The 114,015-nt window shown below is 72.7% G+C and carries 99 protein-coding genes, 2 pseudogenes and 2 riboswitches (1 of these 103 only partly in view); of the genes and pseudogenes, 41 read left to right on the top strand and 60 right to left on the bottom strand.

Features of this window, described 5'->3' with window-relative positions; all coding sequences use genetic code 11:
- The 5 genes in view from CLV56_RS11485 to CLV56_RS11465 are tightly spaced (at most 19 nt apart) and all read left to right on the top strand, a layout consistent with a single transcriptional unit that may run on beyond the window.
- Positions 1-1,064: the 3' portion of a glutamine synthetase family protein gene (locus CLV56_RS11485; protein WP_281254221.1), read on the top strand. 295 nt of this gene lie to the left of the window's left edge; the window shows 1,064 of its 1,359 coding nt (coding positions 296-1,359); its start codon lies beyond the left edge, outside the window; the stop codon is at positions 1,062-1,064.
- Complete coding sequence (locus tag CLV56_RS11480) at positions 1,051-1,791, top strand: gamma-glutamyl-gamma-aminobutyrate hydrolase family protein (RefSeq protein ID WP_039339958.1); 741 nt, start codon at positions 1,051-1,053, stop codon at positions 1,789-1,791. Before CLV56_RS11485 ends, CLV56_RS11480 begins: the two co-directional genes overlap by 14 nt.
- Positions 1,788-3,158 carry an aldehyde dehydrogenase family protein gene (locus CLV56_RS11475; RefSeq protein WP_039339959.1) on the top strand — a complete coding sequence of 457 codons (1,371 nt, stop codon included), beginning with the start codon at positions 1,788-1,790 and terminating at the stop codon, positions 3,156-3,158. The genes CLV56_RS11480 and CLV56_RS11475 overlap by 4 nt, the downstream gene beginning before the upstream one ends.
- Positions 3,155-3,937 carry a 3-oxoacyl-ACP reductase gene (locus tag CLV56_RS11470; RefSeq protein ID WP_100414851.1) on the top strand — a complete coding sequence of 261 codons (783 nt, stop codon included), beginning with the start codon at positions 3,155-3,157 and terminating at the stop codon, positions 3,935-3,937. The genes CLV56_RS11475 and CLV56_RS11470 overlap by 4 nt, the downstream gene beginning before the upstream one ends.
- A 19-nt stretch (positions 3,938-3,956) precedes the next feature.
- Positions 3,957-4,697 carry a FadR/GntR family transcriptional regulator gene (locus tag CLV56_RS11465; protein WP_039340115.1) on the top strand — a complete coding sequence of 247 codons (741 nt, stop codon included), beginning with the start codon at positions 3,957-3,959 and terminating at the stop codon, positions 4,695-4,697.
- Here the strand turns inward: CLV56_RS11465 and CLV56_RS11460 are convergent.
- On the bottom strand, positions 4,677-5,288 hold the full coding sequence (locus CLV56_RS11460; protein WP_245857777.1) for an antibiotic biosynthesis monooxygenase: 612 nt from the start codon (positions 5,286-5,288) through the stop codon (positions 4,677-4,679). The two genes, CLV56_RS11465 and CLV56_RS11460, sit on opposite strands and share 21 nt — an antisense overlap.
- Positions 5,289-5,472: 184 nt before the next feature.
- Between CLV56_RS11460 and CLV56_RS20610 the strand changes: the two genes are divergently transcribed.
- Together CLV56_RS20610 and CLV56_RS11450 are read left to right on the top strand one after the other, a co-directional pair.
- Positions 5,473-6,261, top strand: coding sequence for a HipA family kinase (locus CLV56_RS20610; RefSeq protein WP_157805143.1), 789 nt, complete (start codon positions 5,473-5,475; stop codon positions 6,259-6,261).
- On the top strand, positions 6,255-7,139 hold the full coding sequence (locus CLV56_RS11450) for a DUF3037 domain-containing protein (RefSeq protein ID WP_100414849.1): 885 nt from the start codon (positions 6,255-6,257) through the stop codon (positions 7,137-7,139). The genes CLV56_RS20610 and CLV56_RS11450 overlap by 7 nt, the downstream gene beginning before the upstream one ends.
- A 71-nt stretch (positions 7,140-7,210) precedes the next feature.
- On the opposite strand, the gene CLV56_RS11445 is transcribed toward CLV56_RS11450, so the two are convergent.
- The 9 genes from CLV56_RS11445 to cbiE (CLV56_RS11405) all read right to left on the bottom strand — a co-directional run bounded on the left by CLV56_RS11445 (position 7,211) and on the right by cbiE (CLV56_RS11405) (position 16,274).
- Positions 7,211-8,059: an ECF transporter S component gene (locus tag CLV56_RS11445; protein ID WP_039339963.1), complete on the bottom strand. Its 849-nt coding sequence runs from the start codon at positions 8,057-8,059 to the stop codon at positions 7,211-7,213.
- Entirely contained in the window at positions 8,056-9,774 is a 1,719-nt protein-coding gene (locus CLV56_RS11440; RefSeq protein ID WP_039339964.1) for an ABC transporter ATP-binding protein, read from the bottom strand. Before CLV56_RS11440 ends, CLV56_RS11445 begins: the two co-directional genes overlap by 4 nt.
- Positions 9,771-10,847 (bottom strand): CbiQ family ECF transporter T component, encoded by a 1,077-nt coding sequence (locus CLV56_RS11435; RefSeq protein ID WP_039339966.1) that lies wholly within the window; start codon positions 10,845-10,847, stop codon positions 9,771-9,773. Before CLV56_RS11435 ends, CLV56_RS11440 begins: the two co-directional genes overlap by 4 nt.
- Positions 10,848-10,850: 3 nt before the next feature.
- The gene (locus CLV56_RS11430) at positions 10,851-11,585 is read right to left on the bottom strand and encodes a hypothetical protein (RefSeq protein ID WP_100414848.1); all 735 of its coding nucleotides are present in this window, start codon (positions 11,583-11,585) and stop codon (positions 10,851-10,853) included.
- A 237-nt stretch (positions 11,586-11,822) separates the two neighbouring features.
- Positions 11,823-13,085, bottom strand: coding sequence for a Dyp-type peroxidase (locus CLV56_RS11425; protein ID WP_100414847.1), 1,263 nt, complete (start codon positions 13,083-13,085; stop codon positions 11,823-11,825).
- Entirely contained in the window at positions 13,078-13,662 is a 585-nt protein-coding gene (locus tag CLV56_RS11420; protein WP_100414846.1) for a copper chaperone PCu(A)C, read from the bottom strand. The genes CLV56_RS11425 and CLV56_RS11420 overlap by 8 nt, the downstream gene beginning before the upstream one ends.
- Entirely contained in the window at positions 13,659-14,318 is a 660-nt protein-coding gene (locus CLV56_RS11415) for a copper resistance CopC family protein (RefSeq protein WP_100414845.1), read from the bottom strand. Before CLV56_RS11415 ends, CLV56_RS11420 begins: the two co-directional genes overlap by 4 nt.
- A 108-nt stretch (positions 14,319-14,426) precedes the next feature.
- Positions 14,427-15,023, bottom strand: coding sequence for a hypothetical protein (locus tag CLV56_RS11410; protein ID WP_039339968.1), 597 nt, complete (start codon positions 15,021-15,023; stop codon positions 14,427-14,429).
- 48 nt (positions 15,024-15,071) lie between these two features.
- Positions 15,072-16,274 (bottom strand): precorrin-6y C5,15-methyltransferase (decarboxylating) subunit CbiE, encoded by a 1,203-nt coding sequence (cbiE, locus tag CLV56_RS11405; RefSeq protein WP_039339972.1) that lies wholly within the window; start codon positions 16,272-16,274, stop codon positions 15,072-15,074.
- Here cbiE (CLV56_RS11405) and CLV56_RS21405 point away from each other — a divergent pair.
- The 5 genes and pseudogenes from CLV56_RS21405 to CLV56_RS11385 all read left to right on the top strand — a co-directional run.
- Positions 16,269-16,748: pseudogene (locus CLV56_RS21405) on the top strand (precorrin-2 dehydrogenase/sirohydrochlorin ferrochelatase family protein); the annotation flags it as partial. The gene cbiE (CLV56_RS11405) and the pseudogene CLV56_RS21405 overlap by 6 nt on opposite strands.
- Positions 16,749-16,751: 3 nt before the next feature.
- The gene (gene cobA, locus CLV56_RS11400; RefSeq protein ID WP_245857894.1) at positions 16,752-17,540 is read left to right on the top strand and encodes a uroporphyrinogen-III C-methyltransferase; all 789 of its coding nucleotides are present in this window, start codon (positions 16,752-16,754) and stop codon (positions 17,538-17,540) included.
- A 52-nt stretch (positions 17,541-17,592) separates the two neighbouring features.
- A complete protein-coding gene (cobT, locus tag CLV56_RS11395; protein ID WP_245857773.1) occupies positions 17,593-18,669 on the top strand; it encodes a nicotinate-nucleotide--dimethylbenzimidazole phosphoribosyltransferase in 1,077 nt (358 codons plus the stop codon).
- Positions 18,662-19,456: an adenosylcobinamide-GDP ribazoletransferase gene (locus CLV56_RS11390; protein ID WP_100414843.1), complete on the top strand. Its 795-nt coding sequence runs from the start codon at positions 18,662-18,664 to the stop codon at positions 19,454-19,456. The genes cobT and CLV56_RS11390 overlap by 8 nt, the downstream gene beginning before the upstream one ends.
- Positions 19,457-19,518: 62 nt before the next feature.
- Positions 19,519-19,881, top strand: coding sequence for a cupin domain-containing protein (locus tag CLV56_RS11385; protein ID WP_100414842.1), 363 nt, complete (start codon positions 19,519-19,521; stop codon positions 19,879-19,881).
- A gap of 59 nt (positions 19,882-19,940) precedes the next feature.
- Here CLV56_RS11385 and CLV56_RS11380 read toward each other — a convergent pair whose 3' ends face one another.
- From CLV56_RS11380 to CLV56_RS11365, 4 genes are all read right to left on the bottom strand, one after another.
- Positions 19,941-20,474 carry a bifunctional adenosylcobinamide kinase/adenosylcobinamide-phosphate guanylyltransferase gene (locus CLV56_RS11380; RefSeq protein WP_039339976.1) on the bottom strand — a complete coding sequence of 178 codons (534 nt, stop codon included), beginning with the start codon at positions 20,472-20,474 and terminating at the stop codon, positions 19,941-19,943.
- Positions 20,475-20,607: 133 nt separating this feature from the next.
- A complete protein-coding gene (gene cobF, locus CLV56_RS11375; RefSeq protein WP_039339978.1) occupies positions 20,608-21,405 on the bottom strand; it encodes a precorrin-6A synthase (deacetylating) in 798 nt (265 codons plus the stop codon).
- A complete protein-coding gene (gene cobN / locus CLV56_RS11370; protein ID WP_039339980.1) occupies positions 21,402-25,214 on the bottom strand; it encodes a cobaltochelatase subunit CobN in 3,813 nt (1,270 codons plus the stop codon). Before cobN ends, cobF begins: the two co-directional genes overlap by 4 nt.
- Positions 25,215-25,465: 251 nt before the next feature.
- The gene (locus CLV56_RS11365) at positions 25,466-26,074 is read right to left on the bottom strand and encodes a class I SAM-dependent methyltransferase (protein WP_039339982.1); all 609 of its coding nucleotides are present in this window, start codon (positions 26,072-26,074) and stop codon (positions 25,466-25,468) included.
- Positions 26,075-26,083: 9 nt separating this feature from the next.
- Between CLV56_RS11365 and CLV56_RS21475 the strand changes: the two genes are divergently transcribed.
- The 5 genes from CLV56_RS21475 to CLV56_RS11345 all read left to right on the top strand — a co-directional run bounded on the left by CLV56_RS21475 (position 26,084) and on the right by CLV56_RS11345 (position 31,574).
- Positions 26,084-26,194, top strand: a complete 111-nt coding sequence (locus CLV56_RS21475; protein ID WP_483869445.1) for an AbrB/MazE/SpoVT family DNA-binding domain-containing protein — start codon at positions 26,084-26,086, stop codon at positions 26,192-26,194.
- Between the two features lie 234 nt (positions 26,195-26,428).
- Positions 26,429-28,309: an endonuclease/exonuclease/phosphatase family protein gene (locus tag CLV56_RS11360; protein WP_039339984.1), complete on the top strand. Its 1,881-nt coding sequence runs from the start codon at positions 26,429-26,431 to the stop codon at positions 28,307-28,309.
- Positions 28,310-28,369: 60 nt separating this feature from the next.
- Positions 28,370-29,299, top strand: a complete 930-nt coding sequence (locus tag CLV56_RS11355) for a hypothetical protein (RefSeq protein ID WP_039339985.1) — start codon at positions 28,370-28,372, stop codon at positions 29,297-29,299.
- Positions 29,296-29,985 (top strand): precorrin-8X methylmutase, encoded by a 690-nt coding sequence (locus CLV56_RS11350; protein ID WP_039339987.1) that lies wholly within the window; start codon positions 29,296-29,298, stop codon positions 29,983-29,985. The genes CLV56_RS11355 and CLV56_RS11350 overlap by 4 nt, the downstream gene beginning before the upstream one ends.
- Positions 29,982-31,574 carry a precorrin-2 C(20)-methyltransferase gene (locus tag CLV56_RS11345; RefSeq protein WP_039339988.1) on the top strand — a complete coding sequence of 531 codons (1,593 nt, stop codon included), beginning with the start codon at positions 29,982-29,984 and terminating at the stop codon, positions 31,572-31,574. Before CLV56_RS11350 ends, CLV56_RS11345 begins: the two co-directional genes overlap by 4 nt.
- 38 nt (positions 31,575-31,612) lie before the next feature.
- Here the strand turns inward: CLV56_RS11345 and CLV56_RS11340 are convergent, their stop codons facing one another.
- Positions 31,613-32,269: a TetR/AcrR family transcriptional regulator gene (locus CLV56_RS11340; RefSeq protein WP_039339990.1), complete on the bottom strand. Its 657-nt coding sequence runs from the start codon at positions 32,267-32,269 to the stop codon at positions 31,613-31,615.
- An 85-nt stretch (positions 32,270-32,354) separates the two neighbouring features.
- Between CLV56_RS11340 and CLV56_RS11335 the strand changes: the two genes are divergently transcribed.
- Together CLV56_RS11335 and CLV56_RS11330 are read left to right on the top strand one after the other, a co-directional pair.
- Positions 32,355-34,157 (top strand): bifunctional sugar phosphate isomerase/epimerase/4-hydroxyphenylpyruvate dioxygenase family protein, encoded by a 1,803-nt coding sequence (locus CLV56_RS11335; RefSeq protein WP_039339992.1) that lies wholly within the window; start codon positions 32,355-32,357, stop codon positions 34,155-34,157.
- A complete protein-coding gene (locus CLV56_RS11330; protein ID WP_211288047.1) occupies positions 34,154-35,050 on the top strand; it encodes a shikimate dehydrogenase in 897 nt (298 codons plus the stop codon). Before CLV56_RS11335 ends, CLV56_RS11330 begins: the two co-directional genes overlap by 4 nt.
- Before the next feature lie 49 nt (positions 35,051-35,099).
- On the opposite strand, the gene CLV56_RS11325 is transcribed toward CLV56_RS11330, so the two are convergent.
- The 9 genes from CLV56_RS11325 to CLV56_RS11285 form a co-directional block, all read right to left on the bottom strand.
- The gene (locus CLV56_RS11325) at positions 35,100-36,062 is read right to left on the bottom strand and encodes a DMT family transporter (protein ID WP_039339994.1); all 963 of its coding nucleotides are present in this window, start codon (positions 36,060-36,062) and stop codon (positions 35,100-35,102) included.
- A complete protein-coding gene (locus CLV56_RS11320) occupies positions 36,059-36,883 on the bottom strand; it encodes a sugar phosphate isomerase/epimerase family protein (RefSeq protein WP_039339996.1) in 825 nt (274 codons plus the stop codon). Before CLV56_RS11320 ends, CLV56_RS11325 begins: the two co-directional genes overlap by 4 nt.
- Positions 36,883-38,832 carry an oxidoreductase gene (locus CLV56_RS11315; protein ID WP_170224785.1) on the bottom strand — a complete coding sequence of 650 codons (1,950 nt, stop codon included), beginning with the start codon at positions 38,830-38,832 and terminating at the stop codon, positions 36,883-36,885. Before CLV56_RS11315 ends, CLV56_RS11320 begins: the two co-directional genes overlap by 1 nt.
- A complete protein-coding gene (locus tag CLV56_RS11310; RefSeq protein WP_039339997.1) occupies positions 38,829-40,103 on the bottom strand; it encodes a TRAP transporter large permease in 1,275 nt (424 codons plus the stop codon). The genes CLV56_RS11315 and CLV56_RS11310 overlap by 4 nt, the downstream gene beginning before the upstream one ends.
- Complete coding sequence (locus CLV56_RS11305) at positions 40,100-40,684, bottom strand: TRAP transporter small permease (RefSeq protein ID WP_100414839.1); 585 nt, start codon at positions 40,682-40,684, stop codon at positions 40,100-40,102. The genes CLV56_RS11310 and CLV56_RS11305 overlap by 4 nt, the downstream gene beginning before the upstream one ends.
- 41 nt (positions 40,685-40,725) lie before the next feature.
- Positions 40,726-41,478, bottom strand: a complete 753-nt coding sequence (locus CLV56_RS11300; protein WP_100414838.1) for an SDR family NAD(P)-dependent oxidoreductase — start codon at positions 41,476-41,478, stop codon at positions 40,726-40,728.
- Positions 41,478-42,509 (bottom strand): DctP family TRAP transporter solute-binding subunit, encoded by a 1,032-nt coding sequence (locus CLV56_RS11295; RefSeq protein WP_039339999.1) that lies wholly within the window; start codon positions 42,507-42,509, stop codon positions 41,478-41,480. Before CLV56_RS11295 ends, CLV56_RS11300 begins: the two co-directional genes overlap by 1 nt.
- 110 nt (positions 42,510-42,619) lie before the next feature.
- The gene (locus CLV56_RS11290; protein ID WP_100415133.1) at positions 42,620-44,383 is read right to left on the bottom strand and encodes a thiamine pyrophosphate-binding protein; all 1,764 of its coding nucleotides are present in this window, start codon (positions 44,381-44,383) and stop codon (positions 42,620-42,622) included.
- Positions 44,384-44,439: 56 nt separating this feature from the next.
- On the bottom strand, positions 44,440-45,903 hold the full coding sequence (locus CLV56_RS11285; protein ID WP_039340001.1) for an aldehyde dehydrogenase family protein: 1,464 nt from the start codon (positions 45,901-45,903) through the stop codon (positions 44,440-44,442).
- 154 nt (positions 45,904-46,057) lie between these two features.
- On the opposite strand from CLV56_RS11285, the gene CLV56_RS11280 reads away from it, so the two are divergent.
- From CLV56_RS11280 to CLV56_RS11270, 3 genes are read left to right on the top strand one after another with little or no spacing between them, the layout of a single operon-like run.
- Complete coding sequence (locus CLV56_RS11280) at positions 46,058-46,867, top strand: IclR family transcriptional regulator (RefSeq protein WP_100414836.1); 810 nt, start codon at positions 46,058-46,060, stop codon at positions 46,865-46,867.
- Positions 46,864-48,078, top strand: coding sequence for a CaiB/BaiF CoA transferase family protein (locus CLV56_RS11275; protein ID WP_100414835.1), 1,215 nt, complete (start codon positions 46,864-46,866; stop codon positions 48,076-48,078). The genes CLV56_RS11280 and CLV56_RS11275 overlap by 4 nt, the downstream gene beginning before the upstream one ends.
- A complete protein-coding gene (locus CLV56_RS11270; RefSeq protein ID WP_039340003.1) occupies positions 48,075-48,887 on the top strand; it encodes a citryl-CoA lyase in 813 nt (270 codons plus the stop codon). The genes CLV56_RS11275 and CLV56_RS11270 overlap by 4 nt, the downstream gene beginning before the upstream one ends.
- Before the next feature lie 228 nt (positions 48,888-49,115).
- Here CLV56_RS11270 and CLV56_RS11265 read toward each other — a convergent pair whose 3' ends face one another.
- Complete coding sequence (locus tag CLV56_RS11265) at positions 49,116-51,869, bottom strand: outer membrane protein assembly factor BamB family protein (RefSeq protein ID WP_100414834.1); 2,754 nt, start codon at positions 51,867-51,869, stop codon at positions 49,116-49,118.
- 299 nt (positions 51,870-52,168) lie between these two features.
- On the opposite strand from CLV56_RS11265, the gene CLV56_RS11260 reads away from it, so the two are divergent.
- The 3 genes and pseudogenes from CLV56_RS11260 (at position 52,169) to CLV56_RS21240 (ending at position 53,753) form a co-directional block, all read left to right on the top strand.
- Positions 52,169-53,134, top strand: a complete 966-nt coding sequence (locus tag CLV56_RS11260) for a ThuA domain-containing protein (protein WP_157805141.1) — start codon at positions 52,169-52,171, stop codon at positions 53,132-53,134.
- Positions 53,135-53,275: 141 nt separating this feature from the next.
- Entirely contained in the window at positions 53,276-53,431 is a 156-nt protein-coding gene (locus CLV56_RS11255; RefSeq protein WP_245857769.1) for an antitoxin MazE-like protein, read from the top strand.
- Positions 53,428-53,753: pseudogene (locus tag CLV56_RS21240) on the top strand (type II toxin-antitoxin system PemK/MazF family toxin). The gene CLV56_RS11255 and the pseudogene CLV56_RS21240 overlap by 4 nt, the downstream one beginning before the upstream one ends.
- A gap of 3 nt (positions 53,754-53,756) precedes the next feature.
- Here CLV56_RS21240 and CLV56_RS11245 read toward each other — a convergent pair.
- The 5 genes from CLV56_RS11245 to cbiE (CLV56_RS11225) all read right to left on the bottom strand — a co-directional run bounded on the left by CLV56_RS11245 (position 53,757) and on the right by cbiE (CLV56_RS11225) (position 58,940).
- Positions 53,757-55,649, bottom strand: a complete 1,893-nt coding sequence (locus CLV56_RS11245) for an ABC transporter permease family protein (protein WP_157805140.1) — start codon at positions 55,647-55,649, stop codon at positions 53,757-53,759.
- Between the two features lie 113 nt (positions 55,650-55,762).
- On the bottom strand, positions 55,763-56,413 hold the full coding sequence (locus CLV56_RS11240; protein WP_039340008.1) for an ABC transporter ATP-binding protein: 651 nt from the start codon (positions 56,411-56,413) through the stop codon (positions 55,763-55,765).
- A 50-nt stretch (positions 56,414-56,463) separates the two neighbouring features.
- A complete protein-coding gene (locus CLV56_RS11235; RefSeq protein WP_039340009.1) occupies positions 56,464-56,847 on the bottom strand; it encodes a hypothetical protein in 384 nt (127 codons plus the stop codon).
- Positions 56,848-56,958: 111 nt separating this feature from the next.
- Positions 56,959-57,735: a precorrin-4 C(11)-methyltransferase gene (gene cobM, locus CLV56_RS11230; RefSeq protein ID WP_039340147.1), complete on the bottom strand. Its 777-nt coding sequence runs from the start codon at positions 57,733-57,735 to the stop codon at positions 56,959-56,961.
- On the bottom strand, positions 57,732-58,940 hold the full coding sequence (gene cbiE, locus CLV56_RS11225) for a precorrin-6y C5,15-methyltransferase (decarboxylating) subunit CbiE (RefSeq protein ID WP_039340010.1): 1,209 nt from the start codon (positions 58,938-58,940) through the stop codon (positions 57,732-57,734). Before cbiE (CLV56_RS11225) ends, cobM begins: the two co-directional genes overlap by 4 nt.
- 63 nt (positions 58,941-59,003) lie before the next feature.
- Positions 59,004-59,200, top strand: a riboswitch (cobalamin riboswitch).
- A gap of 42 nt (positions 59,201-59,242) precedes the next feature.
- Here cbiE (CLV56_RS11225) and CLV56_RS11220 point away from each other — a divergent pair.
- Genes CLV56_RS11220 through cobBC form a run of 3 tightly spaced genes read left to right on the top strand, consistent with a single transcriptional unit; the run spans position 59,243 to position 64,628 of the window.
- Complete coding sequence (locus CLV56_RS11220) at positions 59,243-61,432, top strand: VWA domain-containing protein (RefSeq protein WP_039340011.1); 2,190 nt, start codon at positions 59,243-59,245, stop codon at positions 61,430-61,432.
- Positions 61,432-62,046 carry a cob(I)yrinic acid a,c-diamide adenosyltransferase gene (gene cobO / locus CLV56_RS11215; protein WP_039340012.1) on the top strand — a complete coding sequence of 205 codons (615 nt, stop codon included), beginning with the start codon at positions 61,432-61,434 and terminating at the stop codon, positions 62,044-62,046. The genes CLV56_RS11220 and cobO overlap by 1 nt, the downstream gene beginning before the upstream one ends.
- On the top strand, positions 62,043-64,628 hold the full coding sequence (gene cobBC, locus CLV56_RS11210) for a bifunctional hydrogenobyrinic acid a,c-diamide synthase/histidinol phosphate aminotransferase CobBC (protein WP_039340148.1): 2,586 nt from the start codon (positions 62,043-62,045) through the stop codon (positions 64,626-64,628). The genes cobO and cobBC overlap by 4 nt, the downstream gene beginning before the upstream one ends.
- A gap of 204 nt (positions 64,629-64,832) precedes the next feature.
- On the opposite strand, the gene CLV56_RS11205 is transcribed toward cobBC, so the two are convergent.
- Positions 64,833-65,393, bottom strand: a complete 561-nt coding sequence (locus CLV56_RS11205) for a hypothetical protein (RefSeq protein WP_039340014.1) — start codon at positions 65,391-65,393, stop codon at positions 64,833-64,835.
- 506 nt (positions 65,394-65,899) lie between these two features.
- On the opposite strand from CLV56_RS11205, the gene CLV56_RS11200 reads away from it, so the two are divergent.
- The 3 genes from CLV56_RS11200 (at position 65,900) to CLV56_RS11190 (ending at position 68,027) form a co-directional block, all read left to right on the top strand.
- A complete protein-coding gene (locus CLV56_RS11200) occupies positions 65,900-66,121 on the top strand; it encodes a CbtB domain-containing protein (RefSeq protein WP_039340016.1) in 222 nt (73 codons plus the stop codon).
- Positions 66,122-66,238: 117 nt separating this feature from the next.
- Positions 66,239-67,075 carry a CbtA family protein gene (locus CLV56_RS11195; protein ID WP_100414830.1) on the top strand — a complete coding sequence of 279 codons (837 nt, stop codon included), beginning with the start codon at positions 66,239-66,241 and terminating at the stop codon, positions 67,073-67,075.
- 1 nt (position 67,076) lies between these two features.
- The gene (locus CLV56_RS11190; RefSeq protein WP_039340017.1) at positions 67,077-68,027 is read left to right on the top strand and encodes a cobalamin biosynthesis protein; all 951 of its coding nucleotides are present in this window, start codon (positions 67,077-67,079) and stop codon (positions 68,025-68,027) included.
- Positions 68,028-68,048: 21 nt separating this feature from the next.
- Here CLV56_RS11190 and CLV56_RS11185 read toward each other — a convergent pair whose 3' ends face one another.
- From CLV56_RS11185 to CLV56_RS11170, 4 genes are read right to left on the bottom strand one after another with little or no spacing between them, the layout of a single operon-like run.
- Positions 68,049-68,795: a cobalt-precorrin-6A reductase gene (locus tag CLV56_RS11185; RefSeq protein ID WP_039340019.1), complete on the bottom strand. Its 747-nt coding sequence runs from the start codon at positions 68,793-68,795 to the stop codon at positions 68,049-68,051.
- Positions 68,792-70,372, bottom strand: a complete 1,581-nt coding sequence (locus CLV56_RS11180; RefSeq protein WP_100414829.1) for a cobyric acid synthase — start codon at positions 70,370-70,372, stop codon at positions 68,792-68,794. Before CLV56_RS11180 ends, CLV56_RS11185 begins: the two co-directional genes overlap by 4 nt.
- 43 nt (positions 70,373-70,415) lie before the next feature.
- Entirely contained in the window at positions 70,416-71,243 is an 828-nt protein-coding gene (locus tag CLV56_RS11175) for an NAD-dependent protein deacetylase (protein ID WP_039340021.1), read from the bottom strand.
- A gap of 46 nt (positions 71,244-71,289) precedes the next feature.
- Complete coding sequence (locus CLV56_RS11170; RefSeq protein WP_039340023.1) at positions 71,290-71,871, bottom strand: helix-turn-helix domain-containing protein; 582 nt, start codon at positions 71,869-71,871, stop codon at positions 71,290-71,292.
- Positions 71,872-71,936: 65 nt separating this feature from the next.
- On the opposite strand from CLV56_RS11170, the gene CLV56_RS11165 reads away from it, so the two are divergent.
- Complete coding sequence (locus CLV56_RS11165; RefSeq protein WP_039340025.1) at positions 71,937-72,929, top strand: NAD(P)/FAD-dependent oxidoreductase; 993 nt, start codon at positions 71,937-71,939, stop codon at positions 72,927-72,929.
- A gap of 11 nt (positions 72,930-72,940) precedes the next feature.
- Entirely contained in the window at positions 72,941-73,609 is a 669-nt protein-coding gene (locus CLV56_RS11160; RefSeq protein ID WP_100414828.1) for a hypothetical protein, read from the top strand.
- Between the two features lie 100 nt (positions 73,610-73,709).
- Here the strand turns inward: CLV56_RS11160 and CLV56_RS11155 are convergent, their stop codons facing one another.
- The gene (locus CLV56_RS11155) at positions 73,710-75,926 is read right to left on the bottom strand and encodes an MMPL family transporter (RefSeq protein WP_039340026.1); all 2,217 of its coding nucleotides are present in this window, start codon (positions 75,924-75,926) and stop codon (positions 73,710-73,712) included.
- A gap of 41 nt (positions 75,927-75,967) precedes the next feature.
- Positions 75,968-76,549 carry a TetR/AcrR family transcriptional regulator gene (locus tag CLV56_RS11150; protein WP_039340028.1) on the bottom strand — a complete coding sequence of 194 codons (582 nt, stop codon included), beginning with the start codon at positions 76,547-76,549 and terminating at the stop codon, positions 75,968-75,970.
- Positions 76,550-76,719: 170 nt separating this feature from the next.
- Here CLV56_RS11150 and CLV56_RS11145 point away from each other — a divergent pair, with 170 nt between their 5' ends.
- Complete coding sequence (locus tag CLV56_RS11145) at positions 76,720-78,645, top strand: acyl-CoA dehydrogenase family protein (protein WP_039340030.1); 1,926 nt, start codon at positions 76,720-76,722, stop codon at positions 78,643-78,645.
- 15 nt (positions 78,646-78,660) lie between these two features.
- Here the strand turns inward: CLV56_RS11145 and CLV56_RS11140 are convergent, their stop codons facing one another.
- Together CLV56_RS11140 and CLV56_RS11135 are read right to left on the bottom strand one after the other, a co-directional pair.
- A complete protein-coding gene (locus tag CLV56_RS11140; RefSeq protein WP_039340032.1) occupies positions 78,661-79,209 on the bottom strand; it encodes a GNAT family N-acetyltransferase in 549 nt (182 codons plus the stop codon).
- The gene (locus CLV56_RS11135) at positions 79,206-80,723 is read right to left on the bottom strand and encodes an NAD(P)/FAD-dependent oxidoreductase (protein WP_211288044.1); all 1,518 of its coding nucleotides are present in this window, start codon (positions 80,721-80,723) and stop codon (positions 79,206-79,208) included. The genes CLV56_RS11140 and CLV56_RS11135 overlap by 4 nt, the downstream gene beginning before the upstream one ends.
- Positions 80,724-80,887: 164 nt before the next feature.
- On the opposite strand from CLV56_RS11135, the gene lpdA reads away from it, so the two are divergent.
- Positions 80,888-82,300 (top strand): dihydrolipoyl dehydrogenase, encoded by a 1,413-nt coding sequence (gene lpdA, locus CLV56_RS11130; protein ID WP_039340034.1) that lies wholly within the window; start codon positions 80,888-80,890, stop codon positions 82,298-82,300.
- A gap of 89 nt (positions 82,301-82,389) precedes the next feature.
- Here the strand turns inward: lpdA and CLV56_RS11125 are convergent, their stop codons facing one another.
- From CLV56_RS11125 to CLV56_RS11105, 5 genes are all read right to left on the bottom strand, one after another.
- Positions 82,390-83,643: a hypothetical protein gene (locus tag CLV56_RS11125; RefSeq protein WP_100414826.1), complete on the bottom strand. Its 1,254-nt coding sequence runs from the start codon at positions 83,641-83,643 to the stop codon at positions 82,390-82,392.
- Positions 83,644-83,726: 83 nt separating this feature from the next.
- Positions 83,727-86,339: an ATP-dependent chaperone ClpB gene (clpB, locus tag CLV56_RS11120; RefSeq protein ID WP_039341127.1), complete on the bottom strand. Its 2,613-nt coding sequence runs from the start codon at positions 86,337-86,339 to the stop codon at positions 83,727-83,729.
- Positions 86,340-86,435: 96 nt separating this feature from the next.
- Complete coding sequence (locus tag CLV56_RS11115; RefSeq protein WP_100414825.1) at positions 86,436-88,259, bottom strand: acyltransferase family protein; 1,824 nt, start codon at positions 88,257-88,259, stop codon at positions 86,436-86,438.
- 112 nt (positions 88,260-88,371) lie between these two features.
- Positions 88,372-88,803: a hypothetical protein gene (locus tag CLV56_RS11110; RefSeq protein WP_039341130.1), complete on the bottom strand. Its 432-nt coding sequence runs from the start codon at positions 88,801-88,803 to the stop codon at positions 88,372-88,374.
- Positions 88,804-88,871: 68 nt separating this feature from the next.
- Positions 88,872-89,579 (bottom strand): gamma-glutamylcyclotransferase family protein, encoded by a 708-nt coding sequence (locus tag CLV56_RS11105; RefSeq protein ID WP_100414824.1) that lies wholly within the window; start codon positions 89,577-89,579, stop codon positions 88,872-88,874.
- Between the two features lie 129 nt (positions 89,580-89,708).
- Between CLV56_RS11105 and CLV56_RS11100 the strand changes: the two genes are divergently transcribed.
- Positions 89,709-90,293: a redoxin domain-containing protein gene (locus CLV56_RS11100; protein ID WP_100414823.1), complete on the top strand. Its 585-nt coding sequence runs from the start codon at positions 89,709-89,711 to the stop codon at positions 90,291-90,293.
- Between the two features lie 3 nt (positions 90,294-90,296).
- Entirely contained in the window at positions 90,297-91,115 is an 819-nt protein-coding gene (locus tag CLV56_RS11095) for a cytochrome c biogenesis CcdA family protein (RefSeq protein WP_039341132.1), read from the top strand.
- 208 nt (positions 91,116-91,323) lie between these two features.
- On the opposite strand, the gene CLV56_RS11090 is transcribed toward CLV56_RS11095, so the two are convergent.
- The 4 genes from CLV56_RS11090 to dnaK are packed head-to-tail and all read right to left on the bottom strand — an operon-like array spanning position 91,324 to position 95,399.
- Complete coding sequence (locus CLV56_RS11090; RefSeq protein WP_100414822.1) at positions 91,324-91,731, bottom strand: heat shock protein transcriptional repressor HspR; 408 nt, start codon at positions 91,729-91,731, stop codon at positions 91,324-91,326.
- The gene (gene dnaJ / locus CLV56_RS11085; protein WP_039341136.1) at positions 91,731-92,873 is read right to left on the bottom strand and encodes a molecular chaperone DnaJ; all 1,143 of its coding nucleotides are present in this window, start codon (positions 92,871-92,873) and stop codon (positions 91,731-91,733) included. The genes CLV56_RS11090 and dnaJ overlap by 1 nt, the downstream gene beginning before the upstream one ends.
- Positions 92,874-92,904: 31 nt before the next feature.
- Complete coding sequence (gene grpE / locus CLV56_RS11080; protein WP_100414821.1) at positions 92,905-93,549, bottom strand: nucleotide exchange factor GrpE; 645 nt, start codon at positions 93,547-93,549, stop codon at positions 92,905-92,907.
- Positions 93,546-95,399 carry a molecular chaperone DnaK gene (dnaK, locus tag CLV56_RS11075; RefSeq protein ID WP_039341139.1) on the bottom strand — a complete coding sequence of 618 codons (1,854 nt, stop codon included), beginning with the start codon at positions 95,397-95,399 and terminating at the stop codon, positions 93,546-93,548. Before dnaK ends, grpE begins: the two co-directional genes overlap by 4 nt.
- Positions 95,400-95,687: 288 nt before the next feature.
- On the opposite strand from dnaK, the gene CLV56_RS11070 reads away from it, so the two are divergent.
- A complete protein-coding gene (locus CLV56_RS11070) occupies positions 95,688-97,727 on the top strand; it encodes an MDR family MFS transporter (RefSeq protein ID WP_100414820.1) in 2,040 nt (679 codons plus the stop codon).
- Between the two features lie 553 nt (positions 97,728-98,280).
- Here the strand turns inward: CLV56_RS11070 and CLV56_RS11065 are convergent.
- The 6 genes from CLV56_RS11065 to CLV56_RS11040 all read right to left on the bottom strand — a co-directional run bounded on the left by CLV56_RS11065 (position 98,281) and on the right by CLV56_RS11040 (position 106,280).
- On the bottom strand, positions 98,281-99,669 hold the full coding sequence (locus tag CLV56_RS11065; protein ID WP_039341142.1) for an adenylate/guanylate cyclase domain-containing protein: 1,389 nt from the start codon (positions 99,667-99,669) through the stop codon (positions 98,281-98,283).
- Positions 99,666-101,384 (bottom strand): NAD(P)/FAD-dependent oxidoreductase, encoded by a 1,719-nt coding sequence (locus CLV56_RS11060; RefSeq protein WP_100414819.1) that lies wholly within the window; start codon positions 101,382-101,384, stop codon positions 99,666-99,668. The genes CLV56_RS11065 and CLV56_RS11060 overlap by 4 nt, the downstream gene beginning before the upstream one ends.
- Positions 101,385-101,426: 42 nt before the next feature.
- Complete coding sequence (solA, locus tag CLV56_RS11055) at positions 101,427-102,614, bottom strand: N-methyl-L-tryptophan oxidase (protein ID WP_100414818.1); 1,188 nt, start codon at positions 102,612-102,614, stop codon at positions 101,427-101,429.
- Positions 102,614-102,910 (bottom strand): hypothetical protein, encoded by a 297-nt coding sequence (locus tag CLV56_RS11050; RefSeq protein ID WP_039341145.1) that lies wholly within the window; start codon positions 102,908-102,910, stop codon positions 102,614-102,616. Before CLV56_RS11050 ends, solA begins: the two co-directional genes overlap by 1 nt.
- On the bottom strand, positions 102,907-105,408 hold the full coding sequence (locus CLV56_RS11045; protein ID WP_170224784.1) for a GcvT family protein: 2,502 nt from the start codon (positions 105,406-105,408) through the stop codon (positions 102,907-102,909). The genes CLV56_RS11050 and CLV56_RS11045 overlap by 4 nt, the downstream gene beginning before the upstream one ends.
- A gap of 92 nt (positions 105,409-105,500) precedes the next feature.
- Positions 105,501-106,280 (bottom strand): IclR family transcriptional regulator, encoded by a 780-nt coding sequence (locus CLV56_RS11040; protein ID WP_039341147.1) that lies wholly within the window; start codon positions 106,278-106,280, stop codon positions 105,501-105,503.
- An 83-nt stretch (positions 106,281-106,363) separates the two neighbouring features.
- Here CLV56_RS11040 and CLV56_RS11035 point away from each other — a divergent pair, with 83 nt between their 5' ends.
- Genes CLV56_RS11035 through CLV56_RS11025 form a run of 3 tightly spaced genes read left to right on the top strand, consistent with a single transcriptional unit; the run spans position 106,364 to position 109,104 of the window.
- Positions 106,364-106,762, top strand: coding sequence for a bifunctional 3-phenylpropionate/cinnamic acid dioxygenase ferredoxin subunit (locus CLV56_RS11035; RefSeq protein ID WP_342745012.1), 399 nt, complete (start codon positions 106,364-106,366; stop codon positions 106,760-106,762).
- Positions 106,759-107,964 (top strand): NAD(P)/FAD-dependent oxidoreductase, encoded by a 1,206-nt coding sequence (locus CLV56_RS11030; RefSeq protein WP_100414817.1) that lies wholly within the window; start codon positions 106,759-106,761, stop codon positions 107,962-107,964. The genes CLV56_RS11035 and CLV56_RS11030 overlap by 4 nt, the downstream gene beginning before the upstream one ends.
- Before the next feature lie 9 nt (positions 107,965-107,973).
- A complete protein-coding gene (locus tag CLV56_RS11025; protein WP_039341154.1) occupies positions 107,974-109,104 on the top strand; it encodes an aromatic ring-hydroxylating oxygenase subunit alpha in 1,131 nt (376 codons plus the stop codon).
- Between the two features lie 86 nt (positions 109,105-109,190).
- Here CLV56_RS11025 and CLV56_RS11020 read toward each other — a convergent pair whose 3' ends face one another.
- The 6 genes from CLV56_RS11020 to CLV56_RS10995 all read right to left on the bottom strand — a co-directional run bounded on the left by CLV56_RS11020 (position 109,191) and on the right by CLV56_RS10995 (position 113,891).
- Positions 109,191-109,643 carry a MaoC family dehydratase gene (locus tag CLV56_RS11020; RefSeq protein WP_039341157.1) on the bottom strand — a complete coding sequence of 151 codons (453 nt, stop codon included), beginning with the start codon at positions 109,641-109,643 and terminating at the stop codon, positions 109,191-109,193.
- Positions 109,644-109,684: 41 nt separating this feature from the next.
- The gene (locus CLV56_RS11015) at positions 109,685-110,386 is read right to left on the bottom strand and encodes an energy-coupling factor transporter transmembrane component T family protein (RefSeq protein ID WP_039341159.1); all 702 of its coding nucleotides are present in this window, start codon (positions 110,384-110,386) and stop codon (positions 109,685-109,687) included.
- Positions 110,383-111,897 (bottom strand): ABC transporter ATP-binding protein, encoded by a 1,515-nt coding sequence (locus CLV56_RS11010; RefSeq protein WP_100414815.1) that lies wholly within the window; start codon positions 111,895-111,897, stop codon positions 110,383-110,385. Before CLV56_RS11010 ends, CLV56_RS11015 begins: the two co-directional genes overlap by 4 nt.
- Entirely contained in the window at positions 111,894-112,511 is a 618-nt protein-coding gene (locus CLV56_RS11005; RefSeq protein WP_245857765.1) for an ECF transporter S component, read from the bottom strand. Before CLV56_RS11005 ends, CLV56_RS11010 begins: the two co-directional genes overlap by 4 nt.
- A gap of 13 nt (positions 112,512-112,524) precedes the next feature.
- A riboswitch (TPP riboswitch) is annotated at positions 112,525-112,642 on the bottom strand.
- Between the two features lie 160 nt (positions 112,643-112,802).
- Positions 112,803-113,183 carry an ankyrin repeat domain-containing protein gene (locus CLV56_RS11000; RefSeq protein ID WP_039341163.1) on the bottom strand — a complete coding sequence of 127 codons (381 nt, stop codon included), beginning with the start codon at positions 113,181-113,183 and terminating at the stop codon, positions 112,803-112,805.
- Between the two features lie 9 nt (positions 113,184-113,192).
- Positions 113,193-113,891, bottom strand: a complete 699-nt coding sequence (locus tag CLV56_RS10995; protein ID WP_039341166.1) for an SGNH/GDSL hydrolase family protein — start codon at positions 113,889-113,891, stop codon at positions 113,193-113,195.
- Positions 113,892-114,015 lie beyond the last annotated feature (124 nt).

Raw genomic sequence — 114,015 nt, 5'->3', positions numbered from 1 at the left:
CCGCGACGGCGCTCGTGATGGCCGACCTGCTCGCCCACGACGGCAGCCCCGTCGCTGCGGCACCGCGCGCCGTCCTGCGTCGTCAGCTCGACCGGCTCGCCGAGCGCGGCCTGGTGCCGTACGCCGGGACGGAGCTCGAGTTCATGGTCTTCGACGACGGCTACCGCGACGCGTGGGCGAAGGGGTACCGCGACCTGACCCCCGCCACCGACTACAACGTCGACTACGCGATGCTCGCGTCGACGCGGATGGAGCCGCTGCTGCACGACATCCGGCGCGGGATGGACGGCGCCGGGATGTACTGCGAGGGCGTCAAGGGCGAGTGCAACCTCGGGCAGCAGGAGATCGCGTTCCGCTACGCCCACGCGCTCGCCACCTGCGACAACCACACGATCTACAAGAACGGCGCGAAGGAGATCGCCGACCAGCACGGCAAGAGCCTGACGTTCATGGCGAAGTTCGACGAGCGCGAGGGCAACTCGTGCCACGTGCACCTCTCGCTGCGCAGCGAGGACGGCGACGCGGTGTTCGCCGCCGACGACGGACCGCACGGCATGGCCCCGATGTTCCGGCACTTCGTCGCGGGCCAGCTGGCCACGCTGCGCGAGCTCACCCTGTTCCACGCCCCCAACATCAACTCCTACAAGCGGTACGCGGTGGGCAGCTTCGCCCCGACCGCGATCGCGTGGGGCCTCGACAACCGCACCTGCGCGATGCGGGTCGTCGGCCACGGGCACGGGATGCGGGTCGAGTGCCGCGCACCGGGCGGCGACGTGAACCCGTACCTCAGCCTCGCGGCGCTGATCGCCGGCGGCCTGCACGGGATCGACGAGGAGCTGGAGCTGTCCGCTCCGCTCGAGGGCAACGCGTACGAGGTCAAGGGCGACCACCTCCCGACGACGCTGCGCGACGCCGCCGACCTCTTCGCCACGTCGACCGTCGCCCGGCAGGCGTTCGGCGACGACGTCGTCGCGCACTACCTCAACAACGCCGCCGTCGAGACCCGGGCCTACGACGCGGCGGTGACGGACTGGGAGCGGGTGCGCGGCTTTGAGCGGCTCTGAGCAGGCGCCCGTCGTCGGCGTGTCCACCTACCGGCAGCGCGCGGTGACCGGGGTGTGGGACGTCGAGGCGTGCCTGACCCCCGCCCCGTACGTCGAAGGCGTCACCCGAGCGGGCGGGATCGCCGTCCTGCTCCCTCCCCAGCCCGCGGACGCCGCGGTCGCCGCGGCCGTGCTCGACCGGCTCGACGGACTGGTGCTGGTCGGCGGCAGCGACGTCGACCCCGCGCTGTACGGAGCGGGGCCGCACGACGCGACCGATCCGCCGCAGCGTCAGCGCGACACGTGGGAGGCGCTGCTCGTGCACGAGGCGATCGCGCGAGGAGTCCCCTTCCTCGGCATCTGCCGCGGCGCGCAGGTGCTCGGCGTCGCGCTCGGCGGGACACTCCACCAGCACGTCCCCGAGGTCATCGGGCACCACGGGCACCGGGCCGGCAACGCGGTCTTCACCCCGACGGTGGTGACGACCGTGCCCGGCACGCGGGTCGCGGACATCCTCGGCGACGGGGTCACCGCACCCTGCTACCACCACCAGGCGATCGACCGGGTCGCGGACGGTCTCGTCGTCGGCGCGCGCGACGACGACGGGCTGGTCGAGGCCGTGGAGCTGCCCGACCACCCGTTCGGCGTCGCCGTGCAGTGGCACCCGGAGGAGGACCTCGACGACCTGCGGCTGTTCGCCGCGCTGGTGGACGCGTCGGCACGACGCAGGACGGGGGCGTACGCATGAGCACGATCGAGCTGGTCAACCCGGCGGACGAGAAGCCGCTCGGCCCGGTCCCGCTGGCCGACGCCGACGCCGTCGACGAGGCGGTCGTACGAGCGCGCGCCGCGCAGCGCACCTGGGCCCGGCTGGCGCCGGCCGACCGTGCCCGTGCGCTGCGCGCCTTCGCGGGGACGGTCGCGAGCCACGCCGAGGAGCTGGCCGCGCTGGAGGTCGCGAACAGCGGCCACCCGATCGGCCAGGCCCGCTGGGAGGCGGGCCACGTCGCGGACGTGCTCACGTACTACGCGGCGGCGCCCGAGCGGCTCGGCGGGCGGCAGATCCCGGTCGCCGGCGGCCTCGACATCACGTTCGCGGAGCCGATCGGGGTCGTCGGGATCATCACGCCCTGGAACTTCCCGATGACGATCGCGGCCTGGGGGTTCGCGCCCGCCCTGGCGGCCGGCAACGCGGTCGTCGTGAAGCCCGCGGAGTGGACTCCGCTGACGACGATCCGGCTCGGCGAGCTCGCGCTCGAGGCGGGGCTTCCCGAGCACCTCCTCCAGGTGGTGCCGGGACGCGGGGACGTCGTCGGTGACAGGCTGGTCACCCATCCCGGAGTCGGCAAGGTGGTCTTCACCGGGTCGACGACGACCGGCGCGAAGGTGATGGCGGCCGCGGCGCCGACGGTCACGAACGTGACCCTGGAGCTCGGCGGCAAGAGCGCGAACATCGTCTTCGCCGACTCCGATCTCGAGCGCGCCGCCTCGACCGCGCCGTACGGCGTGTTCGACAACGCGGGGCAGGACTGCTGCGCCCGCAGCCGGATCCTCGTGCAGGCCGACGTCTACGAGCGGTTCATGGAGCTGCTCGAGCCGGCCGTACGGGCCGTCGCGGTCGGCGACCCGACCGACCCCGCGACCGAGATGGGACCGCTGGTCTCGCGCACGCACTGGGAGAAGGTCGCCTCCTACGTCGACGACGACGCGCCGGTCGCGTTCCGCGGCAGCGCACCCGACGGTGCCGGGTTCTGGTTCCCGCCGACCGTGCTCACCCCTGAGCGCGACGACCGCAGCGTCCGCGAGGAGATCTTCGGTCCGGTGGTGACGGTCCTGCCGTTCACCGACGAGGCCGACGCGATCGGGCTCGCCAACGACACCGCGTACGGGCTGTCGGGCTCGATCTGGACGCGCGACCTGTCCCGTGCGGTCCGGGTCTCGCGTGCGGTGGAGGCGGGCAACCTGTCGGTGAACTCGCACGCGTCGGTGCGCTACGCGACGCCGTTCGGCGGGTTCAAGCAGTCCGGGATCGGGCGCGAGCTGGGCCCCGACGCACCCGACGCGTTCACCGAGACCAAGAACGTCTACTTCGCCATCGAGGAGGAGCCAGCATGACCACCATCGACCTCACCCAGAGGCTCGCGGGCAAGGTCGCCGTCGTGACCGGCGGCGCGGGCGGGATCGGGCTGGCGGCGGCGCAGCGGATGGCGGCCGAGGGGGCGCGGATCGTGATCGGGGACCTCGACCCCGCCGCGGGGAAGGAGGCCGCGGACGACCTGGCCGGCCTGTTCGTCCCGACCGACGTCGCGGTCGAGGAGCAGGTCGACACGCTCTTCGACGCGGCGGCCGACGCGTACGGCAGGGTCGACATCGCGTTCAACAACGCCGGGATCTCGCCACCGGAGGACGACCTGATCGAGGCCACCGGGCTCGACGCGTGGCAGCGCGTGCAGGACGTGAACCTCACCTCGGTGTACTTCTCCTGCCGAGCCGCGCTCCGGCACATGGTGCCCGCGCAGCGCGGCTCGATCATCAACACCGCCTCGTTCGTCGCCGTGATGGGGTCCGCCACCTCCCAGATCTCCTACACGGCGTCCAAGGGCGGCGTGCTCGCGATGTCACGCGAGCTCGGGGTGCAGTACGCCCGGCAGGGCATCCGGGTGAACGCCCTGTGCCCGGGCCCGGTGAACACACCACTGCTGACCGAGCTGTTCGCGAAGGACCCCGAGCGCGCCGCGCGCCGGCTCGTGCACGTGCCCGTCGGGCGGTTCGCGGAGCCCGAGGAGATCGCCTCGACCGTCGCATTCCTGGCCAGCGACGACGCCTCGTTCGTCACCGCGTCGACGTTCATGGTCGACGGCGGCATCAGCTCCGCGTACGTGACTCCGCTCTAGACCCGCCATGCTGGACGTGATGAGCGAGCCGAGCCCACAGCCTGCTGACGCCGCCGACGGCGTCGGGGATGCGCTGCTGCGTCCGGTCCGGCCGGGCAACGCGTTCGAGGACACCGTCCAGCGGCTGCTCCAGACCGTCCGCCTCGGCGTGGTCGGACCGGGCGAGAAGCTGCCGCCCGAGCGCGACCTCGCGGCCCGGCTGGGCGTCAGTCGTGACACCGTGCGCGACGCGATCAAGTCGCTGGCCGACGCGGGCTACCTGGCGTCGCGACGGGGGCGCTACGGCGGCACGTTCGTCGTCGACGACCCGCCGGCTCCGGGCCGTACCGGCGGACCCGAGCATGCGGAGGCGCACCTCGACGACGTCCTGCGGCTGCGCGAGATCCTGGAGACCGGCGCCGTACGGCAGGCCGCGCGGCGCACCCTGACCGCCGCCGAGCGCGAGACGCTGTGGGCGCGCCTGAAGGAGACCCGCGGCGCGGGGCCCGGCGACTACCGGCGGCTCGACTCGCGCCTCCACCTCACCTTCGCCGAGCTCGCCGGGTCGCCGTCGCTGCTGCCGCTCGTGGCCGACAACCGGATGCACGTGAACGCGTTCCTCGACGGGATCCCGCTGCTCGAGCGCAACATCCGGCACTCCGACGACCAGCACGAGACGATCGTCATCGCCGTGCTCGCCGGCGACGCCGACGGCGCAGCCGCGGCGATGGAGGAGCACCTCGCCGGGTCGGCCGCGCTGCTACGCGGCTTCCTGGCCTGAGCGCCGCCACGGCGCGGGCTCGCCGCGCAGCCACCACTCGAACGTCGACGTGATCCACGGCAGCAGCCCGTACACCATGATCGGCGTCGCGATCAGCGTGGTGATCATGGTGCGCAGCACGAGGTTCGCGTCCGGCCAGACCGCGTGGAGCAGCGTGCCGAGCACGAGGCTCAGCGGGAAGAACGCGCTCCAGATCAGCGCCCCCTGCTTCCACCGCGGCGGCGCCGGCGGGAGCGGACGCAGGTCCTCGACGTCGTACTCCTGCGGCGGGTCGAACCAGCCTTCGATCCCGGTCCGCCGCTCGGCGCGCTGGTCCTCGACGATGTCCTCGCCGGCCTCCAGCCACCAGCGCCGCTGCGACGACGCCTCCCAGGTCGCGAGGCTCTCGGCGTCGGCGAACCGGTAGAGCATGTGCCACTCCTCCGAGTCCGCACCCGGCCGGACCCAGCCGGTGCCGAGGAAGCCCTCGAACCGCTCCGCCAGCGAGGAGCCGGCCCGGACCCAGGCGATCATCTGGTCGGCGTTCGCAGGATCGGTGCGCCGGGTGATCGCGACGGTCACGGGCATGCGTACGGAATCGGTGGAACTCACCCGATCGAGCGTACGGGTGGGCCGAAGGTCGGGGTGGCGTCGAACGACGCCCGCCGCGCCGCCCGGCGCAGGATCGCCAGCACCGCCGGGCCGAGCAGCACGATGCAGACGGCGTCGGCGACGAGGTCGATGGAAAGTTTCGAAGGTCATGCCGCCGTGCGATCGACTCTGGGATAGTCATGCCATGCGGGAAAGGGGCGACTGGGATGGGCTGCTCGCGAATCGAGATCGCGCCGAGCCGAGCACGACGATCGTCGCACCCATCCGGGCTAGTTCCTCCGGCTCCAGCGCCTTCCTCGCTCTGGCCGACGACGACTGCTCATATTGGGTCAAGGTTCCTGGGAATCCGCAGGGCGACTCAATTCTGAGCGCAGAGCAGATTGTCGCAGGTGCAGCAGAGTTGATCGGAGCTCCGACTGCGACGACGAAGTTGGTTACAATTCCTTCAGCACTAACGGGATGGGAGTATGGCCAGTTTTACTACCTGTCACCCGGAGTTGCACATGCTTCCGAACTGCTCGACAACGTCGAAGAAAGTGACGAAGCGCTCTATCTGGATCGCGACGACAACGAGAATCGGTTCCCACTCCTGTTTGCTCTTTGGGACTGGTGCCTCGGCGAAGACCCGCAATGGCTGTACGACCAGAAGAACGACATGTCGGTATGGTCATTTGATCACGGATGGTGGCTGGGAGGCGGACCCGCTTGGGACGCAGAATCACTTGTGCGACTTGTAGACCGCGATTGGGAATGGCCACCTCTCGCGGAGATTTGGAGATCCTCGGATGAGGGTTGGAGCCAGGCTTCAGAGAAGCTTGAGAACATTCAGCCCGACGACGTCCTGGACGCGGTAGCCCGGGTACCGACCACCTGGGGTGTAAGTAACTCCGACCTGGAGACGGTAGCCTGGATGCTCTACCGGCGAGCGCCCGCAGTGGCTGAGCGGTTGCAGAGGCGATCGGGGAGATGCTGATCCAGACAGCGGAGGTGACTATGTCGTATCGCTACTGGCTCCTCCGGTACGTACCAGATCCAGTCCGCGGCGAGTTCGTCAACCTAGGTGTCATCGTCGGTGACGGTGAATGCGACTGGGCAATCCGCCGCGTCCACAACTTCAAGCGCGCGAGTCGACTTGGTGGTGATGCTTCGCTCGCAGCAGACTGGCTCGAGCGCCTTGAGCGCCGTTTTCCACAACTCCCTGATGAGCAGCCGCTAGGCACAGAAGCCTTGCTCTCATATGGATGGCTTGAACACACGCGCGCTCGGCTGAATAATAGCATTCAGGTTTCGCAGTCTGCACCCGTGAGCGCGCGGAGCGCGAAAGAGGCAGCTGAAAGATTGTACGGTTTTCTAGTAAAGGAGGACCAGAACGTTTCGCGTTCCGGTTGGAGGGCGACGACAACACGCGAACTCCGGCGGCAATATGAGATGCGAATGGGATCCAAATCGCGATCATTGCAGTCGAATGTCTATCTGCAGGCTCGGGCGCAACGTACCCGTTTCGAGTTTGCTTTGGGAGACGATCTCGTTGTCCACCTTACCCGTGTATGGGCGTTCGACGTTGCATCGACGGAAAACCTTAGGCAGCAGATCCAGGCGTGGAGCTACGCGGTGAAAGTCTTCCGTGAGCGCGGGGGCGATGTCAGGAACCGCGCCCACAAGGTTCCCTCGCATCCAGTGCAGAGAGACGTGCCGATTTCGATCCTCTACCAGAACCCGCGTACAGACCAACAGCAGGAGGTCTTCCAGATCGCGGCGGACGCGTGGAAGGATCTCGAGGTGAACGCTTTTGCACAGGGGAACGAATTCAAGTTGGTCGATCGGGCCCTCACAACTTCGATGGAGCCCTGAAAATGGGACGGCGCTCCGGTAACACGTGGTCCGACGCGATCGTCACCTAAGACTAAGGAAGGACATGTTCGTCATGCCGCCCGTACGGGTGCCTCGAAGCTCGGGGTGGCGTCGAACGACGCCCGCCGCGCCGCCCGGCGCAGGATCGCCAGCACCGCCGGGCCGAGCAGCACGATGCAGACGGCGTTCGTGATCGCGCGGCCGGTGTCCCACGACGCGGTCGAGGTGATCATCGTGAACCAGAAGAATCGCGACAGGTTCTCCGCCAGCGACGCCCCGGGCACGAACGCGATCCCCTGCTCGCCGCTCGGGTCGATCCCCGCCAGGAACGGCCAGAACCACAGGTTGAGCAGCGCCCCGTACAGGTAGGCCGAGACCACCCCGTACACCGCGAGCATCGCGATCTCGGCACGGCCGGTGATGCGCCGCGGGAGCAGGCCCGCGCCCATCCCGATCCACGCCGCGCACATCATCTGGAACGGCAGCCACGGCCCCACGCCGGCGGTCAGCAGCGCCGAGGCGAACATCGACGTGCACCCCAGCACGAACCCGAACCCGGCGCCGAAGACCCGACCGCCGAGCACCAGGAGGAAGAACACCAGGTCCAGCCCCGCGGTCCCGGCGCTCAGCGCCCGCAGGCCGCACTGGATCGCCGACAGCACGCCGAGCATCGCCAGCGCCTTCGCGTCCATCCCGCCCTCGGACAGCTCCGCGACCACGACGAGGAGGAGGACGGGCAGGAGCAGCACGAAGTAGAGCGGCGCCTGCGCGTCCTGCTGGCCGGGGGCGGGGGTGAACAGCAGCGGCCAGGCGAACATCATCAGCCCGGCGACGGTCGCGAGCACGAGCACGGTGACCGAGCGCGGCCCGACCGGGACGGCACCGAACCGCGTGGAGTCCGGCCGTACGGAGGTGGTCATGGCGCGCGCCCCTCGAGCGCGGCGCGGACGTCGTCGACGGTCAGCCAGCGGTCGCCGAGCACCTTCGCGACCTGCGGGGCGAACGCCGGCGACCCGGCCAGCACGTCACGGACCTCCCCGTCGGCGATCACCTCGCCGTCGGCCATCACCACCGCGCGATCGGCCACCTCGGCGACGAACTCCACGTCGTGGGTCGCGACGGCGACCGTGTGCCCGTCGGCCGCCAGCCCGCGCAGCGTCGCGGCGAGCGCGTCCTTCGCGGCGTAGTCGAGCCCGCGGGTCGGCTCGTCGAGCAGCACCACCCGCGGAGCCGCCGTCAGCTGCACCGCGAGGACGAGCGCGAGCTTCTGCCCCTCGGACAGGTCGCGCGGGTTGGCGTCGGTCGGGATCGCACCGGCGAAGCGCTCGAGCAGCGCCGCGCACGTCCCCGGCGACGCGTCGGCCTCGGCATCGGCCGCGGCGCACTCGCGCTCGACGGTCTCGAGGTAGAGCAGGTCGCTCGCGGTCTGCGGGACGAGACCGACCCGGCGGCGCGCAGCCCGTCGCGACAGCGCAGCCGGGTCCTCCCCGGCGACCTCGACGCTGCCCTGCTGACGCGGCCCGGCACCCTGCACGGCCCACAGCAGGCTCGACTTGCCGGAGCCGTTGCGGCCCATCAGTGCCGTCACCACACCGGCGTCCAGCCGCAGGTCCACGTCCCGTACGGCGGCCAGCGGCCCGTACCGCACGCCGATCCCGCGCGCGGTCAGGAGGGGTTCTCGATCGTCGCTGCGCTCCGCCTCGAACACCGACCTGGCCTCGCTGCGCTCACTCCCCCGTCGGTCGAGGCGCGAGCGGAGCGAGTGATCGAGACCCGGTTCTCGATCGTCGCTGCGCTCCGCCTCGAACACCGGGGCCGGCAGGTCGGCGAGCTCCTTGCGCAGCGTACGTCCGGCGCGACGGGCCTCGCGCACGGTCAGGGGAAGCGGGTCCCATCCCGCCAGACGGCCGAGCCCCACGATCGGCGGCGCGGTGGGCGAGTCCGCCAGCAGAGCCGCGGGCTCTCCCGCCACCACCGAGCCGTCCCTCTCGACCCGGACGACGACGTCTGCGAACGGCACCACCCGCTCCAGCCGGTGCTCCGCCACCACCACGGTCGCCCCGAGGTCGTGCACGAGCCGTGTCAGCGTCGCGAGCACATCCTCGGCTGCGGTCGGGTCGAGGGCGGAGGTCGGTTCGTCGAGCACGAGCACCGGCGGGTGCATCGTCAGGACCGACCCGATCGCGACGCGCTGCTGCTGTCCCCCGGACAGCGAGCGCAGCGAGCGGCGGCGCAGATCGGCGATGCCGAGCAGGTCCAGCGTCTCCTCCACCCGCCGACGCATCGTCTGCGGATCGACGCCGAGCTGCTCCATCCCGTACGCCAGCTCCTCCTCGACCGTGTCCGTCACGAACCCGGCGAGCGGATCCTGCCCGACCCAGCCGACGACCGACGCGAGGTCACGCGGGCGGGCCCGGTCCGTACGGACGCCGTCGACCGTGACCGTGCCGCGCAGGTGGCCGCCGCTGAAGTGCGGGACCAGCCCGTCGAGCAGACCGAGCAGGGTCGACTTGCCGGATCCGGTCGGGCCCGTCACCACGACCAGCTCCCCCTCTTCGACGTGCAGGTCGACGCCGAGGAGCACCGGGGCGTCGGCACCGTCGTAGGTGAACGTCACGCCGTCCAGATCGATCATGCCGCTGCCCCCTCGGCGACCGCGGCGCGCTCGCGCAGAGCCGCGTACGGGGAGAGCGGCTCGGGCGTGGCGATCCCGGGCAGCGCGGCGACCGCCAGCCCCACGAGGGCCACGGCTCCGAGACCGCCCGCGCCGCCGAGCACGACTCCCGTCACGGCACCGCAGCCGGCCGTGAACCACTCGGCCGCCAGCCACGGGTCGGGGCGGTACCGGGTGTGCGCGACCGTACGGCCCGACCACCAGAACCCGAACCCGGCGAGCGCCACCCCGATCGCCAGCATCGGCACCGCCAGCACCCGCGGCGCGGTGAGGTCGGCGGTGGCGTAGACGCCGATGCACAGCCCGAGCAGGCCGAGCAGCAGCGCAGCCCCCGTCACACTCCGACTGCGCCGGGACGCGACCGCCGCCCGGCCGTACCCGCGCGCGTCCATCGACGCGGCGAGGCGGATGGACCGGTCCAGCGCGTCCTCGAGGACCGGCACCACGACCGACCGCAGTGCCCGGACACCGCGGCTCTGCTCACCGCGCAGCCGCCGAGCGCGCCGCACCCGGCCGATCGACTCGGCGAGCTGCGGGAACAGCGTCATCGCCACCACCACGGCTGCCCCGACCTCGTAGAGCGCGCCCGGCATCGACCTGAGCAGGCGGCGCGGGTTCGCGAGCGAGTTCGCGGCGCCGACGCAGATGATCAGCGCGGCCAGCTGGAGGCCGGAGGCGAACGAGCGCTGCAACGACTCCAGCGTCACCGGGCCGAGCAGCCGGATCCCCTCGACCCAGGACGGCAGCGGGATCTCGGGCAGGTCGATCAGCACGGTGCCGGTCGAGGAGCCGCCGAGGAAAACGCCGAAGAACACCCGGGTCACGATCACCAGCGCGCCGAGCGCGAGGTAGAGCCGGAACGACATCGCCCACGGGGCGACCGGCCGGCGTGCGACCACGACGAACGAGGCCACTCCGACGATCAGGAGCAGGATCGCGACGTCGAGCGTCCGGCTCGCCGCGACGGCGAGACCCAGCGCCCACACCCACCAGGCCCCCGGGTGCAGGTCCCGCCGCTCTCGAGGGCGGGACACGACTCAGCCGTCCTCGGAGCTCCGCCGGCGCGACGCGGCGACGCCGAGGCCGATCACGACCACGACACCGGCGCCGACGACGACCCAGACCACGGGGGACACCCCGTCGTCGCCGCTGTCGCCCGACGCCTCCGCGTCCTCGTCGGACTCCGGCGCCGTCGGCGTCGGCGGGTTCGCGGGGTCGAACGCAGGGTTGGGAGCAGACTCCAGCGACTGGTTCAGCTGGAAGCGCCAGCCCTCGTACCCGCCGGGCACGACCTCGCTGGCGTCGGCGCCGGTCTGCGCGTACTCCCAGGCGCCGCCGTCCTCGGCCACGTAGTACGACCAGTACGCGCCGGCGGGGGGAAACTCCTCGCACGCCTCGGTGTAGTCCTGCCCCTCGACGGTCAGAGCCTCCGACCCGCTGGGCTGGTCGTCGATCCGGCAGATCGCGGTCAGCCCGCCGGTCTCGACCGGGGTCACCTCGAAGCCCGCCGCGTCGAGCGCCTGCAGCCCGGTCATCCCGACGGAGTCAGCGGCGCACCCGGCCTCGACGTCGCCGCCGAGGTCGGTGAAGTCGACCACCACGGTGGTGCCGGTGGCGTCCTCGCACACCTCACCGGTGACGGGGGCCACGTCGGCCTTGGCCGCCAGAGGGACCGAGGCGGAGGCCGCCAGAGGGACCGAGGCGTGGGCCGCCAGGGGGAACGAGAGAGCGGCGCCGACCAGGGTGGCGGCGGCGAGGGCGTAGAGACGCACGATCGTTCGATCCTTCCCGCTGCGGCGGACTCGCCCGCGTACCTCGGCAGCGTCGTGGAGGTGGTCAGGACCCCGCGGAGCGGGGCTGACGGCAGGTGCTCCGGCTCGTCCCGGGGACCGGGACCTACGGTTGCGGGTCAGCGCCGGACTTCGACCGGCTTCCCCTGACGTCCGCCTCAGGGTATCCCAGCCCGGCCGGCGCCCCGGAACGAGCGCCGGCCGGGCGGTGGGAACGGCTCACCCGAGCAGCGGCTCGCCGAGCCACCCACCCTGCTCGAACCCCGGCGGTACGGCGAAGACCGCCGACCCGACCGGGGTCGTCCACTGGTTCAGCAGGTCGAGCTCGTCGAGCCGCTGCTGGATCGGCGTGAACTGCCGGGTCACGTCGGCCTGGTAGGTCGCGAAGATCAGCCCCGAGTCGCTGAGGGCGCCCCCGGTCGGCGCCGCGTCGTAGCTGTAGGGCCGCCGGAGGAAGCGCTGGTGCGGGTCGTCGCTGCGGGCCCGGCGCACGTGCGCGTACGCCCCGATCACGGGCAGCCCGTTGTCTCCGACCGCGTCCAGGTCGACGTCGTCGTGCTCGGCGCCTCCCGTGAGCGGGGCACCGTCGGCCAGCCTGCGCCCGATCACGTCCTCGCGCGCCGGGGCGTCGAGCTCGTCCCAGGTGTCGAGGTTCATCGCGATCCGCCGGACCACCAACGACGTGCCGCCCTCGAGCCACGCCGGCTGGGCTCCGAACCACTCCGCGGAGCGGTCCCCCACCCACACCAGCCCGTCCATCTCGTCGTCGGCGATGGTGTGGGTGCCGTCGACCTGGCCCATCAGGTTGCGCATCGAGGTGCCGGGCGGCGTGGACCCCGGGGCCCGGCGGAACCCGTGCTGGACCCAGCGGACGGTCGTGAACGTCCGCGCCTCCTTCGTCAGGAGCCGGACCGCGTGCGCGACGGTCGTCGGGTCGTCCGCGCACACCTGGAGCAGCACGTCACCACCGTTCCAGCGGTCCTCCAGCCGGTCGACTCCGAACGGCGGCAGCGGCGCGAGCCAGCTCGGCCGCTCGGACTCCAGACGCGCCGCCGTGAACAGTCCCGGGCCGTACCCGAGGGTGATCGTGAGCGCGGCCGGGACCTGGGCGAGCTCCGGCTCGGTGTCGGACAGCCCCGCCCTCCCGGCGCACAGACGACCGATGTCGTCGCTCCAGATCCGCATCAGACGGACCAGCGCGTCCCGGTCCGTCCGGGCGACGAGGTCGAACGCCACGAGCGTCGCGAACCCCTGCGCCGGCGTCGCGATCCCCGCCTGGTGCGCACCGTACGGCGAGACGACCCGCTGTCCCGCTGCGTCTGCGGCGGGAACGTCCGCCGCCGACGCGCGGGCCAGGCCGGCGCCGGCGACCCCGCCGACACCGGCCCCGCCGAGCGCCGCAGCGCCGACCAGCAGCCCGCGGCGGCTGACGCCGCTTCGCCCGGCCCGCCGGTCCGTCTGCTCGGGGTCGCGCTCACTCATGCTCGTGGTCGTGCCCGTCGTCGCCGTGGTCGTGCTCGTACTCCTCCTGGGCGCCGGTGTACGAGCGGACCGGCGCGGTGAAGGTCGTCTGCGAGTCGTCGGCGAACGTCAAGGTCACCTCGACCTCGGCACCCGGCTCGAGCGGCTCGGTCAGCTCCATCAGCATCACGTGGTCGCCGCCCGGCTCGAGCGCGTGGTCCTCCCCCGCCCCGACCGTGAGGCCGCCCTCCATCTCCTGCATCGACATGCCGCCGTCGTCGCTCATCGTGGTCTCGTGCAGCTGGGTCGTGCCGGCGACCTCGGAGTCGGCTCCGGTGATCGTGACGTCGGCGTCGCCGTCGTTCGTCACGATGCCGAAGGCGGCGGTCGCGCCGGAGTCGACGGCCTTCACCCACGGATCCTGGATGCTGACGCTCGAGGCCTGGTCGCCGGCATCAGCAGCCGACGAGTCGTCGCCGCACGCGGCGAGCGCCGTGACGGCGAGCGCGGCGCCGGCCAGGGCCGCGGCGCCACGGCGCAGGCGGACGTGTCCGCGCGTACGGACGGGGGCGGGGGTACCGGGCAGGGTGCGGTTCATGCGGAATCTCCTGAGGAGGGGTATGTGGGAGGGGTGGTGTCGCGACGACGGCGCCTCGTGAGCCAGATCGCGGCGGCGGCCAGAACCGCCACCGTGGCGGCGACGGCGGCCCCGAACGCCCACGGCCCGACGCTGCTGTCGTCGGACGTGCCGTCGATCGCGTCGCCGTCGGCTTCGTCGCCACCGACGTCGGCGCCGGTGGCGGCATCGGGTGACGCGCCCGCGGTGGCGTCCGACGACGGCGTCGCGGACTCCGGCGCCGTCGTCGCGGCCGCCGGTTCGCCCTCGATGGTGAAATCGATCTCGCCGTCGACCGGGTGGCCGTCGGCCGAGACCACGCGATAGCCGATGGTGTAGTCGCCCGGGAGCAGGTCGGACGGACCGGCAGCGAGCAGGGTGTCGCCCTCGACCGTGGGCTCGGGCTTCGCGACGACCGACCCCTCGCCGTCGAGCAGAACCAGCGCCGGGGCGGTATCCATCAGGTCATCGGTGAAGGTCAGGCTGAGGGATCGAGGCGGCTCATCGAGCACCTCGCCGTCGGACGGGGACGAGCTCACCAGGGACGCGTGCGCCGAGGCGCTCGGCAGCGCGATGCTGCTCGAGGCCACGACCAGGACGCTCACCAGGATCGCCCGTCCCGTGCGGGACAGACTCATGTCGGGTGTTCTCCTCGTGGTGCCGCACCCACGTGGGCGCGGCGAACACCCCGCCGAGGGGCGGGGCCGTGCGGACAGGGACGCGCGACGCACGACGCGTCGCCGACGTCACCGCGGCGGAGAACGCCCTCGGCAGACCCGGCGCTCCGGTCCGGGCACCACCTCGGCGGTGCGCGCCAGGACCGGGACGGACCGGCAGGTCCCGGTCGCGCTCGGCGCGTCCAGCAGTCCGGCCGCGCGCAGCCCCAGGTGCTGGGTCAGCGTCCACAGGACCCCCTCGCCGTGCTGGACCAGCACGACCAGGACGAGCGCACCGAGGACGTGCGAGATCGCCATCGGCGCGGCGCGTGTCTGGTCGACCGCACCCGCCGCCGGAGCGAGCATCGCGAGGACGTGCACCGCAGCCTGCGCAACCAGGAAGAGGCCGAGCAGGTCGCGCACCGACCAGCGCCGAGCGCTCAGCCGCCAGCACGCGCCGACCGCGATCGGGCCGGCGGCGAGGAGCGCGAGGTCGGCGGGGGCGGCCCCGCCGGCGGCCAGGTGCGCGCTCAGGGCGGTGGCCCCGATCAGACCAGCGACTGCCACCGAACGGACCGCGCGGACCGGGCCGGCGGTCAGTGCCGCCGGGGTCAGCAGGGCCGCGGTCGGCGGTCCGGAGGCGTCGTCGGGCACCCGCTCACGATAGCCCGCGCCGGTGGTGCGCAAGCGACCCGCCTACGGGAGTCCGGACCGTTGGTGGGGCGGGCCCGGGCCTCAGAGCAGCAGGCTCCACTGCACGGTCGGCTCGGCCACCTGCCACGCCGCCTCCTGGGCCACGTCGGCCTGGAGCCGCACGAGCTCGCCGCCGAGCTCGAGGAACTGGCCGGTCAGCATCGCCTGGTCCGCGGGCGTGACCGCCTGTGCGACGAGCCGGGACCCGGGCTTCAGCGAACCCCGCGCTGCGTCGAGCACGGCCGCGCTCAGGTATCGCGGTCCGACGAAGACGGCGTCCGGCGCATCCAGGGCGACGAGGGCCGCGATCACCGCGTCCTCGTCCGTGGCCTCCTGGAGCTCCAGTGCCGGCACGCCCAGCTCGGTGCCGACGGCGCGGGCCTCGCGCACCTCACCGGCACCGCGCACGAGCGTCACGGCGCGGGCCAGCGGCTCGGCCCGGACCCACTCGACCGCCACGCACCCGGCGCCGGAGCCGACGTCGACCAGCAGGTCGCCCGCGGCCGGTCCCAGGCGGGCGAGAGCCGCCGTACGGAGGTCGCGGGCGAGCGCTCCCGTCGCGTGGGCGTCGTCGGGCAGCCCGGGGACCCGCGACGTGGCCGAGCGCCGGTCGGGATCGGCGACGCACTCGAGGCAGATCACGTTCAGCTCCGGCGAGACGCGGTCCGCCCACGCGTCCGCACGGGCCTCGGTGCGCGACTCGGTGATCGCCCCGAGGTCGCCGAGGACCGTCATCGTGCTGCCGCCGTACCCCCGCTCGCGCAGGAGCGAGGCCACCGACGACGGCGTGCCTCCGTCGCCGGACAGGACGATCAACCGGCGGCCCGGAGCCAGGTGCTGGACCAGGCGCCGGACCTCGTGGTCCTCGAGGGAGACCAGCGAGGTCTGCTCGTACGACCAGCGCATCCGGGCACGCGCCAGCGTCTCCGACGACAGCCCGGGCAGGATCTCGACCGACTCGGCGCCGACCGCGTCGACCAGCAGGCCGCCGATCCCGGCGACCAGCGGGTCGCCGGAGGCCATCACGGCGACCTTCTTGTCCTCGTGCTCGGCGAGGAGCGTGGCGAGCGCGTCCTCCAGCGAGGCGGGCCACTCCACACGCTCCTGCCACCACGCCCAGGGCAGGGTGTCGAGCAGCCGCTTGCCGCCCATCACCACCTCGGCCTCGCGGACGATCTTGCGCGACGACATCGCGAGTCCGTCCCAACCGTCCGCACCGATTCCGACCACCGTGATCCGATGCATGCGCAGACGCTATCGGCTGCGGGGCCCACCGGGAACCCGCACCCGGCCCCAGTCCCGGACGCCGTCCCGCGATCCGGCCACCGGGCGCCGGGGTCGCCCGGTCTGACTACCATCGAAGACCCCGGTACGACGGCGTTCTCGGGCAGACGCACCGAGGAAGGGACACCCATGGCAGGCAGCGCAGGATTCCGGGCGCAGCTCGATGTCGCCGACCGTCGGGTCCTCGTCGTCGGAGCGGGAGCGACCGCGCTGGCCCAGGTCACCGCCCTGCGCGACGCCGACGCGGCCGTCACCGTCGTCGCACCGGACGCCGTCCAGTCCGTCGAGGATCTCGCGCAGCGCGGCGTCGTCACCTGGCACCGCCGCCCGTTCGACGTCACCGACCTCGAGGAGGCCGAGCTGGTCGTTGCCGCGACCGGGCGGACCCAGGTCGACCAGCACGTCGCCGCCGAGGCCCGCAAGCGCGACCGATGGTGCATCACCGCGCGCCGCAGGACCGACCGCGGCGGACGCGACGGTGCCGACGAGCGGGCGTCGCTCGAGCCGGGCTCGGTCACCCTCGTCGGCGGAGGGCCGGGGGACCCCGGCCTGCTCACGGTCTCCGGGCTCGAGGCCCTGCGCTCGGCCGACGTGGTGGTCGTCGACCGGCTCGCGCCGCTCGGCGCTCTCGCGGAGCTCGACGTCGACGTGATCGACGTCGGCAAGATCCCGCGCGGCCGGTTCACCGCGCAGGAGGAGATCAACCGGATCCTCGTGGAGCAGGCGAGGGCCGGACGCCGGGTGGTCCGCCTGAAGGGCGGCGACAACTTCGTCTTCGGACGGGGCGGCGAGGAGGTCGCGGCCTGCGCGGGTGCCGGCATCCCGGTCCGCGTCGTCCCCGGGGTCAGCTCCGCCCTCGCCGGTCCCGCGCTCGCCGGCGTCCCCGTGACGCACCGCGGCCTCAACCAGGGCTTCACGGTGATCTCCGGGCACGTCGCTCCCGGCGACCCTCGCTCGACGATCGACTACGGCGCCCTCGCGCGCTCCGGCACCGACCTCGTGCTGCTGATGGCGGTGGCGAGCCTGCCGGCGATCACCTCCACGCTGGTCGCCGAGGGGCTCGACCCGGCGACTCCCGCCGCGACGATCGCCGACGCGGCTCTGCCGACCCAGCGCGTGGTGCGCGCGGACGTGGCGACGATCGCCGCGCGGATGGCCGAGGAAGGCATCGGCGCTCCCGCGATCACGGTGATCGGCGCCGTCGCGGGGTTCGACCCCGAGGCGTGAGACGCGCCGCGGCCTAGTCTGGAGCGGCACCCGACCCCGACCAGGAGGACCTGTGAGCACCGTGCGCGTGACCCCGCCCGACGACGACGTCCGTACGGAGGCCGCCGCCCGGCTCGCCGGGCTGGCCACCCCCGTGGGGGCGCTGGGGCGGCTCGGCGAGGCGGCGGTCTGGTGGTCGGCCGTCAGCGGGACCTGCCCGGCACCGGCGCCGAGCCGCGTCCGCGCGGTCGTGTTCGCTGGCGACCACGGTGTCGCCTCGTACGGCGTCTCCGCGTACCCGAAGGAGATCACCGCCCTGATGGTGCGGCAGTTCCTCGGAGGCGGGGCCGGGGTCGCGGTGCTCGCGCGTCAGCACGACGTCGCGCTGAAGGTCGTGGACCTCGGCGTCGACGACGACCTCGACGGCGTCCCCGGGGACGTGACCGCGCACAAGGTCCGCCGCGGTTCCGAGCCCCTCCACCTGCGCGACGCGATCACCGCCGACGAGGCCGTACGCGCGCTCGCGGCCGGCCGTACGATCGCCGACGCGGAGATCGCTGCGGGTGCCGACCTCCTGATCGCCGGCGACATGGGGATCGGCAACACCACGCCGAGCGCCGCGCTGATCGCCGCGAGCCTCGGGCTGCCGGCGCGGGACGTCGTCGGCCGGGGATCGGGCGTCGGCGACACCGCTCTGGCGGCGAAGGAGGCGCTGGTCGACGAGGCGCTGGCACGGGTCGGGTCGCGGGTGGAGGACCCGACCCAGCGGCTGGCCGCCCTCGGTTCGGCCGATCTCGCGGCCCAGGTCGGCTTCCTGGTCCGTGCGGCCGAGCGCGGTGTCCCGGTGCTGCTGGACGGGGTGATCTCGGTAGCCTGCGCGCTCGTCGCCGACGACCTGGCGCCCGGTGCTGCCGCGTGGTTCGCGGGCGGCCACCGCTCGACCGAGCCGGCCCAGGCGCTCGCGCTGTCGAAGCTCGGGATCGAGCCCTTGCTCGACCTCGGGATGCGGCTCGGCGAGGGATCCGGCGCGGTCGCCGCCGTACCGGTGCTGCGCGCCGCAGCGGCGCTGCTGGGCGAAGTGTCGCTGCTGGAGGACGTGCTGGCGGCCGGGTCCGACGGTTCGGCGGCAGCACCCGACCACGATGGCTGAGTCCCCCTCGGCGGGCTCCCGCTCGCCGCTGGTCGACGGGTTGCTGCTCGCCGCCGGGACGCTGTCGGTGTTCCGGGTCCCCGCCCCGAGCCGCGTGGACCGGCGCCGTGCAGGGATCGCGATGGCGGTGACCCCGGTCGCCGCGCTCCCCCTCGCGGTCGTCGTGGGCGGGGTGCTGCTGCTGGCGCACGCGCTCGACGTGCCGCGTCTGCTCTCGGGCGCGATCGCCGTCGGCGCGCTCGCGCTCGCGACCCGCGCGATCCACCTCGACGGTCTCGCGGACACCGCCGACGGTCTGACGGCACCGTACGAGCCCGCCCGGCGGATCGAGATCATGCGGGCCGGTGATCTGGGTCCCGCGGGGGCGGCGACGCTCTTCCTCGTGCTGCTGCTCCAGGCGGGCGCGCTCGACGTGCTGGCGGGGGTCGAGCTCGGCTGGCTCGCGGCCGGCGTCGCGGTCTGCGTCTCGCGCGCAGCGACCGTGCTGGTCTGCATGCGGCCGGTGCCTGCGGCGACTCCGACCGGGCTCGGCGCGAGCGTCGCCGGGACCGTCCCCGTCGGGACTGCCGTGAGCGTGCTGATGCTGATGACCGCCGCCCTGTGCGGTGCGCTGCTGCTGACTCCGATCGACTGGTGGCGGGGCCTGCTCGCCGTGGCGATCATGATCGTTGCCGTCGGGCTGCTCGTCCGGCGGTGCGTCACGGTGCTCGGCGGGATCACCGGCGACGTGATCGGCGCCTCGATCGAGGTCGCGACGGTCGCGGTGCTGTTCACGATCACGGCGTGACGCGAGCGATCCGCGGCCGTGCGGCCCGGGCGCCTCACCCGCGGCGGTGCGATCCTGGACGCATGTCGGAGCAGCCCCGCAACATCGGCGAGGCGCTGGAGTCCGTCGAGGGCTTCTGGCAGCCGCACCGCCTGGTCAGCATCAACGACTACGACGTCAAGGTCGTGAGGATCCACGGTGAGTTCGTCTGGCACACCCACCCGGACACCGACGAGCTCTTCCTCGTCCGGTCGGGTTGCCTGACGATCCAGCTGCGCGACCACGACGTCGAGCTGGGCCCCGAGGACGTCTACGTCGTCCCCGCCGGGGTGGAGCACTGCCCGAAGGCCGAGGGCGAGGTCGAGGCGCTGCTGTTCGAGCCGAAGGGGACGGTCAACACCGGCGACGCCGGAGGCGCGATGACGTCCCCGCTCCGCGAGCTCTGAGGCCTCCCTCGCGAGTCACCCGCGGCGCGGTCGCGAGTCACCCGCGGCGCGGTCGCCGGTCAGAGGTAGAGGACGCGACCCGCAACGACGAGCGCGACCTCGTCGGAGACCTCCGCGAACCGCTGGTTGAGCAGACCGAGGACGTCGCGGAACACCCGACCCGACCGGTGGTCGGGCACGACTCCGAACCCGACCTCGTTCGTCACCGCCACGCTCAGGTGGGTCCGCGAGGCCCAGGCCTCGGTCAGGGTGTCGATCCGCTTGCCGAGCTCCGGTCGCCACTGCGCGTCGGGCTCGTCCCACGCCTCCAGCTCGTCCAGCGTCGCCGTCACCCAGGTGCCGAGACAGTCGACGATCACCGGCGTCTCCACGCCGCGCAGCGCCCCGGCGACGTCGGCGGTCTCGACCGTCTGCCAGGTCGCGGGCCGTCGTGCCTGGTGCTCGCGGACCCGCGCCAGCCACTCGGGGTCGGACTCGTCCGGCATCGGGCCCGGCGCCACGTACGCCACGTCCGGCTCGTCGGCGAAGACCGACTCCGCGTACCTCGACTTGCCCGACCGCACCCCGCCGGTCACCAGCACCTTGCGCCCCATGTCGTGCCCCTCTCGCCCCTGGAGGAATCCGATGCGGGCAGCGTCGCACGCCACCGCCCCGTTCGCACCCCCCGGCGTCCACCATGCGGTCACCTCGCGGTCACCCGGTGGTCACGTCGCGGTCGTCCACCGGTCATCCGTGGCGACGCAGCAGGGACGTGTCCATCACCCAGCCGTGCTCGGTCCGCAGCGCCTGGCGGGCGTCCGCGATCCGCGGGGCGACGTCCCTCAAGGGCCCGGCGAGGAGCAGCTCACCGTCGGTCCCGAGGTTGCCGCCCCACCACACGTCCCACTCCCCCGGCAGGTCCACGGGCGGCGCGTCGGCGGCCAGGACGACGACGAGGTTGTCGTGCCCGGCGTCGGCGTGATCGCGCAGCCGCCGCATCGTCGTGATCGTGAGCGCTGAGCCGACCTGGTTCAGGACCAGCCCGTGCCGGGCCGCGAGGAGGGAGACCGCGCTCACCCCCGGGACCACCCCGACGACCGGCGCGACCAGGCCCCGCGCCGCGATCCGGTCGAGGATCCGCAGCGTCGAGTCGTACAGCGCGGGGTCGCCCCATACGAGGAACCCGGCGACGGTTCCCTCCGGGAGACCGGCCAGCACCTCCTCGTACGCCTCGGCGCGGGCGTCGTGCCAGTCGGTCACCGCCCGGTCGTAGGCCGCGGCGTCGGCCGCGACCGCGCGACCGCGGTCGCGCTCGGGGTCCGCGACGTCGACCACCTCGTACGGACCGGTCCGGTGGTGGACCAGGATCGCCTCGCGCAGACGCCGAAGGTCCGCCGACGCCGCGCCCTTGTCCGCGACCACGAAGACGTCGACCGCGTTCAACGCCGCGACCGCCTCGACGGTGAGCTGGTCCACGCCGCCAGGGCCGATCCCGACCACGCGGACGTCGACCCGCCGCCGCGCAGCGCCGGCCCCCGCACTCACCCCCGGTCCTCCAGGTCGCCCTCGACGTCGAGGTAGACCTGCTGCATCTGCGCGACCACGTCGGGGTCGGGCTCCGCCCACAGCCCACGGTCGGCGGCCTCGGACAGCCGCTCCACGATCCCGCGCAGCGCCCAGGGGTTCGCGCGGCGCATGAACTCCTGGTTCGCCTTGTCCAGCACGTACTCGCGCGCCAGCGCCTCGTACTGCCAGTCCGCCACGACCCCGGTCGTCGCGTCGTACCCGAACAGGTAGTCCACCGTCGCCGCCAGCTCGAACGCGCCCTTGTAGCCGTGCCGCTGCATCGCGGCGATCCAGCGGGGGTTCACCACCCGGGAGCGGAACACGCGGTTCGTCTCCTGCTCCAGCGTCCGGGTACGGACCGCGTCCGGCGTGGTCGAGTCCCCGACGTACGCCTCGGGCGCGGCGCCGGTCAGCGCGCGGACCGTGGCGACCATCCCGCCGTGGTACTGGAAGTAGTCGTCGGAGTCGGCGATGTCGTGCTCGCGGGTGTCGGTGTTCTTCGCCGCCACGGCGATCCGGCGGTACGCGGTGCGCATGTCGTCGTTCGCCGCACGCCCCTCCAGCCCGCGGCCGTACGCGTACCCGCCCCACGTCGTGTAGACCTCGGCGAGATCGGCGTCGTCGCGCCATGTCCCGGACTCGATCAGCGGCAGGATCCCCGCGCCGTACGCGCCGGGGGCGGAGCCGAAGATCCGCGTCGTCGCGCGCCTCTCGTCACCGTGCTCGGCGAGGTCGGCACGGGCGTGGGCGCGGACGAAGTTCTGGTCGTCCGGCTCGTCCAGCTCCGCGACGAGGCGTACGGCGTCGTCCAGCATCGCGACCACGTGCGGGAACGCGTCGCGGAAGAAGCCGGAGATCCGCACCGTCACGTCGATCCGCGGCCGTCCGAGCTCGGCGAGGTCGACCGGCTCCAGCGCGGTGACGCGTCGCGAGGCCTCGTCCCAGGTGGGGCGGACCCCGAGCAGCGCCAGCACCTCGCCGACGTCGTCGCCGGACGTGCGCATCGCCGACGTGCCCCACACCGACAGCCCGACGGACCGCGGGTGCTCGCCGTGGTCGGCGACGTACGTCGAGATCAGCGAGTCGGCCATCCGCACGCCCGTCTCGTACGCGAGGCGGCTCGGCACGGCCTTCGGGTCCACGGTGTAGAAGTTGCGCCCGGTCGGGAGCACGTTGACGAGGCCGCGCAGGGGAGAGCCGGACGGACCCGCGGGGACGTACCCGCCGTCGAGCGCGTGCAGGACAGCCCCGATCTCGTCGGTGGTGCGAGCCAGGCGGGGGACGACCTCGGTGGCGGCGAAGGTCAGGACCTCGGCGACGGCGTCTCGATCCTCGCTCCGCTCGGCCTCGACGACCGGGAGGGAGCCGCTCCGCTCGGCCTCGACGACCGGGAGGGAGGCGTCGTTCCGCTGGTCGAGGCGCGAGCGGAGCGAGTGATCGAGACCCTCGAGCACCGCCGGCACCGCCGTCGGGTCCCAGCCCGCGTCCTCCATCGCCTCGACCAGCGCCCGCGCCCGGGCCTCGATCGCGTCGGTCGTCCGCGCGTCGGCGTCCTCGGTCAGCCCGAGCGCGCTGCGAAGCCCGGGTACGGCGTGGCTCCGCCCGCTCCACACCTGCGCCGCCCGCAGGATCGACAGCACCAGATCCACCCGTACTGCTCCCGTCGGCGCCGCGCCGAGGACGTGCAGGCCGTCGCGGATCTGGGCGTCCTTCACCTCGCAGAGCCACCCGTCGACGTGGAGCAGGAAGTCGTCGAACTCCTCGTCGCCCGGCCGCTCCTCGAGCCCGAGGTCACGGTGCATCTGCGCCGCGGTCATCAGGGTCCAGATCTCCGCACGGAGGGCGGGGACCTTCGCAGGATCCATCGCGGCGACGTTCGCGTACTCGTCGAGCAGCTGCTCGAGCTTCGCGATGTCACCGTACGACTCGGCGCGCGCCATCGGCGGGATCAGGTGATCGACGATCGTCGCGTGCGCGCGGCGCTTCGCCTGCGCTCCCTCCCCGGGGTCGTTGACCAGGAACGGGTAGACCAGCGGCATCGATCCGATCGCGGCGTCGGTCGCACAGGCCGCCGACAGCGCCGCGTTCTTGCCGGGCAGCCACTCCATCGAGCCGTGCTTGCCGAGGTGCACGACCGCGTGCGCGCCGAACCCACCGACGTCCGGGCCGTTCTCCAGCCAGCGGTACGCCGCCAGGTAGTGGTGGCTCGGCGGCATGTCCGGGTCGTGGTAGATCGCGACCGGGTTCTCTCCGAACCCACGGGGCGGCTGGATCAGCAGCACGAGGTTCCCGGCGCGCAGCGTCGCGAGCACGATCTCGTCGTCCTGGTTGACGAACAGCCGGCCCGGCGGCGGTCCCCAGGTCCGCTCGACGTCCTCGCGCAGTGCGGGGTCGAGCGTCGCGAACCACGCGGCGTACCGCGCCGCCGGGATCCTGACGTGGCTCGCCGTGAGGTGCGCGTCGGTCAGCCACTCCTCGTCCTGACCGCCGGCGTCGATCAGGGCGTGGATCAGCGCGTTGCCGGCCGTAGTGTCCGGGTCCTCGCCGTCGACGCGATCGACCGCGTCGAGGCCCGGGATCACACCCGTCGGGCCCAGGTCGTACCCGGCCTCGCGCATCGCGCGCAGCAGGCGGACGGCGCTGACCGGGGTGTCCAGACCGACGGCGTTCCCGATCCGCGCGTGCTTCGTGGGGTACGCCGAGAGCACCATCGCGATCCGCCGGTCGGCCGGGGCGGTGTGGCGGAGCCGGGCGTGCGCGACGGCCGTGCGGGCGAGGCGGTCGCACCGCTCGGGGTCCGTGACGTAGCGCGGGAGCCCAGTCGGGTCGTCCGGGTCGACCTCCTTGAACGAGAACGGGACCGTGATGATCCGGCCGTCGAACTCGGGGATCGCGATCTGGTTCGCCGAGTCGAGCGGTGAGACGCCGTCGTCGGACCCAGCCCACTCCTCGCGCGACCACGTCAGGCACAGCCCCTGCAGGATCGGGATGTCGAGACCGGCGAGAGCGGCGACGTCCCACGCCTCGTCGTCACCGCCGGCGCTCGCGTTCGCGGGGCGCGTCCCGCCCGCGGCGAGGACGGTCACGACCAGCGCGTCGAGGGTGCCGAGCGCCGCGATCAGGTCCTGCGGCGGGTTGCGCAACGACGACGTGTGGAGCGGGAGACCGACGGCGTCGCCGGTCGCGTCGATCGCGTCGGCGAGGTCGTGGGCGAAGCGGTCGTTGCCCGCGTGCGCGTGGGCGCGGTAGACGAGGATGCCGACGCGGTAGGGCTCTCGGTCGCTCGCATCGAGACCGCTGGTGGAGGCCGAGGTCTCGACAGGCTCGACCGACGGGTCGCGCTCGGCCGACCCGTCCCGCTCCAGCCAGCCCCAGGTCGGCAGCGCCTCCGGGGGCTCGAACCCGACCCCGGTCAGCAGAACCGTGTCGGACAGGAATCCGTGCAGCTGCGCGAGATTCGCCGGGCCGCCGTGCGCCAGGTACGCGTGTGCCTGCGCCGCCACACCGACGGGGACCGTCGACAGCTCCATCAGCGCCGCATCCGGACTCTGCTCACCGCCCAGCACGACGACAGGCCGCCCCGTCGCCCGCAGCAGCGCGAGCCCGTCGGCCCACGTCCGCGACGTCCCGAGGATCCGGACGATCACGAGATCCGCATCGGCGACCAGCGGCTCCACCTCGGTCGCGACGTCCAGCCGCGACGGGTTCGCCAGCACGTACGGGGCGTCGCTCGCGCGAGCCGCGAGCAGGTCGGTGTCGGAGGTGGACAGCAGCGCGATCCGCGTCATCGATGCTCCTTCGCAGGGTTCTCGCCCTGTCTCGATCGGATCCACCGCGATCAGTGTCTGGCTGCCGGCCGTACGGCCGGGTCACAGTGGCGGAACCGCCCCGGAGTTGCGCCGGGTTCCTGGGTCCGCGGTGGGAGGTGCGCGCTCAGACTACGGGACGGCACGACCGTCCGGACGTACGACTCGGTCCGGCCCGGCCCGGCGCGCAGCTCATCGGCGCGGAATCGTACGTCCGCGCGGTCGTCCGGCCGTCAATGCCCGGGCACACGCAGCACCGTGACCGCGAAGTCGGCGGCCGGGTCGTACGGCACCAGGTCCCACGTCGCGAACCGCTGCTCGAGCGCGAGTCCGACACCTTCCGCATCGGCCGCGAGCTGAGCCGGACCGTACGGCCGGTCGGTGCGGAAGCCGAGCACGATCCGTCCACCCGGTCGGACGTGGGCTGCGAGGCGCTCGAGGACGGCCCGCTCGGAGTTCGGCGCGACGAACACCATCACGTTGCCGGCGACGACCGCGAGGTCGAACGGCTCGGCGTCACCGAGGTCGAGCGTCGCGAGATCACCGACCACCCAGTCCGGGCCGGGGTGGTCCTCGCGCGCCGCCGCGATCAGCTCGGGGTCGACGTCGACGCCGACGACGTCGTGCCCGCGCTCGTGCAGCGCACCGCCGACGCGTCCCGGCCCGCACCCGGCGTCGAGGATGCGCGACTGCGGCGGCACGAGCGCATCGACCAGCCGCGCCTCGCCCTCGAGGTCGGCGCCGTCGCGCGCCATCGCCCGGAACCGCTCGATGTACCACTGCGCGTGGCCGTCGCCGGTATCGGTGAACCAGCGGGGAGTGCCCGGCGAAGTGCTCGTCATGTCTCCATCGTGCCTGGTGAGCGTCGCGGGTGGGACTTCTGGTTCGAGCACGGTCCCGAGGTCTCGGCGGACTTCCTGGCCGACCGCGAGCAGCCCGAGCCGCAGGAGCACGGCTGGTGATCACGCACCTGCTCGACACCGACGAAGTGATCGAGGCGCGGCGCTGACGAGCCGAGGCACGCAGATCGGTGCGTACGGCGTCCTGGTCGCGGGCCACGCGCGCAGCCTCTCCCTGGTCGTGGTCACCGGCAACACCCGCGAGTTCCGGCGCGTCCCGGGTGTGCGGACCGAGTGCTGGCGCCGGTGACGGCCAGCCCCCTGGCGCTGCGAGGCCCAGGCGGGTAGAACTCGTTCATGGCGTCCCCCCGGTCCCGCAGCGCCGCGATGCTCGCGGTGGGGGCCGGGGTGTGGATGCTGATCGACGTCGTTCGGGTCTGGACCCCGTCGTTGATCACGATCTTCGGCCAGGCCGCCGAGACCCCTCCCGAGCTGATGGGAGCGTACGCGCTGGGCTGCGCGGTGGTCGCCGTGCTCCTCGCCTCCATCACCCGCAGCCGTCCGCCGGTGTGGGCCCTCGCCCTCGCCCTGCTCGGGCTCTGCCGGATCGGGCTGCAGGCCACCGACGGCGGTCGCCCCCAGCTGCTCGTCGCCTCGCTCGGCGTCGCGTTCGGTCTGTGGTGGTTGGGCACGGTGGCGGTGCGTCACGGCGACGTCCTGGTGGCCGGTGTGACCGCCGGGATCGCGCTGTCGGTCGTGACGCACGCCGGGCTCGGGACCTGGGGTGCGGTCTGGCGGGGTGACCCGTGGGGGTGGCTCCTGCTCGGAGTCCAGGTCGGGCTCGCGGCAGGCTGCGCACAGGCCGCACGCGGCGGCCCCGCCGTACGGGCGAGCGCGCGGGTGGCCTGCCTGCTGATGCCGGGGCTGTTCCTGGCCGGGATCGTGCTCGCGGACGCCGCCCGCGCATCCGTGGCCGCGGACTGGGTCGGCCTGGCCACGGTGGCGCTGAGCTCGGTCGTCGCCGTCGGCGTCAGCACCGTAGCGGCCTCGCGGACGTCCGCGTGGATCGCAGCGGCCGTCCTCGTGGGGTCGGTCGCTCTCGGGATGCTCGCGACCGCCGAGGTCGACGCGATCAGCGGGTCGCTCCCGCCGTGGAGCCTGCCCGCGTACCTGCTCGGGATGCCGGCCCTGGCGCACCTGTGGGTCGCGGCCTCCGGAGGTGCGCGCGCCACGGCGACCACCGCGACGTACGGCGGGCTGATCTGGGTCGCGCTGATCTTCGGCTACTACGCCGGCTACGACCTCGGGTACACCGCCCCCTGGCTGGTGGTCCTGGCCGCCCTCGTGCTCGGGATCGTCGCTGCCACCGGACCCGACGCCGACGGCTCGACGCCTGTGACCGCGGCGGGCTCGCTCGTCGTGCTCGCCTCCGCAGCCGCGATCGCGGTCATCGTCGCGCTGGCCGGGCCGGCCGCGACCGTACGCCCGCTCGACGGCGTCGACGCTCGCGCCGACGCGAAGTCCGCAGGCGACGTCCTGCCGGGAGACGTGCGCGTGGCGGCGTACAACGTCCGGATGGGGTACGGCATGGACGGGACGTTCCGCCCGGACCTGGTCGCCGCCGACCTCGCCGACACCGACGTCGCGCTGCTGAGCGAGGTCGACCGGGCGTGGCTGCTGAACGGCGGCCAGGACCAGCTCGCGATCCTCGCACGGCTGCTCGACCGCGACGCCGTGTTCTCGCCGGCCGCAGACCCGGTCTGGGGTGATGCGGTGATCACGACCCTGCCCGTCGCTGCGGTCGAGCGGACGCCGCTCCCGTCGTACGGCGCGGTGACCGGAGCGCAGGCCCTGTCCGTGCGGGTGCGCGGCACCGACACCGACCTCTGGATGATCTCGACCCACCTCCAGCCGAACGACGACGGCGTCGACGAGCAGGCCGGCGACCTCGCGACACTCGCTCAGGAGCGGATCGCCGACGGCATCCCCGTCGTGCTCGGCGGGGACCTCAACACCGAGCCGGACTCCGCGGCGTTCGCGGAGCTGACCGACGGCCCGCTGCGCGACGCGCTCCGCCGGTCCGACCCGCCGACCTCACCGGCCGACGATCCACAGCGCCGGATCGACCACCTGCTCGCGACCCGCAGCCTGAAGGTCCGTGACCCGCAGGCCGGGACGTCGCAAGCCTCGGACCATCTGCCGGTCTACGTCCGGGTCCAGCTGCGCAACGCGGGCTGAGACGGTCTTGCGCAGGGAGCGGTGATCGGCGCTCCGAGCGGGCCGTGCCACGATGCCGCCATGGACCGGACCCGCGTCGACCGCTGCCCGGGGGTGCTGCGTCCGTGGCCGGCCGACGACGGTGCTCTCGTCCGGCTGCGACTCCCCGGCGGACGGATCACGCCGGACCAGCTGCGGCTCGTCGCCGACCTCGCCGATGCGTACGGCGTCGGCCGTCTGTCGCTGACGTCGCGCGCGAACCTCCAGCTCCGCAGCGTCGCCGTCGGCCCGGACGGCCGACCGGTGGAGGCCTTCACCGCCGCGCTCGAGCGGGCGCACCTGCTGCCCTCGCGCGCCCACGACCTCGTCCGCAACCTGGCCTGCTCGCCGCTGACCGGCCGGGTCGGCGGCGCGGTCGACCTGCGCCCCGTCCTCGCCGCTCTCGACGCGGCGCTGCTCGCCGACGAGCGGCTGGCCGGGCTGCCCGGGAAGTTCCTGCTCGCGCTCGACGACGGCTCGTACGACGTGGCGGGCGACGGCGTCGACCTGGCGGCGATCGCGACGGGCGGCTCGGGCGGAGGTGCGCGGCTCGTGGCCGGCGAGCACGACACCGGCGTCGTGGCGTGGCCCGACGCCGTCCCGGCCCTCATCGACCTCGCCCATGCGTTCCTCGACGCGGCCGGCACCGGCCCGTCCGCCCCCTGGCACGTGCGCGAGCTCCCCCACCCCCTCCGACCCCGACCGCGATTCGTCGAGTCGGGGCCGGATTCACCCGGCGGATTCGCGCCGCAACTCGACACGTCGGGGACGGGGCAGGTGTGGGCGAGGGCGGGGGTGCTGGCGCAGCGGGACGGGCGGTACGCGCACGTGATCAAGGCGCCGGAGGGCGTGGTGACGGCGGACGCGGCTCGTACGATCGCCGCGAGCGCGGTGGCCGAGGTGATCGTCACGCCGGCCCGCACCGTCGTCCTGCCCGACCTGCCGACCGAACGACCGGAGATCCGCCTGTGAGCACGACCCCAGTCCCGGACCGTCCGACCCGCCGGTACGGCTACGTCGGCGGCGGCGACGACATCTACCGCGCGTCGTTCGCGACGATCCGCGACGAGGCCGACCTGTCCGCGATCCCGGCCGACGCGGAGAAGGTCGCCGTCCGGATGATCCACGCCTGCGGCCAGACCGATCTCGCACGCGACCTCGCGATCCACCCGGACCTGGTCGGCGCCGCCCGTACGGCCCTGGCCGCCGGTGCACCGATCCTCACCGACGCGCACATGGTCGCGAGCGGCGTCACCCGGGCCCGGCTGCCCCGCGACAACGAGGTCGTCTGCACCCTGAAGGACGCGCGGGTGCCTGACCTCGCCCGCGCCTGGGGTACGACACGGTCCGCGGCCGCGGTCTCGCTCTGGGCTGACCGGCTCGAGGAGGCGGTGGTCGCGATCGGCAACGCGCCGACGGCACTGTTCCACCTGCTCGAGCTGCTCGCCGACGGCGCACCTCGGCCGGCCGCGATCGTCGGCGTCCCGGTCGGGTTCGTGGGTGCGGCCGAGTCGAAGGAGGCGCTCGTGGCGTACGCACCGACGGTCCCGTACCTCGTGGTGCACGGGCGCCGGGGCGGATCCGCGATGGCGTCGGCGGCGCTCAACGCGCTGGCCGCCGAGCGCGAGCTCACCGTGGTCCGCGAGGGCGACGCGTGACCGGCCGGCTGTACGGCGTCGGACTCGGCCCGGGCGACCCCGAGCTCGTCACGCTCAAGGCGGCCCGGCTGATCGCCGCCGCGGACGTGATCGCGTACCACCAGGGTCGCGGCAAGCGCTCGAACGCCCGCCGGATCGCCGACGATCTGATCCCACCGGATGCCCACGAAGAGGTGCTCGAGTACCCGGTCACGACCGGGACCACCGACCACCCGGGCGGGTACGCGGGGGCGATGACGGACTTCTACGCCGACTGCGAGGCTCGCGTGGCCGCGCACCTCGACGCGGGTCGCGACGTGGTCGTGCTCGCGGAGGGCGACCCCCTGTTCTACGGGTCGTTCATGTACCTGCACGACCGGCTGTCCGGACGGTACGAGAGCCAGATCGTGCCCGGCGTCCCGGCGTTCGCGGCGGCGAGCGCCACCGCGGCGGCCCCGCTCGTGCGCCAGACCGACGTGCTCACCGTGCTCCCGGGCACCCTCGACGAGGCCGAGCTCGCCCGCCGGCTCGCCGACACCGACGGAGCCATCATCATGAAGCTCGGGCGCCGGTTCCCTGCCGTGCGGTCCGCGCTCGCGCAGGCCGGGAGGCTCGACGACGCCGTGTACGTCGAGCGCGCATCGATGGACTCCCAGCGCCTGCTCCCGGTCGCCGAGGTCGATCCGGACTCAGTCCCGTACTTCTCGATCGTCCTGGTGCCCGGCGACAGCTCGCCGTCGCGGCGACGCTACGAGGAGGGCGGGGTCTCGATCGCCGGCTCGTCCCTCGCCGACGCCTCGACCAGCGATGGGAACCCGTCGGCCGAGGCCGAGCGCAGCGAGGATCGAGACCCCGTACCGACCCTCCACGTCGTCGGGCTCGGACCGGGACCGGACGCGTGGCTGACCCCCGAGGCCTCCGAGGTCCTCGCTGCGGTCGACCACGTCGTGGGCTACGGCCCGTACGTCAGCCGGGTCCCGCAGCGCGCCGGACTGCAGCGGCACGCGTCCGGGAACACCGTCGAGATCGACCGGGCCCGGTTCGCGCTCGATCTCGCGCTCGAGGGAGAGCGGGTCGCGGTCGTCTCGGGCGGCGACGCGGGAGTCTTCGGGATGGCGTCGGCGGTGTTCGAGGCGCTCGACGTGGCCGTGGCGGGCGACCCTGCGTACGCCCGCCTCGATGTGCGGGTGGTCCCCGGCATGACGGCCGTGCAGGCGGTCGCCGCCCGCGCGGGCGCGCCCCTCGGGGCGGACTTCGCCGTCCTCAGCCTGTCGGACCGGCTCAAGCCGTGGACGGTGATCGAGGACCGGCTGCGCGCGATCGCGCGCGCCGACCTCGTCCTCGGGATCTACAACCCGCGGTCGCGCTCGCGCACGACGCAGGTCGCTGACGCCAAGCGGGTGCTGCTGTCCGAGCGGGATCCGGCCACCGTCGTGGTCGTCGGGCGCGACGTCGGCCGCGCGGAGGAGTCGCTGACCGTCACCACGCTCGGCGGGCTCGACCCCGAGTCGATCGACATGAAGTGCCTGATCCTCGTCGGTGCCTCGTCGACGCGGATCGGCGCCGGCGGGGCGGCGTGGACCCCGCGGTTCGTCCCGGAGCGGGACTGACGTCCGTCAGGTGCGCGCGCCGTCGGCGAGCACGCCGTTCAGCGTGACTCCGACCCCGGCTCGGTCAGCCACGCCACGACCACGTCGCCGATCATCGCGCGGTTGCGTGCCGACACCTCCGGGGCCGACATGTCGTAGTCGAAGAGGTAGCCGAAGGTGTGGTTGTTCGCGACCTGGAAGACGCAGAAGGCGCTGATCACCATGTGCACGTCGATCGCGGTGACGTCTCCGCGGAACTCCCCCGCGGCCTTCCCTCGCGCGAGCAGGTCCTCCAGCACGGTGACGGCCGGGGTCCCGAGCTCGTTCAGGCTCTCGATCTTGCGCAGGAACCGGCCGTGGTGGATGTTCTCGATCGCGACGAGACGGATGAAGTCCGGGTGCTGCAGGTGGTGGTCGAAGGTGAGCTCGGCGAGCCGACGGACGGCTTCGTGGGGGCTCATCGTCTCGAGGTCGAGGGTGGTCTCGACCTGCCGGATCCCGAGGTAGGCACGCTCGAGGACGGCGAGGTACAGCCCTTCCTTGCTGCCGAAGTAGTAGTAGAGCATCCGCTTCGTCGTGGAGGTGCGCGCCGCGATCTCGTCGACCCGCGCTCCGGCCAGCCCTGCCTCGGCGAACACCTCGCCGGCCACGTCCAGGACCTCCGCGCGCGTCCGCTCGGCATCGCGCGTGCGCGCCACAGGAGTCTGCTCCGCCATGACCGAACCCTATCGGGACGGGCAGCGGGGGCTGACACCGGTAACGTACGTACCGTATAGTTACTTAACCGACGAGAGGGAGTCCATGCGAACATCGATCGCGACCGTGTGCCTGAGCGGCGCGCTCGACCGCAAGCTCCATGCTGCTGCGGATGCCGGGTTCGACGGCGTCGAGATCTTCGAGCCGGACCTCGTGGTCTCCCAGCACAGCCCCGAGGAGATCGCGGCCCTCGCCGACCGCCTCGGGCTCGCGCTCGACCTCTACCAGCCGTTCCGGGACGCCGAAGGCGTCGACGACGCCTCCTTCGGTGACGTCGTGCGGCGAGCGCGCGCGAAGTTCGCCCTGATGAACCGCATGGGCATCGACACGATGCTCGTCTGCAGCAACGTCGCCACAGCGACCCGCGACAGCGACGACGTCTCGGCTCGCCAGCTCGCCGCCCTCGGCGACGTCGCCGGCGAGCACGGGATCCGGCTCGCGTACGAGGCGCTCGCCTGGGGCCGGTTCGTCGACGACTACCGTCACGCGTGGCGGATCGTGGAGCGGGCCGACCACCCGCAGGTGGGCGTGTGCCTCGACAGCTTCCACATCCTGTCCCGCGGCCACGACCCCGCCGGGATCGAGCAGATCCCCGGCGACAAGATCTTCTTCCTCCAGCTCGCCGACGCCCCCGTGCTGACGATGGACGTGCTGTCGTGGAGCCGCCACCACCGATTGTTCCCGGGCGAGGGCGGCTTCGACCTCCCGGCGTTCCTCGGGCACGTCCTCCGCGCGGGGTACGAGGGCCCGATCTCGCTGGAGGTCTTCAACGACACCTTCCGCCAGACCGATCCCGAACGCACCGCACTCCAGGCCCGTCGCTCCCTGCGCTGGCTCGAGGACCACGCGGCCGCCGCCGGCGTCGGCGCGGGGATGGAGCCGTTGCCCGACGTCCAGCATCCGACCGCGTTCGGGTTCGTCGAGGTCAAGGGAGAGGACACCTCACCGGTCGAGGCGCTGCTCGGCCAGCTGGGCTTCACGTTCCGCGGTCGGCACCGCACCAAGCCGGTGCGCCTCTGGAGCGCCGGCGACGCGTACGTCGTGTGCAACGAGCAGCACGCCCGCGACTCGGCTCCGTCCCTGGCAGCACTCGGGTTCGACGTCACCGACCCGCGCGCCGGGGAGCGCCGCGCCGAGGCCCTGGCCGCCCCGACGCGATTCCGCCAGGCGTACGCGGGCGAGCAGGAGCTGCCCACCTTCGCTGCTCCCGACGGGACCGAGATCATGCTGTCCGCGGCGACCGGATCCGGCCGGGAGCCGGGGTGGGTCGACGAGTTCGAGGGCGGATCCCCACCCCCGGGGTCGACGATCCTCGGTGTGGACCACGTGAACCTGGTCCAGCCCTGGCAGCACTACGACGAGGCGGCCTTGTTCTACGAGAGCGTGCTCGCGCTGCACGCTCAGCCCGCCCAGGAGGTGGCGGGGCCGGCCGGTCTCGTGCTCAGCCGGGTGATGCGGACGGCCGACGGTGCGGTCCGGCTCGCGCTCAACCTGCTCCCCGCAGGGCTGGCCGCCGGCGCCGGGCTCCCCCAGCACGTCGCGTTCGCGACCAGCGACGTCCGGGCCGCCGTCGAGCACGGGCGGCGTCACGGGCTACGGGTGCTCGACGTCCCCGACAACTACTACGAGGACCTCACCGCCCGCTTCGACCTCGACCCCGACTTCGTCACGTCGCTGCGCTCGCTGGACCTGCTCTACGACCGTGATGCCGACGGCGAGTTCCTGCACTGCTACACGCGCACCATCGGGGACGTGTTCTTCGAGCTGGTCGAGCGTCGCCAGGCCTACGACGGCTTCGGCGCGCCGAACGCACCGGTGCGGCTCGCGGCACAGACGGTGGTCGCGTGACGGGCGCGGTCCAGGCGACGGAGCGCGGCGCGGAGGGCTACCTGATGGGGCTCCTCGGGCACGGCGTCACGGCCTCCCTCACCCCGGCCCTGCACCGCCTCGAGGCCGACCGGCAAGGTCTGCGCTACGTGTACCGGCCGGTGGAGATGCCGGCACAGGCACCGACGGGTGACGCGTTGAAGGGCCTGCTCGACTCCGCGCGCGTGCTCGGGTTCGACGCGCTGAACGTGACCCACCCCCTGAAGCGGGCTGTCGTCGCCCACCTCGACGAGCTCGAGCCGGCGACGCGGCGGCTGAACGCCGTGAACACCGTCCTGATCCAAGACGGCCGGCTGGTCGGCCACAACACCGACCTGACCGGTTTCACCACCGCCGTACGCGAGCACCTGACCGCCGACCCCCTCGGCCACGTGCTCGTCGTCGGCGCGGGTGGCGCGGGCTCGGCCGTCGCGGAGGCGGCGGCCGGGCTCGGCGCAAGCCCGCTCGTCGTGGTGGACGCCGAGGACCGACGCGCACAGGACCTCGCTGCGGACCTGTCCGCGCGACACCCCGGCGTGGACGTCCGCCCAGCCTCGTACGCCGACCTCCCGGACGCGCTCCGCGACGCCGACGGGATCGTGCACTGCACCCCGACCGGGATGGCACACCACCCGGGTGTCCCGTTCGACGTGGATCTCCTCGAGCCGTCGCAGTGGGTCGCCGACATCGTCTACCGTCCGCTCGAGACCGAGCTGCTCGTGCGTGCCCGCGAACGCGGGTGCCAGGTGCTGCACGGCGGCTACATGGCGGTCTACCAGGCCAGCCACACGTTCACGCTCGTGACCGGCCGGGTGCCGGACCACAGGCTCATGCTGGGCGACCTGGACGAGCTCGTCGCCCGCTCAGCCCCCTGAGCGTCCCGTACGGCATCGCCCCGCCGCTGCTCGACGCCCCGGCCGCGCGTCAGGACTCGTCCGCCACCAGCCGCACGGCACGGCGCCGGTGCGACGTGACGACCAGGCCGATCCCGACCACCATCAGGCCGATGGCCGGGAGCAACGCCGGCGGTGGCGTCTGGTCCAGCGCCACGGCGGCGATGACGGACGCGATCGGCACCGTCATCAGCTGGCTCAGCGACACCAGGCTCGGGCTCACCGACCGCATCACGAAGTTGAAGAGCGAGTGCCCGAGGAGCTGAGCGAGCAGGGTGAGGGCCGCCAGCCCGATCCAGGTCGCCGGCCCGAAGCCGGTCAGCGCCGTTCCCGTCAGAACGGCTGCGCCCAGGAGGACCGCCGCGCAGGCGGAGTAGCACAGCGCGGTGTACAGCGACGCGCTCACGTGCTGACGCGCGACCCCGCCGGAGACCATGTACGCGCCGCCGGCGACGCCGGACAGCAGCGCGAGCAGGTTGCCGGTGAGCGTTCCCTCGGAGACGACCGCGTCGACCCCCGTCACCGCCACGACGCCGGCGAGCGCCAGGGCGGTCCCCACCCAGCCCAGCGGGGACAGCCTCTCCCCCAGCGCCCCGGCGAACAGCGCGGCCCAGACACTCTGGCCGCACACCAGGGTCGCCGCCGATGCGACCGACGTACGGTCCAGCGCGGCCGCCAGGGAGGCGAAGTGGAGGGCGAGCATGACGGCGGCGAACCCGACCAGCAGGGCCACGCGCGGGCTGAGCCCGCGCAGGCCGCCGCGCTCGTACCACCACGCCATGGGGATCGAGACCGGCAGCGCCATCGCGTTGCGCCAGAACGCGATCGCCAGTGCGGGGGCCGCGATCGCCGCGGTCAGCGGCGGCGCCGTCGACGCGCACAGGACCGCGCCCGCGAGGATCGTCAGGTCCACCCGTGCGGGACCGCCCTGCGCGAGCCGACCCCCACCCGGAGTCGACCCGGAGGAGGCCGTCCCGCCCTCCGCCGCGCTCATCGAGAGCGACCCCACCCGAGGGCGGCGAGGGCGTCGCGGTCGGCGGCGAACCCTGCTGCTGCCTCGCCGTCGTGCAGCGTCTCCAGCACGACGGGACCGTCGTATCCGATCGCGCCCAGCGCCGCGCCGACCGCGACCCAGTCCACCTCGCCGCTGCCGATCGGGTCGTGCAGCCAGCGGGCGCGGGTGGTGTCGGAGAGGTGCACGAGGTCGGGAGGCGCGGCGCGCCCGTCACGCACGGCCGCGACGACGTCCTCGACCATGAATGCGTTCGCGACATCGAGGCACGTCCCGAGGCGGCCGTCGAACGACGCGGCGAGCTCACGGCACTCGCCCACCGTGTCGAACAGCCCGGTCGGGACGTTCTCCAGCGCGATCCGGACACCGTGGCGGTCACCGAGAGCGAGGACCTGCTCCAGCCCGTCGACGACCCAGCCTGCGAGCTGCGCTGCCGGCGCCGGCCGGAGCGGGTGGCGGCGCCCCGGGTGGACGACCGCGACGTCGGCGTCGCACGCAGCGGCGATCGCGACCACCGCGCCGAACTGGGCGACGCTCCATGCACGCATGCCCGCGTGCGGGCTGGCCAGGTTCACGTCGACTCCGCTGGGCACGACACTGCGTACGCGGACTCCGGCCCGTCGGGTGGCCGACCGGAGGCGCGCCGGGGCGTCGCCGTGCTCGAGATCGAGGTGGGGCGGGGCGGCGAGCACCTCGACGTCGGGGCACCCGGCCTCCGCCAGATCGCCGAGCAGGTCACCGAGCTCGCGGCGGCCCAGGCCGGTGTAGGTGCTGACCCAGGCGCGCCGTGGGTCCGGCACCATCACGTGCGCGCTCTCGCACGCGGACGCGGCGCCAGCAACCGGGCCAGCGTCCGCAGCGCCGCATCGTGCCCGGACGCGACGGACGCGTCGAGCGACCGGCTGCCGCCGGCCTCCCCCGCGGTCTCGACGACCAGGTCCGGATCCACGTCGGTGAGCCCGAGCGGGAGCGACCCCTGCGACACCAGGATCGGCCCGCGCGACTCCACGGACCGACGCCGGCCCACGGGGTCGGCCACGACGAGTGCCTCGGGGCCGACCTGCTCGAGCGTGTGCCCAAGGACGAGCTCGACCCCGTCGTCGCCCGTCAGCCGCTCGACCGCGTGCAGCCGCTCCCGCGCGCCGGCCTCGGCCGCCAGACTCTGCTCGGTCGAGACCAGAACGACCCGCCGTCGCTGGGAACGCAGGAGATCCGCCGTGTACGTGGCGGCGCGGTCCGCGCCCCACACCGCCACCTCGGCGTCGTCGGTCGGGTCGGCGAGCCATGCCCGGATCCCCACGAGCCGGTCGTGGTCGCCCACGACGGAGGGAACGTTGTCGACACCGCCCGTGGCGTCGACGACGGCGTCGACCTCGAACCGCTCCGCGACCTCGCTCCCGACCAGGGGCGTGTCGAGCAGGACCGTGACACCGAGGCTCTCGAGCCGTCGTGTCCACCAGACCAGGATGCGTCCCAGCTGTGGCCGCGACGGCATCGCCGCGGTCGGCACGACCTGACCGCCGAGACGGGACGTGGCCTCCGCCAGGATCACGGAGGCGCCGCGCTCGGCGAGCGTCGCGGCGGCCTCGAGACCGGCAGGGCCACCGCCGACCACGAGCACCCGCGCGCCGTCGACCGAGCCTGCCCCGTCCGACTCGGCCTCGTGCCCCGTCCGCGGGTTGACGGTGCACCACAGCGGGTTGCCGGCGAAGACGACGTCGGCACATCCTTGGTTGCAGGCGATGCACGGCCGCGGCTGCGTGCCGGCGACAGCGTGCCGGGCCCACGTCGGGTCGGCGTGCAGGGCACGAGCGACCGCCACCAGGTCGGCGGCGCGCTCGGCGACCAGCCGCTGCGCTGTCTCGGGCCGGGTGATCCGCCCCGCGAGCCCCACCAGCAGCCCGGTCTCCTCGCGGTAGCGACGCGCGGTCTCGGCGAGGTACGCCTCCTCGACCTCACCGCTCGGCGTGATCCACTGTCCCGCGCCGTAGGTCCCCGCCGACAGGTCCACGACGTCGACCAGGTCGAGCCGGGTCCGCGTGATCGTCGCCAGCGCGTCGTCGCGGTCCCGGCCACCCGGGAGGCCCTCGAAGGCCGACCAGCGCAGGAACAGCGGGACCCGCGGGCCGATCCGGTCACGCACCGCGACGAGGACGTCGTCCAGGAACGCGGTCGGAGAGCAGTACCGGTCGTCGCGGTGGTTCGACCGCGGCGAGAGGAACTGCCCGATCAGGTAGCCGTGCGCCGCGTGCACGGAGAGAACGTCGGCTCCGCCGTCCAGAGCTCGCTGGGCCGCGTCCGCGAACGCCTCGACCAGCTCGTCGATCTCACCGAGCCCGAGCTCACGCGGCAGGTCGCCTCCGATCTCGACGCACGGCACGGGAGACGGCCCGACGGGCTGTCGCTGCGAGACCGCGCGCGGCACCACCCGGCCGGCGTGGTTGAGCTCCACGCCGAGCAGAGACCCGTGCCGGTGGACCGCGTCGGCGAGCATCCGGACGCCCGGGACGACCCCGTCGTCACTCATCGCCATCTGCCGAAGCCGCGCCCGCGAGTCCGCCCGCACGTAGCTGGACTCCGTGAAGACCAGCGCCGTCCCGCCCGCCGCACGTGCCTCGAGATAGGCAGCGTACGCGGGAGTGACGCGTCCGGCGAGGTCGCACAGGTTGCGCTCCATCGGGGCGCCCACCACGCGGTTGCGCAGGGTGAGGTCCCGGACGGTCAGCGGAGTGCCGACGTCGGGTCCGGTCACAGGCCGAGCAGCGTGGGCAACCACAACGACAGGGCCGGGACGAAGGTGACGATCAGGAGCACGGCGAGCAGCGGGACGAGGAACGGCGCCACACCGCTGAACACGGTGGACACCGGGGTCTTCGTGACCGAGCTGAGCACGAAGAGCACCCCGCCGATCGGAGGTGTCATCAGTCCGATCATCAGGTTCAGCACGACGATGACCCCGAAGTGCACCGGGTCGACCCCGAGCTGCGTCGCCACCGGGAGCAGCACCGGGACGCTGATCACGAGGGCCGAGGTCGGCTCGATCACCGCACCGAGGACCAGAAGCAGGAGGTTGACGATGATGAGGAAGACGAACGTGCTGTCGGTCAGCTCGAGGAAGGCGCTCGCGACGTTCTGCGGGACCTGCTCGCGGGCGAGGATCCAGCCCAGCAGGCTCGAAGCACCCAGGATCACCATGATCGCCGCCGTCGTCGCCGCGGTGTCCGCGAAGACCTTCGGCAGATCGCGCAGCTTGAGGGAGCGGTAGAGGAAGCCGAGCAGCAGCATGTAGACCGCACCGACGGCCGCGGCCTCGGTCGGGGTGAAGTAGCCGCCGAGGATGCCGCCGAGGATGATGACCGGCGCGAACAGCGCGCCGAGGCCCCCGACCAGGGTCGAGCGGACCTCGCGCCAGGAGAACTCCTCGCTGCGCAGCTCCTCGTGCCCGCGGGCCCAGAAGAAGACGTAGACCGCGAGCGCGACGCAGATCAGCAGGGCGGGGACGATCGCCGCCGCGAACAGCGCGCTGGTCGACACGATCGCGACCGAGGCGAAGACCACCGCCGGGATGCTCGGCGGCATGATCGGACCGACCACCGACGACGCGGCGGTCAGGCCGACCGCGAACTTCGTCGGGTACCCCTTCTTCTGCATGTGGGGGATCTCGATCGAGCCGACACCTGCAGCGTCCGCCAGGGCCGAGCCGTTCATCCAGGAGAAGCCGAGGCTGACCCCGATGTTGACGTAGCCGAGCGCCCCGCGGACCCGACCCACGAGGGAGAGGATGAGCGCGAAGACACGTTCGGCGATGCCGGCTCGGGTGGCGAGGAACCCGACCAGGATGAAGAGCGGCACCGCGAGCAGCGGCCAGCTGTTCACGCCGTTGGTCGCGGTCCGCATCGCGAAGCCGACGGACTGGTCGTGGGACCACATGTAGAGGAGGCAGGGCCCGAGGATCGCGAACGCGATCGGGACCCGCAGGGCGATGAGCACCGCGATCGCGATGCCGAGGACTGCGACGCTCACACCGCGCTCCTGTCGTCGGGCTGGTGGACGGACTCGTCGGCGATCGCCTCGCCGGCGACGTGGACCACGCCTTCATGGGACGTCGGGAAGACGACCTCCAGGACGGCGCGCACCGCGGTCAGGGCGATCCCGATGGTGGGGATGACGTAGATCCACGGCAGCGGGATGCCCGCGGCCGGCGACTTGATCGGCGACCCCGAGGAGACGAGGTCCCATCCCTCGTACGCGAACAGGCCGCACGTCGCCGCCACGACCAGCATCGCGAAGGCCTGCACCAGCCGACGTCCGAGCGGTGGCAGCACCTTGTCGATCACGTCGAGGGTGATGTGCTCGTCGCGCCCGAGCAGGTAGCCGGACATCCCGAACGCCAGCCAGACCAGTGCGTACTTCGCGATCTCGCCGTTCCAGACGTTGCTGTCCAACGGCGTGATCCGCGTGACGACCTGGAGCACCACGAGGACGAGGATGGTCGCGAGCAGCACGGCTCCGAGCGTGAGCTCGGCCAGCTCGACGCCGCGGAGCACGCGAACGAGCCACCGGGGTCGCTGGAGGGCGACCCGTGGTCGCGTCGTCTCGGGCATGGGTTCTCCTGATCGCTGGTGGGGAGGGACAGGTCAGGGCGTCAGTCGGGGTTCCACCCGCCGTCGACGTCGATGATCTCGCCGGTGAGGTACGCAGCCTCGGGCGACACGAGGAAGTCGATCACGGCGGCGACCTCGTCGCTGGTGCCGGGCCGGCCGAGCGGGAGCTGCCGCACGATCGCCTGCTCGACCTCGGGGTCGGTGGCGTTGCGCATGCCCGAGTTGATGTAGCCGGGTGCGACTCCGTTGCAGCGGACGCCACGGGGGCCCAGCGCGCGGGCCGCCGACCACGTGAGGTTCGCGAGCGCCGCCTTGGACGCGGTGTAGTGCGCGCCGGCGGGGTGGACGAGGCCGAACTGCGTGCCGGGCGGGCCCGCCGCGGCGAGCCGAGCGACCGCGGAGACCACGTTCACCACGCTCGCACCGTCGTGCTCGACCAGGAGCGGCCAGGACTCGCGCAGCGTGAGGAAGCACGCGCGCACGTTGACGGCGAAGACGCGATCCCACTCGTCGGTGTCGATCTCGGGGATCTGCGGCGCCGCGCCGTTGCGCTTCGGGGAGATGCCGGCGCAGTTGACCAGGCAGTGCAGGCCCTCGTCACCGGCGGCCGTGACGACCGCGTCCCGGACCTCGTCGGCCTCGGTCAGATCCACCTGGAGGTGGCTCGTGGAAGGGTCGGCGCTGGTGGGGAGGGCCGCGGCGTCCGCGACCACGACGTGGTAGCCGCGGCCGGACAGCCGCTCCACCACGGCGCGGCCGATGCCGCCGCGCCCTCCCGTCACCAGCGCTCGCATCAGGATCCGACCGACTCGCGGATCGCCTGGTAGAGCTCCAGCTGAGCGCCCTCGTAGTTCTCGTTGAAGAACGTCTCGGCCTGCTCCGAGAAGGTGTCCAGGTCGACGTCGTCCACGACGGTCATCGTGCCGCTCTCCTCCCACTCGGCGAGGATGTCGTTCTCCGCCTCCTCGACGCACTGGCGATCGCCCTCGCGCGCGTCGCTGATCGCGGCCTGGACGGCTTCCTGCTGGTCGGACGAGAGGCTCTGCCAGCTCTCCTCGGAGATGATGGCCATCACCGAGCCGACCTGGTGCCCGGTCAGGCTGACGTGCGACTGCACCTCGGTGAAGTTCATGTCCTGGATCGTCGGCACCGGGTTCTCCTGGCCGTCGATCGTGCCCTGCTGGAGCGCGAGGAAGACCTCCTCGAACGCCACCGGGGTGGCCTCGGCACCGAGCGCCTCGGCGTTCATCAGGTACTGCGGGCTGTCGGGGAAGCGCATCCGCAGGCCGTCGAAGTCGTCGGGGGTGCGGATCGGCTGGTTCGCGGTGAACTGCCGCATGCCGAAGTACCAGACGTCGAGGACGCGCACGCCGGTCTCCTCGAGCAGACGCTCCGCCATCGCGTCGAACTCGTCGGTGTCGACGAAGGTGAACAGCTCGTCCGCGTCCGCGAACGCGTAGGCGGCGTCCATCGCCCCGATCTCCTCGAAGGAGGCCGAGATCGCGGAGCTGCCCTGGATGTCGATGTCGATGTCGCCGGAGGCGACGGAGGTGAAGCGCTCCGCGTCCGGACCGAGCTGGCTGTTGGAGAAGACCTCGATCTCGACGCCGCTGTCGCCGTCGGCGAGCGTCTCCTGGACGACCATCGCGCCGCACTGGTTGTGGGGGTGCTCGTCGGGGTAGCTGTTGGCGAAGGAGAGGGTGACCGACTCGTCGCCGCCGCTCCCGCCCGAGTCGTCGTCCCCGCCGCAGGCGGTGATCAGCAGCGCGCCGCTCATGGCGGCCGCCGCCAGGCCGAGGCCCTTCCTCTTCCTGATGACTGACATGGATTCCTCCCTTGTCCGCTCCGGCGGAGCGAGTTACCTAACTAGTACGTTACTTGTGAACCGTGTGACGCGGAACACCTGGGACGCGATCCCCAGGTCACAGATCGGTCTCAGTCGAATCGGCCCCGGTAGATGTCGTTGATGTTCCAGTGGCCGGGGGTCGGGACGGGGTCGTTGACCATCGGCACGTCGATCACGGCCGGCCGGCGGGCGGCGAGGGCGGCCTTGAGCGCGCTCGCGAGCTCACCGACCTCGCCGATCTGGTAGCCGTCCAGGCCGCAGGCACGCCCGAGCGCGGCGAAGTCAGGCGTGGCCGGCCGTCCGTCGGCGTCGACGAACTCGCAGCCGTAGCTCGCGCCGTAGCTCGACGCCTGCAGGTCCGCGATCGTCCCGTGGGCCGCGTTGTTCATCACGACGAAGATCACCGGCAGGTCCCGCTCCGCTGCCGTCGGCAGCGCCGCGAGCTGCGCGCTCATGCCGCCGTCGCCGACCAGCGCCACCACCGGCCGGTCGGGCCAGGCCAGCTGGACACCGAGCGCAGCCGCAGGTCCGAATCCCATCGTCGACGCACCGCCGGGCGTGATGAACCGGCCGACGTCCCGCATCGGATACCGCTGGGCGACCCCGTTCTTGTTCCACCCCACGTCCGTGACCAGCACCGTGTCGGCCGGCATCGCCTCCCGCAGGTCGCGCAGGATCCGCTCCGGCTTGAGCGGGAAGTCCTCAGCAGCACCACGATCAGCGGTCTCCGCCCAGAGCGCGGACCGGGTCCGATCGATCTGGTCGCGCAGCTCCGGGCGGTCCACCGGCGCGACGTCGCGCTCGCGCAGCCGGCGCTCGATCGCGGACAGCGTCTGCCCGACGTCGGCGACCACGCCGACCTCGACCGGGTAGTTCCGCCCGATCTCCGCGGGGTCGAGGTCGACCTGGACCAGCTTCGTGGGCGGGAACTGCCAGGTGTACGCCGGGTCCCACGAGCTCGCATCGGTCTCGGCGAAGCGCGTCGCGAGCGCCAGCACGACGTCGGCGTTGCGCGCGTACGTGTTGGTGAACTCCAGCCCCCAGAACCCGGGCATCCCGAGCAGGAGCGGATGGTCGTCCGAGATCAGCCCCTTCGCCATCAGGGAGTGCACGATCGGCAGGTCGAGGTGCTCGGCGATCCGCAGCAGCGCGTCGCGGGCCTCGGGATCACGGGCACCGCCGCCGACGTACACGAGAGGACGCTGCGCGGACGCGAGCAGGTCGACGACCTGGTCGAGGGTGGCCTCGTCGACGGACGGGACCGACGTGGAACCCGGGAGCACCGACCGGCTCGCGGCCTCGATCGGCAGCTCCCGGGAGAACATGTCCATGGGGACGTTGAGCAGGGTCGCCCCCGGACGTCCGCTGGAGGCCGTCCACCAGGCGCGCTCGAGGAAGCGCGGCAGGTCCTCGACGCGGGCGACGTCCCACGCGCGCTTCACGAACGGCTTGTAGATCCCGGTCTGGTCGGCGTCCGCATGCAGGTTGACCTCCTGGTGCGGGTGCCGTCCGCGGTAGTACGACGGCACGTCGCCGCTGATCACGACGAGCGGGACGGAGTCCAGCGCCGCGGTGGCGGCGCCCGTGACGGCGTTCATCATGCCCGGCCCCACGTGCACCACGACGACACCCGGCTTGCCCGTCGCCCGGGCGTACCCGTCGGCGGCGTGGGCGGCCGTCTGCTCGTGGCGGAAGACCACGAACTCGATGTCGCTGTGGCCCAGCGCGTCGAGCAACGCGATGTTGGTGTGCCCGCACAGGCCGAAGACGTGCGTGACGCCCCACTGCTCCAGCTGGCGCACGACGACGTGCGCTCCGGTGGTCGCGGCGGCGGCGGCGTTGTCGGCGGTCATCTCGGTCTGCTCCCTGTCGGTCTCGGTCGTCTCTGCACTGCGGTCGGCGTCGGCGGTCACGGCCCGGTCCCCCACGCGGACTCCGACTTCCACAGCAGCGTCTTGACGTACGTGTAGTCGTCGATCATCCAGCGGGGAGACTCCCGGCCGATCCCGGAGTCCTTCACCCCGCCGAACGGGACGTGGTCCAGGCGGTAGTTCGACGTCCCGCCGACCACGACGGCGCCGACCTCCAGGCGCCGCCAGATCTCGAAGATCCGCGAGGCGTCGGAGGTGAACAGCCCGGCCTGGAGGCCGTAGCGGCTGCGGTTGCACTCCTCGACGACGGCATCGAGGTCGTCGTACGGCAGCACGACGACCACCGCGCCGAACGCCTCCTCGGTGACGACCCGCGCGTTCGGCGGCGGGTCGACGACGACGACCGGGCGCAGCGTGGCACCGCTCCGCTCCGCGCCGCACGGGAGCTTCGCGCCCTGCTGCTCGGCCTCGGCCGCCCACGAGCGCACCCGCTCGGCCGCCTGCTCGTCGACCATGCTGCCGATGTCCGTGCTCTCGTCGAGGGGATCACCGACCCGCAGGCCCCGGACCTCCTCGACCAGCAGGTCGGCGAACTGAGCGGCGAGAGCGCGCGGGACGTAGATCCGCTGGACCGAGATGCAGCTCTGCCCCGAGTTGCTGAAGCCCGTACGCGCGCACTGGCGGGCGGCGTCGGCCAGGTCCGCGTCGTCGCAGACGAGCGTCGCCGCGTTGCCGCCGAGCTCGAGGACCAGCCGCTTGCCGGCGCCCGAGCGCGCGACCGCGTGGCCGGCGGCCGCGCTGCCGGTGAAGCTGATCGCCGCCACGACCGGGCTCGAGGTCAGGCGCTCTCCCACCTCGACCCCACCGTGCAGGACCTGGACGGCCTGGAGCGGGAGCCCGGCCTCGATCATGATCTCGACCAGGGCCGTCGAGCTGGCCGGTGCCTGGGGCGGCGGCTTCACGATCGTCGTGTTGCCGGCCGCGAAGGACGCGGACAGCTTGTGCGCGAGCAGGTTGACCGGGGCGTTGAACGGCGTGATCGCGACGACCACCCCGACGGGCGCCCTGATCGTCATCGCGGTCGAGCCGACGCCCCGCTCCCAGCCCGCGGTCGGGAGCACCTCGCCACCGATCCTGCGTCCCTCCGCCGCCGCGACGGCCAGCGTCTCGGCGGCCCGCTGGACCTCGCCCCGGGAGTCGCGGATCGGCTTGCCCAGCTCGAGTGCGAGCAGCCGCGCCACGTCGTCGCGGCGCTCCTGGAGCAGGTCCGAGGCTCGCTCGAGGACCGACGCCCGCGCGGCCGGCGACCATGCGGCGACCCGCCGCGCGGCACTCTCGGCCCAGGCGAGCGCACGATCGGCCAGCTCACCGTCGGCCTGGGCCGCCGTGCTGACGACCGAGCCGAGAGCCGGACCGATCCGCTCGGACCGCTGCTCCCGGTCGGTCCACTCACCCGCGACCAGATTGAGCGTGGGGAGCGGAAGGTTGTCCGGTGGGTGCACCTGAAATCTCCTGATATCCGTCTAGCGGACCTATTGGACCGCTGAGTGGTCTGTGAGTAAGGTAGGGCGTGCCCCGCCGATCTGGCAAGGGGACGATGTGAAACAGGTCACCGGGGTGAGGGACACCCGGCCCCGGTTGTCTCGAGGAGGTCGAATGGCCAAGCGGCCCGCAGAGCCCGACGCGATCGACGGATCCGCGCTGGACGGAGGCGCCGGTGGGGTACGCAGCGTGCAGCGCGCGCTGGAGATCCTGAACCTCCTCGACGAGGAGCGCCCGCAGATCACGATCCGCGACATCGTGGACAACACGGGACTCGCCAAGACCACGGCGATCCGCCTCGCACAGACGCTCGTCAACGCGGGACTCCTGTGGGGGACGGAGAGCGGCTTCATGGCCGGCCCGGGCCTGTGGCGGTGGGCGCACCTCGCGAAGAACGCCTGGGAGCTGCCGCCCGAGATCCGCCGGATGATGACCGACATGGCGCGCGAGCACCAGGAGACGGTCAACCTCTACATCCGACGCGACATCCACCGGCTCTGCATCGCCAGCGCTCAGTCCCCGAGGACGCTGCGCCACGTGATCAACGTCGGCGACGAGTTCCCGCTGTGGACGGGCGCGTCGGCGAAGGTGCTCCTGCACGGAGCGCCGGAGGGCCTGCTCGCCCGGGTGGTGGCCGGCGCGCCGAGGGGCCGGGTCGACCTCGACGACCTGCGCAGACAGGTCGCCGAGGTGGCCGACGTCGGATACGCGGTCTCGCACGGTGAGCGTGAGTCCGGCGTCTCCGCGGTCGCTGTCCCGCTCAAGGACGACGGCGGACGCGTCGTCGCAGCCCTGAGCATGAGCGGCGCCACCCACCGCTTCACCGACGACACGGTCGCCGACTTCGCCTCGGCCCTGCGCAGCGCCTCGATCGCCATGTCGGCCCGGGGCCTGGGCACCGCCTTCCGCGGAGCCGGCGCATGAGCGGCGACGACGGCGACGCCCCACCCGCGGCCACGCGCCCCCTCGCCGGCATCCGCGTCCTCGATCTGACGAACGTCCTCGCCGGACCGTACTGCAGCTATCAGCTCATGCTGATGGGCGCTGAGGTCGTGAAGGTCGAGGTCCCCGGCCGCGGCGACCTCGCCCGCCAGCTCGGTCCCGACCCCGACCTGAACACGCGGCTGCTCGGCGCCTCGTTCCTGGCGCAGAACGCCGGCAAGCAGTCGGTCGAGCTCGACCTGAAGTCCCCGGACGGCCGGGAGGCCTTCGAGAACCTCGTGGCGGACGCGGACGTCCTGCTCGAGAACTTCCGGCCCGGGGTCATGGCCCGTCTCGGCTACCCGTGGCCCGTGCTGCGGGACCGCAACCCGGCGCTCGTCTACTGCGCGATCTCCGGGTTCGGACAGTCCGGTCCGATGAGCCAGCGCCCGGCGTACGACCAGATCGTCCAGGGTCTGTCGGGGATGATGAGCATCACCGGCACCCCCGACACCGCGCCGCAGCGTGTCGGCTTCCCGATCTGCGACACCGTCGGCGGGCTCACCGCCGCGATGGCGATCAACGCCGCGCTGCTCCGAAGGGAGCGGACGGGGCACGGGTCCCACCTCGACGTCTCGATGCTGGAGGCGTCGCTCTCGGCGATGGGCTGGGCGGTGTCCAACTATACGATCAGCGGTGTGCCTCCGGAGCCGATGGGCGACCAGAACGCGACGGCCGCTCCGTCCGGCACGTTCCACGCCGCCGACGGCCCGCTGAACATCGCGGCGAACCGACAGGAGCAGTTCGTCACGCTCTGCCGGCTGATCGAGCGCGGCGACCTGATCGACGACCCCCGCTTCGCCCAGCGCGAGGACCGCAAGCTCAACCGTGAGGATCTGAACGCCGAGATCAACGGTGCGCTCGCGAAGCAGAGCGCCGAGCACTGGGAAGACCTGCTGTCGGGTCACGGAGTGCCCGCTGCGCGCATCCTCACGGTGCCGCAGGCGGTCGAGCTCGAGCAGCTGCGGCACCGCGACTTCTTCACCGACCTCCCGCTCCCGGACCAGCCCGACCGCGCCGTGCGGGTCGCGGGGTCCGGCGTGCTCGTCGACGGGCTCGCCCAGCACCCCCTCGAACGCGCTCCGCGGCTCGGCGAGCACAGCGCGGGCGTCGAGGACGCAGCGACCCGTACCGCCCGGGGCGCCGGACGATGACTGCACCCGACCACCCCGACGCCTCCGCGGTGTCCGCGTGGTGGGGGACCGCGATCACGTACATCGAGCCCGGCGTGATCGAGCACCGAGGGGTGCCGGTCGCCGACCTGATCGGCCGGACCGGGTTCGCCGAGATGATCTGGTTCATGGTCACCGGCGAGCGCTGCGAGCCTCCGCGTGCCCGCCTGCTCGAGGCCGCGCTCGTCGCTGCCACCGACCACGGCCCGCAGGCGCCGTCGATCGCGGTCGCGCGGATGGCGGCCACGTGCGGCGTCGGGCTCAACAATGCGATGGCCAGCGCGGTGAACACCCTGGGCGACGTCCACGGTGGCGCGGGCGAGCAGTGTCTCGCGCTGTACGACGCCCTGCTGGCGCGCGCCGACGCGGGCGACGACCTGGCGGCGGCGGCGCGCGAGGTGGTCGCGGAGGTCCGGTCGCAGGGCCGGTACGTCCCCGGCTTCGGCCACCGCTTCCACCCTCGTGACCCGCGCCGCGACCCGCTGCTCGCCCTGGTCGAGCAGGCCCGCGACGACGGTACGGTCCCCGGGCGTCACCTCGCCGCCGCGCTCGCGATCGAGGACGCGCTCGCCGAGGGGCGGGCCCGCCCCGTCCCCATGAACATCGACGGTGCGACCGCGGTGATCTACGGCGAGCTGGGGTGCCCGCCGCCGCTGGCCCGCGGGCTGTTCGTGCTGAGCCGCAGCGTCGGCATCCTCGCCCACGCGTGGGAGGAGTCGCAGTCCGGTCGCCGCAACAAGGGCCCGATGCCGCCGAGCATCCTGCCGGCCCGGCTCTCGCCGGACGCCTGACACCTCCCGCTGGTCGAGGCGGAGCACCACCCCGCTGGTCGAGGCGGAGCGAAGCGACGATCGAGACCCCCGGGTGGCCGAACCTCCGGGTCTCGATCGGGCTCGTTCCTCGCCCGCCTCGACCAACGGGCACGCCGCGAAGCGACGATCGAGACCCGTGTGGTTTCGACAGGCACAACGACGAAGCCGCCGGACACGCGAGGCGTGTCCGGCGGCCTGCCGCTGCTGCTACTTGATCACCCTCACCGTGTCGGTCGAGGCCAGCTGCTTCTGCACGCCGTTGTGCAGGAAGTTCGCCACCAGCGTCAGCGGCACGTCGCGCCCCTCGGGCACGTTGTTGTCGAGCGCCGCCTTGTCGAACTGCACGATCAGCCGGGACCGGAACAGCTTGCCCAGCCCGATGGTGCGGACCTTCGTCGCCGCGACCGGAGACTCCGACAACGGCGTCTCGAGCACAGCGCCGCTCTGGTAGCGGTAGCCACGCGGCACGTCGAACACCGCCGTCACCTTGCCCTTCACCTGGGTGAACTGCTTCGACCGGAAGTCGAGCCACCCCGGCAGGAAGTGCAGGTCGCCCGGCTGGTCGTTCGGCTCGAGGTAGACCTCGATCTTGCCCACCGGACGCGGGTCGGTGCAGTCGTTGAAGAAGTACTCACCCGCACGGTCGAAGGTGTGCTCGTAGCTCTCGCCTGGCTGCAGACGCTCGTTGAACTCACCCTCGAAGTACTGCGTGGCACAGTGCTCCAGCTGGTTCGGGAAGTTCGGGAACGTCTCCGCGCCCGGGTTGAGGAACGTGACCGTCGACCCCACGGGCACCCGCAGGTGCGTCGGAGCCATGCCGCGTTGTGACGTGCTGTCCTGCGAGCCGGCCGAGTCGGTCCGGTCCGTACGCGCCAGCAGGACGGTGTTGTCCACCGTGTCGCCCTCGACCGGACCGCCCTGGACGGGGCGTCGGATCGTCAGCGGCGCCGTGTCCGGCCCCTCCTGGCTGCCGGACTCGGTGGTGTAGTCGCCACCGAGCTTGAACGCCCACAGGGAGTCTCCCTGCGTCACCGACCCGCCGTACGGGTTGGTGGCGCCGGCCGCGAAGATCGCGACGTACTGCTCGCCGTCGACCTCGTAGGTGATCGGGGGCGCCGAGATGGCGGACCCGGTCTGGAACTCCCAGAGCTCGTCGCCGTCGGTGGCGTCCAGGGCCAGCAGGCGGCCGTCGGTCTGGCCGACGAACAGCAGGTTGCTCGCCGTGGTCAGCGGGCTCTGGCCGTGCGACATGTCGGTCCCGAGGTGGTTGGTCCACTGGACGTCGCCGGTCGACGCGTCGTACGCCAGGATGCCGCCGGTCTGGTACTGGCCGATCGCGCGCTGGCCGTTGGCGCTCGCGCCGTTCCAGTGCGCCACCGGGTTCGTGCCGTACGGGAAGTACACCATGTTGGTGCGGTGGCTGTAGGAGTTGCTGGACCAGTCACCGCCGCCGTTCTGGCTGGTGGTGGACAGGATCGGCAGGTCCCACTGCGGGTCGTACATGCAGCCCTGACGGTGGCCTTCGCGCTTCGGGTCGCCGTCGGGATAGGTGAGGAAGGGCTCGTCCTCCTTGACGTAGCTGTCCGGGTTGAACACGAGGTTCCCGTCCTCGTCGGGCTGGTAGCCGTTGTAGTTGGGCACCGCGCGCCACGGGTCTCCCGGGATGTTGTCCGGGTCGAGCTTCTCCCAGACGAGGCACTCGGGAAGGAGACGCTGCTCGGGGAACGGCTGGGTCTCGGAGTGAGCCTGCCGCGAGTCGGTGATCATCGGCTTGTCCACCGTGGGCAGGACCGGCTTCCCGTTGGTGCGGTCGAGCACGAACTGGTGGCCGGACTTGCTCCCGTAGAAGACGACCTGACGCTCGTCGCCGTCGACCTCGACGTCGGCGAGCGTCATCGGGTGGACGTTGTCCATGTCCCACACGTCGTGCGGGATCGACTGGTAGTGCCACTTGTACTCGCCGGTCTTCATGTCGACCGCGACCATCGAGCTGGAGAACAGGTTGTCACCCGGACGCAGCGAGCCGTCCTGCGAGGTGTTGCAGCTGCGGGGGTTGCCGAAGGTCATGTAGTACATGCCGAGCTCGGGGTCGAGCGCGCCGTGCATCCACGGGGTGGCGCCACCCTCGAGACCGCAGTCGGTGCCGTCCGGCAGCACCGGGCCCCAGGTGTCGCCCGGCTCGAAGGTCTCGCCGTTGACGTCGGTGAAGGTCTGCCCGCGCCTCGGCACGCCGAAGAACGTCCAGACGACGCTGCCGTCTGAGGAGTCGAGCGCCGAGACCGAGCCGCGGTCGCCGTTGTTGGTGTGGATGTAGACCAGGCCGTCGTGGTAGCGCGTCGCCGGGCCGGAGTCCCGTCCGAGCGCGTCGCCGTCCGGGCTCAGCGGTGACGAGACCCAGACCTCCTCGCCGGTCTCCTGGTCGAGGGCGAAGATCTGGACGTCCTCTCCCGGAGGCGCGTCCGGGTCGTGGTTCTGGTCGTTGCCGGCCGTGCCACCGGCCGCCATGGCATAGACCTTGCCGTCACCGACCGAGACACCCCGGCGGGTGCGGGCCGGAACCTCGGGCTCCCACTTCCACTTCGCCTCGCCCGTCGCGCCGTCGACCGCGATCGCGCCCCCACTGGGCGTGTCGAGGTAGATGACGCCGTCGGAGACGATGGGGTGCGTCTGCGAGCCGGTGTCGTCGGAGGCGGGCGCGACCGCGGAGACGTGCGTGCGCCATTCCGGCCCGAGCTTCTTGAGGTTCCGCTTGTTGATGTCGGTGAGCGCCGAGTAGTTCTGGTTGCCGTAGTTGCCACCCACGGTGGGCATGTCGGCTCCGGCGGGGTCGACGGCGCTCGGCCCTGGTGGTGAGCTGGGATCGGCGGCTACGAGTCCGGTCGCGGGTGCGGCTGCCAGCGTCAGCGCCAGCACGCTCCCGAGCACCAACACAGCCCGCCTCTTGGTCAGAGGTGTGCGCATGCCAATTCTCCTTGGTCGGTCGGACGGACCCGACGTCCGTCCGTCTCGCCCGCGACTCGCGAGCGAGCCTGTCGGCGTGAACCATCTAGCGGTCCATTTGAACCGACTGGTGACTTGACCGTAGTGCGAGCGACGCAGCGTGGCAACCCTCCCGAAATCAACTCACAGGCTGCTAGTTCTGACAGCCGTACGTCGCGAACCCCTTGCCGAGCCGTGTGACCGTGGTTACAGTGACCGCACGGAAATGGCCTTCACGGTCCACCTAGTGGAATCGAGGAACGAGCATGAAACTCAGAGGGTTGAGCATCCCGGCCATCGCGGCAACGCTTGTCCTGGGAGCGAGCGGCGCAGCCGCCGTCACCGGGCACGGCAACGGCTGGGGCTGGGGCAACGACCGAGGTGAGTCGCGTACGGCGGAGAACATCTACACGGACGGCATCACCGACTACGGCGTCGAGCGCGGCACCTCGTCGAAGCTCTACAACGACTGGGGCAACGGCTGGGAGGAGGGCGAGACCAAGCGCGTCCTGATCTACAGCTACACCCCCGGACCGCGTCACGCGCACCTCGGCGACCGGCTCGAGCCCGGGATGAACCCGCCGCTGAACGAGACCAACGTCGCCCAGTCCAACCTGAAGGCCTGGCTCGAGGCCGAGGGGATCGAGGTCGACTACACCGAGGACGTCAGCCAGCTGTCGCGCATCCGCGGATACAACGCGTTCATCTCCTTGAGCGCGAACCGCGACGCGTACGACGACACGGCCCAGACCTCGCTCAAGCAGTTCGTCCGGGCCGGCGGCGGCTTCGTCGGCATCCACAACGCGTTCGGCGCCGAGTACCACTGGCCCTGGTACGAGGGTCTGCTCGGCGGTGCGAACTTCTTCGACCACCGCCCGAACCGCGAGGGCACGGTCGAGACCGTCAACCGCAAGGACGTTTCGACGAAGAACCTGCCGCGCGAGTGGACGTTCACCGACGAGTGGTACAACCTCGTGCCGTTCCCGAGCTACGTCAACGTGCTCGCCGAGGTCGACTCCGAGACCAGCGTGACGCCGGAGCGCGACTCCGGCCACCCGGGCCACCCCAAGGGCCACCCGGTCAGCTGGTGCCACTACTACGACGGCGGCAAGGCGTGGCTCACCACCCTGGGTCACGACACCGCGGCGTGGACCGACGAGGAGATGGAGGGCGACGAGTACTTCCAGGACCACGTGGTCAACGGCATCCTCAGCGCGATGGGGATCGAGAAGTTCTGCCGCTCCTGATCACCTGATCGCTGCGATCGGCTGATCCGTACGGCCCGCTGGGGGCGGGGTGCGTCGAGGCACCTCGCCCCCAGTGCTGTGCGAGCAGAGGGGACCGCCGGCCACCTCCTGTGGAGACCGGCTCCATCGCCCATGCGTTACATGGAACGCCGTCCGGTGCAGATCTGGCTTCCCGACGTGCACTCCGAGGCTTTCACCGCGGAGGCGCACCGTCAGGCGGCTGCCGTGGCACGCGCAGCCCAGACGAGCGACGACCTGGACTTCGTCGAGGCCGTCTCGGACACCCGGGACGAGTGAATCGCGGAGAGCTCTGGACCGTGGCCGGAGGTGTCGACGCGTCCAAGCCGAGACCAGCCCTGATCCTCCAGGACGACCGGTTCGATGCGACGGACTCCGTCACCGTCGCCCCGTTGACGACCACGCCGGTCGACGCTCCGCTGCTCCGGACCGCAGTCCCGCCACCACGACGACAGGGATCCGTGAGCCGAGCTGGATCATGGTGGACAAGATCACGACCGTGCGACGCACGAGCGTGCAGACGCGCGTCGGCCGCCTGCCGGCGGCGCTCATGGTCGAGGTGGAGCGGTCGGTGCTCACCTTCCTCGGCGTCGCCGACTGAGACTCATTCCCGTCGCCGAGCGACTTCCGCCGCCCTCGGCGTCAGCAGCGCTGCGACACCCGCGAGCGCGAACGCGCAGGCAAGCGGTGCGCACGCAAGCCCGATCAGCACCGCTGACGGTACCGGCACTGCGACATCGTCGACACAGGCCGCCGCGACCGCGACGAGGCTGCCGATCGCAGCGGCCGCGAGAGGACCCGGCAGTGTCGCGAGGACGACCTCCGCACCGCGGACGGAACGGAGCCGCGACCGCCCCATCCCAGAAGCCAAGAGCGCGCGATCCGCATCCTCTCGTTCCGCCTGCATCGCGGCGACCGAGAGGCCGAGTGCGACCGTGAGCAGCATCAAGCACAGCATCAGGGCGAGGATGGTGACCGCGCTGGTCATCGCGGTCCGTCGCTCGCCGGCTGGATAGCCGGCGATCAGCGATCCGGCTGCCTGCGGCAGCTCTTCGACGATGGCGGCGGCGGTGCCGGAGAGTGCCTCGTCAGCGACGACGAACGTGTAGCCGAAGTCGTCCGAACGAACGCCGTCTGCCGAGAGCAGACGCCGATCTCGGGTGTTCGCGCGTGTCACCCACGCCTCCTCGACGCCCCGGGCTCCGAGCGCTGCGGCAACGGCTCGGCGCAACGCGGCGGGATCCGAATAGGCGTCCGGCGAATCAAGCTCGATCAAGCGCCACCCATCGGTCCCGTCGTCCGTCGCCCCAGCGATGGCGCCGCCCGCTACGCCCACGACCAGCATGAGGGTGACAAGGGCCGCCGCGAGCCGCGACGTCGCGCGAGCGTGGTGATCCGTGCGCGCGGCCGCGACACGGATGCTCAACGGTCCACGGCGTCCGAGCGCTGCAGCCCCCCGTACGAGAACGGGACCACTGAGGATCAATCCCCACCAGGCAAGGAGGATCCCGCCGACGAGCAGCCATACTCCACTCATGGGTGTGGCTGCCCCCGAGCCGACTCGAGCCTGCTGGGCCGCAGCGAGCGCACCGACGACCAGTGCCGCAGACGCGAGAGGGAGCAGGCGCCACGATGACAGGCGTCGATCCGCACCACGACGGCGCACCCTCCACGGGTCTCCGGCTGCGCTGCGAGCGGCGAACGTGCCGGTCGCCGCTCCGACAAGGGCCGCTACTGCGGCCAGCGCAGGCAGCAGAGCCGCGAGGTCGACCGGCCAGCGGCTGAGCGGGACAAACGGCACAGACCCGCTCATGCGGATCACGGGTCCCGCGAGCACGATGCCCACCATGCCCCCGAGTGTGGACGCCAGCATCGTCGAGATCCCGGTCACCAGCACGACGGAGCGCTCGGGCGCGCCAAGGAGTCGCAGAACGGCGTATCGCCGCTGCTTCCCGGCGGCGGCCAGACGCCCCAGGACGAGGACCAGCGCTGCGATCCCGGCGAGCAGGATCACGAGTCCCCAGAGCGCAACCATGCGCCGCTCCCCCGCGCTCAGATCCTCGACCTGGCCACTCGTACCCCCGAAGCCCGAGATCCGAACGCCACCCAGCTCACGGATCTCGTGCTCGGTCGCCCCGACGTACGCCAGCCGCTCGTCCGGGTCGCGAAGGCCGTCAGCGGCGATGTCTCCGATGACCACGCCTCGCACCAGCTCCGCGAGATAGACGTTCGAGTCACGCTCTCTCGTAACGGCGGGAGACGCGATGACCTCGCCCGCCCCGGGCCACCGATCGACGCCTGGGGGCAGCCCGACCACGGGGTCGCGCGGGCCGAGGTGCACAAGCACCAGCTCACCGGTGCCGACGTCCAGCGACGCCTCGTTGACCCACGGTCCTTCGCCGTCCGTCCAGACCGGGCTCCGCGACTCGAGTACCGCCGAACGCGCTCCGTAGGATGCGAGCTGGGCCAGCACGAGCGCTGCGGCGACCACGATCATCGCCGACCCGGCGAACGCCCATCCGATCGTCCCCCACTCGTGCCTGGAGCGCGGACGCCAGGTCCGCAGAACGATCCTCGCCACCAGCCGCACGTCGTCGATCCGAGGCCGACTCACCGGTCGACCGCGCCATCGATGATCCCGACGACACGGTCACAGCGATCAGCTGTTGCATCGTCGTGGGTCGCGACGAGCAGGGCCGCATCGCGTTCGGCGACCAGTTCCACCATCAGATCGAGAACGGCAGCCGCGTTCTCGCGATCAAGCGCCCCTGTCGGTTCGTCGGCGAGCACCAGGCTCGGACGGTGGACCAGGGCTCGTGCGACCGCGCTTCGTTGGGCTTGCCCTCCGCTCACCTCGCCTGGCTTTCGGCGACCGAGCGCGAGCAGGCCGACGCGATCGAGAATGCCATCGGCGTCCCGCAGGGCCTCCCGCCGCGGAGCTCCCGCCAGCTCAGCCGCGAGCGCGACGTTGTCACGGAGGGACAGCTCGGCCACCAGCTCCCCGAACTGGAAGACGAAGCCGACCCTTCGCCGCCGGACGGCAGCCCGCTCGTCCGACCCGAGCCCGGAGATGAGCTCACCGCAGACCGAGACCGAGCCGGCGGTCGGGACAAGGATCCCAGCCGCCACCAACAGCAGCGTCGACTTTCCGCACCCGCTGGGCCCCATGAGTGCGACACGCTCCCCGGGTGCCACCGCAAGGTCGATGCCCCGGAGCACCGGCTCGCTCGTGTACTGGTGATGCACGTCGGTGACGGCCAAGCACGTCGATCCCGCAGGAGCCGCAGGACCTTGCGGCGCGAGCGTCGCCATCAGTCGTAGTACGGGTTGCTGTACTTGCGCCACGCCGAACAGTCGTCGGGCCCGACGTTGCGCTCGCACGTCTGGATCCGAGCGCAAGGAGTGATCGTCATGGCCGGGTCATGGTGGATCCGGTCAGGGATGGTCCGGTTCGCATCTTCCGGAGCGTTGTACACCTTCGGGCTGTACCCGACAACCTTGATCTGGAACTTGACGGCCCGGTCATTGTTCTTCAGGTCCTTGAGCTGCCCCTTGATGCGAAATCCGCCGTGATGATCGTTCCGGCTGTACCACTTCTTGTAGCCGACGAACTTCGCTTCTGCCTGACCGTTGCCCTGTTTGACCGCCTTCCATCCGGTACTTGCGGCCGAAGCAGCTGCTGTACCGACCAGCACGAGGATCAGGGCCAGCGTGACCCCCCAGTACGACTCGCGTGCGATTCATCCCACGCCTTCTTAACGCTAGGTTTCAATGTCGGTTACCAGCCAGGGTAGTGCGCGAGCGGGTCAGCGCTGCCGCGCCGGGTCGTACAGGTGCGACTCGCAGACCAGCGGCCCGCTCCCGGCGACCCCGAGCGCCGGCCCGACGAGGATCACCGCCGCCTGCCGCAGGGCTGCGGACTCCACCGCGTCCGCGATCGACCCGAGCGTCCCGCGCAGCACGAGCTCCTCCGCCTGCGACGCCCGGAACACCACCGCGACCGGGCAGTCGGATCCGTAGAACGCCGCCAGCTCGTCGGCGATCGCGCGCGTCCGTGTGATCGCGAGGTGCAGCACGAGCGTCGCGCCGGTCGCCGCGTAGGCCGCGAGCGTCTCCCCCGGCGGCATCGCCGTCGACCGCGCCTGCGCCCGGGTCAGCACGACCGTCTGCGCAACCTCCGGCACGGTCAGCTCGGCCCCCAGGATCGCGGCCGCCGCAGAGTACGCGGGCACCCCCGGGCACACGTCCCACGCCACGCCTGCCGCGTCGAGCCGCGCGGTCTGCTCGGCCATCGCGGAGTACACCGACGGGTCTCCGGAGCAGAGCCGTACGACCTCGCGGCCCGCGCGAGCGGCGGTCGCGAGGACCTCGGTGATCTCGTCCAGGTCGAGGTGCTGGGAGTCGACCAGCTCCGCGTCGTCGCGTGCCGTCGCGAGCGTCGCGTCGTCGAGGTACGTGCCCGCGTACACGACGACGTCCGCACGCTCGATCAGCCGGACGGCCCGCACCGTCAGCAGGTCAGCGGCCCCGGGACCGGCGCCGACGACGTGAACGGTGCCGGGTCCCGCGTCGGGCCGGTTCACCGGATCGCGCTCCACTGCGTGACCGCGCGTGCCGGCTTCCAGCCTGTGAGCGTGCCGAGCGGCTCGAGCCGCTCGACCGACAGCCGCACCATCTCGCCCCCGTGCTCACGGAACATCCGCAGCAGCGCGTCCTCCGACTCCACGGTCACCGCGTGCGCGACGAACCGACCTCCGCTGCGCAGCTGGGCCCACGCCTCCTCGAGGACACCGGGGACGCTGGCCCCGCCACCGACGAAGACCGCGTCCGGACGCAGCTTCAGGTCCCCCAGTGCGCCCGGTGCGGTCCCGACGACGACCTCGAGGTCAGGTACGCCGAGCCACGCCGCGTTGTCGCGGCAGCGTTGCGCGCGCAGCGGGTCCGGCTCGATCGCGACCGCCTTGGCTCCGACGGCGGCGCGCATCCACTCGATCCCGATCGAGCCGGCGCCCGCCCCGACGTCCCAGAGCACGTGGCCCGGAGCCGGGACCAGCCGGGCGACGGCCGAGGCACGGACGTCCCGCTTGGTGACCAGACCGTCGCTGTCGTACGCGTCGTCGGGCAGCCCGGGGACGCTCCCGTACGGAGGCGTCTCCGGTCCGGCGGCGCACTCGATGCAGACGACGTTCAGCCGGGGCGCGGCCCGGTCTCCCCAGGTCGCGGCGGTCGTGTCGACGCGCGACTCGCCGGCAGCGCCGAGGTCGCCGAGGACGCTCAGCGCGCTGTCGCCGTAGCCCGCGGCGACGAGCAGGTCGGCGACCCGAGCCGGCGTGGTCTCGTCGCTCGACAGCACCACGAGCCGCCGGCGCGGCGCGAGCCAGGCGACGACCCGACGCGGATCGCGCCCGACGAGCGTGACCAGGGCGGTGTCCTCGGCCGACCAGCCCATCCGCGCACGCGCCAGCGTCTCCGACGACACCGCCGGCAGGACGTCGACGGCGTCCGCCCCGAGCATCCGTACGAGAGCGGTCCCGATGCCGGAGAGCAGCGGGTCACCCGAGGCCAGCACGACCAGACCCCGGTCCGCGTGCGCCGCGAGCAGACCGCGCAGGCCCGGCATCAGCGGCGTGGGCCACCCGACCCGGATCTGACGGTCGATCGGCGGCAGCATCGCGAGGTGGCGCTCCCCACCGATCACCACCTCGGACTCGAGGACGCGACCGCGTACGGCGGGGGTGAGTCCGTCCAACCCGTCCGCACCGACGCCGACCACGGTGATGCCTCGCATGGTCGCTGACCGTACCGCGCCTGTCATCCGCGCTCGCGTCGGGCTAGGGTGGCGGCGGCAAGGATGCGAGGTGCCCCACGCGCTGCGGCGCACGGGGAGAATCAGGGAAGCCGGTGAGAATCCGGCACAGGACCCGCTGCGGTGACCTGTCCGTCCTCGGTCACGCGCGACCCGCCGTACGGCGTGCGCGCAGCCACTGGGCTCCGGCCCGGGAAGGCGACCGAGCGGCATGGCAGGAAGTCCGAAGACCGGCCTCGCGAACCCGGTCGCGCGAGCGACCACGAACCTGCGGGAGCCCAGCGATGCCGTCCGCCGTGACGTCGACCCCTCACTATCCGTTCTCCGCCGTCGTCGGCGCCGAGGACATGACGCTCGCCCTCGTGCTGGCAGCGATCGCGCCCGAGCTCGGCGGTGTGCTCGTCCGGGGCGAGAAAGGCACCGCGAAGACGACCACCGTGCGTGCGCTGACCGCGCTGCTGCCGGACGTGGCGGTCGTGGACGGGTGCCGGTTCTCCTGCGACCCGGTCTCGCCCGATCCCGGGTGCCCGGACGGTCCGCACGCCCCCTCCGCTGTGCGCACGGACCGCCCGGCGCGGCTCGTCGAGCTGCCCGTCGCGGCCAGCGAGGACCGGGTCGTCGGCTCGCTGCACCTCGGTCGCGCCCTGGCCGACGGGGTTGCGGAGTTCGAGCCGGGTCTGCTGGCGTCGGCGCACCGTGGGGTGCTCTACGTGGACGAGGCGAACCTGCTCGGCGACCACCTCGTCGACGTGCTGCTGGACGCGGCCGCGACCGGCCGTACCCGCGTCGAGCGCGAGGGTGTGTCGGTGACCCACGCGTCGCGGTTCGTGCTCGTCGGCACCATGAACCCCGAGGAGGGGGAGCTCCGCCCGCAGCTGTTGGACCGGTTCGGGCTGTCCGCCGAGGTCGCGGCGCCGCGCGACCCGCGCACGCGGGTCGAGGTCGTCCGCCGTCGGCTGGCCTACGAGGCGGACCCGGCCGCGTTCCTCGCCGACCATGGCGGTGCGGAGCGGGAGCTCGCGGCCCGGATCGCCGACGCGCGGGCACGGCTCGGCGCGGTCCGGCTCGACGACGCGATGCTGCTCGTGGTCGCGCGGGTGTGCGCCGGGTTCGACGTCGACGGGATGCGCGCCGACCTCGTGACCGCCCAGGCCGCCCGGGCGCACGCCGCGTGGCGGGGCGGCGACACGGTCGCGCGTGAGGACGTACGGGCGGCTGCCCGGCTCGCGATCGCGCACCGCATCCGGCGCAACCCGTTCGATGCTCCCGGGATCGACGAGGACCTGCTCGACGAGCTGCTCGGAGACGAGCAGCCGCCCGAACCGCCGCCCGCTCCCGGTCCGGACGACGGCGACAGCGACGGCGACGGCGACGGCGACGGGCCTGGCGGCGGGGGCGAGCCTCCGCAGAGCTCCGCCGGCGACTCCCCCGCGGACCCGCCCCCGACGACCGGCTCCTCGACCGACCCGCCCACGTCGTCGGTCGACCCGCCCACGTCGTCGGTCGAGCCGCCCACCGCGTCGGTCGAGCCGCCCACGTCGTCGGTCGACCCTGTCGAGACCACCCCCGACCCGGGCCCGCCCGCAGCGACGCCGGTCGCCGCCGGCCCGGCGTACCGTCCGCGGTTGTTCTCCCTGACCGGCACCGGCGCCGGTGCCGACGGGCGCCGGTCCCGCGCGCGGACCGACCGCGGCCGTACGGTCGGGTCCCGTCGCGCGACGCCCTCCGAGAGCGGTCCGGTGCACCTGCTGGCCACGCTCCGCGCCGCCGCACCGCACCAGCAGGCCCGCGGACGCAGCACCGGCTCGGCCGTGCGCCTGCGCCCGAGCGACCTCAGGTTCGCGGTCCGCGAGGGACGCGAGGGCAACCTCGTGCTCCTGTGCGTCGACGCGTCCGGGTCGATGGGGGCACGTCGCCGGATGGAGCAGGTCAAGACGGCGGTGCTGTCGCTGCTTCTCGACGCCTACCAGCGCCGCGACCGCGTCGGGCTCGTGACGTTCCGCGGGCCGGGTGCCGAGCTCGTGCTCCCGCCGACGGGCTCGGTCGACGTCGCCGCTGCGCGACTCGACGCGGTGCCGACAGGAGGGCGTACGCCGCTGGCCGAAGGGCTGCGCGAGTCCGTCGCCGTGATCGAACGGGCGTCGCGCCGCGATCCCGACCGCCGCCCGCTGCTGGTCGTCGTCACGGACGGACGCGCGACCGCCGGTCCGGACGCCCTCGGCCGAGCGTCGGCCGCAGCGCGGGACGTGGCTGCCGCCGGCATCCGTACGGTCGTGCTCGACTGCGAGTCGGGCGCGCTGCGCCTCGGCCTGGCCGCCGACCTCGCCACGGATCTGCGCGCCGACCACGTGCCGATCGGCGAGGTCGCCGCCTCCACCCTCACGTCCACGATTCGTCGAGTTCGGGCGGGATCAAGGCGCACGGATCCCGCCGCAAGTCGACGAATCGTGGACGGTACGGGGAGGGTGGCCTGATGCCGCAGGGGCAGCCGAGCGTGGTGCCGGACGACGGACTGACCACGCGGCAGCGGCGCAACCGCCCGCTCGTGATGGTCCACACCGGCGACGGCAAGGGGAAGTCGACGGCGGCCTTCGGCCTCGCGCTGCGCGCATGGAACCAGGGGTGGTCCGTCGCCGTGTTCCAGTTCGTCAAGTCCGCGAAGTGGCGGATCGGCGAGCAGAGCGCGCTCGAGCAGCTCGCCGCCGTGCACCGCGAGACCGGGGTCGGCGGTCCGGTCGAGTGGCACGCCATGGGCGCCGGCTGGTCGTGGTCGCGCAAGGCCGGGACGTCCGAGGACCACGCGGCCGCGGCAGCCGAGGGCTGGGCCGAGATCAAGCGACGGATCACCGCCGAGCAGCACGACCTGTACGTCCTCGACGAGCTGACGTACCCGATCGGGTGGGGCTGGATCGACGTCGAGGACGTCGTCGACACGTTGCGCACCCGACCCGGGCGCCAGCACGTCGTCATCACGGGACGACGAGCCCACCACCGGCTCGTCGAGTCTGCCGACCTCGTCACCGAGATGACCAAGGTCAAGCACCCGATGGACGTCGGCCAGAAGGGCCAGCGGGGGATCGAGTGGTGAGGCTGCCCCGGCTCGTCGTCGCCGCGCCGGCCTCCGGTCACGGCAAGACGACGATCGCGACCGGGCTCATGGCCGCGCTGCGCAGGGCCGGCCACACGGTGTCCGCGCACAAGGTCGGCCCCGACTACATCGACCCCGGCTACCACGCTCTCGCTACCGGGCGCCCCGGACGCAACCTCGATCCCCACCTGGTCGGCGACGACCGTCTCGTCCCGCTGCTCCTGCACGGCGCGTCGACGCCCACGCCGGCCGACGTCGCGGTGGTCGAAGGGGTGATGGGGCTCTACGACGGGCAGATCGGCACCGACGGGTACGCGTCGACGGCGCACGTCGCTGCGGCGATCGGCGCGCCGGTGATCCTCGTCGTCGACATCTCCCATGCGTCCCGCACGATCGCCGCGACCGTCGCCGGCCTCGCGGCGTTCGACCCGGCGGTCCGGATCGCGGGTGTGGTCCTCAACAAGGCAGGCTCGCAGCGGCACTCCGACGAGGTCCGCCGTGCACTGGAGGTCACCGGGATCGACGTGCTGGGGGTGATCGGACGAGACGACGGAGTGGTCGCGCCCTCGCGCCACCTCGGGCTGGTGCCGGCCGAGGAACGCGCCGATGCGGAGGCGTCGGTGCACCGACTCGCCGCGCAGGTGGCCGAGCGGGTCGACCTCGAGGCGGTTCTGCGGATCGCGCGAACGGCACCGGACCTGGCGGACCAACCGTGGTCGCCGCCGGCCGACGAGGACGTACGGGCGGGTGCGCCGCGCCCCGTGGTCGCGGTCGCCGGGGGTCGCGCGTTCACGTTCCGCTACGCCGAGGCCGTCGAGACGTTCCGCGCCGCCGGCCTCGAGCCCGTGACGTTCGACCCGCTGCGGGACGAGGCGCTGCCCGACGGGACCGCAGGCCTCTACCTCGGCGGCGGGTTCCCCGAGGTGCACGCGTCGGCACTCGGGGCGAACACACCGCTGCGGGCTGCCGTGCGCGACGCGGTCCGCAGCGGGGTGCCGACGATCGCGGAGTGCGCCGGGCTGCTCTACCTCACCGGCCGGCTCGACGGCACTCCGATGACCGGCGCGATCGCGGCCCGGGCGGGGATGGCGCCACGGCTCACCCTCGCGTACCGCACGGCGATCGCGCCCCAGGAGACGCTCCTCGCACCGGCCGGCGGACGGGTCCGTGGGCACGAGTTCCACCGGACCACGGTCGCCCCGGCGGCGGGCGAGCAGCCGGCCTGGCTGCTCGACGGCCGGCCCGACGGCTTCAGCCTCGATCCGGCCCGGGTCGGGTACGCGACGGTGCACGCGTCGTACCTCCACACGCACACGGCGGGTACGCCGGGCGCGGTCGCGCGGTTCGCCGAGGCGGTGCGGGCGGGCGGCGTCTCGATCGCTCGCTCCGCTCGCGCCTCGACGAACGGGGAGACTCGCTCGGCTCGCGCGTCGACGAAGGACAACCCCGCTGGTCGAGGCCGAGCGGAGCGAGGATCGAGACCCCCCACGCCGACCCCCGCTGGTCGAGGCCGAGCGGAGCGAGGATCGAGACCCCCCACGCCGGCCGCCAACCTGCACCACCACGGCGACGCCGAGGTCCGCGGCACCGACCTCGTCGACCTCGCCGTGAACGTCTCGCGCGAGCCCCGGCCGGGCTGGCTCGATCGCGCCCTGCACGACGCCGTGACGGCCTCCACGGACTACCCCAGCGCCGACGCCGCCCGCGACGCGATCGCCGCGCGTCATCTGCGCGGGGTCGACGAGGTGCTGCCGACCGCCGGCGGCGCGGAGGCGTTCACGCTGGTCGCGCGGATGCGCACGTGGCGACACCCGGTCGTCGTGCACCCGCAGTTCACCGAGCCCGAGGCCGCGCTGCGCTCCGCCGGGCACGAGGTCGACCGGGTGATCCTCTCCGACACCGACGACTTCGCCCTCGACCCGGCCCGGATCCCCGAGGCCGCTGATCTCGTGATCATCGGCAACCCGACGAACCCGACGGGCACGCTCCACCCCGCGCCCACACTGCGAAGCCTCGCGCGGCCGGGGCGGGTGGTCGTCGTCGACGAGGCGTTCATCGACGCGGTCCCCGGCGAGCGCGACAGCCTCGCGAGCGCCCGTACGCCCGGCCTGCTCGTGGTGCGCAGCCTGACCAAGACGTGGTCGATCCCCGGGATCCGGGCAGGCTACCTCCTCGGTGACGCGACGCTGCTCTCCGACGCCGCACCACACCAGCCTCCGTGGTCGGTCTCCGCGCCGGCGGCGGCAGCGATGATCGCGTGCTCGAGTCCTCACGCGGTCGCCGAGGCGGAGCGGCGCGCGGCCGCCGTCGTACGCCACCGTGCTGTCCTCGTCGACGGTCTGCGCGAGCTCGGGATCGCGGTGCACGGCGACGCAGCGCCCTTCGTGCTCGCGCACGTCGGCACCGGTGTGCGAGAGGCCCTGCGCACGGCCGGCTTCGCGGTACGCCGCTGCGACACCTTCCCCGGGCTCGGCCCGGACTGGGTCCGCATCGCCGTCCGCGACCCTGCCACGAGCCACGGTCTCGTCGCGGCCCTCGCCTCCGTGCGGGCGGCGGCGCCGAGCCGCGGAGCACCGGCCTGATCCGACTCGGTCGGGCACCCTCCGAAGCAGGAACTCGTCGAACAGCGGAACGGGGTAGGCAGTCTCGCCGTGAGCACGGCTGGAGATCAACCCTGTGGAGATCAACCCTGTGGAGATCCGGCCGCTACGTCTCGGCGCGACGCTCTCGACGCGGACGCCCAGCCGGGGCCGCGATGGCGCCCGAGCGGCGCTGGCCCTGGCAGGTCAGTCACCACTGAGCACCCGCAGGGGGATGCCCCGCGGTTCTGCGTGCCGGCTCAGGAAGTCGACCAGTCCGGCCATCGTGTCGGGGCGCGTCACCATCACGGTCACCACGACGTCGTCGCCCCACAGCGCTCTGGGCTTGAGCGACACCTGCCCGAAGCCGGGCGAGCTGTCGACGAGCTGCCGCAATCGCGGGCTGGTGCGCGGACCGATGACGTCGATCTCCGCGATCATGGACCACCCGTACGCATCGTCCTGGTGCCACACGGTCAGGGCGTCCGCCTCCGCCACGAGCTGGACGGAACCGAGCCGTCGCGTCCAGAGCCACACCCGCGCCAGGGCGAGCGGCCCGACGATCAGCGCGAGCACCACGGCGTACGACTCGAGCACCGAGTCGAGCAGGATCGCGACCATGGCGACGATCGCGAGCGTGACCCCGGCCGCAGCCGCGACGGACGCACCGAGCACCCACGTCACGACCGGCCACGCTTCGCGCCACGGCCGCTCCACCCGCCAGATGTCATCCGGGTCGGACCCGTCGCTCGCGTCCGCCCACCCCATCAGGGCTCCCGACCGATCGTGCGCCTCGATGCCGTCACGCCCGACATCGTGGCACGTGGGCAGGCCACACCGCCCGACACGTGCGGGAGCGACCGTCCCGGGGATCCCGGCACGGCCGCTCCCCACCCCCGTGAACCCGAGGTGGACCCGACGACGTCGAGGCCACGTCCTCGGGCGGAACACCCGCGACGTGCAGATGCGCCACGCACCATGCTGCGTCACGATCGGGCGACGACGGCGCGCCGGATCCGCCCGGATCGCCCAACGGTCGGTCGGCGTCGCCCAACGGTCGGCCGTTCTCACGGTTCGAGACCACGGAGCGAGACCCGCACTCGCGGACCCGGCGCGCACCGGGTAGGTTCGTCCTGCCGCGCACGGGAAGTCGGTGAGAATCCGACACAGTGGCGCTACTGTGTGGCCTCGCGAGAGCGAGCCGAGTCAGACCCCGCGGGCGGCGAGACCCATTCCATCGTCAGGGACGCATCATCCCTCAGGAGGTCCGAGCCGTGGCTCAGTCCGTCAGCACCCCCCTCGCCGCCCAGGCCCCGGTCACCCCGGTCGTCTCCGCCCGCGGCGTCGCCCCGTACGCGATCCTCTTCGGCCTGCTGGCCGTCCTCGCGCTGTACTTCGTCGGGGCCGAGCAGGGCGCGACCGCGCTCTTCTCCGGGACCGCGATCCACGAGTACGTGCACGACGCACGTCACCTCATGGGATTCCCCTGCCACTGACGCCGACGCGTCGGCGTGCCGTCGACGCCGCGTCGTGATCCTGCCGACGTCCGTCCCTGCTCTCGGGACCGGGCGGCCGTCGGTCGTCCCGTCCTCACCACCTCCCAGGGGATTCCCATGCCTGTCCTGTCACTTCGTACGTTCCTGGTCTCCGGACTGATCGCCGGGCTCGTCGCCGGCGTCGTCGCGTTCGCCGTCGCCTACACCGTCGGCGAGCCGGCGGTCCGCGACGCGATCGCGATCGAGGAGGCCGGCTCGAGCGCCGCCGCCGACGACGGTCACACGCACGACCACGCCTCCGACGGGTCGGCCGCGGAGGAGCCGCACTCCCACGGCGACGAGGAGGGCGGCATCACGCGCACGACGCAGGAGACCACCGGTCTGCTCACGGGACTGCTCGTGCTCGGCACCGCGTTCGGCGGGCTGCTCGGCATCGTCGCGGCGTACGCGGTCGGGCGGCTCGGCGCACTGCGCCCGCTCGCCGGCACCGCACTCGTCGGGTTGCTCGCGTTCGTGGCCGTCGCGCTCGTGCCGTGGCTGCTCTTCCCGCCGAACCCACCCGCGGTCGGGTCGGGGGACACGATCGACGAGCGCACGGCGCAGTACTTCTCGGTCCTGCTCGTCTCGGTGGTGGCGGCGTTCGCCGCGGTGTCGTTCGCCCGGGCGCTGCACCGCGCTGGCCGCGGCTACCTCGGGGTCACGATCGCCGGCGTCGGCTACCTCGTGGTCGTCCTGGGGATGGCACTGGTGCTGCCACGCGAGTCGGAGGTGCCTGCGGACTTCTCTGCGGACGTGCTCTACGGCTTCCGGATCTCGTCGCTGCTGACCCAGGCGGCGCTGTGGGCGACGGCGACGCTCGTCCTGACCGCGCTCATCGCCCGGCGGCAGTCGGCCGCCGGGTCGTCGCCGGTCGAGCCGCACCCCTCGTCGGTCGAGACCTCGACCGCACGCTGACGTGCCCGTCGCCCGCCCGACGTCGAGCACGGCCCTCGGGCTGGTGCTCGGCTTCGCGGCGGACCGGCTGGCCGGCGACCCGCGCCGCGGGCATCCGGTCGCGCTCTTCGGGACGGTCGCCGCGAGCGTCGAGCGTCGTCTGCACGCAGACCGCCGCCGCCGCGGGATCGCGTACGCCCTGGCGCTGGTCGGTGCGTCCAGCGCGATCGGCGTCGTCGCCGAGCGCGTGACCGTCTCCCGCCCGGGCGCGCGGACCGTGCTCGTCGGCGCCGCCACGTGGGCGGTGCTCGGCGGCCGAACGCTCGAACGCGAGGCCGAAGCCGTCCGTGCGCACCTCGCCGCCGGCGACCTGGATGCGGCTCGCGGGCGGGTCACGCACCTCGTCGGCCGCGACCCGACCGCTCTCGATGCTGCCGGGGTGGCACGGGCGACGGTCGAGTCGGTCGCCGAGAACACCTCCGACGCCGTGGTCGCACCCCTGCTCGCGGGCGCCGTGGCGGGCGTCCCGGGCCTTCTCGCGTACCGTGCGGCGAACACGCTCGACGCGATGGTCGGGCACCGCAGCGACCGCTACCGCAGGTTCGGTTGGGCGGCGGCGCGGCTCGACGACGTGCTCAACCTGGTCCCGTCGCGCCTGAGCGCTCTGCTCGCCGCGATCGCTGCCCCGCTCGTCGGTGGGCACCCGACCGCGGCCGTACGCGCGTGGCGCCGCGACGCGCACCGGCACCCGAGCCCGAACGCAGGTCCGGTCGAGGCCGCGTTCGCAGGCGCCCTCGGCGTCCGGCTGGGTGGGGTGAACGTCTACGCCGGGGTGGTCGAGGACCGCGGCACGCTCGGCGACGGAAGGGCGGTCGAGACGAGCGACATCGTCCGTACGGTCCGGCTCGCGCGCGCGGTCGGCCTCGCCTCCCTCGCCGTCGCCGTCGTCCTCGCGCGTCGCCGCCGGCCGTGACGTGCGAGCGCCGGGCTCCGCTCAGGGCCCGAGGGTCGAGCGAGCCCAGGCGACGGCGTCGCCGACGGACGTGACCGTCGGTCCCGTGCCGGTCCAGGCCGGGCGGCGGACCACGACCACGGCAGCGCCGACCTCGCGGGCCGCGTCGAGCTTCGCCGCGGTGTACGAACCACCGGAGTCCTTGGTCACCAGCACCTCGGTCCCGTGCTCCCGCATGAGCCGCACCTCGCCGTCGAGGTCGTACGGCCCGCGGTCGCGCCGGATCTCCCAGCTCGGCGGCGGCACCAGGTCCGGAAGGTCCACGACCCTGGCCAGCACGGGCGCCTCGCGCAGCACCGGGACGAAGATCCCGAGGGCCTGCCGCCCGGTGGTGATCAGCACGCGGGATCCCAATCCTGCGGCGGTGCGCGCGGCCGCGGCGTGGTCGGCGACCCACGTCCACGTCTCGGCGTCGGGGTGGTCGGACCAGCCGGGCCGCACGAAGCGCAGCAGCGGGATCCCGGTCCGGGCGCTCGCGGCGACCGCGTTCGCGGAGATGCCGACGGCGAACGGATGGGTCGCGTCGACGACGGCGTCGACGTCGGTCTCACGGAGGTACGCCGCGAGGCCGCCGGCGCCGCCGAACCCCCCGACCCGCACGTCGCCGACCGGGAGGCGCGGATCGGACACCCGGCCCGCCAGCGACGACGTCGCCGCGATGCCGGCGTCCCGGAGCGCGCCCGCGAGGGCGCGGGCCTCGGCGGTCCCGCCGAGCAGGAGCACGGTCATGCCGGTCCCTCCGTCGGCGTCTCGGCCGGCTGGGCTTCGACCCGCTCGACCGCCGACCCGGGCGGTGCCTGCGGAGGCACGACCACCGGACCGGCGGCGAGCGTCGGCAGCCCTGCGGGGACGCCGTCGCGCACGAGAGCGAGCAGCGCGTCGACGTCGAGGTGCTTCTCGACACCGTCGGCGAGGCGGTCGATCCGCTCCTGGCGGGCGGAGGCGAACGACACCGACGGGTCGGACTCGAACCGGTCCCGCCCGACACCTGACGCGACCGCCGCCAGGAACGCGCGCCGGAAGCCGTCCGACTCCAGGGTCCCGTGCCACATCGTCGCGTACGCGGCGCCGTCGCGAACCCCTCCGGGGAACGCCTCCCCGCTCCGGACCGACAGCCGCCCGTGGTGGATCTCGTACCCCGTCACGTCCTCGCCGGACCAGCGGCCCTCCGCGAGCCGCAGCGCCTTGTCCGGCCCGAACCGCGTCGCGGCGTCCACGAGCCCGAGCCCGTCCACGGTCGCCGCCTCCCCCTCCGTGCCGTCGGGATCCGCGATCACCCGCCCGAGCATCTGGGCCCCGCCGCAGATCCCGAGCACAGCACCGCCACGCTCTGCGTGCGCTGCGATCGCCTCCGCGAGCCCGGTCGTACGCAGCCAGCGCAGGTCCGCGAGCGTGGCCCGGGTGCCGGGGACGACCACGAGGTCGGCGTCGCCGATCCCGGCCGGGCCGCGGACCCAGTCCACGTCGACGTCCGGCTCGAGGGTGAGCGCGTCGACGTCGGTGAAGTTGCTGATCCGCGGGAGACCGACGACCGCGACGCGCAACCGGTCGGTCCCGCCCGTCCACGACGCTCGCGGCCGCTCCTCGAGCGCGACCGCGTCCTCGGCGTCGAGCCACAGCCCGGACTCGTGCGGCAGCACCCCGTACGTGGGGCGGCCGGTGAGCGCGGTCAGCCGGTCCAGCCCCGGGGCGAGCAGGGACACGTCGCCGCGGAACTTGTTGACCACGAACCCGGCCACGAGCGCCTGGTCCTCTTCCTCCAGCAGCGCGACCGACCCGTACAGGGCCGCGAACACCCCACCGCGGTCGATGTCGCCGACGACGACCGTCGGGATCGCGTCGTGCTGCGCGAGGCCGAGGTTCACGTAGTCCCAGTCGCGCAGGTTGATCTCGGCGGTGCTGCCGGCGCCCTCGCAGACCACCACGTCGAAGCGCACCCGCAGCTCGTCGTAGGCCGCGAACGCCGCCTCCGCCAACGCCGCCCGCCCCCCGGCGAACTCGCCGGAGCCGAGCGTGCCGTACGGGCGCCCTCGCACGACGACGTGGCTGCGCCGGTCGGAGCCGGGCTTGAGCAGCACCGGGTTCATCGCATCCTCGGGCTCCGCACCGGCAGCGAGCGCCTGGACCCACTGCGCGCGGCCGATCTCGGTGCCGGCGGCGGTGACCATCGAGTTGTTCGACATGTTCTGGGCCTTGAACGGTGCCACCGAGAGACCTCGTCGAGCGAACGCCCGGCACAGCGCGGTCGTGACGACCGACTTGCCGGCGTCGGAGCTCGTGGCGGCGATCAAGAGGCTCCCGGACACCCCGCCAGGATACGAGGGTGGACGCGCCGGGCAGATCGCGGAGTCAGGCGGCGAGGGCCGCCGCAAGCGGTGCCAGCGTCTCGGCGCACCCCGCGTCGAGACGCAGCGTCGCGAGCTCGTCGCCGCGGGTCGGGCCGCGGTTGACGATCACGACGGGGGTGCCCGCCTTCGCGGCCTGACGGACGAACCGCAGGCCGGACATCACCTGCAAGGAGGACCCCACCACCAGCAGCGTCGCGGCCTCGTCGACGAGCGCGCGGCAGCGGGCGACGCGGTCCTTCGGCACGCTCTCGCCGAAGAACACGACGTCCGGCTTGAGCACGCCGCCGCACCCCGGACAGTCCGCGACGCGGAACGCCGAGGTCTCCTCCAGCACCGCGTCGCCGTCGGGTGCGATCGCGTACGCCCCGCCGCCGTAGCCGGGGTTGATCTCCTCCAGGCGCTCGTGCAGGGCCGACCGTGCGATCCGGGCGCGGCAGTCGAGGCAGACCACGTCGGCGATCCGGCCGTGCAGCGTCACCAGGCTGCGCTGGCCCGCGGCCTCGTGCAGGCCGTCGACGTTCTGCGTGATGACGGCGTCGACGACCCCGGCGGACTCGAGGGCGACGAGCGCGTGGTGCGCGGTGTTGGGGGCCGCGCCGGTCATGTGGCGCCAGCCGACGTGCGCCCGGGCCCAGTAGCGCTGCTGCGCCTCGCGCGTGCGGACGAACTCCTGGTAGGTCATCGGAGTGCGGGGAGTCGACGTGGGTCCGCGGTAGTCGGGGATCCCGGAGTCGGTCGAGATCCCGGCGCCGGTCAGGACGACGACGCGTCCACGGCGCAGCAGCGCAGTGACCTCCTCCACGCTCGGACCTGCTGCGACAGCCTCCACGCATCGAGCGTACGCGCGGCCCGGCGAGGTGCGCGGAGCGTGGGCTTCAGCGGCCCTTCGGCCGGGCCCGCACGTGCATCCGCTCGCCCTGAGGGCCGAAGAGGCTGAGCAGCTCGACCGGCTCGCGTCCGGCGTTGGCGATCGCGTGCGGCACCCGCGTGTCGAACTCGGCGGCCTCCCCGGGTCCGAGCACGAGGTCGTGCGTGCCGAGCAGGAGGCGAAGGCGGCCCGACAGCACGTACAGCCACTCGTACCCGTCGTGCGTCGCCTGGTCGAGGTCCTCCATCGGGCCCGGTCGGGCCGGGATCGTCTGCTTGTAGGCCTGGAGCCCGTCGAGCGTCCGGCTGAGCGGGACGAACGTCCGCCCGTGCCGGGTGAACGGGCGCTGCTCGACGCGCGGGTCGGCGCTGGTCGCCGTGCCGACCAGGTCGTCGAGCGAGACCTCGTACGTCCGGGCGAGGGGCAGCAGCTGCTCGAGCGTGGGACGCCGCGCGCCCGACTCCAACCGCGACAGCGTGCTCACCGAGATGCCCGTGCGGCTGCCCAGCTCGGCCAGCGTCAGCTCGTGCTCGGTCCGGAGCGCGCGCAGGCGAGGGGCGACGGCGGCGACGGGGTCTGACTCCTCCATCCTGCAAGTTTGCCACGGCGGCAAAGTTTCTTGCGAATGTGTGATGTCGGAGGGATCGTCGAGACATGACCAGCTCACACACCTCCTCCTACGACGTCGTGGTGATCGGCGGCGGCGCCGCCGGCCTGTCGGGCGCCCTGGCCCTCGGCAGGGCCCGCCGTACGGTCCTCGTCGTCGACGCCGGCGAACCCCGCAACGCACCCGCGACGCAGGCCCACGCCTTCCTCACCCGGGACGGAACGCCCCCGGCCGAGCTTCTCGCTGCGGGACGCGCCGACCTCGAGCCGTACGCGGTCGACCTCGTCGTCGGGTCCGTCGCGGCGGCACGACGCCTCGACGACCGGCGCTTCCGGGTCACGCTCGACGACGGACGCCCGGTGACCGCGCGCCGCCTGCTGATCGCGTCGGGCGCCGTCGACCGCCTGCCCGACGTCGACGGACTCGACGCGATCTGGGGACGCACCGCGCTGCACTGCCCCTACTGCCACGGCTGGGAGGTGCGCGACCAGCGGATCGGCGTCCTCGGCTCCGGTGCGATGTCGGTGCACCAGGCCCTGCTGTGGAGCCAGTGGAGCGACGACGTCGTGCTCTTCCTGCACACCGCGCCCGAGCCGAGCGCCGAGGAGTCGGCTCAGCTCGCGGCGCGCAGCGTCACGGTGATCCGTGGCACCGTCGCCTCCGTCGACGCGGACGGCGACCGGCTCCGTACGGTCCGGCTCGCCGACGGCACAGCGATCGAGCGGGACGCCCTGGCCGTCGCGACCCGGGTCGAGGCCCGGCTCGACGGGCTCGATGCGCTCGGCCTGGACACCGCGGTCGTCGAACGCGGCGGCCAGGTCGTGGGCACCCAGGTCACGGCCGATCCGACCGGGGCGACGTCGGTCGCCGGGGTGTGGGCCGCCGGGAACGTGGTCGAGCCCACCGCCCAGGTGATCGCGTCCGCCGCCGCGGGGACCATGGCCGGTGCGGTGATGAACATGGACCTGATCACGGAGGACACCGCCGACGCGGTCGCCGGCAGCGTCAACGGGCCCACGGAGTCGCCGAGCGTCCACTAGGCTCCCAGACCGTGCAGCGACGCGAGCTCGGATGGCATCTCGACGACCTGGCGTGGCGGGTCGCGGTCTTCTTCATGGTGGGGTCGGCGCTGTTCGCGCTCGGGTCGTTCCCGGCCTACACGCAGATCGTCGACGACCGCGCCCTCGGGATGACCTTCGTCGTCGGTGCACTGTTCTTCACCGCCGCGTCGTACAGCCAGCTCGTCCAGGTCCTGGCCGGCGACCCGCACGGGCGCGCCGACGGAAGCGGCGGCCCGTACTGGGGGTGGCGCCCCCGCGACCTGGCGTGGTGGGCGTGCGTGGTGCAGTTCGCTGGCACGCTGTTCTTCAACGTGACCACGATCGCGGGCCTGTCGACCACGTTCACCACCGCCCAGGCCGTACGGCTGGTGTGGGCGCCCGACTTCTTCGGCTCGATCGCGTTCCTCGTCGCGAGCCACCTCGCCTGGCTCACCGTCGCGCACCGGGTCTGGGTCTGGCAGCCGCGCAACACCGACTGGTGGATCGCGGCGCTCAACTACCTCGGGTCGATCTTCTTCATGATCGCCGCGCTGGCGCAGTACGCACTGGAGACCGACCAGAAGCCGGGCAACATCGCGATCGTCAACACCGGCACGTTCCTCGGCGCGGTCTGCTTCTTCGCCGGCGCCTACCTCCTGCTCCCCCGCCGCACACCCTGACCTGACCGTCCCGACCACGATGTGGGCGGTACGGGGAGGTTCTGCATGCAGAGCTCCTCCCTGTTTCGCCCACCTCGTGGTCGGGACGGGTCGGGATGGATCAGCCGGCGGCCGCGGGCTCCGGCTCCTTGGCCCGCGCCTCGGCGTCGAGACGCTTGGTCAGCTGGTCCCCCTCGAGGTCGAGGTTCGGGATCAGCCGGTCCATCCAGCGCGGGATCCACCAGGCAGCCTTGCCGACGATCGCCATGAACGCCGGGATCAGCGTCATCCGGACCAGGAACGCGTCGGCGAGGATGCCGAAGGCGAGCCCGAACCCGATCGGCTTGATCATCGCGACGTCGCTGATGATGAAGCTCCCGAAGACCGAGATCATGATGATCGCGGCTGCGGTGACCACGCGGGCGCTGTGGCTGAAGCCGGTCACGACGGCGTCGGCGGCGTCGCCACGGTGGACGAACTCCTCACGCATCCGCGACACCAGGAACATCTGGTAGTCCATCGCCAGGCCGAACAGGATGCCCACCATCAGCAGCGGCAGGATGCTGATGATCGGACCGGGGGTGTCGACCCCGAAGAGGCCCGACAGCCAGCCCCACTGGAAGACCGCGACCGTCGCGCCGAGCGCGATGCCGATGGTCAGGAGGAACCCGACGACCGCCGACAGCGGCACCAGCAGCGACCGGAACACCAGGATCAGCAGCAGGAACGCGAGGCCGACCACGAGCGCGAGGTAGACCGGCAGCGCGTCCGCGAGCTTCTCCGACACGTCGACCGTCACCGCGGTCTGGCCGCTGACCAGGACGTCGGCGCCGGTGTCGTCGCCGACCGGAGCGACCGCGTCGCGGATGTCGCCCACGAGGCTCTGGGTCTCGGCCTCGGCGGGCCCGGTCTGCGGGATCGCCGTGATCGTGTAAAGGTTCTCGCCGGCCGGCTGGCCCGGCAGCACCGCCGCCAGGTCGGTGTCGACCGACTCGACCGCCGACGCCGCGGCCCCGACCGCCGCCTCGGGGTCGTCGACGCCCTCGGTGTCGACGACGACGAGCAGGGGTCCGTTCGCCCCGGCGCCGAAGCCCTCGGCGATCAGGTCGTACGCCTTGCGCTGCGTGGTGTCGGTCGGCGCCGTACCGTCGTCCGGGAGCGACTCCTCCAGGGAGAGCACCGGGATCGACGCGATCGCGGCGACCGCGATCCCCACGACGGTCACGAGGATCTTCTTGCCGGAGACGAACCGTGCCCAGCGCAGGCCCATCGGCGGCTTGTCGGACTCGTCGGCGAGCTCGGGATCGTGCTGGCGCAGGAACGGGATCTTGCCCTTGACGATCCGCTTCTTCGCGAAGCCGAACAGCGCCGGCAGGAGCGTGATCGCGATGATGACGGCGATCGCGACCGTGGCCGCGGCGGCGAGCCCCATCTCGGTCAGGATCGAGATGTTCACGACCGACAGCCCCGCGAGCGCGATCACGACCGTGAGACCGGCGAACACGACCGCGGTCCCCGCGGTCCCGACGGCGCGTCCCGCCGCCTCCTCGGGCTCGCGCCCGATCCCGATCTCGTGCCGGTAGCGCGACACGATGAACAGGGCGTAGTCGATCCCGACCGCGAGGCCGAGCATCGTCGCGAGGATCGGGGTGGTCGACCCCAGGGACATGAACCCGGTCAGCGTCGTGATGCCCGCGACGCCGATCCCGACACCGATCAACGCCGTCAGCAGCGGCATCCCGGCGGCGATCAGCGAGCCGAACGTCAGGACGAGGACGACGAGCGCGACGACGATGCCGATGATCTCCGAGCTCCCCGTCTCCGGGATCTCGGTGAGCGCGTCTCCGCCGACCTCGACCGTCAGGCCCGCGTCACGACCCGCCTCCGGCGCCTCCTCGAGAGCGTCGACCTGGGCCGAGGACAGATCGATCGCCTGGGTGTCGTAGCTGATCGTGGTGTACGCGATGGTCTGGTCCCGCGAGACCTGCTGGGCCTCGAACGGGTCCACCGCGTTGACGACGCCCTCCTCGGACGCCATCTCCTCCACGGTCTGCGTGATCACCTGGGCGTACTCGGGATCGGTGACCTGGGAGCCCTCGGGAGCCTCGAACACGATCCGGGCGGTGGCGCCGTCGGCGACCGCCTGCGGGTTGCGCTCCTTCATCAGGTCGAACGCCTCGACCGACTCCAGGCCCGGCATCGAGAAGTTGTCCGAGGTCTTGCCGGACAGCGTGGCGGCGCCGGTGCCGGCGAGGACCAGGAACACCAGCCAGGCGGCCAGGACGCTCTTGCGGTGGCGGAACGCCCACCGTCCGAGACGGTAGAGGTACCAGGACACGGGCTTCTCCTCAGGTTCGGTGCGCCGCAGCGCGGGTCGGGTCAGTTCTCGGGGCGGGTGATGCCGAGGGCCGGGATCAGGACGGCATCGAGGAACGCCAGGACGTACGCGGGGTCGGACGGGACGCCCTCGACGACCTCGCGCAGCATCGCGGGGCCGATCAGCGAGATCGCGAAGAAGTCGATCGCGGGGTTGCCCGCGGCGACCTCGCCTCGGGCGACAGCCCGGTCGATCAGCTCGCGCAGCGTCTCGACCCGACCCGCGACCAGGTGCTCGTGCAGCGAGACCGCGAGCGAGTCGTTGGTCCGGCAGGCGTGCAGGACCGCCGGGATCAGCGCCAGGTCGTCGGACTCGAGCGCGTCGTCGGTGCGGGCCTGCAGCTCGATGAAGTCGCTGCGGAACGAGCCGGTGTCGGGGATGGTCGGCGGGTCGGGCGCGAGCGCACCGATCGCCTCCACCACGAGCCGCTCCTTGCTCCCCCACTGGCGGTAGAGGGTGGCCTTGCTGGAGCGGGCCTGCTCGGCGACGGCGTCCATCGTGAGCTTGTCGTAGCCGACGTCGGTCAGCAGACGCAGGACGTGCCGGTAGAGCTCGACCGTGCGCTCGGGCGTGAGCCTGCTCATCGGACCTCCTCCTCTGGCCGCTGACGCGATCGGGTTGCCTGCTATCGAAACGAAACCGTTTCGTTCACAGCCTAGGTCGCGGATCCACGAACCGGGAGGGCTCGGCGACGTGCCCTGCACCACACTCCCGGCCGCCGGTCCGGGCGCCGACCCGCCGGTACGGTCGGAGCATGAGTGAGCTCGTCACCGACCTGCGCCGGTTCCTCGACGGCCCGTACGCCGCGATCCGCGACCGGGTGCGCGCCGACCTCGCCCGGGACCCGCGCACCACGGACACCGCGCTGAGCATCGACGAGCAGCGCGCCGCGACACGCGAGGCCCTGCTGGCCCTGGCCGGCTCCGGCATGCCCGCCGCGGGCTTCTCCCGCGACCACGGAGGCACCGGCGACATCGGCGCGAGCATCACCGGGTTCGAGATGCTCGTCTACTCCGACGTCTCGCTCATGGTCAAGGCCGGTGTGCAGTGGGGGCTGTTCGGCGGCGCGGTGGAGAACCTCGGCACCGAGCGGCACCACGCGTACCTCGAGCAGATCATCGCGGGCGACCTGCTCGGCTGCTTCGCGATGACCGAGACCGGGCACGGCAGCGACGTCCAGAGCATCGAGACGACCGCGACGTACGACCCGGGGACGTCCGAGTTCGTGATCGACTCCCCGTCCCCGAGCGCCCGCAAGGACTACATCGGCGGTGCCGCGCACGACGCCCGGATGGCCGCCGTGTTCGCGCAGCTCGTCACCGCAGGCCCGGGCGAGGAGCCGGTCTCGCACGGCGTGCACTGCCTGCTCGTGCCGATCCGTGACTCCGACGGGCACGACCTCCCCGGCGTGACCACCTCCGACTGCGGGCCCAAGGGCGGACTGAACGGCGTCGACAACGGCCGGATCGTCTTCGACCACGTCCGGGTCCCCCGGGACAACCTGCTCGACCAGTACGCCTCGGTCGCGCAGGACGGGACGTACTCCTCCCCGATCGAGAACCCGAACCGCCGGTTCTTCACCATGCTCGGCACCCTGATCCGGGGCCGCGTCAGCATCGCCGGCGCGAGCGGTGCGGCGTCCCGGCTGGCCCTCGCGATCGCCGGGCGGTACGCCCTCACACGCCGCCAGTTCGACGCCCCCGGCCACGCCGAGGAGGTGACGATCGCCGACTACCTGACCCATCAGCGCCGCCTGCTCCCCGCGGTCGCCCGCGCGTACGCCCTCCAGTGCGCCCAGAACGACCTGGTCAGCACGCTGTCGCGGATCCAGGGCGGGGCCGAGCCCGTCGACCCGGGCGAGCAGCGCACCCTGGAGGCACAGGCTGCCGGGCTCAAGGCCGTCGCGTCCTGGGATGCGTCGGCCACCATCCAGACCTGCCGCGAGGCCTGCGGCGGAGCCGGCTACCTCGCCGCGAACCGTCTCACCACGCTCAAGGCCGACACCGACGTGTTCACCACGTTCGAGGGCGACAACACCGTCCTGCTCCAGCTCGTCGGCAAGGAGCTCCTCACCGGGTACGCCGACGAGGTCGGCGGGCTGGATCCCGTCGGGATGATCCGCTTCGCCGTGACCAACGCCGCCGACACCGTGCTCGAGCGCACCCCGATGTCGGGGTTCGTGCGCGGGCTGCTCGACGCCACGAAGCGCGAGGGCGACGAGCCGGACCTGCTCGACCGCGGGACGCAGCTCAGTCTGCTCGTCGACCGCGAGGAGCACGTGCTGGAGACCCTCGCCCGCCGGATGCAGGAGGCCCGCAAGGCCGAGGGCGTCGACGCGTTCGCTGCGTTCAACGCGGCACAGGACCACCTCGTACGGCTCGGGCGGGTGCACGTGGAGCGTCTCGTGCTCGAGTCGTTCGTGACGAAGGTGGCCGAGCTCGACCCGTCCGACGACGAGCTGCGCTTCGTCCTGGACGCGCTCGCCGATCTCTACGCGTTGAGCGTGATCGAGAACGACCGGGCCTGGTTCCTCGAGCACCGCCGGCTGTCCGTCGGCCGCGCCAAGGCCGTGATCCGGCTCGTCGACCGGCAGTGCCGCCGACTGCGCCCGTACCTCGGCGATCTGGTCGACGCGTTCGGCATCCCCGACCCGCTGCTCGACGTGGAGATGCTCGGCTGACCTCCCGGGACGGGCTCAGTCGTGCAGGATCCGCTGGAACAGCCGGTGGTCCTGCCAGCGCCCGGCGATCCTGAGGTACGCGGGGGCGAGCCCGATCTCCTGGAATCCCACCCGCTGCAGGACCGCGACCGACCGGTGGTTGTCGACCAGGGTGCCGGCCGCGATCCGGTGGAGTCCGAGCGCGGTCGCGTACGCGCAGACCGACTCGACCGACCGCGTGATCAGGCCCCGGCCGTTCCAGCTCTGCGCGAGCCAGTAGCCCAGGTCGGCGCCCTGCAGCGCACCGCGGACGACGTTGTTGAGGTTCACCATGCCGATGACCTCGGCCCCGGCAGCGATCACGCTCGGCACGCTGCGCCCGGCCTCGGCCTCGGCGAGGACCAGGCCGATCCGCTCGGCCTGCGCAGGCTCGGTGGCCCAGTCCGCGGGGCGCTCCGGCTCGTACGGTGCGAAGAACGGCCGCTCCCGCGCGTAGGTCGCGGCGAGGGCGGCTGCGTCGTCGAGCGCGAGCGGGCGCAGCACGATGCCCGGCTCGATCTCGACGCGCAGCGGCGCCACGGTCATCGCTGCGCGTTCTCCTCGGACGCCGCTTCCTCGGACGCCGCTTCCTCGTCGGCCGCCGCGGACTCGCCGTCCTCGCTCGACCCGGTCTCCTCGACCTCGAGCTCGGTCGCGCCCGGGGTCTGCGCAGCGGCCAGACCCGTCACCCCTTCGCCCGGCTCCGGGTCCTCCGCCAGGTCCGCCGCCGCCGGCGCCTGCGCAGGCGTCACCTGCGGTGCGCTGAGCGTCGCCCGCGCCGGTGCGTGGCGTGCGATCACCGCTGGCGTCTCGCCGACGATCGCATTGTGGTTGTGACCCCAGAACAGGTAGCGGGCGCCGAGGTTGATCATCGTCGCCAGACGGTTGCGCCCGCCGAGCAGGAAGTAGAGGTGCACGACGGTCCAGATCACCCACGCGATGAAGCCGGTCAGCAGCGGCAGGCCCTTGGCCTCCGCGACCGCCGAGGCCCGACCGATCGTCGCCATCGTGCCCTTGTCGCGGTAGCGGAACTCCTTGATCTCCTTGCCCGCCAGCCGCGCCTTGATGTCCTGGGCGACGTACTTGCCACCCTGCATCGCCGGCTGCGCGAGCTGCGGCAGCGCACGCTCGCCGTCCTCGACGGCGACGTCACCGATCGCGTAGACACCGTCGAGACCCTGCACCCGCAGGTGGTCGTCGATCATGATCCGGCGGCCGCGACCGAGGGGGACGTTCCAGTGCTCGAGCACCGGGTGGGTCGTGATGCCCGAGGCCCAGATCACCATGTCGGCCGGGATGAAGTCCCCGTCGTTCACGACGACGCCGTCCGGCTTGACCTCCTTCACCGAGGTCTCCAGGCGCAGGTCGACGCCGCGCTTCTCCAGCGCCCGGCGGGTGTAGTCGCGCAGCTTCGGCTTGAACGGGCTCAGCACGTGCGGAGCCATCTCGACCAGCGTGATGTGGACGCGGTCGATGTCGATCTCGGGGTACGTCACCGGGAGGTCGTGGCTGCGGAGCTCGGCCAGAGCACCGGCGGTCTCGACACCGGTCGGGCCGCCGCCGACGACGATCATCCGGAAGTCCTGGTTCTGGCCGTTGATCTCGGCGTCCTCCAGGATCGCGAACATCTTGTCGCGAGCCGCCAGCGCCTGCGAGCGGCGGTACAGCGGGAGGGTGTACTCCTCGGCGCCGGGGATGCCGAAGAAGTTCGCCGTCACACCCGAGGCGATGATCAGGTAGTCGTAGCTGAGCGCGAGGCCGCCGTCGAGGTTGATGGTCTTCGTGCTGTGCTCCATCGAGACGACCGTGCCCTTGATGAAGCGCACGTTGTCCTGGCCGGCATGGACGGCGCGGAGGAACCACGTGATGTCGCCGGGATTGAGGGTGGAGGTCGCCACCTGGTAGAGCAGCGGCTGGAAGGTGTTGTAGGTGTGCCGGTCGACCAGGGTGATGTCGACGTCGGCCCTCTTCAGCTTCCGGACGGCGTTGAGGCCGCCGAAACCGCCACCGACGACGACGACGTGCGGTCGCGTGTGCGGCATGACTCGCGGATCGGACATGGATTCCACCGTACGCCGGGCCGGGCGGTTGCGACGACGTGGCCGAGGCGAGCACGGGTCCGCGGTGACGTGCGTCACCAGTGCGTCGGACGCCGGGCGCCGGGCTACCGACGAGTTGCGTACGCGCACGCGGCCCCTCTCGCGCGAGCCCCTACGATTGACGTATGACCGAACACTTCGACGTCGTCGTCCTCGGCGCGGGACCGGGTGGGTACGTCGCCGCGGTCCGCGCCGCCCAGCTGGGCCAGTCCGTGGCCGTCATCGAGCCGAAGTACTGGGGCGGCGTCTGCCTCAACGTCGGCTGCATCCCGAGCAAGTCGCTGCTCCGCAACGCCGAGCTGGCGCACACGATCAGCCACGAGGCGGAGTCGGTGTTCGGCATCAGCGTCGGGGAGGTGTCGCTCGACTACTCGAAGGCCTACTCGCGCAGCCGCGACGTGGCCGAGGGCCGGGTCAAGGGCGTGCACTACCTGATGAAGAAGAACAAGATCACCGAGATCCACGGGACCGGCGCCTTCGTCGGCGAGAAGGAGCTCGAGGTCGCGCTCAACGACGGCGGCTCCCAGCGCGTCACCTTCGGCAGCTGCATCATCGCCACCGGGTCGGTCACCAAGCTGCTCCCCGGCACGAGCCTGTCCGAGCGGGTCGTCACCTACGAGGAGCAGATCCTCTCCGACAACGTCCCCGAGTCGGTGATCGTCGCCGGGGCAGGCGCGATCGGCGTCGAGTTCGCCTACGTCCTGAGCTCCTACGGCGCGAAGGTCACGATCGTCGAGTTCCTCGACCGCGCCGTCCCGAACGAGGACGCCGAGGTCTCGAAGGAGCTCACCAAGGCGTACAAGAAGCTCGGGATCGACATCCTGACGACGACCCGCGTCGACTCGATCGACGACTCCGGCGACAAGGTCAAGGTCACCGTCACGCGCAACCACTCCGGCGACGCCCAGGAGGAGGTGCTCGAGGCCGACAAGGTGCTCCAGGCGATCGGCTTCGCACCGCGCAGCGACGGCCTCGGGCTCGACAAGGCCGGGGTGAAGCTCGACGGCCGCGGCGCGATCGAGATCGACGACTACATGCGCACCAACGTCGACGGCATCTACGCGATCGGCGACGTCACCGGCAAGCTGATGCTCGCGCACGTCGCCGAGGCGCAGGGCATCGTCGCGTCGGAGACCATCGGTGGCGCCGAGACCTTCCCGCTCGACTACGCGATGATGCCGCGCGCGACATTCTGCCACCCGCAGATCGCCTCGTTCGGCTACACCGAGGAGCAGGCGAAGGAGAAGGGCTTCGACGTCAAGGTCTCGAAGTTCCCGTTCTCCGCGAACGGCAAGGCGCCCGGGCTCGCCGACACCGTGGGCTTCGTGAAGCTCGTGGCCGACGCCACCTACAACGAGCTCCTGGGCGCCCACATGGTCGGCCCGGAGGTCACCGAGATGCTGGCCGAGCTCACGCTCGCGCAGCGCTGGGACCTCACCGCCGACGAGGTCGCCCGCAACGTGCACGCGCACCCGACCCTGTCGGAGGCCGTGCAGGAGGTCGTCCACGGCATCGCGGGCCACATGATCAACCTCTGATCCCGCCGACGACCCTCCTGCACGAACGACGATGCGGTTCGACCATCAGGTGGTCGAACCGCATCGTCTTGTGTGACGGGGCGATCGGGTCAGGGCCTGCGTGAGCGGAACCACGCGCTGACCTCGCGACGCCACACCATCACGAGACAGGCGGCCTCGGCGGCGACGAACACCAGACCGAACGGGAAGGCCAGCGCCGAGACGACGATCGCGAGGCCGGTCACCGCCGTGAACGCGATCCGCGCGACCGGTTGTCCGCTCAGCGTCCACAGCGCGGTCCCGAGGCCCGCCAGGGCGAGCGTCCCCAGCGCCAGCGACATCCAGAACAGCAGCTGAGCGAACTCCGTCGCACTCATCGAGACCTGCTCGAGCATCCGCTCCTCGACGATCATCGGCTGCTCGGCGATCAATCGCGCGTACTCCGTCGGCGACGCGAGGTAGACCAGGGCGTTCAGCGCGAAGACGCCGCCGACCAGCGCAGACAGCCCGGCAGCGATCGCCACCGCGACCACGAGGGGGCGCGGTCGCCCGACCGGGCGCAGCGGCTGCGCCGCGTGCCCGTAGGGCTGCCCGTACGGCGCAGGCTGCTGCCCGTACGGCGCAGGCTGCTGCGCGGCGGGCTGCTGGCCGTACGGACCCGGCTGCTGCCCGTACGGCGCAGGCTGCGGCGTGGGGGGTTGCTCGGGCGCGGTCGGGAGCGCCTGCCCGGGACCGGAGGCGTACGGCCGGGGCGACGCGGGTGGGACCTCCTCGCCCTCCTCGGCGGGTCGCACCCCCACGCCGACCCGGTCGCGCGGCGCAGCGGCCGGTGACGGCCGGCGGGACGCATCGGGCCCGGGGGTCGCGGGCGGCGCGGTGGAGCGCGCCGACGGCGGAGTCTGACCGAACGGGTCGGCGCCTCCTGCAGCCGCCGCGGCTGGGGGCCTGAACCACGCGCGTGCCTCGCGGCTCCACAGGAACGCGATCACGAGCACGCCGAGCAGCGCCGGGAGCAGACCGGCGAGGCCGGCCGCGGCGAAGGCCAGCGTCTCCAGGGCCGCGACCACCGTGAGGCCGATCCGAGCGCCGCGGTGCCGCTTCGCCGTCCAGATCGCGAGCACGATCGCGGCGGCGGACAGGGCACCCGCGACCATGAGAACGACGCGGAGCCACCGCAGAGCGACCTCCACCGAGACGTCCACGGGCGCGGTGCCGAGCGCGCTCTCGACCTGCTCCCTGACCTCGAGCGACCCCCAGTCCGACAGCGTCGCGACCACCTGGATCAGGACGAGCACGGCGGCGGCTCCTGCCATCAGGCAGGCGCTCGTCACCTTGGACGGACGTGGCGTGGACTCGTCGGCCATGCGGCCATCCCATCACGACGTGCAAGCCAGGCCGTACGGCGGTGCATCCGGCTCCGCCGCACGGCCTGCCTGCGGCCCTCGGGTCAGGTCCGCGGAGCTGCCGCGACCGAGAGCCCTTCCCGCTCGGGGTCGACGTCGACGACGACCTCGTCGCCGTCGCGCACCTCACCGGCGAGCAGCTCGCGGGCCAGGGTGTCGCCGATCGCCTGCTGCACGAGCCGCCGCAGCGGACGTGCGCCGTACGTCGGGTCGAACCCGGTCGTGGCGAGCCAGGTCCGAGCGGCGTCGGTGACGGTCAGGCGGATCCGCCGCGCCTCGAGCCGCTGCGCGAGGGCCGCGACCTGCAGGTCGACGATGTGCGCGAGGTCGTCGGTCGACAGCGGATCGAACATCACGACCTCGTCGAGCCGGTTGAGGAACTCCGGCCGGAACGCCGTCCGGACCACGTCCATCACCTTGGCGTTCTTCGTCTCGTCGTCCAGCGCCGGGTCGGCGAGGTAGAGCGAGCCGAGGTTCGAGGTGAGGATCAGGATCACGTTGCGGAAGTCGACCGTACGACCCTGCCCGTCGGTGAGACGACCGTCGTCGAGCACCTGGAGCAGGATGTCGAAGACCTCCGGGTGGGCCTTCTCGACCTCGTCGAGCAGCACCACCGAGTACGGACGCCGGCGGACGGCCTCCGTGAGCTGGCCGCCCTCGTCGTAGCCGACGTAGCCGGGAGGCGCCCCGACGAGCCGCGAGACCGAGTGCTTCTCGGAGTACTCGCTCATGTCGATCCGCACCATCGCGCGCTCGTCGTCGAAGAGGAACTCCGCGAGTGCCTTCGCCAGCTCGGTCTTGCCGACACCCGTCGGTCCGAGGAAGAGGAACGAGCCGGTGGGGCGGTTCGGGTCGGCGATCCCGGCACGCGAGCGCCGGACCGCGTCGGAGACGGCGGCGACCGCTGTCGTCTGCCCGATCAGCCGGTGGCCGAGCTCGGACTCCATCCGCAGGAGCTTCCCGGTCTCGCCCTCGAGCAGGCGGCCGGTCGGGATGCCGGTCCACGACGCGACGACCTCGGCGATCTCGTCGGGGCCGACCTCGTCGTTCACCATCTTCTCGACGGCGCCCTCGCCCTCCGACGACTCGGCCTCGTCGGCCTCCGCGGAGGAGAGCTGCTTCTCCAGCGTCGGGATCTCGGCGTAGTTCAGCCGGGCGGCGGTCTCGAGGTCGCCGGCGTTCTGGGCCCGCTCGGCCTCGCGCCGCAGCTCGTCGATCTTCTGCTTGATCTCTCCGACGGCGTTCAGGCCCGAGCGCTCGCGCTCCCAGCGGGCCTCGAGCGCCCGCAGGTGCTCCTCGTCGTCGGCGAGCTCGGCCCGCAGCTTCGCCAGCCGCTCCGCCGACGCCTCGTCGGTCTCCTTCGACAGGTGGAGCTCCTCCATCTTCATCCGGTCGACCGAGCGCCGCAGCGTGTCGATCTCGACCGGGTTGGAGTCGATCTCCATCCGCAGGCGGCTGCTCGCCTCGTCCACGAGGTCGATCGCCTTGTCCGGCAGCTGACGTCCGGTGATGTAGCGGTCGGACAGCGACGCGGCCGCGACCAGCGCTGCGTCGGCGATCTCCACCTTGTGGTGCGCCTCGTAGGTCTCCTTGAGCCCGCGCAGGATCGCGATCGTGTCCTCGACGCTCGGCTCGTCGACCAGCACCTGCTGGAAGCGCCGCTCGAGCGCCGGGTCCTTCTCGATGTTCTCGCGATACTCGTCCAGCGTCGTCGCGCCGACCATCCGCAGCTCGCCGCGGGCCAGCATCGGCTTCAGCATGTTGCCCGCGTCCATGGCGCTGTCACCGGTTGCGCCCGCACCGACCACGGTGTGGAGCTCGTCGATGAACGTGATGATCTGGCCGTCGGACTCCTTGATCTCGTTGAGGACGGCCTTGAGCCGTTCCTCGAACTCACCGCGGTACTTCGCGCCCGCGACCATCGCGCCGAGGTCCAGCGCGATCAGTCGGCGACCCTGCAGCGACGTCGGGACGTCACCGGCGACGATGCGCTGCGCGAGCCCCTCGACGACGGCGGTCTTGCCGACGCCGGGCTCGCCGATCAGGACCGGGTTGTTCTTCGTCCGGCGGGTCAGCACCTGCACGGTCCGGCGGATCTCCGCGTCACGACCGATCACCGGGTCCAGCTTGCCCTCGCGGGCCGACGCCGTCAGGTCCACGCCGTACTTCTCCAGCGCCTGGTACGTGTCCTCGGCGTCCTGGCTGGTCACACGGCCCGACCCTCGCACGCTCCGGAACGCATCCTGGAGCGCGTCGGCGGTCGCGCCGACGCCGCCGAGGACCTCCTTGGCCTTCGAGTCCACCACCGCCAGCCCGACCATCAGGTGCTCGGTGGAGACGAACTCGTCGCCCAGCTCGTCCGCGAGGTCCTGCGCACGTTGGAGCACCTCCAGCGTGCCTCGCGCGTAGCCAGGCGACGCGACGGCCTGGCCGGCTGCCGACGGCAGCGTGCCGAGCGCCTCCTTCGTGCGGGCGCGCACGGTCGCCGGGTCCGCCCCGACCGCCTGGAGCAGCGGGACGGCCGTCCCGCCCTCGGCGTCGAGCAGCGCGTCGAGCAGATGCACCGGGTCGACGGCCGGGTTGCCCGCAGCCGCGGCGTGCTGGATCGCAGCCGCGACGGCCTGCTGGCTGCGGGTCGTGAGCTTCGAAGCGTCCATGTTCTCCCCTGTGGTCAGCGAAACATCAGTTGATGAGTACAACGCACAGAAAGTTGAGCCGATTCCGCTCAACCCGAGAATTCTTGCACAGCCCGCTCAGCAGCCGCCGAGCGACTCCCGCAGCGTCCGCACGTACAGCCTCGCCCCTCGCTCGTTCGGATGCACGCGGTCCGCCGACAGCAGCGCGTCCCGGCCGGCGACGGCCGCATGCCACGGAGCGAGCACCACCCGGGCGTTCCGCCGCGCGACCGTTCGTACGGACGCCAGCGCGCCGCGCTGCCACGACCGACCGGGGACGTACGGGGTCATCAGCACGACCGTGCGACCAGCCAGGGTCCTGCGCACCAGCCGGTCCAGGTCGGCCGTGTCGATCAGACCGTTCGTGCCGGTCCCGATCACGACCACCCGCCCCAGATTCCCCTCTCGTGCCGCGCTCCGGACCGCCCCGGCGACGTCGGCGTACTGCCACCCCACCTTCGCCCGCGCGGACGTGCGGGGCATCACCTCGGCCAGCGCGGGGGCCGCCGCGATCAGCACCGAGTCGCCGAACGCACTCACGGGGACCTGCCGACCGACCGTGCGGCAGGTCGCCGGACGCGCGCCCGCACGGCTCGCCCGCGACCCGGCACCGCGGGACCCGTCGCTCGACCCGGGCTGGGTGGTCATCCCGGCCAAGGCCGCCTCGCCCCGCGCCAGCGACGCCTCGAGCCCACTGCGCTCGGGCGCCCGGGTGACGCCTACCGAGGCCGTGACGACGACCGCGCCGACTCCGACGGCGGTCGCAGCTCGCACGCCCCGCGACCACGCAGGACCCGGCGACGGGCGGCGTACCGCGGCCGCCCAGCCACGCAGCGTGGCGCCGATCCCGTCGCGCCGCATCGGCAGCTCGACCAGCCGGTACGACACGTCGGCGACGGCGACCGCGGCCGCCACCGCGACCAGCCCGGCGGCGAGCGCCCGCTCGGGCGGGGCGATCCGGACGGCCGCGACCACGAGCGGCCAGTGCCAGAGATAGATCCCGTACGAGCGCTGACCCACCCATCGCAGCGGCGCGACGGCGAGGGCCCGCGCCAGCGGCGTCCGGTTCGCGGCCGCCAGGACGACACCGCAGACGGCGACCGACACGAGCAGCAGGCCGCCGCGGTACGCGACCGGCGACGTCCACGGCACCAGCACCGTGTACCCGGCGACCAGCACGAGGCCGCCGGCGCCCACCCACGTGAGCCAGCGGCCCGGGCGCGCCGCCGGAGCAGCGCCGTTCAGGAGGTTCGCTGCGCCGCTCAGCGCGAGCGCGGAGCCCAGCAGCAGCCCGAAGACGTGCGTGTCCGTCCCCATGTACGCGCGGGTGGGCGCGTCCGGTGCGAACGTCCACGCCATCGCGACCGCGGAGGCGCCACCGAGCACCAGCGCGAGCACGGCCGCTCCCCGGCGGCGCAGCACCCGCAGCATCAGCACGAGCACGACCGGCCAGAGCAGGTAGTACTGCTCCTCGATCGCCAGGGACCAGAGGTGGTTGAGGATCGGTGGCTCGCCGGCGTCCGCGTACGCCCACCCGTCGGCGACCTGGAGCCAGTTGCTCGTCCAGGTCACCCCGCCGAGCACCTGACGCTTCAGACCCGCGCCCGTGTCGCGTCCGACGAGCACCGTCAGCGCCGCGACGGCGATGACCAACGTCGCCGCGGCCGGGACCAGGCGCCGGAGCCGCCGAACCCAGAACCCCGGCAGGTCGACCCGCCCCTCGCGCTGCGCCTCGGCGAGGAGCAGGGTCGTGATGAGGAAGCCGGACAGCACGAAGAAGACATCCACGCCGGCGTATCCACCGGGCAGGGCGGCCGGCGCCACGTGGTAGGCGACGACGAGCAGGACGGCGACAGCGCGCACGCCGTCGAGCCCGGGCGCCGTGGGGCGTCCGAACGACATGGGGGATCCTCCGAGAACGAGCCGGCCGGGCGGCGGGGGACCGCGGGCGCGCTCGATCGTACCCGGGGCGACCCAGCATCCCGCCCGCGTGGGCGAGGTGTGCGGAAGGGCCTCAGCGGAGCCGCGTGACCTGCACCCGGCAGGTCAGGGCGTCGGAGCCGTTCACGGGGATCGCAGCGATCTCGAACGGCGTCTCCACCCCCGTCGCGACCTTCGGGATCACCACGCGCCGCGCCTTGACGCCGGTCGCTCCGGGCGGGGCCACCAGCACCGTGACCCGGAAGTCGGCCTTGTCGGCGCTGTTCACCAGCACGCCGGCCGCCCGCCACCGCGTGCCGTCCCCGACCGGGACGCAGTCGAAGGACTCCAGGTCGGCCGCCGCGTCGACGTGGCGCCTCGGCTCCGAGTCCGCCGGCTGGCTCGTCGGCGCGTCGGAGGGATCCGCGCTGGGGTCGGCGGAGGCAGCTCCGTCACCGGCGCAGCCGGCGAGCAGCAGCACGCCGGCCCCGACGAGGACCCCGAACCCCGAACGCCGTGCTCGCATGGCCTCATCAGAACACGGTCGTACGGTCGATCGCGGACGCCACCCCGAGGGCCCGCACGCCCCTCGGCTCAGACGAACGCGTCGGCTGTGAGGGGCAGGTACGGAGAACCGGCCACCGGCTCCCAGTGCAACCGCTCGCCCTCGCGCCACCGGGTGATCTCGTCCTGGTCCATCGCGTCGAGCAGGACCGGATGCCCGTCCGCGCCGGCGACGGGCCAGCGGTGCGGCCGCAACCCCACGTACGCACTGACGGCGTCGGGGGACGAGCCGTCGGCCAGCACGACCTGCGCCGGGTCGATCGGAACGAGGTCGTAGCCGGTGCCCCGACCCTCGACCACGTCCAGCAGGGCGAGCTCCTCGTCGGTGCAGAGCGAGACGAAGAACGGGGCCGCGTGGTCCTGTGCCCCCACCAGGGTCGCGACGACCTGCTCGTCGTACGCGCGGGTGCCGTGGCTCCAGACCGCCGCGAGCCCAGAGGTCTCGCAGGCCAGGTTGACCCAGGGGCCGCCCTGACGGAGCAGCTTCGAGGGGCAGCGGTTCGAGCCGAAGCTCAGCACGGCCGTACGGCCGGCGAGGCCCTGCAGGCCGCGCTCGCGCAGCCACGCGTCGAGACAGACGGGGACGGGACCAGAACGCACCGCCCAGCCCGACGGGGTCGCGGCGTCGACCTCGACGGCGTGGACGACACCGTCCTCGCCCACGACGTAGGAGTGGTCGGGCCAGCGTCCCGGGTACGGGTCCTCGGGCCAGTCCGAGGCGGGCCTCGGGGTGCTCATCGCCAGTCCTTCACGTCGTCGGTCGTGTCGTCGGTGGTCGCTCGCCTGAGCGCCAGTCGCCCAGGATACCGGGGCGGACGTCACCGGATCGTCACCGTCCAGCGGGCGAAACCTCCGTAGCCTGGACCCATGCACCGCCTGATCCCGATCGCAGCGCTGACGGCGCTCGCCCTGTCGGCCTGCGGCACGACGACCGACGACGGGTCGGGTCCGTCCGCGACGGAGTCGACGACCACGACGGCACCGGCGACCGGCACGGCGGACACCGCGGCGACCGAGGCCGCACCCGAGGACGAGCCCGTCCAGGCGCCGACGGTGCTGCGCTTCGAGGCCACGAGCCTCGACGGCGAGGCGGTCGACGGCACCACCTACGCCGGGACGCCGGTGGTGTTCTGGTTCTGGGCGCCGTGGTGCCCGACCTGCCAGGGCGAGGGGCCGGCGGTCGCCGAAGCAGCCGACGCCCTCGGTGACGACGCCGCGATCGTCGGCGTCGCCGGGCTCGACCGGGATGCCGACGCGATGGCGTCGTTCGTCGACCGCACCGGCACCGACGCGATCACGCACCTGGACGACCGCGACGGCGACCTCTACCGGCACTTCGGGGTGACCACGCAGTCGACGTACGTCGTCGTGTCCCCCGACGGGACCACCGTCTCGGAGTCCGGACCGCTGAGCGCCGAGGACATCGCCGCCCTCGTCGACGACGCCGCGTAGCCCGTGGACGAGATCGCGCTCGCGCTGGCCGCCGGGAGCCTCGCGGCGTTCAACCCCTGCGGGTTCGCGCTGCTCCCGAGCTACCTCGGCCTGCTGCTCGCCGGGACGGGCGGGCCGTGGCGCGCACTGCGGCTGACGACCGCGATGACGGCCGGGTTCGTGACCGTGTTCGGCGCGTTCGGGCTCGCGCTGACCCTGGTGGCGGTCCCGCTCCAGCAGTACCTGCCGTGGGCGACCGTCGTGATCGGCATCGTGCTCGTCGGCCTCGGGATCTGGCTGCTCACCGGTCGTGAGCTGCTGGTCCGCGTCCCCCGGATCGGAGCCGGCGCCGGCACGTTGTCGTTCGTCGCGCTCTACGGCTACGGCGTCTCGTACGCGGTGGCGTCGTTGTCGTGCACCGTCGGCCCGTTCCTCGCCGTCACCGGGATCGCGACGAGCCACGGGACGTTCGCGAGCAGCGTCGCGACCTTCGTCGCCTACGCAGCCGGGATGGGGATCGTGGTCGGGGTGCTGTCCGTCGCGGTCGTGCTCGCGCGGGACGGGTTGGTCACCCGACTGCGCCGCGTCCTGCCGTACGTCTCGCGGGCCAGCGGAGCGCTGCTCGTCCTCGCCGGCGCGTACGTCGCGTACTACGGGATCTACGAGCTGCGGGTGTACGACGGCGGGAGCGCCGACGATCCCGTCGTCGGCGCGGCCACGTCGATCCAGGGCGCGATCAGCGGCTGGATCGACGACGCCGGCGTGTGGCCGTTCGCCGTCGCGCTGGCACTGCTGGTGGCGGGCACGCTCGTCGTGGTCCGCACACGGCGCAGGCGAGCTTGATTCCCTCCGGTCGGGCCGTGCGGTGACCCACCCGCGATCCGGAGGTTCCAGGGCTGGGCAACCAGCTCGACCCAGGAGCGTTGCTCTGGCCACCGCCATGTCGAGATGCCGCGTCTGCGACACGGAGATGTCGAGAGACACGCGCCGCCGGTCCTGCTGCCTGGGTTGCGGCACCACGCCCGGCGGCAACGCCGACGCGTCCGACGGACTAGCGCCGACGTGTGCTCCGCACGACGAACCCCTGCATGTCCGCGAACCGCACCGGCAGGTTCCGGGCCACGGGCGGGACCTCGGCCTCGCGGGCCGCCAGCTCGGCCTCGAGCTCGGCGACCCGGGAGCGCAGCGCGAGCACCTGGTTCTCCAGGTCGAGCACGCGCCGCACCCCCTCGAGGCCGAGTCCCTCCGCGGTCAGCTGCGCCACCTCACGGAGCAGCTCGATGTCCCGAAGCGAGTAACGACGGCCACCGCCGCCGGTGCGCGCCGGGCTCACGATGCCCAGCCGGTCGTACGTCCGCAGCGTCTGCGGATGCAGACCGGACAGCTCCGCGGCGATGCTGATCACGAAGACCTTCGCCTCCGGTCCGGGCGGCGTGAAATCGCCGACGCTCCTGGGCATCACGCACCTCCGGCGAACAGCGCGGCCCGGGGATCCGTGCCGTCGCGGGCCTCACGGTACGCCTCCACGGCCGCGCGCGTGGCGTCGTCGAGCTCGCTCGGCACCTGCACGTCGACCGTCACGAGCAGGTCGGCCTTCGTCCCGTCCTTGCGCGGAGCACCCTTGCCCCGCGCCCGGAAGGTCCGGCCGTTCGGCGTCCCGGCGGGCACCTTCAGCCGCACCGGAGCGCCGCCCAGGGTCGGCACCGAGATCTCCGCGCCCAGCGCCGCCTCGTCGAAGGTGACCGGGACCGTGACGGTCAGGTTGTCGCCCTTGCGGCCGAACAACGTGTGCGGCTCCACGTGCACGGTGACGTACAGATCGCCGGCGGGGCCGCCGTTCTCGCCCTTCGCGCCCTTGCCCTTGAGCCGGATGCGCTGCCCGTCCTTCACCCCGGCGGGGATCCGGACCTGCATCGTGTGCGTCGACGCTGCGCGGCCGGAGCCGAAGCACGTCGGGCACGGGTCGTCGACGACGAGACCACGTCCGCGGCACTCGTCGCACGGCTCCATCGTGGCGAACAGCCCGCCCGAGGCGCTCGTCTGCATGCCCGAGCCCTCGCAGTGCGGGCAGACCCTCGGAACCGTCCCCGCGCGTGCGCCCGTGCCGTGACAGGACGGGCACGCCTCGTCGCTGGTGGTCCGCAGCGCCACGGTGACGCCGCCGATCGCGTCGGCGAACGAGAGGGTCGCCTCCGACTCGACGTCGGCGCCGCGCCGAGCACGGGCCGTACGAGTCCGGGTGCCGGCTCCCCCGCCGCCGAACATGCCGCCGAGCAGGTCGGAGAAGTCGAACCCGCCACCGGACGTGGTCGTGCCGAAGTCGCCGAACCCGCCACCGCCCGCCCCGGCAGGCCGGAACCCGCCGGAGGCGAACATCGCACGCTGCTCGTCGTACTCCTTGCGCTTGTCGGCGTTGGACAGCACGCCGTACGCCTCGGAGATCTCCTTGAACTTCTCCTCGGCCGCCTTGTCCCCCGGCTTCGCGTCGGGGTGGTGGTCCCGGGCGAGCTTGCGGTAGGCCTTCTTGATCTCGGCCGCCGAGGCGTCCTTGGACACCCCGAGGGTCTGGTAGAAGTCCTTCTCGAACCACTCACTGTTCACGGGACCACCTCCTCACGTACGTCGTGGTGAATCATTCCCCGTCGGTGCGACCGGTGTCCTGCGACGCGCCCTCGGCCGCGCCTTCCGCCTCCGGCGCCACGTCCCCGGCCGTGCCTGTCGGCACCTCGGGCGGCGCCGTCGACTCGTCCGGCTCCACGACCGAGACCCGTGCGGGTCGGAGCACCTTCTCGCCGATCCGGTAGCCGACCTGGATGACGTGCTCGACCGTCGGTCCCGACGGCCGATCGTCGTCACCGTCGGCGTAGCGGTGCATCAGCGCCTCGTGGACCATCGGGTCGAACGCGTCGCCCTCGGCACCGAACGACTCGAGGCCGTGCGACGACGTGGCCTGCACCAGCGAGTCGGCGACGGCCTTGAAGCCGCCCTCGAGCTCGCCGTGGTGACGGGCCCGACCGATGTCGTCGAGCACCGGCAGCAACGAGCTGAGCACGGAGGCCTGCGCATTCACGCGCTGGGCCTCGCGGTCGCGCTCGACGCGTCGCCGGTAGTTCACGTACTCGGCCTGGAGCCGCTGCAGGTCCGCCGTCCGCTCCGCGAGCTGACGCGCCAGGTCCGGCTCGCCCTCGCCGGCAGCGGCATCCGCCGTGGCCTCGGGGGCCGGAGCAGGGGCTTCCTGCTCCGGCACCTCCTCGGACTGGTGGTTCTCAGCGGTCACTTGGTCTCACCCTCGTCGTCGACGATCTCGGCGTCCACGACGTCGTCGTCGTCCGACGGGGCCTCGGCACCCTCGGCCCCACCGGCGGCGCCCGCCGCGGCGTCGGCCTGCGCGGCCGCCTCGTAGATGGCACTGCCCATCTTCTGGCTCGACTCGCCCAGCTTGGCGATCGCCGCCTTCACGGCGTCGTTGTCCTCGCCGGCGAGCGCCGTCTTCAACGACTCGACGTCGGCGGTGACCTCGGCCTTCACGTCGTCGGAGACCTTGTCGCCGTTCTCGGCGAGGAACTTCTCCGTCGAGTGCACCAGGGTCTCGCCCTGGTTGCGGACCTCCACGGCCTCCTTGGCCAGGCGATCCTCCTCGGCGTACTGCTCCGCGTCGCGGACCATCCGGTCGATGTCCTCCTTCGAGAGGGCCGACCCGCCGGTGATCGTCATCGACTGCTCCTTGCCGGTGCCCCGGTCCTTGGCGGAGACGTTGACGATGCCGTTGGCGTCGATGTCGAAGGTGACCTCGATCTGCGGGACGCCGCGCGGCGCCGGAGCGATGCCGGTCAGCTCGAACGTGCCGAGCATCTGGTTGTGCGCCGCCATCTCGCGCTCGCCCTGGTAGACCTGGATCGCCACGGACGGCTGGTTGTCGTCGGCCGTGGTGAAGACCTCCGAGCGCTTGGTCGGGATCGTGGTGTTGCGCTCGATCAGCTTGGTCATCACGCCGCCCTTGGTCTCGATGCCGAGGCTCAGCGGGGTGACGTCGAGGAGCAGCACGTCCTTGACCTCGCCCTTGAGGACACCCGCCTGCAGGCTCGCGCCGACGGCGACGACCTCGTCCGGGTTCACGCCCTTGTTGGGCTCCTTGCCGCCGGTCAGCTCGCGGACCAGGTCGGCCACGGCGGGCATCCGGGTGGAGCCGCCGACGAGCACGACGTGGTCGATGTCGGCGACCTTGATGCCGGCGTCGGAGATCACGTGCTGGAACGGCTTGCGGGTGCGCTCGAGCAGGTCAGCGGTGATCTTCTGGAACTCCGCACGGCTGAGCGTGAGGTCGAGGAAGACCGGGTTCTTCTCGGAGTCGACCGTGATGTACGGGAGGTTGATCGAGGTCGACTGCGAGCTCGACAGCTCGATCTTGGCGCGCTCGGCGGCCTCACGGACCCGCGGCATCGCCATCTTGTCCTTGGTGAGGTCGATGCCGGTGTCGGCCTTGAACTTCGTGACGATCCAGTCCACGACCTTGTCGTCCCAGTCGTCGCCGCCGAGGTGGTTGTCACCGCTGGTCGCCTTGACCTCGATGACGCCGTCGCCGATCTCGAGCAGGGACACGTCGAAGGTGCCGCCGCCGAGGTCGAAGACGAGGATGGTCTGGTCGTCGCCCTTGTCGAGGCCGTACGCGAGCGCGGCCGCGGTCGGCTCGTTGATGATCCGGCTGACGTTGAGGCCGGCGATCTCGCCCGCCTCCTTCGTGGCCTGACGCTGGGCGTCGTTGAAGTACGCCGGGACGGTGATGACCGCGTCGGTCACCGGCTCGCCGAGGTAGGCCTCCGCGTCGCGCTTCAGCTTCTGCAGGACGAACGCCGAGATCTGCTGCGGGGTGAACGGCTTGTCGTCGATCGACTGGCTCCAGTCGGTGCCCATGTGACGCTTGACGGACCGGATCGTCCGGTCGACGTTGGTGACGCCCTGGCGCTTCGCGACCTCGCCGGTCAGTACCTCGCCGTTCTTGGCGAAGGCGACCACGGACGGAGTCGTACGCGCCCCTTCGGCGTTGGCGATGACGGTGGGCTCGCCACCCTCCAGCACGGCGACGACCGAGTTCGTCGTCCCGAGATCGATTCCGACCGCACGGGCCATGAGTTGCCTCCTGTTGATGTGATGCAGTTGCCTGGTCAGTCTCCCCCGGCTGCCGGGAGAGATTCAAATCAGTTGAGTCGATCAGTATCAACTTTACTGCGAGGCGATTCATTCCCGCAGGCCGCCAGCGCTTCATGGGCGCTGCTCGAGGCCGGCCGAGGAACGAGGCCCGATCGAGAGCCCGAGGGTCTCGATCCTCGCTTCGCTCGGCCTCGACCAGCACAGCGCCCGCGGTCAACCTTCGGCAGACTGTGGCGCAGCCCACGCAGGTCGACGTCAGGGGGACCGATGACCGCACCGACCGAGGAGCCGGCCGAGTCCGAGCGGCTGCCGCAGCGCAGGATCCTCGCGATCTTCGTCGGGCTCATGCTGGCCATGCTGCTCGCGGCGCTCGACCAGACCATCGTGGCGACCGCACTGCCGACGATCGTCTCCGATCTCGGCGGCGCGGAGCACCTGTCGTGGGTCGTCACCGCGTACATGCTCGCCGTCACGATCACGACGATGCTGTGGGGCAAGCTCGGCGACCTCTACGGGCGCAAGACGCTCTTCATCATCTGCATCGTCATCTTCCTCGTCGGCTCCGCACTCTCGGGCACGTCGCAGGACATGACGCAGCTGATCGCCTGGCGCGCACTCCAGGGCGTCGGCGGCGGCGGGCTGATGGTGCTGTCCCAGGCGATCATCGGCGACATCGTGCCGCCCCGGGAGCGCGGGAAGTACCAGGGCGTCTTCGGTGCCGTCTTCGGGCTCGCGAGCGTGATCGGCCCGCTGCTCGGCGGGTTCTTCGTCGACAACCTGTCCTGGCAGTGGGTCTTCTACATCAACCTGCCGATCGGTGCCGTCGCGCTCGTGGTCGTCACGGTCGTTCTGCCGTCGATCACGACCGGCCGTACGCCGAAGATCGACTACCTCGGCATCCTGCTGCTCGCCGCGATCTCGACCGGCATCGTGCTGGTCACGAGCCTCGGCGGCAGCACCTGGGACTGGAACTCCCCTCCGGTGTACGCGATGGTCGCCCTCGTCGTCGTCGCTCTGGTCGCGTTCGTCCCGGTCGAGCGTCGGGCCGCCGAACCGGTCCTTCCGCTGCGGCTCTTCTCCAACCGCGTGTTCACCGTCGCGTCGATGGTCGGGTTCGTCGTCGGGTTCGCGATGTTCGGCGCGATCACGTTCCTGCCGCTGTACCTCCAGACGATCAAGGGATCGTCCCCGACCGAGTCCGGGCTCGAGCTGCTGCCGATGATGGCCGGGCTCCTGATCACCTCGATCGGCAGCGGGCAGCTGATCAGCCGGACCGGCCGCTACAAGGTCTTCCCGATCGTCGGGACCGCGGTCACCGCGTGCGGCCTGTTCCTGCTGTCGCTGATGGACCGCGAGACCACGACCTGGGAGTCGTCGCTGTTCATGTTCGTGCTCGGCTTCGGGCTGGGCCTGGTGATGCAGGTGCTCGTGCTCGCCGTGCAGAACGCCGTGGAGTACCGCGACCTCGGTACGGCGACCTCAGGCGCGACGTACTTCCGCTCGATCGGCGGCTCCGTCGGCGTCGCGATCTTCGGCACGATCCTCACCCACACCCTGACGTCCGGACTCACGCGGGACGTGCCGGCCGACGCGACCGGCGCCTGCGGCCCGGACACGCTGACGCAGTCGACCGACGGCCTGGCCCAGTGTCCTCCGGACGTGCTCGACTGGTTCCTGAACGGCTACGTCGACGCGATCCAGACCGTGTTCCTGTGGGCCGTCCCGGTCGCGATCCTCGCGTTCGCCCTCACCTGGCTGCTGCCCGAGGTGCGGCTGCGCACGGTCAACGACCGTCCCGGCGTCGGACAGTCGACCGGCGAGTCGTTCGCGCTGCCGTCGGACCGGAGCTCGCTGGAGGAGCTGCGGCTGCTGCTGTGGCGCGCGGTCGGCAAGCAGGATCCGTTGCGGGTCTACGCGCTGCTCGCCGGCGAGCTCGCGCTCGACCTGTCGCCCGAGGAGTGCTGGATGGTCACGCGGGCCTCCCTGAAGGGGCCGCGGTCGATCGCGACCATGTCCGAGCTGTCCGGAGCGAGCGAGGAGACCGTACGGCGCGTCGCCGAGCGACTGGCGCAACGGCACCTCGCCACCATCGACGGCGACACGGTGACCGCGACCCCGGCCGGCGACGCGGCTGCCGAGGCCCTGCGCGCGAACGAACGGGCGCGGCTCGAGGCGTACCTCGAGGACTGGCCGGGCAACGAGGAGCCGGAGATCGAGGAGATCATCGACGACCTCACCGAGCGGCTGTACGCCGACGACAAGGCCGTGCTCGGACCGCCGCAGGAGGACCGCTCGGTCGAACGCTGACCGGTCGCCCGCTCGCGCCTCGCCCACCGCACGACTGAGCCACCCGCTCGTCGACGCGGAGCGCAGCGACGATCGAGACGCCCACGCGCCGACCGACCCACCCGCTCGTCGACGCGGAGCGCAGCGACGATCGAGACGCCCACGCGCCGACCGACCCACCCGCTCGTCGAGGCGGAGCGCAGCGACGATCGAGACGCCCACGCGCCGACCGACCCACCCGCTCGTCGACGCGGAGCGCAGCGACGATCGAGACGCCCACGCGCCGACCGACCCACCCGCTCGTCGAGGCGGAGCGCAGCGACGATCGAGACGCCCACGCGCTGACCGACCCACCCGCTCGTCGACGCGGAGCACAGCAACGATCGAGACGCCCACGCGCCGACCGACCCACCCGCTCGTCGAGGCGGAGCGCAGCAACGATCGAGACGCCCACGCGCCGACCCGGCAACGCAGACCCGCACCGGGCTGGGGAAACCATCAGGGCCCAGTGCGCGATTGCGTAGCCGGCTACGCAGACCGCCAGGGGCCGGGGCCGTGGCGGAGGAGTCAGGGCTCAGCTGCCGAGGCCGCGGATCTCGAACACCTCGAGCGGCTCCGCCTTGCCCTTCAGCTCCACGTGCCCGAGCGAGTGCGCGTCCGCGTCGGGCAGCGCCGCCAGCGTCGACGGTCCGACCGCCACGCCGCCGACCGGCGCCTTGCCCTCGATCCGCGACGCCGTGTTGACCGTGTCGCCGATGACGGTCTGGGTCCGTCCACCCTCGGTGCCCAGCACGCTGACGGTGACCTCGCCGGAGTTCACCCCGACCCGGAAGCGCGGCCACCCCGGGTGCGCGTCGGCGACGGTCGCGGTCGCCTCCTGCAGAGCCAGACCGGCGAGCACGGCGCGCCGGGCGTGGTCGGGCTGGTCGCCGCGGCGGTTGAAGGTGACCATCAGCGCGTCCCCGATGATCCGGTCGACCTCCCCGCGGTAGCGCCGCACGACCGGCGGCACCGCGACCTCGAAGTACGCATTGAGCATCGCGGTCACGTCGCGTGCCGTGTGCTGCTCGGAGAAGGTGGTGAACCCCTTGAGGTCCGCGAACAGCACGCTCATCTCGCGGTTCCCGGCGGTGGTGTCCTCGAGGTAGAGGTCGGCGAACCGCTCCTCGTGCCACTGGATCCGCGCGCCGAGCGCGACCAGCACGAACGCCGCGAGCATGAGCACGTGCCACTCCCACCACGACAGGTGCCAGCTGACGCCGAGGACGACCGAGACGCACGACTCGGCGAGCAGCACGAACGCCGAGGCCATCGAGAGCAGCATGAGCGATCGGTGCCGCGCCCACAGCCGCAGGTAGCGGTAGGCACTCACGCCGTACAGCACGATCGCCGCGCCGGCGAACGCCGTGAGCAGACCGTCCACCTCCTCGGCGACGCCCTGCTCGCGCAGCGGCGGGATCCGCATCAGCGACGCCGCCGCCCAGAGCACGGCGAACCCGATGATCCCCCACCGCATCGCCTGCGCCCAGCGCAGCGCCGTGCGGTCCCGCTCCCCGGTCAGGTCTCCGCTCGACGCCAGCGCGAAGACCGATCCGAGGGCGAGGCCGACCGGGGTGGCCAGGACGAACCCGGCGTTCGGGGTGTCGAGCAGGATGCCGGGGGTCGCGAGCGCGTGCAGCCCGAGGAACAGCGCGACGGACAGGAACGCGTACGAGACCAGCAGCACCCGGGCGTCCGCGCGACGCAGGGCCGCGACCCCGGTCGCGTACGCGAGCACGGCGCTCAGCACGCCGGTGGCGAGCACCAGCCAGAAGTGCGCGCGGTGATCCTCCCACCACACGTCGAGGTCCGGCTGCCAGAGCAGCACCGCGAGGCCGAGCATGGGCAGCGCCAGCACGATCGCGAGCAGCGCGACCCGACCCGCGCCGGGTCCGGAGCGCTCGGGACGGGGCGCCCCGGTCACGGTGACTCCGCGAGGTGCTGGTGGACCTGCGCGAGCACGACGGAGCCCTCGCCCACGGCCGAGGCCACGCGTTTGACCGACCCGGCGCGCACGTCGCCGACGGCGAAGACCCCCGGCACGGTCGACTCGTACGGTCGGGGCAGCCGGTCGCTGGTCCAGAGCGGGGAAGCCGCGGCGTCCGCACCGGCCAGGACGAAGCCGCGCTCGTCCCGACCGACCTCGGCCGGGAGCCAGGCGGTGTGGGGCTGTGCGCCGATCATCACGAACAGCCCGGCCACCTCCTCGCGCACCTGCGCGTCGGTCCGACGGTCCCGGAGCACGACGTGGTCCAGCCACCCGTCGCCGCCACCCCCCACGACCTCGACGTGGGTGCGGATCTCGACGTTGCGGGCCGCGTCGATCGCGTCGATGAGGTACTGCGACATGCTCGCCGCCACGCCCTCGCCACGGATCGCGATCGTGACCTTCTCGCAGTAGCGCGCGAGGTGCATCGCGGCCTGCCCCGCGGAGTTGCCACCGCCGACGACGATCGCGCGCCGCCCCCGCAGCCCGTGCGCCTCGGTCACGCTCGCCCCGTAGAAAACCCCGGCGCCGCTCAACGCCTCGAGACTCGGCACGCCCAGGCGACGATACGAGACGCCGGTGGCGAGCACGACCGCGCGGCCGGTGACCGTGCCCGCATCGCCGGCCGACAGCCGCAGCGTGCCGTCGGACTGCATCTCCAGCGCGTCCACCTCGCGCATGTGCAGCACATGGGTGCCGAAGATCCAGGCCTGCTGGTAGCCGCGCTGGGCGAGCTCGACGCCGCTCACGCCGCGGGAGAACCCGAGGTAGTTGCGGATCAGGGAGCTCGACCCGGCCTGCCCGCCGAGCGACTCCCGCTCGACGATCAGCGTCCGCAGCCCTTCCGACGCCCCGTACACCGCAGCGGCCAGTCCGGCCGGCCCGGCGCCGACGACGACGAGGTCGAACGACCGGTCGCCGTCGAGCGTGGTCGGGACGCCCCACGCCTCGGCGAGCTCGAGGTCGCTCGGGTCGTGCAGCAGGGTGCCGCCGATCGCGGGCATCCAGACCACCACCGACGCGTCGAGGCTCTTGCCGGCGTCGAGGAGGTACCGCTCGACCTGCTCGGCCATCTCGGTGCCTCGCGGCCGGAACGCGTGCGGGACGCCGTTGCGCGCCAGGACGCCGAGCACCTCGTGCGCGCGGGCGTTCTCGGCGTCGGCGAGCACGACGACCTCGCGCCAGTTCGTCGCCTCGCTGCGCGACCACTCCTGCACGAGCTCGGCGACGGTCCGGTGGAAGAGCTCGTCACCGTCGGTCCACGGCGTCAGGACGTACGAGACGGCGTCGCCGACCGCGATGTCGTGCAGGATCGTCTCGGCGACGTCACGGTAGGCCCAGGAGCCCCACCGGATCAGCAGCACCCGCCGTGCGTCCGGGTGCAGGGACCGCGCGGCGCCGAGCAGCTTGCTGCGCTCGCGTGCGTCGAGGGTGACGTCGACCAGGACGACCGCGACCCGGTCCCCGTGGTCCTGGGCCGATTCGAGGGTGCGCAGCGCGTCGACAGCGCTCGACTCTCCGCGGACCCGGAAGTCGCTGCCGAAGCAGCGCTGGAGCTCGCCCTCGAGCCGGTCGAGCGCGGTGTGGTCGGTGTGGACGGCGAGGATGAGGGGGCGCGCTCGAGACACGCCCGAGACGGCGTGATCGCTCATCCTTCGATGATCGCGCGGACGGGGTCACCGTGCTGTGGAGTTTTACGACGGCAACGGCTCCGGCTCCCCGCGTTCGGGATGCAGCACCCCCCGCGTCGGGTCGAACAGCCCGATCGGATGGGTGGTCGACCCGGTGGTCGCGAGGTCGGCGAGGATCTCACCGACGACCGGCACGAACTTGAACCCGTGCCCGCTGAAGCCGCAGGCGATCGCGACCTGCTCGTACGCCGGGTGGGCGCCGATCACGAAGTGCTCGTCGGGCGTGACCGAGTACAGGCAGGTCTTCGCCTGCACGACCGGCCCGGACAGGTGCGGGAACAGCTGGCGGGCTCGCTCCTGCATCACCGTCGACTCCTCGTCGCGGACCACCCGGTCGACGTCGTCGGGATCGGTCGGCGTGCCGAGCCGGAAGAACCCGAGCTTGAACCCGCGCTCGGGCCCGTCCGTCATCGGGAACCCGTAGATCTGCTGGTTGCCGTGGGTCTCCTCGATGTAGACCGGGTGCTCCTCCTCGCTCCACCGCTCGTACGGAACCGCTGCGAAGTCGGGGGTGAACCAGTGGAAGACCATCCGCTCGATCGACAGCGGCAGCGCCAGGTCGGCGAGCAGCTGCGGCGCCCACGCCCCGGGCGCGATCACGAGGCGGTCCGCCCCGTACCGGCCCTGGCCGGTCTCCACCTCGACACCGCCGTCCGGCGTGGCCGACCAGCGCAGCACGCGCTCCCCGAAACGCAGCGCGGCCCCCTTGCGTACGGCGACCTCGGCGTTCGCGATCGTGGTCTCCTCCGGGCGGACGTAGCCGGCGTTCGCCTCGTAGACCGCCATCGCGTCGTCGGCCGGGTCCATCGTCGGGAAGCGGGCCCGGATCTGCGCAGCGTCGAGGATCTCGTGATCCAGACCGTGCTGAACCGCGGCGTCTCGGCTCCCGGTGAACGTGACGCTCGCCGGGTCGCCGACGTAGATCCCGCCGCACAGCGTGAGCAGGTCGCGGCCGGACTCCTCCTCGAGCCGCCGCCACCCGTCGTACGCCGAGCGCAGCAGCGGGACGTACGCCGGGTCCTCGAAGTAGGACTGGCGCACGATCCGGCTGCCCCCGTGAGCGGAGCCCTGGTCGTGGCCGGGCTGGTAGGTCTCGAGTCCGAGCACCGACGCGCCCCGCTCGGCCAGCGCGTTGCAGGCCGCGCCGCCCATCGACCCCACCCCGAGGACGATCACGTCGTACGCGTCCATCAGCGACCCCTCCTGCTCCCGCTGGTGGAGACCACCGGCGGTCGAGGCGGGCGAGGAAGGAGCACCACCGGCGGTCGAGGCGGGCGAGGAACGAGCACCACCGGCGGTCGAGGCGGGCGAGGAACGAGCCCGATCGAGACCCCGCACACGTCTCGATCCTCGCTCCGCTCGGCCTCGACGAACGGGCGGTCGCTCCGCTCGGCCTCGACGAACGGGCGGTCGCTCCGCTCGGCCTCGACGAACGGGCGGTCGCTCCGCTCGGCCTCGACGAACGGCGGGCTGGCGACCGCGGTCATCGGCGCATGTGCTTCATGTCGGGGTCGAAGATGGGCTCGGCGGTCACGGTGGCCCCGAGCTGCTCCCCGAACCACTCCACGGTCAGCGCCGTCCCGACGACCGCGAGCTCTGCCGGCACCCAGGCGTACGCGATCGAGGTGTGGGTCGTGTAGCCGTGGTCGGCGCTGGTGACGTAGCCGACGACCTCGTCGCCGGACCGCACCGGCTCTCCGCCGAGCACGACGCGGCGCGGGTCGTCGAGGGTGAGGCAGGTCAGCCGCCGGGTCGCGGGCCGCGTCGCGAGCGCGTCGCGCCCGACGAACTCCCGACCGTCGTCGCGCACCGCGAACGACAGCCCGGCCTCGTCGGGCGCATGCTCGCGGGTGACGTCGGTCCCCCACAGCCGGTAGCCCTTCTCCAGCCGCAGGCTCTCGAACGCCCGGCGCCCCGCGGCCACGATCCCGTGCGGGCGCCCGGACTCCCACAGCGCGTCCCACAGCCGGCGACCGAACTCCGCCGGCGCGTACAGCTCCCAGCCGAGCTCGCCGACGTAGCTCAGCCGCAGCGCGAGCACCGGCACGCCGGCGACCCGGATCCGCCGAGCCCGGTAGAAGCCGAACCCCGCGTGCGACACGTCGTCGGGGGTCAGAGTCGCGAGGACGTCGCGTGCCGCGGGACCCCACAGGCCGAGCCCGCACGCGCCCGACGCCACGTCGCGGATCCGCACGCTGCCGTCGTCCGGCAGGTGTGCGGTCAGCCAGGCGCGATCGAGCGGGCCGTTGACGCCGAGGTGGAACTCCTCGGGCCCGAGCCGCGCCACGGTCACGTCCGAGAGCACGCCGCCGGCCCCGTCGAGCAGCAGCCCGTAGACGATCGTGCCCACCGAGCGCCCCGGCGGGCGGGTGAGCAGACCGGACAGGTACGCCTCCGCGCCCGGGCCGCTGACCTCGAGACGCGCGAGCGCGCTCATGTCGAACAGCGCGACCGCGTTGCGCGCCGCGTAGGCCTCCGCGGCGGCGATCGGCGACCAGTGCTGGGCGGACCAGGCGTCGCGCTCCGCGACCGGCGGGCCCTCGAACCCGGCGTTGGCCTCGAACCACAGCGGCCGCTCCCACCCGTTCGCCTCGGCGAACACCGCTCCGAGCTCGCGCTGCCGCTCGTAGAACGGTGTCGTCCGCAGCCCCCGCAGCCGCAGGGTCGACGCCCGCGGGTGCACGATGTCGTACACCTCGTCGTAGGCCTCCTCGGCCCGCTCGACGGTGAAGTCGTGGCTCACGACCGCCGGGTCGAAGCGCCGGTGGTCGAGGGTGTGGGTGTCGATCCCGGGGTCGTCGTGCACGAGCCAGTCGGCGACGACCTGCGCCACCCCCGCGGACTGGCTGACCCAGACGGCCTGGGCGAGCCACAGCCCGTCCGTGCCGGTGACCGGTCCGAGCATCGGCCCGCCGTCGGGCGTGAACGAGAAGATGCCGTTGAACGCCCGGCTCCCGTCGAGGCCGACGCCGCGCAGCTCGGGGATCAGCGTCTGCGCCTCGCGCCACGTGGGCTCGAAGTCGGCGAGCGTGAACGGGTGCATCGCCGGGTGGACGCCCGTGGCCGCGAACTCGTCGGCGGACGCGATCCGCTCCGGCTCGACGGGGATCGGGCGGTGCTCGTACGCGCCGATCGCGACTGTGCTCCCCCACTCCCGCAGATACATGGCGTGGTCCTGGTGGCGCAGCATCACCCGCTCGACCTCGACGTCCTCGTCGAGCGCAGCCCGGGACGCGATCGGCGTGCTCCACGCGAAGCCGTGCTCCATCGGCATCATCGGGATCTCGAACCCGAGCAGCTCGCGCGCCATCTGCGGCCCCCACAGGCCGGCGCAGCAGACCACGACGTCCGCGGGGACGACCTCCGGCGTCGCGTCGGGCGCGGACGGCACGCCGACCACCTCGACCCCGGTGACGCGGCCGGCGGCCGTACGGATGCCCACGACCCGGCTGTGCCCGCGGACCACGGCTCCGCCCGCCTCGGCGCGGCGCGCCTGCCACTCGACCGCCCGGGCGCTCTTGACCACCGCGTCGGTCGGCGTGTGGAAGCCGCCGAGCACGACCGACGGGTCGAGCCCGGGCCACAGCCGTGCGCACTCCTCGGGACCGACGAGCGCGGACTCGATCCCGCCGGCGGAGGCGAGGCCGTGGCGCCGGGCCAGCTCGCGCAGCCGCTCGGGCGTCCGGGCGAGCTCGAGGCCGCCGACCCGCTTGGAGATCCACGCGCCGCCGAGGTCGAGCCTGTCGAGCTTGCCGAGCGTGCGGGCGGCGAGCGCGCTCGTCGTACGGTTCGGGTTGGTCTGGAACACGAACCCGGGAGCGTGCGAGCTCGAGCCCCCGGTCGCGTACAGGGGGCCTTGCTCGAGCACGGTGACCGACCGCAGGCCGCGGAGCACGAGCTCGTCGGCCAGCGCGGCGCCGACGACGCCGAGACCGATGATCACCACGCGTGGCTGGGCGAGGGGCGTGGAACGCGAAGCACTCATCGGACGCTCCTTCGTTGCGTGATCCGCAACGCCGATGTCTATGGTGCAACGAGCGTACGGTGCGATACCGACTCCCGGCAAGACTCGCGGTCTCAGCGCGGCGCGAGATACCCCAGCCGTCGGCCCAGATCCGCGGCGCCCTCCCGCAGCGCCGCCGCGTACGCGGGGAAGGTCGACGCCGCCATCCGGAACGCCGGAGCCGTCACGGAGATCGCCGCGACCACGAGACCGCCCTCCCCGCGCACGGGCACGGCGACCGCGCAGGTCCCGGACTCCCACTCCTCGTTCGCAGCACCCCACCCCTGCTCCCGCACGTGCTCGAGCTCGGCGCGCACGTCGTCCGGCTCGGTCAGCGTGGACGGGGTGAACCGCTCGTGCGGGCCCTCCAGGACCTCCTCGCGGACGTCGCGCGGAGCGTGGGCCAGCAGCACCTTGCCGGTCGACGTCGCGTGCAGCGGCGTGCGCTGCCCCACGTACTGCTGGGTCACGGCGACCAGCTGCGTCCCCATCGCCTGGGCGATGTTGACCGCGGCTCCGTCGTCGATGATCGCGACGTTGGTCGTCTCGTCGAGCCGCTCGGCGAGCTCGTCGCAGCACAGCTGGGCGTCACGTACGAGATCGGTGCGCCTGCGGACGGAGCCGGCGAGCCTCAGCACGCCGAGCCCCAGACGGTACGCGCCGCGGTGACCGTCCTGCTCCACCAGGCTGCGTCCCTCGAGCGTGGCGAGCAGCCGGAAGGCCGTCGAGCGGTGCACGTCGAGGATGCGCGCGAGGTCGCTGACCCCCATCAGCTCCTGCTCGCTGAGCAGCTCGAGGATCCGGACGGCCCGCTCGACCGACTGGATCGGAGCACCGTCCTCGACCGGGCTCATCGCGCCCCACCTGTTTCGCCCGCGTGAAGATTCCCGAACACGCCGGGGCGCCTCTTGACGCGAACGGGAGGGCGGGTTCCAGAATGTTGTGTCATGAGAGGCATGTTGCTCATTATGCAACATTAGCACCGGGAGGCCGGATGCTGCGTGTGTGCTCTGTGAATCAGCTGGTCCCGGGCGAGGGACTGCGGATCGACGCCCTCACCCCGCCGATCGCCGTCTTCCTGACCGAGGACGGCACGGTCCATGCTCTCGACGACACCTGCACGCACCAGGACGCGTCCCTGGCCGCGGGATGGGTCGAGGACTGCCGCGTCGAGTGCCCCCTGCACGCGAGCTCGTTCTCGCTGCTCTCCGGCGAGGTCGACCAGCCGCCGGCCAAGCGGCCCGCGCGGGTCCACCACGTCGAGGTCCGCGACGGCGAGGTCTGGGTCGAGCTCTCGACGGCGGTCCCCCACCTTCCGCCCGGAGTGTTGTCATGAGCGGGTCTCGACGAGCGCGACCGGCGCAGAGGTCCGTGCTGGTCGTCGGCAGCGGGCTCGCCGGCTTCCACACCGCCAGGGCCCTCCGTACGGCCGGGTTCGGCGGCACCCTCACCGTGCTGGGCGCCGAGCAGCACCCGCCGTACGACCGGCCGCCGCTGAGCAAGGCCTACCTCGCGGGTGTGGTCAGCGCCCACGACCTCGCGCTCGACGACCCCGAGGACCCGCTCGACGTCGACTGGGTGCGCGGGGCGGGCGCCGCCGCGCTCGACGGCCCCACGCGTACGGTCCGCACGCGCGACGGACGGGCGTTCACCGCGGACGCGGTCGTCCTCGCCACCGGAGCCGAGGCGGTACGGCTGGGACCGCCGGTGCCGGGCACACACGTCCTGCGCACCCTGGACGACGCGGACGCGCTGCGCAGCGACGGCGTCGGCGGCGCGCGGGTCGCGGTCGTCGGGGGCGGCTTCGTCGCTCTTGAGACGGCTGCCGCCGCCACCGCGCTCGGCGCCCGCTCGGTCACCGTCGTCTCGCCCGAACGGAACCCGCTGCTGGGACGGCTGGGGCCCCTCGTCGCGGCCGCCCTGCGCGGCCTGCACGAGCGCCACGGCGTGCGGTTCGTCGACTCGGCCCGCGCGACCGGGTTCCTGACGCACGACGGCGGACGCGTCCGCGCGGTGGTGCTCACCACCGGCGGCTCCGTCGACGCCGACCTCGTCGTGACCGGGGTGGGCGCGACGCCCGCGACCGGCTGGCTGTCGGGGTCCGGCGTCACGCTCGGGCCGACCGGCGCCGTGGTCTGCGACGTCACCGGCGGGACCGGTGTCCCCGGCGTGTGGGCGACCGGCGACTGCGCCGCCTGGGACACCGGCGTCGACGGGGCGCACCCCGGAGGCCACTGGCAGGACGCCGTCGACCAGGCCGCGGTGGTCGCCGCATCGGTGCTCGGCCGGGCGAGCGCGGCCCTGCCCGACCCGTACTTCTGGTCCGAGCAGCACGACGTGACGGTCCAGGTCGCGGGTCGCGTCCCGGCCGATGCGTACGGCCGGGTCGTCGCCGGCTCGGTCGCGGGGGCGGACCTGCTCGTGACGTACGAGCGGGGCGGCGTCGAGACCGGGATCCTCGGCATGAACCGTCCGCGCGAGGTCATGCGGTGGCGCCGGTCCCGCGCGCCGCGGACCCGTCTCGTGGCCTCGGCCTGAGGAGGACGGATGATCATCGAACCCGTCGCCCGGCCGCTACCGGGATCGCTCGAGCCGACGCTGCCGGGCCGCTGGTACACCGACCCGACGATCTTCGCGCGCGAGCAGGCCGCGATCCTCGAGGCGTCGTGGAGCTGTGTCGTGCGCAGCGCCGACATCGCGCGCCCCGGAGACTGGGAGGTCGCGACCGTGGGACGCGAGCAGGTGATCGTCTCGCGCAACCGCCGCGGCGAGGTCCGCGCGTTCCTCAACGTGTGCCGGCACCGCGGCATGCGCGTCTGCACCGAGCCGTCGGGCTCGTCACGGAGCCTGCAGTGCGGCTACCACGCCTGGACCTACGACCTCGACGGCCGCCTGGTCGCGGCCCCGAACCTGACCCGGATGCCCGACGTCGACGGCGCGCGGTACGGGCTGGTCGGCGTCCACGTGCGCGAGTGGCTCGGGTACGTGTGGGTCTGCCTGGCGGCCGAGCCGCCGTCCTTCTCCGAGACCGTGCTCGGCGAGGTCGTGACCCGCCTCGGCGACGTGCGGAACCTCGACAACTACGGCGTCGACGGGATCGCGCTCGGGCGCCGGATCACCTACGACGTCGCCGCGAACTGGAAGCTGGTCATCGAGAACTTCCAGGAGTGCTACCACTGCGCGACGATCCACCCCGAGCTCACCGAGGTGCTGCCCGAGTTCGCGGAGGGCTGGGCGGCGCAGGCGTACGTGAACCACGGCGCGGCGTTCGGCGACGAGGTGCAGGGCTTCACCGTCGACGGCTCCGCGGGCACTGCGCGGCTCCCGTCGGTCGCGGCGGAGCAGGACCGGCGCTACTACGCGGTGACATTCCGCCCGAACGTCTTCGTCAACCTGGTGCCGGACCACGTCGTCCTGCACCGGATGGTCCCGCTCGCCGTCGACCGGACCCGGGTGGTCTGCGACTGGCTGTTCGCCCCGGAGGTCGTCGCCGCCGGGACGGACGTGTCGGCGTCGGTCGAGCTGTTCCACCGCGTCAACGTGCAGGACTTCGACGCGTGCGAGAAGACGCAGCCGTCGATGTCCTCGTCCGCGTACGCCGAGGGCGGGGTGCTCGTCCCGGCCGAGCACCACATCGGTGAGTTCCACGCCTGGGTCCGGGACGCCGTGGGCGAGTGACGCCGCCGGGGGGGCCGGGCGGGAACGGGGTCTCGATCCTCGCTCCGCTCGGCCTCGACCAGCGGGCCCCGACCAGCGGGCGCGGACTACTCCGCGAAGATCGCGAGCGTCCGCGCGACGCAGACGGGCTTCTCGACGCCCTCCGCCTCGACGGTGAAGTCGACGGCGACGCGCTGGCCGAACGCGGCCGGGACGATCTCGGCGAGCGTCGCGCGACCGCGGACCCGGCTGCCGACCGGGAGCGGCGCGGGGAAGCGGACCTTCTCGCTGCCGTAGTTGACGCCCATCTTCACGCTCTCGACCGTGTAGATCTCGGCACCGAGCATCGGGATCAGCGAGACCGTGAGGTAGCCGTGCGCGATCGTCGTGCCGAACGGGCCCTTCGCGGCCTTCTCCGGGTCGACGTGGATCCACTGGTGGTCGCCGGTGGCGTCGGCGAACAGGTTGACCTGCTCCTGCGTCACCTCGTGCCAGTCACTGACGCCGAGCTCCTCGCCGACCAGCGTGGACAGCTCCTCCAGGTTCTTCACGGTGCGCATCGGGTCTCCTTCGTCGCTAAGCGCTTGCTTAGTCGGGAATCCTAGTACCCCCCGAGACGCAGCGCGTACGGCAGCACCGCCAGCGCCACCCCGAGCCCGAGCAGAACCGTGTCGCCCCGCATCCAGCGCACCGGTTCCGCCCAGGTCCGCTCGTGGGCCGTCGCGAACCCGCGCGCGTCCATCGCCGTCGCCATCCGGCCCGCGTCCCGCAGCGCGGAGACGAGCAGCGCGAACGCGAGCGCGGCCCCGTGCCGCGCGGACGACAGCGGGTTCGCCGTCGGGCCGAACCCCCGCGCCCGCCTGGCGCGATCCAGCTGGATCCAGGTCTCCCGGAGCAGCGCGAACCGCTGCAGCGCCGCCGCGAACGCCACCGCGAACCGCGGCGGCACTCTCAGCCGCTGCCCCAGCTCGTCGGCCAGCCGCGGCGGGTCGAGGAACGCGGCGAGCACGGCGCCCGGGAGCGCGAGCACGACGATCCGCAGACCGGCGGTCAGCGCCACCTCGAGGTCGTGGCCACCCAGCAGCCAGGTCGACCACGTGACCGACGCCGACGCCACCGCCACGGCGAGGAACCGCACGAGCGCGAACCGCAGCGACGGCACGCAGAACGCCCCGACCACCGCGTACGCCCCGAGCGTCACGAGCCCGGTCGCAAGGTCGCGGACCGCGAGCGACGCGACGATCGCGAGCGACCCGGCGGCCAGCAGGGCCAGCGGGTTCGCCTCCCGCACGACCGCCCTCACGGCGCCCCCTCCCCTTCGCGCTGTGTGACCGCAGCCCCGTTCTCGACGGCAGATTCCGGGGCTGGGGTCACAGAGCGCGAAGGGAGTGCCACGCGGTGGTCGGTCAGGGCGATCAGGACGGCGTCATGGGTGGCGGCGGCGACGGCGGCGCCGGCGTCCGCGGCGCCGCGCATCCAGCCGGCGACCGCCGCCCAGGTCCGGCGGTCCTGGCCCACGGTCGGCTCGTCGAGCAGCGCGACGGCAGGCCGGTGAGCCAGCGCGGCCGCCAGCGCGAGCCGTCGCTGCTCCCCGCCGGACAGGCGGTACGGGTGGGCGTCCGCGTGCTGGGTCAGGCCGAGGTGGTCCAGCACCGCGTCGACGTCGACCGTGACGCCGAGCCGCCCCCCGGTCGCCGCGACCTCGTCACGCACCCGGGTCGTGAGGAAGCCGTGCTCCGGGTTCTGCGGGACCCATCCGAGCAGCCGGGCGAGATCGCGTGACCGCGTGCGGTGCAGCGGCTTGCGCGTCGGCGCGTGCACCCGACCGGAGGTCGGCGCGAGCAGCCCACCGAAGGCGGCGAGGAGCGTCGACTTCCCCGCCCCGCTCGGACCGGTGAACGCGGTCACCGCTGCGGGATCCACCTCCGTGTCGATCGCATGCAGGGCGGGCGTGAGGGTGGTGCCGCGCATCGTCACCCGGCGCAGGTCGACGCCGAGGCCCTCGGCGCGCAGCGTCGGAACCGGCCCGTCGGGCGCCACCAGAACGGACGGCGGGAGCACCGGCTCCGGCACGACGGCCCCCGGCATCCACACCCCTGCCGCCGCGAGCTCGTCGCGCATCGTCGACGCGAACCCCTCCGGGTCGGCGTCCCGCACGACTGCGCCGTGGGCATCGAGGACCACGACCCGGTCGACGTGGGCGAGCCACGGCTCGATCCGGTGCTCGACCACGACCAGCCCCGCCCCCGTACGGTCGAGCGCCTCGAGGACGCAGGCCCGGACGGCGACCGCGTTGGGCTCGTCGAGCATCGACGTCGGCTCGTCGAGGAGGAGCAGGTCGGGCTCGCACGCGAGCACACCGGCCAGCGCGAGCCGCTGCTGCTCGCCACCGGACAACGCAGCGGTGGGGTGCCCCGGCCCGTACGGGAGCCGGACCGCGGCGAGCGCGTCGGCGACCCGGCGCGGCATGGGGTCCCGGGGCAGCCGTGCGTTCTCGAGCCCGAACGCGACGTCGCGCCCGATCCGCTCGGCGACGACGGCGTCACCGGGATTCTGCAGGAGCATCCCGGTCCGGCCGCCCACGGCGACCTCGCCCGTACGCTCGCCGAGGCCCGCGCTCTCGAGCACGCCCGCGAGCGCCCGCAGCACGGTCGACTTCCCCGCGCCCGACGGACCGGCGAGCAGGACCCGCTCCCCTGGCGCGACGTCGAGGTCGAGTCCGTCCAGGACCGGTGTCGTACGCCCGAGCGGTCGCCAGGTCAGGTCCCGGATCCGTGCGGCTCCGGTCTCGACCGTGGCCGCGGTCGTCGTCATCGCGCGGCGGTCGACTGCGCCGGCGCACCGGCCCGGTCGTGGTACTCGCGGCCCGCACCGAAGGCGTCCAGCGCCCCGGTGGCTGCGAGCGCGCGGACCAGCAGCCACCCGCCGAGCCCGGCGATCACGGCGCCCGACGCCATGAACAGCCCGCCGTAGACGAGCCGGTAGCCGACGCTCCAGTCGGCCCAGTACACGTTCCACTCGTACGCGACCGCGAACAGCGCGGATCCGGCCCCCGACAGCGCCGCCGCGACGACGCCCCAGCGCCGCCACATCAGCAGCGCGAACACGACCTCGGCGCCGAGGCCCTGCACGATCCCGGACATGATCGAGCTCATCCCCCACTGGTTGCCCAGCATCAGCGCGACGACGGCGGCGATCACCTCCGTGGAGAACGCGGCGCCGGGGCGGCGTACGACGAGGCCGCCGATCACACCGCCGAGCAGCCACGGTCCGGAGATCGCGCCGATGCTCGGCGGGAACGCGAAGAAGGACGCGGTGCTGACCACCGCGTACAGCTGGTTCCAGCCCCAGAAGATCACGCCGACCGCGACGCCGAGCATCGCGACGGTGACGAGATCGATCGTCCGATAACGGAACAGATCAGACATGCGGGTACGGCTGGCTGAGGCCATGATGACTCCCTTCGCCGGTGCTAACCGGTGCAGGTTCGGAGGGTCTGCGGCTCGTCCGCACTCTCAGCGCGCCGTGCCTCGGCACGCGCGCTCCCCTGTCGTTCGCCGTGAAGCCTAGCGCGTCCCGACCGCCGCCGGGAACGGCCGCCGCCCCTCCGCCGGTCGAGACCCGTCCCCCCGCCGGTCGAGACCCGTCCCTCCGCCGGTCGAGGCGGAGCGGAGCGACGATCGAGACCCTCGGCGTTCGACGTCGGCGCCCGGCTTCGGTCAGCTCAGCAGGGACTCGCGGCCGAACATCGCCGCCGCCACCCGCGCCGAGGGCGTCCCGACGTCGGGGTCGGCCCCGGCGCCGACGAGGATCGAGACCACCAGGTCCTCGCCCTTGAAGATCGCCCCGGCCAGCGGGCTCTGCCCCTGGTCGTTGAGCTGGTTGACGTCCGCTCCGGCGTCGGCCAGGCGCTGCACGAGGTCGGCGTGACCGTGGTACGCGGCCAGCATCAGCAGCGTGTTGCCGCTGGGATCGGTGAGGCCGACCGGCACGCCGGCCTCGACGTAGGCGAGCAGGCGATCGGTCTCGCCCTCGCGCGCCAGGTCGAACATCTGGTGCGCGAGCTCGACGACCTCGGGGTCCGGCTCGCTGCTTCCCATACGAGGACGTTACCCGGCCAGACCCGCGATCCGCGTGGCGACGGCCTCACCGAACGCACGGTGCCCGTCCGTCGTGAGGTGCAGCCCGTCGGACAGGTACGGCAGGTCGAGGTCGCGCGTCGAGACGTACGCGACGCCGTGGTCGCCCGTCAGCACCGCCAGCTCGGTGTCGACCCAGGCTGCGCCTGCGGCCCGAGCCGGAGCGGCGGCGGGGCCGACCACGACGACATCGAGTCCGTCGAGCGGCGCGAGCACCCGCTCGAACCCCGCACGCAGGTCGGCGACCGACTGATCCACGTCGTTGAGCCCACCCTCGAGCACGACCAGGTCGGCCCCGCCCTCGACGGCACGCTCGACCCGCGCTGCGAACGACGCTCCGCGGCACGGGCTCGCCGCCGCGCTGAACCCCGACCCGGAGAACGCGTCCACGTGCACGCGTCCCTCGAGCCGTGACGTCCAGGCCTGCGACGGATCGCGCAGACCGAGCCCCGCGGACCACGAGTCCCCGACGACGACGATCCGCGGTCCGGTGCCCGTCGGAGGCTCTGCGCGGCGCGCTGCCGCTCCGGCCGCGAACGTCTCGCAGCGCCGTACGTCCGCACCGACCGCCTCGTCGGCGAGCCGGGTGGAGGCGACGAGAGCGGTGAGCAGGATGCACAGCGACAGCACGCCGAACCTCAGTGCGAGGCGGCGCGGGAACGTGATCACAGCGCCATGGTCGCTCGTGCGTCACGCCGACCCCAGGGATTCGGACATCCGATGCCGAACCGTGACTCCGCGTCTCGATCCTCGCTCCGCTCGGCCTCGACGAACGACCGGTCTGACTCCGCGT

The sequence above is a fragment of the Mumia flava genome, assembly GCF_002797495.1.
Lineage (GTDB): Bacteria > Actinomycetota > Actinomycetes > Propionibacteriales > Nocardioidaceae > Mumia > Mumia flava.
The sequence above is the reverse complement of the archived record's forward strand: the minus strand, read 5'-3'. Positions and strand labels throughout refer to the sequence as shown.

What these genes read in the sequence shown, in the direction of transcription:
- CLV56_RS11475 (WP_039339959.1), top strand. Translation starts at nt 1,788, where the DNA reads ATGAGCACGATCGAGCTGGTCAACCCGGCGGACGAGAAGCCGCTCGGC.
- CLV56_RS11470 (WP_100414851.1), top strand. Translation starts at nt 3,155, where the DNA reads ATGACCACCATCGACCTCACCCAGAGGCTCGCGGGCAAGGTCGCCGTC.
- CLV56_RS11465 (WP_039340115.1), top strand. Translation starts at nt 3,957, where the DNA reads ATGAGCGAGCCGAGCCCACAGCCTGCTGACGCCGCCGACGGCGTCGGG.
- CLV56_RS20610 (WP_157805143.1), top strand. Translation starts at nt 5,473, where the DNA reads ATGCGGGAAAGGGGCGACTGGGATGGGCTGCTCGCGAATCGAGATCGC.
- CLV56_RS11450 (WP_100414849.1), top strand. Translation starts at nt 6,255, where the DNA reads ATGCTGATCCAGACAGCGGAGGTGACTATGTCGTATCGCTACTGGCTC.
- CLV56_RS11445 (WP_039339963.1), bottom strand. Translation starts at nt 8,059, where the DNA reads ATGACCACCTCCGTACGGCCGGACTCCACGCGGTTCGGTGCCGTCCCG.
- CLV56_RS11440 (WP_039339964.1), bottom strand. Translation starts at nt 9,774, where the DNA reads ATGATCGATCTGGACGGCGTGACGTTCACCTACGACGGTGCCGACGCC.
- CLV56_RS11425 (WP_100414847.1), bottom strand. Translation starts at nt 13,085, where the DNA reads ATGAGTGAGCGCGACCCCGAGCAGACGGACCGGCGGGCCGGGCGAAGC.
- CLV56_RS11420 (WP_100414846.1), bottom strand. Translation starts at nt 13,662, where the DNA reads ATGAACCGCACCCTGCCCGGTACCCCCGCCCCCGTCCGTACGCGCGGA.
- CLV56_RS11415 (WP_100414845.1), bottom strand. Translation starts at nt 14,318, where the DNA reads ATGAGTCTGTCCCGCACGGGACGGGCGATCCTGGTGAGCGTCCTGGTC.
- cbiE (WP_039339972.1), bottom strand. Translation starts at nt 16,274, where the DNA reads ATGCATCGGATCACGGTGGTCGGAATCGGTGCGGACGGTTGGGACGGA.
- CLV56_RS11390 (WP_100414843.1), top strand. Translation starts at nt 18,662, where the DNA reads ATGGCTGAGTCCCCCTCGGCGGGCTCCCGCTCGCCGCTGGTCGACGGG.
- CLV56_RS11385 (WP_100414842.1), top strand. Translation starts at nt 19,519, where the DNA reads ATGTCGGAGCAGCCCCGCAACATCGGCGAGGCGCTGGAGTCCGTCGAG.
- CLV56_RS11380 (WP_039339976.1), bottom strand. Translation starts at nt 20,474, where the DNA reads ATGGGGCGCAAGGTGCTGGTGACCGGCGGGGTGCGGTCGGGCAAGTCG.
- cobN (WP_039339980.1), bottom strand. Translation starts at nt 25,214, where the DNA reads ATGACGCGGATCGCGCTGCTGTCCACCTCCGACACCGACCTGCTCGCG.
- CLV56_RS11365 (WP_039339982.1), bottom strand. Translation starts at nt 26,074, where the DNA reads ATGACGAGCACTTCGCCGGGCACTCCCCGCTGGTTCACCGATACCGGC.
- CLV56_RS11360 (WP_039339984.1), top strand. Translation starts at nt 26,429, where the DNA reads ATGGCGTCCCCCCGGTCCCGCAGCGCCGCGATGCTCGCGGTGGGGGCC.
- CLV56_RS11355 (WP_039339985.1), top strand. Translation starts at nt 28,370, where the DNA reads ATGGACCGGACCCGCGTCGACCGCTGCCCGGGGGTGCTGCGTCCGTGG.
- CLV56_RS11340 (WP_039339990.1), bottom strand. Translation starts at nt 32,269, where the DNA reads ATGGCGGAGCAGACTCCTGTGGCGCGCACGCGCGATGCCGAGCGGACG.
- CLV56_RS11335 (WP_039339992.1), top strand. Translation starts at nt 32,355, where the DNA reads ATGCGAACATCGATCGCGACCGTGTGCCTGAGCGGCGCGCTCGACCGC.
- CLV56_RS11325 (WP_039339994.1), bottom strand. Translation starts at nt 36,062, where the DNA reads ATGAGCGCGGCGGAGGGCGGGACGGCCTCCTCCGGGTCGACTCCGGGT.
- CLV56_RS11320 (WP_039339996.1), bottom strand. Translation starts at nt 36,883, where the DNA reads ATGGTGCCGGACCCACGGCGCGCCTGGGTCAGCACCTACACCGGCCTG.
- CLV56_RS11305 (WP_100414839.1), bottom strand. Translation starts at nt 40,684, where the DNA reads ATGCCCGAGACGACGCGACCACGGGTCGCCCTCCAGCGACCCCGGTGG.
- CLV56_RS11300 (WP_100414838.1), bottom strand. Translation starts at nt 41,478, where the DNA reads ATGCGAGCGCTGGTGACGGGAGGGCGCGGCGGCATCGGCCGCGCCGTG.
- CLV56_RS11295 (WP_039339999.1), bottom strand. Translation starts at nt 42,509, where the DNA reads ATGTCAGTCATCAGGAAGAGGAAGGGCCTCGGCCTGGCGGCGGCCGCC.
- CLV56_RS11290 (WP_100415133.1), bottom strand. Translation starts at nt 44,383, where the DNA reads ATGACCGCCGACAACGCCGCCGCCGCCGCGACCACCGGAGCGCACGTC.
- CLV56_RS11280 (WP_100414836.1), top strand. Translation starts at nt 46,058, where the DNA reads ATGGCCAAGCGGCCCGCAGAGCCCGACGCGATCGACGGATCCGCGCTG.
- CLV56_RS11275 (WP_100414835.1), top strand. Translation starts at nt 46,864, where the DNA reads ATGAGCGGCGACGACGGCGACGCCCCACCCGCGGCCACGCGCCCCCTC.
- CLV56_RS11270 (WP_039340003.1), top strand. Translation starts at nt 48,075, where the DNA reads ATGACTGCACCCGACCACCCCGACGCCTCCGCGGTGTCCGCGTGGTGG.
- CLV56_RS11265 (WP_100414834.1), bottom strand. Translation starts at nt 51,869, where the DNA reads ATGCGCACACCTCTGACCAAGAGGCGGGCTGTGTTGGTGCTCGGGAGC.
- CLV56_RS11255 (WP_245857769.1), top strand. Translation starts at nt 53,276, where the DNA reads ATGGAACGCCGTCCGGTGCAGATCTGGCTTCCCGACGTGCACTCCGAG.
- CLV56_RS11245 (WP_157805140.1), bottom strand. Translation starts at nt 55,649, where the DNA reads ATGATCGTGGTCGCCGCAGCGCTCGTGCTGGCCCAGCTCGCATCCTAC.
- cbiE (WP_039340010.1), bottom strand. Translation starts at nt 58,940, where the DNA reads ATGCGAGGCATCACCGTGGTCGGCGTCGGTGCGGACGGGTTGGACGGA.
- CLV56_RS11220 (WP_039340011.1), top strand. Translation starts at nt 59,243, where the DNA reads ATGCCGTCCGCCGTGACGTCGACCCCTCACTATCCGTTCTCCGCCGTC.
- cobO (WP_039340012.1), top strand. Translation starts at nt 61,432, where the DNA reads ATGCCGCAGGGGCAGCCGAGCGTGGTGCCGGACGACGGACTGACCACG.
- CLV56_RS11205 (WP_039340014.1), bottom strand. Translation starts at nt 65,393, where the DNA reads ATGGGGTGGGCGGACGCGAGCGACGGGTCCGACCCGGATGACATCTGG.
- CLV56_RS11195 (WP_100414830.1), top strand. Translation starts at nt 66,239, where the DNA reads ATGCCTGTCCTGTCACTTCGTACGTTCCTGGTCTCCGGACTGATCGCC.
- CLV56_RS11185 (WP_039340019.1), bottom strand. Translation starts at nt 68,795, where the DNA reads ATGACCGTGCTCCTGCTCGGCGGGACCGCCGAGGCCCGCGCCCTCGCG.
- CLV56_RS11170 (WP_039340023.1), bottom strand. Translation starts at nt 71,871, where the DNA reads ATGGAGGAGTCAGACCCCGTCGCCGCCGTCGCCCCTCGCCTGCGCGCG.
- CLV56_RS11165 (WP_039340025.1), top strand. Translation starts at nt 71,937, where the DNA reads ATGACCAGCTCACACACCTCCTCCTACGACGTCGTGGTGATCGGCGGC.
- CLV56_RS11150 (WP_039340028.1), bottom strand. Translation starts at nt 76,549, where the DNA reads ATGAGCAGGCTCACGCCCGAGCGCACGGTCGAGCTCTACCGGCACGTC.
- CLV56_RS11145 (WP_039340030.1), top strand. Translation starts at nt 76,720, where the DNA reads ATGAGTGAGCTCGTCACCGACCTGCGCCGGTTCCTCGACGGCCCGTAC.
- CLV56_RS11140 (WP_039340032.1), bottom strand. Translation starts at nt 79,209, where the DNA reads ATGACCGTGGCGCCGCTGCGCGTCGAGATCGAGCCGGGCATCGTGCTG.
- CLV56_RS11135 (WP_211288044.1), bottom strand. Translation starts at nt 80,723, where the DNA reads ATGTCCGATCCGCGAGTCATGCCGCACACGCGACCGCACGTCGTCGTC.
- lpdA (WP_039340034.1), top strand. Translation starts at nt 80,888, where the DNA reads ATGACCGAACACTTCGACGTCGTCGTCCTCGGCGCGGGACCGGGTGGG.
- CLV56_RS11125 (WP_100414826.1), bottom strand. Translation starts at nt 83,643, where the DNA reads ATGGCCGACGAGTCCACGCCACGTCCGTCCAAGGTGACGAGCGCCTGC.
- clpB (WP_039341127.1), bottom strand. Translation starts at nt 86,339, where the DNA reads ATGGACGCTTCGAAGCTCACGACCCGCAGCCAGCAGGCCGTCGCGGCT.
- CLV56_RS11115 (WP_100414825.1), bottom strand. Translation starts at nt 88,259, where the DNA reads ATGTCGTTCGGACGCCCCACGGCGCCCGGGCTCGACGGCGTGCGCGCT.
- CLV56_RS11110 (WP_039341130.1), bottom strand. Translation starts at nt 88,803, where the DNA reads ATGCGAGCACGGCGTTCGGGGTTCGGGGTCCTCGTCGGGGCCGGCGTG.
- CLV56_RS11105 (WP_100414824.1), bottom strand. Translation starts at nt 89,579, where the DNA reads ATGAGCACCCCGAGGCCCGCCTCGGACTGGCCCGAGGACCCGTACCCG.
- CLV56_RS11100 (WP_100414823.1), top strand. Translation starts at nt 89,709, where the DNA reads ATGCACCGCCTGATCCCGATCGCAGCGCTGACGGCGCTCGCCCTGTCG.
- CLV56_RS11090 (WP_100414822.1), bottom strand. Translation starts at nt 91,731, where the DNA reads ATGCCCAGGAGCGTCGGCGATTTCACGCCGCCCGGACCGGAGGCGAAG.
- dnaK (WP_039341139.1), bottom strand. Translation starts at nt 95,399, where the DNA reads ATGGCCCGTGCGGTCGGAATCGATCTCGGGACGACGAACTCGGTCGTC.
- CLV56_RS11070 (WP_100414820.1), top strand. Translation starts at nt 95,688, where the DNA reads ATGACCGCACCGACCGAGGAGCCGGCCGAGTCCGAGCGGCTGCCGCAG.
- CLV56_RS11060 (WP_100414819.1), bottom strand. Translation starts at nt 101,384, where the DNA reads ATGAGCGATCACGCCGTCTCGGGCGTGTCTCGAGCGCGCCCCCTCATC.
- solA (WP_100414818.1), bottom strand. Translation starts at nt 102,614, where the DNA reads ATGGACGCGTACGACGTGATCGTCCTCGGGGTGGGGTCGATGGGCGGC.
- CLV56_RS11050 (WP_039341145.1), bottom strand. Translation starts at nt 102,910, where the DNA reads ATGACCGCGGTCGCCAGCCCGCCGTTCGTCGAGGCCGAGCGGAGCGAC.
- CLV56_RS11045 (WP_170224784.1), bottom strand. Translation starts at nt 105,408, where the DNA reads ATGAGTGCTTCGCGTTCCACGCCCCTCGCCCAGCCACGCGTGGTGATC.
- CLV56_RS11040 (WP_039341147.1), bottom strand. Translation starts at nt 106,280, where the DNA reads ATGAGCCCGGTCGAGGACGGTGCTCCGATCCAGTCGGTCGAGCGGGCC.
- CLV56_RS11035 (WP_342745012.1), top strand. Translation starts at nt 106,364, where the DNA reads ATGTTGTGTCATGAGAGGCATGTTGCTCATTATGCAACATTAGCACCG.
- CLV56_RS11030 (WP_100414817.1), top strand. Translation starts at nt 106,759, where the DNA reads ATGAGCGGGTCTCGACGAGCGCGACCGGCGCAGAGGTCCGTGCTGGTC.
- CLV56_RS11025 (WP_039341154.1), top strand. Translation starts at nt 107,974, where the DNA reads ATGATCATCGAACCCGTCGCCCGGCCGCTACCGGGATCGCTCGAGCCG.
- CLV56_RS11020 (WP_039341157.1), bottom strand. Translation starts at nt 109,643, where the DNA reads ATGCGCACCGTGAAGAACCTGGAGGAGCTGTCCACGCTGGTCGGCGAG.
- CLV56_RS11010 (WP_100414815.1), bottom strand. Translation starts at nt 111,897, where the DNA reads ATGACGACGACCGCGGCCACGGTCGAGACCGGAGCCGCACGGATCCGG.
- CLV56_RS11005 (WP_245857765.1), bottom strand. Translation starts at nt 112,511, where the DNA reads ATGTCTGATCTGTTCCGTTATCGGACGATCGATCTCGTCACCGTCGCG.
- CLV56_RS11000 (WP_039341163.1), bottom strand. Translation starts at nt 113,183, where the DNA reads ATGGGAAGCAGCGAGCCGGACCCCGAGGTCGTCGAGCTCGCGCACCAG.